Raw genomic sequence first — 106,073 nt, 5'->3', positions numbered from 1 at the left:
GACGCTCTGCGTCGCAAGAGGACGCAGAGCGTCCGGAACGGCATACGACGCAGAGCGTCGTACGATAATTGAGATGATCGTTCCTCACGCTTCAGAGTGTAGATGCAGTTCTTGACGCTCTGCGTCGCAAGAGGACGCAGAGCGTCCGGAACGGCATACGACGCAGAGCGTCGCACGATAGTTGAGATGATCGTTCCTCACGCTCCAGCGTGGGAATGCAGTTCTAGACGCTCTGCGTCGCAAGAGGACGCAGAGCGTCCGGAGCGGCATACGACGCAGAGCGTCGCACGATAGTTGAGATGATCGTTCCTCACGCTCCACGTGGGAATGCAGTTCTAGACGCTCTGCGTCGCCAAGAGGACGCAGAGCGTCTCACGATGGCGCTGACATGGAGGATCAGCCTTCAGACGGGCGGGTCGAGTCCTGATCCGCTTCGGCCGCCAGCTTCAAGCGGTCGGCCTTGCTGATGTATTTGTCTTTGCTTTGCGGGGCCAGTTTGGCGCTGGCCTTTTTGGCATGGGCCTTGAGCAACTGCTGGATTTTCTTGCGACGATTCATGTTCTTCAACCCGTTTGCACAGACGCGAATCATAGCAGTTTGCCTGTCGCGCCATGCCTATGCCTACCCGCCGTTCTGAACCATCTGCCACAACGACGCACCGACGCCGGTAATGCTCTCGCCGGCAATCAGGCCAGCCGCTGCGGTGATGGCAAAGCGTTCGGTCAGTGACGGCCAGCGACAGTTCACCAGCCAGGTGAGCACTGCACCGAGCGCCATCATCAACGACACCGAGGCGGGAAGCACGAAGGCCAGGCCCAGTGCTGCGGCGCTGGGCAGGTACCGGGCGCGATGCGCGGGCAGTGTGCTGTCGAGGATACCCAGCAGCAAGCCGGCCAGACCGCCGATGAAAATCGCCCAGCGGATGCTCGCCGACAGCGAATCCAGACCGTGCGTCAGGGTCTGCGCCACGGCTTTCCAGGTCGCCACCGCCGGGGCTGGCCATTCCTCGGTGAGCAGCATCGATTGCGGGTCCGGGATCAGCGCCATATAAGCCAGAACCCCGACGATACTGCCGACGAAAATCCCCAGTGTCTGGGCAATCAATTGCTTGCGCGGCGTGGCGCCGATCGCCCGGCCTACCTTGAAATCGTTCATCAAATCGGTGCATTGCCCGGCTGAACCGCCGGCTGTGTTGGCGCTCATCAGGTTGATCGGCACCTGACCGGGCGCGACGATGCCGAAGCTCAATTGCGATAACTGCCCGATTGCGCCGATGGGCGGAATACCCGTGGCACCGACCACTCGCGCCGCAACGGCCGCCAGGCAGATCGCCAGAGGAATGGTCAGCAAGGCCATCCACAGATTGATACCGAACAACAGTGCCTGCAGGCTGACCACCAACAGGATCGCCAGCGCAAACCCGGCGGCCGGCCCGGGCTTGGGCATTGACCAGGGCGTCCCGCCGCTGGCCTTGGTGGAGGCGTGCAGTGTCCACAGACGGATGGCCAATGAGGCCAGCGTCGAGCAGACCATCAGGCTCACGCCCGGCCACAGCAACCATTCCACCAGCGCGGCGAACTGCGGGCCGCTGCTGTCGGCCGGTAACGTCACCAGCCCCTGTTCCAGCAGCCACGGCGCCAGGCCACCCCAGGCCAGCAAGGCACCGATCAGCAGAGTCAGGCCGACGCGAATACCGATAATCGCCCCAAACCCCACCAGCAGCAGCGAAGGGTCAGCGGTAAAAGTCAGGCGCTCCAACTGAGCGCTCGGCGACCAGCGCGGGAACGCCCATATGAACGTGTCGACCCACTTGGCCAGTGCTGACAGCAACGCGGTACTGAGCAGCACCTTCAGGCGCGTCGCAGCTTCACGGCCGTGATTGTAGATGTGCAGGAGGGTTTCCAGAGTGGCCATGCCTTCGGGGAATTTCAGCGATGCGTCATTGAGCAGTGACGGGCGCAAATACCAGGCAATCCAGATCCCCAGAAAGCTTACCGAAAAGACCCAGGCGATCATTGGGATGGCATCCAGTTGCTGACCCGTCAGCAGGGTATAAGCCGGAATCGGTGCGACCAGCCCGCCGGAAATGATCGACGCAGCGGCGGAGGCGACAGTCTGGTTGATGTTGCTCTCATGCAGCGTCCACGGCAGCTGCCCGGAAGAGCGCTTCGACAGCCCTTGCCAGATCGCATAACCGATCAACAGCGCAATGATCGACATGTTGAACGACCAGCCGATCTTCAACCCGGCGTACACATTGGAAGGCGTCAACAGGATACCGAGCACAACCCCGGTAATCACCGCGCGTAGACTGAGCTCACGCTCGACAGGGCTGGCAAGAGGGTTCGATGGTGAGGTCGAAAGCATGCGAATTCCTTTCGGCAATGAGACAAGGCAACCTATAAAGTGAGCGCCATATCGGCCGAAGGTTCATATGGCAGGCTTCGTTGTGTAGTGGCGTGAAGGCATCCGTTCGTTCCGGGTTTTGCCGACCGGTTACGCAGGGTGCCTGTTGCAGGAACATCAGATATCAGACTGTTGGAAGAACATCACCACGCGCCTTCTGATGAATTACAGGCGGTGAACCAGAATATCCAGCCCTTCGTCAGTGTGTGGAATCTGGAAGTAGCGTGTGATCAGCCTGAACTCCGCATCTGTGGCCGCAAAGTCATGCTCGGCTCTTTGGTTGCGAGCATGCAGTCTGGCAAGGCAAATATCATCTTCCACGTCGAGATAGTGCAGTCGATGCTTAACCTGCGCGTCTTCAGCCAGGCTGCGAAGCCACTGGCGGTCGGCGAGCGTATTGGCAGGGAAATCCAGAACCACGCACATGCCGGACTTCAGCATGTCGATGACCAGAGGGCCGATGATGTCGCGAATCCGATGGGCCAGGCGCACGTAGTCCGCCACTGATTTGATCTCGTCAGGGTAGAGCCGGGAGAGCCATTGATCTTCACTCAACAGGATCGCTGAATGCTCGGTCGCGATTGATTTTGCCAGTGTCGATTTACCGGATGCGATCTTGCCGCACAGGAGGTGAAGTTTGGGGGCGAGCATCAAGTCGTGTCCTTTTCCAGTCGTAAGCAGAGGTGAGCCCATACCCAGCGGGAGCCTGTCAACCAAGCACATTAAGCCCATCATTGAAATGGCACTCGCGATCATCACCGCCAAGGTTTTCCGGCAGGAAAGCGGTGAGGTCGTAGGGCAGAAACAGCGTGTCCAGCGCCAGAGAGAACGGCACGTCTATCAACCAGGGCCAGGTCGATGTCACATCTTTAGTACCCCATGCCCAGCCGTGCCGTGTACCGGGATAGACGCAACGCTCACCATCGAGGTGATACATCAGGCTCCAGCAGCCGCTCAGTGAGATGGCCGTAGCGAGTAACAGGCATTGCTTGAACATACATTCCCTTGTTTTGGCGTCGACGCAAAGTGTGCTTCATTCTACCCAACTGCCCTGACAGGGAACCAGGCGACGTCGAGTCTGGATCAAAAAAGGCGACTCTAGAGCATCCGAACAAGCGAGCAGTGAGCGACAGCAGATGCATGGGGTACTCCGATCATCCTGCCCACAGCTCAGGCAATGCGTTGCGCGATCTGCCTGAACAACGCTGTCTTAGTGGGAGCGAGCTTGCTCGCGATCTGTCGGGCCGACAGCAAAACCTCTGAGTCCGGTACGTTCAGGCATAACTGCGATGGCTGGTTGCAACGTCGCCTTGCCACTGTCTTAAACGTCAGCGGCTACAGCACGCAAGTTATATTCAGCGTTTATAAATAGCGACGAGCGTGCCTGGCATCAAACGACCAGTCGATGCGGTTGCCAGGCGCTGCCCTGCTGGTCTTGCGAGTCGGTCACCAGACTTTGCCTTGCCGGCGCATCAAACATCGAGCGCAGATTCTTTTCGATGGTGTTGCACAGGTCTTCCATGCGAATCCGGTGCTGGCTGGCGCCGAACGGGGCTTGCAGGTCAGTGCCGATGCGGTCCATTGCCAGCAGCATGCAGCCGACGACCGTGGATATCGCCGGGGTGAACCAGCCCAGGGTGGTCACCATGCTCAGCGGCATGATGATGCAGAACAGGGTACTGAACAGTCTGGGAAAATAGACGTACGGGTAGGGCAGCGGCGTATTGGCGATGCGCTCCATGCCGCCCTGGCAGTTGGACAGTTCGACCATGGTCGACTCCAGTCGCGCCAGGCGGATGCTGTCGATTCGCCCTCCGGCAAACTCTTCGGAGATCATGGCTGCCGAGCCGTTGAGGATGTCATTGGGAAAGTTATTACTCTCACGCGCGCGCTGAATCTCGGAATGCGATAACAGCCCTTCGAGTTTTGCTGTGCTGACATCGCCTTTCAGATGAGCGCGCAGTGCCCGCAGGTAAGCCACGTGACGATTGAACAATACTTCTTTCACCGGGTTGCCACGTTCATTGGCGCTGCCTTCAATCAAGGTCAGTACCTGGCGGCCATAGCTGCGCGAGCTGTTGACCATCGCGCCCCATAGCGTGCGCGCTTCCCACCAGCGGTTGTAGGCGCTGGAATTGCGAAAGCTGATCAGCACGATAAGCGCCGAGCACAACAGCGTAAGCGGCATCAGCGGGAGATCTATCCCCGCACCCTGGATCAACATGAAGTCCATGGTCACGGCCACGTCCCAGAGCAGAAGCCAGAACAATGACCAGCCAACGTAGGTGACCGTTCTGCTGATGCACCGCCATTTTTTTTCAAAAGGACCAGACATTGCGGCACTCCTTTGCTGGGTTGGAAGGGGTTTGGCGCGGTCAATCAATAAGCCACGCTGCAAACTTACTGACCGAGGCTTAAAGCTCGCTTAATTCTCCATGGTGGCGAAACAGTCACGCCTGTCTTGACCATGGCGACCCCTACCAACAGCTGGAACCCCCGGCACTGTTGCGACCACACAGCCTTGTCGGTCCTCTTCGCTGACGGGCCCCCGGACGTTTGCAATTGCTATCACTCTCGGACCGACGCCTCATTGCCTTGCCTGTTCGCAAGCAAGTCGTCCGGCCAGACCCGTCTCGGCGCGTTGCTACGCAACTTAAGCAATAGAGAGGGAGTTTCAATGCACATCAACCGACCCGGCAGCCCGCAGCCCAGCATCGAGCTGGAGCGCTTTTATTCTGCATCGGAATCGTTTGCCTCCAGTTCCGTTCGCGAGCTCAGCCCTGCCGAACACGCTAATCTGCAAGCCATTACCGATTACCTGAAAGATCATGTATTCGCTGCGCACAAACTGCCGTTGAGTGAATCGGCCGTCGACCAGGATGCCGTTCATGCGCACAACGAGCAGCTCGACAACATCATTGATGCTCGCGCCAGATGCTTGCGGGACGAGGGCGAAACGCCTGCCACCATTGCCGACACCTTCGCCAAGGCGGAGAAGTTCGACAGGATGGCAACCACCGCTTCGACCGCGCTGCGCGCCACGCCGTTTGCCGCTGCGTCAGTGCTGCAATACATGCAGCCTGCCATCAACAAGGGCGACTGGCTGCCGACGCCGCTCAAACCCCTGACGCCATTTGTGTCCGGAGCGCTGTCCGGGATCATGGATCAGGTCGGCACCACGGTCATGAATCGCGCCACGGGAAACCTGCACTACCTGAATACCCCGCCTGAGAAACTGCATGATGCGATGGCGGCTTCCGTGAAGCGTCATTCGCCGGGTGTCATGCGTCAGGCGGTGGATCTGGGCATTGCCGTCCAGACTTACAGCGCGCGTAATGCGGTGCGTACCGTACTGGCGCCAGCATTGGCATCCAGACCCGCCGTGCAGGGTGCGGTCGACATTGGCGTGTCGGCGGCAGGTGGCCTGGCGGCCAACGCGGGGTTCGGCAATCGTATGCTCAGTGTGCAGGCGCGTGATCACTTGCGCGGCGGTGCATTCGTGCTCGGCATCAAGGACCAGGAACCCAAGGCAGACTTGAGTGAAGAAACCGACTGGCTCGTGGCTTACAAAGCGATCAAGTCAGCCAGCTACTCCGGCGCGGCACTGAACGCCGGCAAGCGGGTGGCTGGCCTGCCGCTGGACGTCGCCACCGACGGCCTGAAAGCGGTGAGAAGCCTGGTGTCGGCCACCGGTCTGGCGCAAAACGGGCTGGCCCTGGCAGGCGGCTTTGCCGGCGTGGGCAAATTGCAGGAGATGGCGACCAAAAATATCACTGATCCGGCCACCAAGGCGGCGGTCAGCCAACTGACCAATATGGCCGCCTCGGCAGGCGTTTTTGCGGCCTGGACCACCGCAGCGGTCGCAACCGATCCCGCGGTGAAAAAAGCTGAGTCGTTCTTGCAGGATACGGTCAAATCGGCGGCGTCGAGTTCGACCAGCTATGTAGCTGACCAGACTGTCAAGCTGGCCAAGGCGGGCATTGACGCGAGTGGTGAGGCGATTGCTGCGACGGGGGCATCCTTGCTTGACACATTACGTCGTCGCAATGCTCGTGAGCCGGACATCGAAGAGGGTGGCATTGCAGCGGGTTCACCGAGCGCGGTGCCGTTCCAGCCAGGGCGCTCATAAGCGTTTCGACCCATAGCCGGTAAAGCAAAGGGGCGCCTTCCACGGAGTGCGCCCCTTTGCTTGTTTCTCATGTATGCGTCGTATCACAGCTCGGTGTGCTGGGTAGACGCCTTGGTCTTGTCATAGGCGTGCTTGACGTCGGTCATGGCGATGTCGCCAGTGGCCAGTTTCAGATCGTCACTGTCGCTTTTGACGAGTGCGAACTTGCCATGGGTCGCGTCCACGCCATTGAGCTCGACACTCATGTCATCAAACTGCTTGCCACCATTGGTGCGGACCAGCGTACCGAAATCGGTGGCCTTGAAACCGTCGACTTTCAGGTGGGTATCGGCATTGAGCTGAATGACCTTGTCATCGGCACCGTTGGCGCTGCTGTTAGTGATGTTCAGATTGGTGACCTTTGCGCCGCCTTCACCCTTGACGGTGATCATGTCTTCACCGACGTTCTGGGCATGCACGTTATCAATGGTGACTTGCTCCGAGTTTTTGGCATTCACGTGGATGCCGTCGGCTTCGTTCTCGCCCAGGTTCACGTTTTTCAGCACAGCGCCTTCGGCCAGTTCGAACAGGGGCTTCTGATGTTCGTCCTGGTCGCCGGTGCCCATCGACTTGTCGGCGGTAAAGGTTGCACCGTGGCCGTCAAACACCTGGCCAGCACCGACTTTGATGGTGTCTTTCACGACATTGACTTCGCCGGATTGCTCAAGAGAGCCCGTTGTATCCGAAACCGTGCCGTTGCCCGAGTTGCGGCCGGGATTGGCCAGTTGCGGGGTGACTTGAGGCGTCACGCCATCACTGCCACCGCCTCCGCCGGTTCCGTCCTCGGTCGAAGGCGCGCCGCTGCCGTCTGCGCCAGTCGACACATAACTACCGCCGCCGTCACCTTCAGCGGTTGGAGATGTACCGCCGCCGTCACCTTCAGTGGTCGGGGATGTACCGCCACCACCGTCACCACCCGTCGCCGCCGTTGTACCGCCGCCCTCGTCACCGCCTGAAGCCTCCTGAGTACCACCGTCACTGCCTTCGGCCGATGGCGTACCGAGTCCTCCCTCGTTTTGAAACGGGTCTTGCCACTCGTTGGAGTCCTGACCCGTGTCCTGTTTTTTATTGAGGTTCATGAGCATTTGCAGCAGCGATGTGACGAGTGCACTGAGCAGCTTGACGACGTTGGATTGAGGGTCAGTTGCAGCGCTGCTGTCGGTGGGGTTTTGAACCGTATTGTCGGGCTGTCCGAAGCTGACGTCTTTCTGTCTGGCAGTGTCGAACAGCAGGGCACTCGGGTCGACGCCCTGTGCAGTGCTCTCATCGCTGAACGTATTGGTCTGCGGACTCTTGCCGCTCAGCGCCGAGAAGTCCAGCTGGGTTGAAGCGGGTTGGTAGGAGGTGGATGAGTTGATACCGATGCTCATGGTGCTTTACCTCGATGGGATGGACATATGAACCAGCGTCGTCTTCCGGATTTACCGGCGTTGATCGCCGCGTCCTTGTCGGGTTCTATAGGTCGATGAGGACTCTGCCTTGGCGTTGCCCGAAGTGAGTGGCAGCACGGGGGGATGGGTTCCCGTTTGTGTGCGTTGACGGACGATGATCCCGATGCACCGCTCTGGAGAGGTCACCTCGCCCCAAGGAACCAAAACCCCTTGCCCTCCGACTCAGTGCGCACACGCCAGCAAAAAAATGGTGTGGACTCACATCGCACTCAGAGGCCGTGAAATGAACAAAAATGATGAATATCAAACGCTTATCAATGAGATTTGCGCGCTCAGTCTGATCTCCGAACCTGAACGTTTTTACGAGTCAGCCAATTTCAAAATCAGCGACGTCGACTTCACCCTTCACTATCAGGACCGCGACGAGGGGCGTGCGATTCTCATCTACGGGGATATGGGCGCGCTGCCCGCGCGCAATCGTGACAGCGCCTTGCTGGCGCTGATGGACATCAACTTTCATATGTTTTCGGGGGCCCACAGCCCGGCTTTCTCCTGGAATGCCCAGACCGGCCGAGTGCTGCTGATGGGATCGATAGGCCTTGAACGAGCGACAGCCGAGGGCGTGCTGTTGCTGATGAAGTCCTTTGCCGACCTGGCCAGAGAGTGGCGCGAGCACGGTTTCATGGGGCCGGTGGGTGCTGCGGGCGCCCCGGTCAATATGCCTGCTTCTCAGGCAACCACGCGTGACAATCCTGCGAGTTCCGGGAGGTTCCAATGATTGGCACACGAGTCGGCGGATCAGGCAGTACCGAAATCGTTCAGGCGAACCAGCCGCAGCCGTCTGCCGCTGTCGCCCAGGCTCATCCACATGCGGTAAGCCCGAGCAGCAACCCGCCGCTGACCGCCAGCCAGTCGGCCGCGCAAGCGCCGGAAAGCTCGGCGGCCGGTGCCGCTCGCCTGCCAGTCGCGCCGCGACATCTGCCGACATTGGAGAAGTTTCGTGCCGAACAGCCCACCGTACAAGGCACTTCCACGCCGACTATCAGCGCTAACGCGGCCCTGCTGATCGGCAGTCTGTTGCAGTCTGAAAAACTGCCCTTCGAGGTCATGGCCGCCCGTTTGTCGCCTGAGCGTTATGCGTTGCAACAGTTTCACGGCTCCGATTTACAGCAAATGCTCGGACGATTCGCTGAGCCAGGGCATCTGCCAGGCAAGGCCGAGACCGAACAATTGATCAAGGGCTTTGCCCGGTCGCTCGCAGACCAGCTGGAGCACTTCCAGCTCATGCATGACGCGACGGCTGAGGCATTCGGCCCCGGAGGGCTGCGCGACCGTAACACGCTGGCGGTCAGTCAGGCGGCGCTTGGCGAATACGCCGGTCGGGCGAGTAAATCCATCGAAGCGGGGCTGAACCACAGTCTCGCGGTGCTGGACGAGCGCATCGCCGCGCTGGACAGCCAGTTGGAGGGCGCCACTGAGGACAGCAGACCGGTTTTGCTGATGGACAGGCAGGCACTGGAAACGGCCAGGGCGATGCTGGGCGACCTGCACGCCGACTTCTGCAAATCGCCTGAAGCCAAGCGGTTGAATGCCGTTGCCGCTCACACGCAAATGGATGCTCTGATCGACAAGCTGAACGTTGATCGCAGCTCGGTCGGCGGCTGGAAGGGGATCGGTCCGATCGTCGCGGCAGCGGTGCCGCAGTTTATGGTGTCCATGCTCCACCTGGGGTATATCCGCACGGCCACCGGTGACGCGATGAAAGATGCCGTTCCCGAAAAAAGCGCCGACGCCAGCATGAAGAGGGCCCTGGCCGTAGGACTGACTGCCGGGGTGGCTCACGAGGGCGTTACCAACCTGTTGAAGCCGATGGTGCAGGCCGGGTTTCAGAAAGCCGGCCTCAACGAGCGGCTGAATATGGTGCCGCTCAAGGGGATTGATACCGACTCGGTGATTCCCGACCCTTTCGAGTTGAAGAACGACAACGGCGCACTGGTCAGAAAAACGCCTGAGGAAGCCGCTGAGGACAAGGCGTTCGTCGAAAGCGAGCGAGCGGTTTTGAATCAGAAAAAGGTTCAGGTTTCGTCTACCCATCCACTGGGCGAGATGATCCCCTATGGCGCCTTTGGTGGCGGGCAGGCGGTACGCCAGATGCTCAATGATTTCAATCTGCTCAATGGCCAGACCCTGTCGGCCAGAGCGGTGACCTCCGGGATCGCCGGGGCCATATCAGCCACCACCCAGACCATTGCACAGCTGAACTCGACCTATGTCGATCCGCGCGGGCGCAAGATCCCGGTCTTCACCCCGGACCGCGCTAATGCCGACCTGGGCAAGGACCTGGCCAAAGGCCTGGACCTTCGCGAACCGGCGGTACGCACTGCGTTCTACAGCAAGGCTGTTTCAGGTGTGCAGAGCGCAGCGCTGAACGGCGCGCTACCACCGGTTGCCGTCCAGCCCCAAGGTGCATCCGGCACGCTCAGCGCGAGGAATATCCTGCGCAACATGGCGCTGGCGGCAACCGGTTCGGTGTCTTACCTGTCGACCCTGTATGCCAACCAGTCGGTCACGGCCGAGGCCAAGGCCCTGAAAGAGGCGGGCATGGGCGGCGCAATGCCGATGCTGCCGCGTACTGAAAGCGCCTGGAACACTATTCGCCATCCAGACAGAGCTTCACTGCCACACACGTTCCAGCCGGGGACTGCGCTTGGTATCCCCAGAGCCGTTGAAAGCGCCTATCACATGGGCAGAGGGGCGTTGCAATTACCGACCCAATTGGTGGTGGATACACTCCGCGGGGTGGAAGAGGGCGTATCGAAAGGTGTTTCGGCCTTGCGCAATTCACGCAACGCGCCAGAGACACCCTTGCCTGCGGACAACGCTGACCCCGTCGATGTCGAACTGAGTTCGATGGAGGAGGGCCGTCGAGGCTCATAAACACACGGGGGCTGTGTCCCTGGCGGCCCCTTTTTGTGGAACCTGCAGCGCCAGGCAGCCACTCACTGCCTGGTCAGCTCAGGCTTTTCCTAAAGGACTATGACGATGAATACCTCGCAACACGAGTTCTCCCGTTTCATCACTGCGCTGGGTGCCCAGCTTGGCACTTCGCTTACCTGGCAGAACGGGGTATGCGCGCTGTATGACGGCCAGGACAACGAAGCCGCCATCATCGAGTTGCCCGAGCACAGTGAGATGGTCATCTTTCATTGCCGTGTCGGGCGCTGTCCGGAACGCTCTGCCGATTTGCAGCAGTTGTTGAGCCTGAACTTCGACGTCGCCCGCTTGCACGGTTGCTGGTTTGCCGTCGATCAGGGCGATGTGCGCCTGTGTGCGCAACGTGAGCTGGTGTCGCTCGATGAGCCAGCCTTTTGCGACGTGACGCGTGGCTTTATTGCTCAGGCACGCGAAGCCCGCGCATTTCTGCACGCCTGAGCAGACGGGGTTGCACGCAAAAGCGCCGCTTCCATGCGGCGCTTTTTTACGGTGTCTCAACTATCAGCTTTTGACTTCGAAGCCCGACAGTTTCAACTCGCCTGCCGCCTCTTTCAGCGACGCCGAGGGCCGCGACAGTTCCCCGTCGAACGTGTAGCCGATGGGTTTGTCCTGGTCTTCGCCATAGATGAAATTGATCCGCCCGAGGGTCTTGTTCACGCTCAACGAGGCGCCGCTGTTGTAGCTGATCAGTGGCGTGGGTGACGTGAAGTTCTCGGTCTGCGGTGGGGCATGGAACACCACCAGCCTTTTGATCCTCATGTTGTTGCGATTTTCCAGAAGGCCGGAGAGTTCGGTCTGCGTCAGCGTCCCCCTGCGGCTGCCTTCGTCGATCTCGTCGATCAGCGAGTCTTTCGGTTCAAGGCGTACCCGGGCGAGGGTGCCCTGGCTGTTTTCAAGCTGCTTGACCATGGCGCTGAGCGTCGGGTCCTGACGCATGTACTCGGCGACCCTGGCCGCGTTGCCGGGCGCACTGGCTTCGCGTATCGAACCCATGATTCTGGTGAGGATACTTTCCTTGCTCAGGCCGGACAGGCTGGTCTTGCTGGTTTCGAAGCGGGCATTGTCCAGCACACTGTGATTGTTGATCGACGCTTCGTGTTGCACGCCTGCCCTTTTCAGGTCCCGAAGCGCCTTGTATTGCGTGTCGTTCTGCGACGGTCTCTCGGCAAACAGCGCTTTGAGCCCGTCAAGTCGTGCCTGAATGGCCTGCTCAGGGTTCATGTCGACGTAAAGAGCGTTCAGCGGATTCTGCAGCGCTGCAAGGCGGGCTGTCGTGGCTTTGTCCTTGAAGGCTGCACCGAGACTTTTAGACAGTTTGTCCAGGCTCTCGGTGGTCATCGGGGTCGCTACGTTAAAGCGGAACTTGACCCGTTTGACGGTTTTGTCATCAATGGTCACGTTCGCTGCGACCCCCAGGTTATTGGCCGCCGATTGAGTCGCCGGTGTCGGCCCGGCAGCGGAGGCCGGGGTCGCGGTGGAGTTGCTATGCGTGCCACTGATCTGCCCGCGTGCCTGCCCGCCGAAGATCAGACTGTTGAAAAAGCGCGGCCGGTTCTTGCCGCCTTCGCGCAGCTCTGTCTTGTCGTTCTTCTGGGTCAGGGAGTAATCGGTGTAGCTCAGCAGGTTGACCGTGACATTCGCCGCCACGCCCAGACGCGCAACCGCGGAAAGCGGCGCGCTGTCGGCCTCCGACAGGCCGAAGCCGACGCGCATATCAGCGCTGAAGCCTGTGGTGATATCGAAATTGAAGCGGCGCGCTTCATAGGTTTCGTGGTCCTTGACCTTGTTCAACAGCTGCAAGGGGTTGAGCTTGCCTTCGAACAGGTCGTCGACGAACCCGTCGATTTCGTCGTCCGCCACATTGAAGATCACTCCGGCACGCTGGCTGGCGGCAGCGGTTGCGGTCACGTCTCCGCCAAGACGGAAGTTCGGCGTCATCTTGCGGTTGTTACCGATATCGACGCTGCGGGCAGGGTGGTTTTCGTCGAAAAAGCCAGGCCAGTAGTCCTTGCCGCCGCCCACGCCGCCGCTGATATTGCCGGCCGCTTCTCTCATCAGGTACAGGGTCACGCCGCCTTCGCAACGTTCGGCACTGAAGAGGTAGTTGCGATTGCCGGTAGCGCCGGCGGTCGGCCACGGGCCTGTCGACTTGTCGGCAAGGACGGCGAACGGGCTGGTCAGGTTCAGGCCGTAACTGCGTTGCACGCCGATTTCATCGTCGCCATGCTCCAGGTTTTTGAGCATGGCCTTGAGCGTGTCGGCCAGTTCGGACTGATCCTGGCTGCCGGTTGCCGCGCGCATATTGACGCTGACCGCGTGGTCGGATTTCTTGAGTGCGTTCGAGAACGCCTTGACCGCGTCATACGCGCCTTCCAGTGCTGCGTTATCGGTAAAGCCCATGTCAGTGACCTGCTTGACCGGATTCTCGCCATAGGTCACATCGCGTAACGAGGTCAATTCCGCTTGCAGCCTGGGCAGGTCGCTGCTGCGTGCCAGCAGCTCAACCTTGCCGATCAGCGCACCGAGGTCGTTCAGGGTGACCAGATCGAGCGCCAGGCGGGCCTTGCTCAGCCCGTGATCTTCATTGGCGTCGCGGCGTTGGCCCATACCGATATCGGTTTTGGTGTGAGAAAGCTTTACACCGTTGTCTTTCAGCAGCCTGAGCGTTGTGGCCGTCGGGTTTTCTGCGGACGGGGCGACACGGGTCAGGGCGTTATCCAGCTCATTGACGAAATCATGGCCGGAGCTTTTGAAGTTGAGCATCGACCCCAGTTCAGCCAGCTTCTTGCCGAGCTGAGTGCGTTTCGATGACTTTGCCAATGCGCTGTGCTGGTTGAGCACACCGTCGTTCTGCCTGAGGTTTTTGAGCTTGCCGTAATCCTTGCCAATGTTCTCCAACGCCGTCCTGGCGTGCTTTTCCAGTTCGTCGCGGAATACTTCGAGTTCTTTCGCCAGCTCAGCGCCTTCAGGGCCAAGCTGCAGGCGCGCAATTCGCGCTTTCAGATCGTTGCCCGGGGTCGGCGGTGTGCCGCCGGCTTCATGAATCAGTTCAAGTTGTTTGAACGCGATCAGCTCTTTCTTGTAGAGCTCCTTCAGGCCCTCGCGACCATGATAGCGATGCTGGATATTGTTGCCGACGTTCTTCATCCAGCGAGGCGGTTCCAGCGTGTTCTTGTAAACGTTGGCCCGCATGGCCTCGCTGGCGGAGGGGCGATTGCTTTTCTCCATGCCGCTGCGCCCGAATGCATTGATGTCCAGCTTTGCTGTCAACCCGGTGCCTGGAATCCGCCAGGTCTTGTGCGCGCGCGTGATGCGGTTGTAAACGTCGTTCAAGCCGTTTTTTTCCACGGGACGCTGCTCGAACGCTTGCCACTGACCCTCTTTGAGTTGCATCAGGCCTTGACCGGCGGCGTCCTCGACCTGGACGCTCAAGCGATTGTCATCATTGCTGTACAGCGCTTTGACCGGTTGCCCGTCGGGCGCTGCCAGCGGCGTCCATTTGGCGGCCAACTGGCCTCCGAATCGGGTTGCCTGCCATGCCTCTCTGGGCATGCAATACAGCTTACCGGTGCTGCTCAACGCGTAAAGATTATGCTTTTCGTCCAGGGCCAGATCCTTGATGTCTCCGTCAATTGCGGAGGTATCCAGATCAATGGGTTTGTGGTCCTTGCTATGGGCCGTCAGTCTGTTCTGATCATCGAGCGCGACAAAGCGCTTGTCGCTGACCATGGCAAAGGCGGTCACGACCCGATTCTCCAGCCCTGCGATTTCCTTGCCCATCGCCACCTTGGTCGAGCGCGCTATCTGGGCCAGTGCCGTATTGTGGTCGAAGGCGACATTGGGGTGTTTAGGGGCCACGTCGAGCCTGAGCAGCTTGCCACCTTTCAACACGTAGGCGTTGCTGTCGGCTCCGCGCTGCAAGCGATCGACATCCTTGATGCCTGCGTCTTTCCAGCACTGCGGCGTCGCGTCCCAACGCTGGATGCGACCGGCGCTCAAACCGACCAGACCGGCACGGTCGAGGTGCAGGCGGTCGGCACCGACGGGCGCTGGCATAACCGTCAGGCCGCGTGTGTTGTCCAGAACCAGCGCATTGGTCAGATTCCAGCCACTTTCCAGCTTCGCACCCTGCTCGTCGAGCGCATGGGAGTGCACCTCGCCCTGACGATTCCTGATCAGTGCGTGCACGCGACCGTCATCGCCGCTGATGAATCCGCTGACGCTGTTGTGGCCGCCCATTGGTTGATCGTCCAGCCTGTAGCCGGCCCGTTCTGGCATCAGGCGCAACGTTGGCTCGTTGCTTTCGAAGGCGCTGCGATCAGTGCTGTAAAGCCTGCCCTGCGTGTCGGCAATAAATAGCCTGTCGTTGCTCAGGGCGACTTCGGCGGCCTGTGCCTGACCACCGTCGAGTTCCAGGGTTTTGGTTTTTTTCGGGGTCAGCCCACCAATCACCGGGCTCATGTCGGTGAGCAGGACGGTCTGCACATCCGAGCCGCTGAGCAGTGCCGCGGTATCGTCAGGTGCGACCGAAAATGACTTCAGGTCGTTGAAATCGGCATGCGGCATGAACGGGCTGGAGAGATCGACGACAACATCGTCACTTTTGGCGTAGACCGAGCCGTTGCCTCCGGTTATCAGGCGGTTGAAGGCGATGTCCTCGATTTCATCCACCGGCTTCCAGCGTGCGGCGAGCGGTTCGAACTGGTACAGCCGGTCTTCGTGCACGCGCAGGCGGTCGCCGTTGGTGGTCTGATGGACGTCGGTGAGGTGGGCGATATGGGCCTTGCCTGGCAACTCCTGGCTGCGCCGCCCGTCAAGGGTGTCGAGATGAATGTGATTTTCTTCACGCTGCATGTTCACCGGCGGAGGTTTCCCGCCTGCCACCGGCAGTGTTGGCTCGCTGCTGCGGATGACCGCCAGCGAGCTGTCACCTTGCGCCAGATGCAGCAGATGCCCGTTGGCTTGCAACAGTTGATGGTCCTGCACGCCTTGCTCACTCTGCTGCGCCAGATAGGTTTGTCCGGGCTTGGCGAGTATGTCGTTCAGCAAAGCGGCCATGCCGGGCGTCTTGAATGAAGAGAAATCCGGCTTGCCATCGGCACTCAGCCTGATAGTGGCCTGTGGTCGCGTATCGCGTATCAGTTGCTCGCTCCTGAGCTCGGAGCTCCCGCCGGTGCTACTTTCCAGCCCGGTATTGCGGCGTGCGAGCGGCCCATCAGGATCGTCGGCTTGGGTACCGGAACTGCTAGCCGTGTTCGGGTCTACAGGCTGCATTGACTGGCGTGTGCCATCGGGGCCTTGCAGACGGCCGCCGGGGTTACGGTGTTCACGCATCGCGCTGGCGACCGCCTCTTCGTCAGTCATGGGCTCTGCGGCTAGCTGCTCTGAGGGGCTGCGTGTGAGCTGATCCTGCGGAAGATTGAACGTGACACGGCGATTGTTGCGGGTGGCAGTGTCTGCCCGCGTCGATCCTTGTTCTATTTCATGCTTCGTCGTTCCCGAGGTGTTCGCACGGGTGCGCAGAATTGACTTGGGGGGAGGATCGTTGCGCGGCGGCGGGTTATCTGGCAGACGAGTGTCACGACTGGTGTTTCTGCCCGCCTCGCGACTGGAGCGCGGTGGTGAGCTTGAGGGGGGTTGCGTACTGGGCGGTCTGGCTGCCGACTGCCGGGGTGCCCTGGATTTCTGGAACACCTTACCGACGCTTTTCAGCAGCCGTTTGCCCATACTGCCCAGCGAATGTGAGGAGCGCTGGGTCGGCTGTTCGGTTTGCTGCCGGATATTTGAAGGGTTGTCGGCTCTTGCTGTCGCTTCTGGCGCAATGACGTTTCCGGTATTGCGGTTGACCGTTGGTGCCTGCACGGTGCATCTCCCTTTCCATTTGCCGCCCGACGACGGCGATTGTGTAACCCTTTTGAAAAGTCCTTCAGCTCCTGTGTGGCATGGGGAAGGCACCGGTTCCACAGAAAAACAGCTGGCTGAAACGTTTCAGGCTTGTGCGTACGCAAGCGAAATACGCCTTGCAGGGAACTGGAAAGGCGGGCGTGCCACGTAGGGGGACACGTTCAGGACATTCCGCACATGGCCGCCGTTGCCCTCCACGTTTCGTCTCCTCGTTTGCTGGCTCGTTCGGTACAGATCGCCGTTCTGGCCCTGGGGGCGCTGTGTGTGGGCTGTCAGTCAGTCGATGACTCACCGTCGCGCCTGGACCGCTTGCCGCGACTGGTCGCCGGGCTGGGGTATCGCTCGGCCGACGCGCAGGCCGACCCCCTGGCTGCAACGACTGTTGCCGATTTGCCCGTCTACAACGGCGAGGACGTTTGGCAACGGGTGGCGCAGCGATGCCGGCTGGTGGACGGGCAGGGCGTCAATGAACGTATCGCTCGCCAGCGTGACTGGTTGCTGAACAATCGCGGTTTTCTGACCGGGGCCAGCAAGCGCGCCACGCCTTACCTGCATTTCATTGTCGAACGTCTCGATGAACGCAACATGCCACTGGAACTGGCGCTGCTGCCCATGATCGAGAGCTCCTACAATCCCTTGGCCAACTCCCCGGCGGCGGCAGCGGGCCTCTGGCAGTTCATCCCGTCTACCGGTCGCCAGTTCAACTTGAACCAGAGCGCTACCTACGACGCCCGCCGCGATGTTGTCGCGTCAAGCAAGGCGGCGATGGACTATCTGACTCGCCTGCATGATCAGTTCAATAACGACTGGCTGTTGGCACTGGCGGCCTATAACGCAGGCGAGGGCACGGTTGCACGAGCGATCGACGCCAACCGTCGACGTGGCATGCCTGTCGACTACTGGCATTTGAATTTACCCCGGGAAACCCAGGACTACGTTCCGCGCCTGCTGGCACTTTCGCTGGTGGTGCGCAATCCAGGCGCCTACGGCGTGCAACTGACGCCGGTCGCCAACATGCCGTATTTCGATGTGGTTGAGCTCAACCACACGGTAGACCTGACTCAGCTCGCCGCCACCACCGGGGTAGACGAGGCACAGTTGTTGCGCCTCAACCCGGCATTCCTGCGAAAAAAGACCCCGGATGGCCCGGGACGTTTGCTGATTCCCAAGACCCACACGCAGGTGTTGACGGCAGGTATCGAGCGGATCACCGGAGAGTCGCCGACAACCGCTGTCATCCCGGCAAGTCCCGGAAAGCGTGTGATCGAGCGCGAGCCATCGTCGCAAGTGGCCGAGCGCGCTCCGACGCCTGAGCCGTTGCAGGCAGCAGGGCGCGAGCAGACGGCAGGCCTGATGCAGGTGCTTGAGCGCGAGCCAGCACCGGAATCGGTGCAGCCGGTCAGGCGTGAACCGCAACCGAAAGTCGTCCAGGTTGCCAGGCAGGAGCCCTTGCCCGGCCCCGCGCAACCCGTTCAGGCTGCCGAACAGGTAACTGTGTCCGACCCCATCCAGCCTGCGCGTCAGGCGTCGTCGCAGGCGACAAACGAGCGTTCGCTACTGGACCGCCGGATACAAAAGAGGCTGTACATTGATGACCGTTCGTCGCCACGCAAGCGCGACGAGATCGCGTATCGCGATGAGCCGCGTGAGCTGCCGAACGGTCCTCGTGTCGTGGTGTACGCCAGCGATCCACGCCAATAACCTCTCGATTTTTTTCTCCTGAGCGCTTAAAGCACCTGAAAATTGCCCTTTTTTAGTGCTTTTTCGCGTTCTCAGCGCGTGCCCGAAACCTTCGAATAAAAAATTTTGCTCCTTTTTTTGCCTTTATAGGGACGTAAAAAGGGTGGCGGACCAAGCTTTACCAAATATGTTTCTCAATGGCTCATGCAAACTTTGTAAAGAATTGTAAGGAAATACTTACACATATCTAGAAACAATCTCAGTGATGATGAGGTATCAGCGCTGCTTATGGTGAGAGGCGTTCATAACGCTATAAGCCTGGATTGCCAGATTGTCCTACAGTGAATCCTTTCAGCGAATTAGCCATTTTCAAAACCTGCAAATACGCATTCTGAAAAGGCCACGCGTTCGGATTACCGAATGCATGGGTGGCAAAAAGCTATCGCGAGATGAGCCCAAAAAATGGGAGGGTTATGGATCCAACCAGATCAGAGATGCGCCATCGTTCGGAAATCCGACTGTGGTCTTGTTTGTATCAGCCCAGTTGCCGGGTTCTGTCTTGCAACCGGTTCTCCCTATTTGGACGTATGGAGTAAGTTGAACGTTAACCGGTTTTTTCTTGAGTGTGTTAGTTGTGGGTGTATGGGAAGTTAATACAATACGTTCGTACAAATGGCTGTTTTGGTTTGCTCATTTTTTATTGCTGTAAAGAACTAACGTGCTGCGGCGCCTATTAAGTGTGCTACCAGATTCATGGGGTGGCTATCTGTTTTTTCTGCGGTTGGCAAGTTACAAATTTTTCGATTTCATTATGACCCATGATCGGGCATACGTCTGGATTCCCCGCAGCCACAGGGGCTGCAGCGACGCTTGGCCAGCGTAAGTCCATGATAATTTTGGAATAAGGATATATTAACAGAATCATTTCAAAGCGCTTGCGCTATACCGAGTGGGTCTTAGGGGGGTGGCGCTACTTGATAGTGATTCTCGAGTTTGTGAAATTTTTCACCGTCTGTGGGGAACTAAATTACTATATGTGTGCCTTGTAAGACGTGGTATTAATATCCCGCCTTCCTCCCGCCATGAGAGTGATCGATGAGCACAGACATTGATAACGACGTTCGAACGTGTTGGAACGTAACTGCATTATCGGCTGGTCATCAAATTGTAATGAACAGCGCGCTACTGGATATGGACTTGCTTCTTTGCGGAGAAACCGGCACCGGCAAAGATACCCTGGCCAGCCGGATTCATGAGCTGTCGAGCAGGACCGGGCCCTTTGTCGGCATGAACTGTGCGGCCATCCCCGAATCGTTGGCAGAGAGCCAGTTGTTCGGCGTGGTCAATGGTGCGTTCACCGGCGTGTGTCGGGCTCGCGAGGGCTACATCGAAGCCTCCAACGGCGGCACCCTCTATCTGGATGAAATCGACAGCATGCCGTTGAGCCTTCAGGCCAAGCTCTTGCGGGTGCTGGAAAGCAGGGGCGTCGAGCGGCTAGGCTCGACCGATTTCATACCACTGGATCTGCGAGTGATTGCTTCGGCCCAGCGTCCGCTGGATGAACTGGTGGAACAAGGACTTTTTCGTCGTGACCTGTTTTTCAGGCTCAATGTGCTGACACTGCAGTTGCCAGCCTTGCGCAAGCGTCGCGAGCAGATTTTGCCATTGTTCGACCAGTTCACCCAGGACGTCGCCGCAGAATCCGGCCGCTCCGTTCCAACGCTCGACAATCGACGTGTACAGATCCTGTTGAGCCATGACTGGCCCGGCAACGTGCGCGAACTGAAGTCGGCTGCCAAGCGATTTGTCCTGGGCTTGCCGTTGCTGGGCGCCGAGCCGGTCGAAGCGCGTGACCCGGTAACAGGGCTGCGCATGCAGATGCGCGTCATCGAGAAAATGCTCATTCAGGATGCCTTGAAGCGACATCGGCACAATTTCGACGCTGTGCTCGAGGAGCTCGAACTGCCCCGGCGCACCCTCTACCACCGCATGAAAGAGCTGGGTGTTGCTTCGCATATCGACCTGGTAGCCGAGTCCTGAATCGCTGCTGCGCTCGCGCAACGCTGATGCCATTGGAGTCATGAAATGAATCTCGACGATGAGTTTGACGATCACCTGGATGCGGAGCGCGTACCCAATCTGGGGATCGTCGCCGAAAGTATTTCGCAGCTCGGCATTGATGTCCTGCTGTCGGGCGAGACCGGTACCGGTAAAGACACCATTGCCCGGCGCATTCACAACATGTCCGGGCGCCAGGGTCGTTTCGTCCCGATGAACTGCGCAGCCATTCCGGAATCGCTCGCCGAGAGCGAGCTGTTCGGAGTGGTGAGTGGGGCCTATACCGGCGCCGACCGTTCCCGAATGGGCTACATCGAGGCGGCGCAGGGCGGAACCTTGTACCTGGATGAGATCGATAGCATGCCGCTCGCCCTCCAGGCCAAGCTGCTGAGGGTGCTTGAAACCCGTGCACTGGAGCGTCTGGGTTCGACCTCCACGATCAACCTGGATATCTGTGTGATTGCCTCGGCCCAGGCCTGTCTGGACGACGCCGTCGAAGAGGGGAAGTTTCGGCGCGACCTGTACTTTCGCCTGAACGTGCTGACCCTCAAACTGCCGCCGCTGCGCGATCAGCCCGAGCGTATCCTGCCGCTGTTCACCCGGTTTGTGGCGGCGTCGGCCAAAGAACTGAGCGTCCCGATTCCCGATGTATGTCCGTTGCTTCAGCAGGTACTGACGGGGCATCACTGGCCCGGCAATATCCGCGAGCTCAAGGCCGCTGCAAAGCGCCATGTATTGGGCTTTCCTCTGCTTGGGGCTGACTCGCAGACCGAAGAGCACCTGGCGTGCGGGCTCAAGTTCCAGCTGCGGGCGATCGAAAAGGCCTTGATTCAGCAAGCGCTTAAGCGCCACCGCAATTGCATCGACGCGGCCAGCCTGGAGCTCGATATCCCACGTCGTACGCTCTACCGCCGCATCAAGGAATTGAGCATCTGATTTTTTGCAGAAGTTCTGGAACCGATTCGCGGACGCATGCCACCTAGCTGTACCAAGCAATTACGCTGGTACAGACGAAGGGGTATGACGTTATGACTATCATGAGTTCTCTGGCGGGTGCAGGTCGCGGTGTCGTCAACACGATCGGTGGTGCCGCTCAGGGCATCAACAGCGTAAAGAGCAGCGCCGACCGTAATGCTGCACTGGTGAGCAACACCGGCAGCACTGACAGTATCGACGCGACTCGCTCCAGCATCAGCAAAGGCGATGCAAAAAGTGCCGAGCTTGACGGCACCGCGAACGAAGAGAACGGCCTGCTGCGCGAATCGAGCATGCTGGCGGGCTTTGAGGACAAGAAAGAGGCGCTTTCCAACCAGATCGTCGCAAGCAAGATCCGGAACTCGGTCGTCCAGTTCTGATTTCTTGAAGCCCCTTCGTGCCTGAGGGGGCTGCTACTTTGAGGAGGTTGTGATGCAGAGTCTCAGTCTTAACAGCAGCTCGCTGCAAACCCCGGCAATGGCCCTTGTCCTGGTGCGTCCTGAAACCGAGACGACTGGCGCCAGTTCGTCGAGCAAGGCGCTTCAGGAAGTTGTCGTGAAGCTGGCCGAGGAACTGATGCGCAACGGTCAACTCGACGACAGCTCGCCATTGGGCAAACTGCTGGCCAAGTCGATGGCCGCGGATGGCAAGGCAGGCGGCGGTATCGAGGATGTCATCGCTGCGCTGGACAAGCTGATCCATGAAAAGCTGGGTGACAACTTCGGCGCGTCTTCGGACAACGCCTCGGGTACCGGACAGCAGGACCTGATGACTCAGGTGCTCAATGGCCTGGCCAAGTCGATGCTCGATGATCTTCTGACCAAGCAGGATGGCGGGACAAGCTTCTCCGAAGACGATATGCCGATGCTGAACAAGATCGCGCAGTTCATGGATGACAATCCCGCACAGTTTCCCAAGCCGGACTCGGGTTCCTGGGTGAACGAACTCAAGGAAGACAACTTCCTTGATGGCGACGAAACGGCTGCATTCCGCTCGGCACTCGACATCATTGGCCAGCAACTGGGTAATCAGCAGAGTGGCGCTGGCGGTCTGGCGGGGACGGGTGGAGGTCTGGGCACTCCGAGCAGTTTTTCCAGCAACTCGTCCGGTGTGAAGGGTGACCCGCTGATCGACGCCAATACCGGTCCCGGTGACAGCGGCACTACCAGTGGTGAAGCGGGGCAACTGATCGGCGAGCTTATCGACCGTGGCCTGCAATCGGTATTGGCCGGTGGTGGACTGGGCACACCCGTAAACACCCCGCAGACCGGCACGGCGGCGAATGGCGGACAGTCCGCGCAGGATCTTGACCAGTTGCTGGGCGGCTTGCTGCTCAAGGGCCTTGAAGCGACGCTCAAGGACGCCGGACAAACCGCTACCGACGTGCAGTCGAGCGCTGCGCAAATCGCCACCTTGCTGGTCAGTACGCTGCTGCAAGGCACCCGCAATCAGGCCGCGGCCTGACCGACACCCGCCTGACGGAGAACTCACGTGACCATTTCCCACCTTGGTAATGTTAAAAGCATCTCGCCGGAACTCGGGCAGGATGTGCCACAGGGGCTCGTTTCAGAACCGGCCCAGGCGGATGTCGACATCTTCACCGCTGCCACGCAGCCGGACGGCGTTTCGAGCGGAGCGCCGCTTTCCGAGCATATCGCCAGTGCAATTTCCGGCGGTCTGGGCGAAACCGAAAAAATGTCTCAGCAAGCAATGCGGTCGATGAAGAAAGCCTCCGGGACTGGAGATGCGCTGGATATCGCGGCGATGACCAGGACCCTGTCGCAATGCTCGTTGCAGACTGCGCTCACGACCAAGGTGGTGAGCAAGACTGCGCAGGCGCTCGACAAGCTGACTAACTTGCAGTAGAGGTTTCCGTGAAATTTCTGAGCGCAGGGCTGCTGCTGATTTGCATGGTATTGCTCGGCGGCTGCAGTGATGAAACCGATCTGTTCACCGGCTTGTCCGAGCAGGACTCCAACGAGGTCGTTGCCCGTCTTGCCGATCAGCATATCGACGCGCGCAAACGTCTGGAGAAAACCGGCGTTGTCGTCACCGTCGCGACCAGCGACATGAACCGCGCTGTCAGGGTGCTCAACGCTGCCGGCCTGCCACGCCAGTCTCGCGCCAGTCTGGGGGATATCTTCAAGAAAGAAGGGGTCATTTCGACCCCGCTCGAAGAGCGCGCCCGCTACATCTATGCCCTGTCTCAGGAACTCGAAGCGACGCTTTCGCAGATAGACGGCGTCATCGTGGCCAGGGTGCACGTGGTACTTCCGGAACGCATCGCACCGGGTGAACCGGTGCAACCTGCCTCTGCTGCGGTGTTCATCAAACACTCCGCAGCGCTTGACCCGGACAGCGTGCGTGGGCGCATTCAACAGATGGTCGCCAGCAGTATCCCCGGCATGTCGACGCAATCGGCAGAGTCGAAAAAGTTTTCCATTGTGTTCGTACCGGCTACCGAGTTTCAGGAAACCACGCAGTGGGTCAGTTTCGGACCGTTCAAGCTGGACAGCGCCAATCTGCCGTTCTGGAACCTGATGCTTTGGCTGGTGCCGGTTGGCCTGGCGGTGTTGCTGCTGATCATGGCGCTGCTGTTGCGCAGTGACTGGCGCGCCTCGGTCCTTGGGCGGATCGGCCTTGCCGGCCGTAGCCGCTCGACCGTACCGGCGCGCGCGTGATGGACCTGACCGCCGAGGACTATTGGACTCAGTGGTGGTGCAATCCCTGGCCATGGGCGCATCCGGGCTGGCAAAGCCGGTTCGCCGAGCGCTGCGGACTGACCGTCAGCGACTGTGAAGCCCTCATGGTCAGCCGTCACGGCGTGTTTCTGCAGAGTGTCGGCATCATGCCAAGTCAACCGCCGATGCCTGCAGAGCCGGTGTTGAACTGGCTGGCGCTGACACCCGCGCAGCGTGATCAGGCGCTGGATCTGGCGCAGCGCATCTGTTTTTCCCGTAACGAAAGCGACGGCCATGACGGGCAGTGGTGCTGGGCGCTGACCAAGGCGTTGCGCCCTGGTGTCTGGCTGGAGCTGGAGCATGAAGATGCGCGCTTGCTGTTGGGTGCCTGGCTCGGGCCTGAGTATTGGCCGCGATTGCGCCTGGCCTGGGCGCCCGATGAGGTCGCCGAGAGGCCTTGCGCGGCCCCCGAAAATAAACTTCAGACGCTGTGGCAGGCTGTTCTATGGCGTGTCACCACGGCCTGAATATCCGCCTCCCTCTGCATCAGGAATTCGCACCATGCTTGCCAAACGCAGTATTACCCTGACTGCCGACGCAGTGCTGCCCGAGCCAGTATTGCGCCGTGAAGACATCGCCAACAGTCTGCTGGCTCGCGATATTCTGACTGGCGCGCAACGTCAGGCGGAGCAACTGCTGGTACGTGAGCAGGCTAATGCCGATCGTCGGCATCAGGAGGCGCTTGCGCAGTTCTGGGAGCGCGCCAATGCCTTTCTGGACGAGCTGCATGTCCAGCGCGAAGCCTTGCAGCAGCAGGCCATGACTGCTGTAGAGGAACTGCTGACTGAGGCATTGAGCCAGTTACTCGACGAAACGACCCTTGCCGAGCGTGCTCGGGCACTGGTCAGGAACCTGGCAGCCAGCCAGCTCAACGAAGCAGTGGCCACACTCAGCGTTCATCCAGAGATGGCCGAGCCGGTCGCCGAATGGTTGGCAGAGAGCCGTTTTGCCGAGCACTGGGCGCTCAAACGGGATGCGACGCTGGCCACTGAAAGCCTGCGCCTGAGCGACGCCAACGGCGCTTTCGAAATCGATTGGGCAACGCTGCGCAATGGGCTGGCAGGCGCGGAGCCGGCTGCCTGAAACAGACTCTTGCGGCGAAAATGGAACCGCTCCACCTGTTTGCTCCACTCAAGGTTTGAACCTTTCTGATGGAGTATCAGGACATGATAAATTTCAAATCTCTGCAAAATAACCTCGATTCCACGCTCACCCGCGCGTTGTCCGACGTGGATGACGTGCTGGACGGGGGCAATGGGCATTTCACCGCCGACGACATCGATGCCTTCAGTGAGGCAAGCCAGCAGGCTGCGGTCAGCTCCAACATCGCTGATCAATGCCAGCAGGCTGGTTATAAAATGACCAAAAATGTCATCGATGGATTTCAGTGAGTTCGAGGAGGTCGTCGGCCTGTGGCGTGATCAGCGTCCGGCGAGCCCGCTCGACTGCTGGGTCGACGACGCCAACGCACGGCTGGAAAGGGTGGGTGGCGGAGTCCGTTGCAGCATCGAGTTACTCGACCCCTATGACGCCAACGACCCTCAGCGTATCGAAGCATTGCTCAGTCACGGCGGTGCCAGCCTGGCGTGTGCCTGTGACGGCGCGTTCGCCATCGATCCGCAAACGCGCTGCATGGTGCTGGTCAGCTGGATGCCTGGCCCCTGCAGCCTTGCCGATCTGCTGAACCGTCTGGAAAGCCTGGCCAATCAGCGCGCGGCCTTGCTCAGCCTGATGCACACCACTCTGGTCAATTCCGTGCCCGCCTTAGCCGGGCGCACGACCCTCAATCACCGGCAACCGGGAGTTTGAAATGCGCAAGGCCTTGATGTGGTTGCCTTTATTGTTGATCGGGCTGTCCCCCGCCACGTGGGCGGTGACTCCCGAAGCCTGGAAACATACGGCTTACGCCTACGATGCCCGGCAGACCGAGCTGGCGACAGCGCTGGCCGACTTCGCCAAGGAATTCGGCATGGCGCTGGATATGCCGCCCATTCCCGGGGTCCTCGATGACCGGATACGCGCTCAGAGCCCGGAAGAGTTTCTCGACCGCCTGGGCCAGGAATATCACTTCCAGTGGTTTGTGTATAACGACACGTTGTACGTCAGCCCCTCCAGCGAGCACACCTCGGCACGCATCGAAGTGTCATCCGACGCGGTAGATGACCTGCAGACTGCCTTGACTGATGTAGGGCTGCTGGACAAGCGCTTCGGGTGGGGGGTACTGCCGAACGAGGGCGTGGTTCTGGTTCGTGGCCCGGCAAAATATGTGGAACTGGTGCGCGATTACAGCAAGAAAGTCGAAGCGCCGGAAAAGGGCGACAAGCAGGACATCATCGTATTCCCGCTCAAGTACGCCAGTGCCGCGGACCGCACCATTCGCTATCGCGATCAACAACTGGTGGTCGCCGGGGTGGCCAGTATTCTCCAGGATTTGCTGGATACCCGTTCTCGTGGCGGGTCGATCAATGGCATGGATCTGCTGGGGCGAGGCGGTCGCGGTAACGGCCTGGCGGGCGGTGGCGGCCCGGACGCTCCGAGTCTGCCGATGAGCTCCAGCGGCCTCGATACCAATGCGTTGGAGCAGGGCCTCGATCAGGTGCTGCACTATGGCGGCGGCGGCGGCAAAAGCGCTGGAAAAAGCCGCTCTGGCGGTCGGGCCAACATCCGTGTAACGGCCGATGTCCGTAACAACGCCGTGCTGATCTACGACTTGCCCTCGCGCAAGGCCATGTACGAAAAGCTCATCAAAGAGCTGGATGTTTCGCGCAACCTGATCGAAATCGACGCCGTGATCCTCGACATTGATCGCAACGAGCTGGCAGAACTGTCCAGCCGCTGGAACTTCAATGCCGGGAGTGTCAACGGGGGCGCCAACATGTTCGACGCTGGCACCAGCTCCACCCTGTTCATTCAGAACGCCGGCAAGTTCGCTGCCGAACTGCATGCGCTGGAAGGTAACGGCTCAGCCTCGGTGATCGGCAACCCGTCCATTCTTACCCTTGAAAACCAGCCGGCCGTGATCGACTTCAGTCGCACCGAATACCTCACCGCGACGTCGGAACGCGTGGCCAATATCGAGCCCATCACCGCTGGCACCAGTCTGCAGGTGACTCCGCGCTCGCTGGATCACGATGGCAAGCCTCAGGTGCAACTGATCGTCGATATCGAGGATGGTCAGATCGACATCTCCGACATCAATGACACGCAGCCAAGTGTGCGCAAAGGCAATGTCAGTACCCAGGCCGTCATAGCCGAACACGGTTCACTGGTCATCGGCGGTTTCCATGGCCTTGAAGCCAACGACAAGGTCCATAAGGTTCCGTTGCTGGGCGACATCCCCTACATCGGCAAACTGCTGTTCCAGTCCCGCAGCCGTGAACTGAGCCAGCGCGAGCGCCTGTTCATTCTGACGCCAAGACTGATTGGCGACCAGGTCAACCCGGCTCGCTATGTGCAGAACGGCAACCCTCATGATGTCGATGATCAGATGAAAAGGATCAAGGAACGGCGTGACGGCGGTGAGCTGCCTACCCGCGGCGACATTCAGAAAGTCTTCACGCAGATGGTCGATGGCGCTGCGCCAGAGGGCATGCATGATGGCGAAACACTGCCCTTTGAAACCGACAGCCTGTGTGACCCGGGTCAGGGCCTGAGCCTCGATGGCCAGCGTTCGCAATGGTATGCACGCAAGGACTGGGGTGTGGCCGTCGTGGTAGCGCGTAACAATACCGACAAACCGGTGCGCATCGACGAGAGTCGTTGCGGTGGTCGCTGGGTCATCGGCGTCGCCGCCTGGCCCCACGCATGGCTGCAACCGGGCGAGGAGAGCGAAGTGTATATCGCGGTACGTCAGCCACAGATATCGAAAATGGCCAAAGAGAGCCGGCCATCACTGCTCCGGGGGGCAAAGCCATGAAGATCAGCAGCGTTGCAGTCGTGTTGGTGGTGTTTGCTACCCTGACCGGGTGCGCCACCCACGGTTGTTCGGGCACTGCCTGCAAACGTCCGGACTCCACCAGCCGCGAACTGGTCATCTGGTGGCCCCCGGACATGCGTGACGGTCTTGACGATCAGGACCACGAGCGCGATTACACCGTCGTGAAGTTAAGGGACTAGACATGATTGAGGTCGAGGAGAAAACAGCGTTCTACTACAACGTTGCGGCACAGAGTCCTGCGGTCTGGCCGGTGGCAAACGGAGTCTCGTTCGTCAGCCGCCGCGAGCACCATGACTGGGGCATTGCGCTGCACATCGAGGGTCGAGCGCTGCGTCCCGAACAACTCAGAGAGGCGCTGCAACTGAGGTTTTCAGAAGCCGAACGATTCAATGACTACTTTCTGTTCCTGGATATGCGGCGTGATTTCGTCGTGTGGCACGCGGTGAGCGACGCCCCCCATGCCGTCACCAATCTGGATGATATCCGGCGAAACGAACTGATACTGGCAGGCCTGGATCATCTGGCTTAGGAGATAACAACCGCATGAAAAAAAGACCGCCCCAGTGCAGATGGGGCGGTCTTTTTTTGGGGCAGCTGAAAGCTGCGAGCGGCAAGCCTCAAGCAGTATTGGGGCATCTTGCAGGACGCAGTCAGTAGCAGGAGATAATACGCAGGGAATGGGAGAGGGCTGGTGCATAAGCAACCACCAGGCTCTATACGTAAAGTGGCTTCGCTCGGTGATGCTGCGTTAAAAACAGGCTCGAGCGCGAGTCCGATCGGAATGCTCATTTACAACACGTAGAGTCGAACGCGACCCCGGCCGTTCCTCGCCTGTTTTTGCCTTGCCTGACCTTCGCTCCTCGACTTTTCGTACAGAGCCTAAAGTCAGTAGGTCAAGATTGCAAAGTGGTATGAACCCCTCGACGTAGTTCGGGACCTGATTTCAGATTCATATCCGCTTTAATGAACAGTATTTGATTGACCTGAAAGATGAGTGATCAACTCCCTACCGTACTAACATCCACAACATACGTGGGCTATCTTTTCGGGCTGACGGTAAGCCCGTCAGCTATTGCATAATCTAATCTATTGCGCAAATGCCATGACGGGCTCCCAGTAGGTGAATGGGGTCTAGATAAGCCGATGCGCTCCATTGGACCTCAGCGGTTTGCTCACAACGTGCCGTTGGAGTTCCCGCACAGCATCCTGGTTTTTAAGAACACCTTGATAGAAGGCCGTCGCCCAATTATTAGGGTATGGATCGCATTCTCGCTCGCTGAGCCTGGACTCAAATATAGATTTTATATCGCAGGGCTTGCTCTGGGCAATCCTAATCCAATGGCGGTATTGTTCATCGCAGTAGTCCACGATTCGCTGCTTGATATGCAGGTTTTTTAAGTGAGAACTTATTCTCTTCTCATCAACATCTGTAATGCTTTCTGGAATACTGAAGGCCGGTGAGAAAACAAGCTTTCCCTTCACGATCGTTACCTCAATCTTAAACCTCAGTGTCGACAACGCAGGGCTATAGATAGGATGAAGAAAGAACGACTGATTTTCATTTTCACAAAAATATTTCACCCCTTTTATTGGGGCGCAGTCACGACATTGAGGCACCAGATTATCAGAAAAAATCGAATATTCCGGCCAACGCTCTTTCGGTAAGAAATGGTCGAGCGTTTCCGGCGCTCGAGGAAATCCACAATAGGGGCACTCATCCAGCGTATGATCATGACGGCGAGCCTCTAACAGTGTTTTTAACGCAGCTGGAGGGCGCTCATAAAAGTCTATCAGTACGTGGCCAGAAAGTGAGATCCCGCTTTTTCGTGGCTCTGTTTGATAGTCCTCAATAAAACCGTCAAACTCTTCATAGCGCTCGCGAACGGCATACTTAATAAATCCAAGTATGGCAGTGTTTTTTTTAGCTGAGCCAATAGCCAATTCAAACCAAGAGCAACCCGGTCCAGTGCGAAGGTATGAGAGGTCCTTCATTTCGGCCTCCGCTCAATATCCGGCTCCACATCATTCTCACCCGCGATAAGTTTACCGCTCAGATACGCCAGTGCCTCGTCTCCTACCTTGGGACCGAGCTTCTCAAGGGCCTCCTCGGGACTCGCGCAATCGGCGACAGCTTCGTCAATTGAGTCTTCGTAGGGCTTGCGCGTCTGATAGTCATCAAACGCCAGTCCCATGATGACTTCCACGGTCTGACCAAATGTTTCAAAATTGGGTCTCGAAACATCTGTCCTATCCTCCACCTTTCGCAGCACCGAAATCGCAGACCGCTCCACCTCTCGCGCTAATATCGTCGAATGCGTAGCAATGATCGCGTTGGATTTTGTCGCGGCAAGCAACTGCTTCAGCATATCCAAAAGCCCGACCTCCATTGACGGGTGGAGATACAGTTCTGGCTCGTCAAGGATGAGCAGGCTCTCCTCGTCCACTTCGGCGACTAAGTTCGGCAGCAGGTAGGAATAGATGGTCTGCCCGGAACTCAGAGGAACCGTTCTACCTCCTTTTAGGAATTCGATACCCGCCGCGTAATTAAAATCCTTGCGCGTAGCGAGACTCAGCCGTACCGCTTCCGTGGTGCGGCTAAGCACTATCGACGAATCATCTGAATTGAAAACTTGAACTGCATCAAAATCAATGGAGTGGGACAACGTATCAAACAGCAGCTCGAAACGGCTACCGCCAGTCCATTCGTTATCTGCATCATATTGAACGATACGATGGAGTGCTCGAGCGCTACTTTCTTTAGGCCACGTCAGGGAAAACTTACCCTCAGGGTCACGGAAACCAATGTAGACATATTCATTGACCAGTCGCCTGCGTCGTTCTTGCTCATCTTTAGCTGTCAGATCACTTTCGTGACTGTCGTCAGTCTGGGCCATGGCTTGGTTTGGCAAGGCATTTGACAGCTCAACCTCGGTTTTGAACGACTCAAAGGGTGAATAGGCTGCCACAATGACTTTATGGAAGAAGGGCCAGCTCTCAGCATGTTTTTCCACTCCCGTAACCAAATCTATCAAGTGGCGGAGGACGTGGCTTTTTCCGACACCGTTCCGGCCAATGAGTAAGTTGATATTGGTACGACCTAACTGCCTGGCGTTGTCAAAATTAAATTCGACAGCGTCAAAGTTATCCGGAAGTCCCTCCAGCTTGAACGAGAACTGTTCCTGCGCTTCATAGCTGCCTAGCGCTATCTGATAGCCTTTTTTTAAGATGGCCTTAGCAAGGCGATCTCTGAACAGGGACAGCTCGAAACCCTCCCAGTTTGAAAAATCTCCGTACGCATGCAGATTATAACTCCCGTCACAAATCTGACGCAGGTAGTCTTCTGCCCTCTGGGGAATGAGAGCGTGGATCCTACGATAATAATCAATGTCGGATGATAGCGAGACCACCTTTTTATGATCCAACAGTTTCGTAATTCGAACGCTTTCTCCGACTTTATCATGGGATGTTAAAAAATAAATTGAAGAGTCATCATAACCATTCACAAGTAACTTGGTGCGCCCCAAGGACTCGCGCCTGCCATGCTCTACATGATAGACCTGAAAGGTGACGATATAACCAAAGTCATCCCAGGCCTTGGAATAATAGGTGCCAATGTGATCTTGCAGTAGATGGATGCCATCAATGTTGTCAATGTTAAGTGCGGTTGAAAAGTAAAACTCTATCCCTGGCATGCATAAGTCCTTTTAAAAATTTTCCCAACTACTTTAAAACAGCCTACGCTTGGCAATGTTCCACTGCAAGCCCTTTGCAATGCATCAAGCGGGTGCCACATCGCCGACTATACTGACCTCTCAGCACAGCGCGCAATGGTATTCAAACAACCCCTTTACTATCCGCCAATCGTCCAGCCCAATTAGAACGACGCTTTATCATCCAGGTTGAGTCTCTGTGCAAGCGTCAACTGACCCACCGCCGACACCTGGTATGGATAGCCACTGTCAATCATTCAAGGCGCTTTCATGGCATACACAGCTCCCGAGGGGCTTAGTCCTAATACAACGATTTACCGATACATGGACCTGGCCACACTTCTCCTTGATTCGTCAGCGACTCCTGTTCTTCGCGGAGGTCATTCATGAAGGCCTCCTCGAGGGGATGCTCATGGATCTGGATAGTTTAATGGACAGTGGCATGGCAGAGATGCTCGAACATGCCGTAAACAAGTACAGCTGCATTTTGGTTCGTCAGTGGACAATAAGCCATCACAGCTCGACTTCAACCTGAATCACCTCATCGGTGACTTCATCCAGCTGCCGAACCACTTTGTAGATGTGACCGACAGCTTGCAGGGTGGGCCGGGGGATATATTTTCCGACCTTGGAGCGGTACAGCGTCCTGGTCAGCCAGATGCTCTGCACCACCGGGATGCCGGCTTTTTTGGCGCGGGCAATCAATGCCAGGGCTTCCTCGTCTTCACCTTTGCAATGAATCAGCGGCAGAGGCGTTTCGCCTGGTCGGTAATACAGGGCCACCGCGTAGTGCGTCGGGTTGACCAGCAGCATGTCGGCGTCTTCCACCGGCTTGGGCGCAGCACTGGGCTCCTGATTGAGGATCTCCTGGGCAAGTTGCCGACGATGGCCTTTGACGTGGGGGTCGCCTTCCGATTGCTTGTACTCTTTCTTGATGTCCTCGTGGCTCATGCGCAGTTTTTTCGCATGGAAGTATTTCTGCATGGCGAAGTCGATCATCGCGATCGCCAGCAGCAGCCCCAATATCACTCGCAAAATATGCCTGAACAGCTCGACCAGGGCATGCCAGTAGGTCGTCAGATCGCTGTTGGCCAGCAACACCAGGGTGCCCAGCACAGGTTTGACTTGCACATACAGCGTCGCGCCGATGGCAATGGCCTTGAGCACACTGAGCAGCAGGTTGAGCAGGTTTTGCCCGGAAAACATCTGTTTGGCGTGGGAGAACGGGTTGATCTTGTTGGGATCGATCTTCAGCGCCTTGGGCGCGAACAGAAAACCGATCTGCATCCAGCTGCTGATCAAACGCATGAGCATCGCTATACCGACGCTGCACAAGGTAAAGCTGAGCAGTACCGAGAGTCCTTCGCTGGCGATCAGCTCGACCGACGCGGCAAAGCTGCGGTCGATGCCTTGAAAGGACAGCGACAACAGCGCCTCCAGTCGGTTGACGCTTTCATCAGCCAGGGCCAGGGTAATTTCACTGACGGCCATCAACACCAGCAGTTTGCCGAGGTCCTGACTCTGCCCGACCTGACCCTTTTCCCGCGCGTCGCGCAGTTGCTTGGGCGTGGCCTTTTCGGTTTTTTCGCTCACGGCACTTGCACCAGAAGCGTCAGTAGCGACTTCAGATCAACCAGCTTCAACAATTGACCGGTGCCCAGTTCCAGCAGCGTCGGCAGATAGATCAGCAGAAAAGCGAGGCCGGCCATACTCTTGGCCGGCATGGCGAGGATCGAAACGTTCAGCTGTTGCGCATACAGACCAATGATCGCGAACGCCGCTTCGATCAACAGCAGCAGCGCAATGAAGGGCGCCGCGTACAGCAGCATGTGCTGCATCGTCTGGTTCAACTGCTCCAGAAAGACATCCAGGCCGCCAGCGTTCATGCCCGGCATCCAGGCCGTTGGAGGCCAGACGCTGTAGCTGTCCCAGATGATCTGAGTCATCAGCGAAAGCCCCCCGGTGAGGATTACCAGCATGATCAGGGTTTCTTGAAACAATTCGCCCAGTGGCGTGGCGTCAGGGCCCAGCGCCGGGTTCAACTGGCCGCCGCTGAGCGCACCGCGCTGGCTGTCGAGCAGCGCGCCCACCGAGGCGAACATCCAGAATGGCGCATACAGCAATAGCCCCAGTAGCGTGCCGAGTACCGCTTCCTTGATCAGCAGGCCGCCGATTGCGAACCAGTTGTCGTCGAGGGACTCCAGAGCCTTGCTGATGGCCGGTGCCGGGATCATCGCCATCACCGCCACGACGGCATAACGCAACGGGCCTTTCAGGTATTTGAAGCAAAAGGCTGGCACCAGCAGCATGCAGGGCATCAGCCGCGCCATTGCCAGTCCCATGCCCAGCATGAATTGAAAGGCGCTGTGCGCGTCGAAGGGCATTTAGTGACTGACCCCGGAGCGGGCAATCAGGTCGAAGGCCATATTGATGAACTCGATCAGCTCGACGCCGATCCAGCGGCCGGTCATGGCCAGGGTCAGTCCGACGGCGCCCAGTTTGATGCCGAAGGGCAATGTCTGATCCTGAATCTGCATGAGTGCCTGCAGCAGCGAGGTGACCACACCCACCAGCACCGCAACGGCCAGCGGCGGGGCGGTCAGGATGACGACCAGAAACATGCCTTGCTTGAACAACGCCAACGCTTCCATGACCGCCTCACATGTAGGAATAGAACAGGCTGTCGAGCAGACGCGACCAGCCCGATACGAGCACGAACAGCAGCAGTTTGAGCGGCAGCGACAGTGTCATCGGCGAGACCATCTGCATGCCCAGTGCCAGCAACAGGTTGGAGACAATCAGGTCAATGACGATGAAGGGGATATAGATCAGAAAACCGATCTCGAAACCGGCCTGCAATTCCGACAGCACAAAGGCCGGGATCGCCAGCAGAAGATCGTCTTTGCTGGCCTGATCGGCCATTTCCTTGGGCCACATGCGCTGGGTATTTTCCAGCAGGTGGGCCACGACGTCCGGATCGGTGTTGCGTGTCATGAAGCGTTGCAGCGGCTCGATGACGACTTTGAGGCTGCTCTGCAGTTTGTCGGCGTTGCTCAGTTCCAGCGGGTGTTCATGGACCCGCTGCTGTATGTCATGCGCCACCGGAGCCATGACGAACATCGTCGCGGCCAGGGCGATGCCATACAACGCCATGTTCGGCGGTACTTGCTGAACGCCGATCGCATTGCGGGTGATCAGCAGCGTCATGGCGATCTTCAGAAAGGCGGTACAGACGATCAACAGGAACGGGATCAGCGACAGCGAGCCGAGAAACAGCGCCAGCATGATCGGGTTGATGCCCTCCATGATCATGAGCGCGCCACCAGCCGGGTAATCTGCAAACCGAGGCGGCCTTCGACGTCGACCAGTTCGCCTTCGGCAACCACCTGCTCGCCATGGCACAGCGTGGCGTGGCCTGGCGCGATGCCGCTGACTTCGAGAATGGTTCCGGCGTCCAGTCGGCGCAGTTCGGCAAGGGTTAATCTGAGCTCGCCGCAGCGCAAGGTCAGGTCCAGCTCCAGTGAGTCGAGCATCGGCGACTCATGGTGGTCTCCTGACTGCTCTTCATGCTCCGGTTCGTCCGCATACCCGAATGCCTGCTCGGCGTGTTCGTCGTCATGCGGTTGCTGATCAGCCTGTTCAGGCACCGGTTCTTCATAGTCGTCGAGCATCTCGACGTCGTCCTGATACAGGTCTTCAGTACTCATGGTGACTGTGCTCCTCATGACTGAGCTGCAGAAAAAGATGCTGTGCCTGTTGGTCGGTGCAGGCCGCCCATTGACGGCCAGCGAGTGTCACGGTCCCTTGTCCGGCGCTGTCGAACCGGCAGCGGGCAGGCAGCACGACGTCACCGGGGCGTAGCGCGGCGATTTGTTCCAGGGTCAGTGACAGTTCGCCGACGATCAGCGGTGTCGCCACCGACCAGGATTGGTCCACGTCACGCTTCAAGACTTGCCAGTCAGCCGAACCCAGAAGCCTGAGCAGGGTGGCGGGTGCGGCGTGCAGGTAGGCATCCAGTCGTTCGCTGCCCAGCCGCACGTGAACCCGGCAGCCGATGGCCGGCTCGGTCGGGGCGTCGGAAAACGGCGCAACAGGCGCCAGCAGGTCGGCAATCACTGGGCTCAGGCGCTGGTTGAATAGCTGCCAGTACCAGGCCTGGTGCTCGCCGCCAAGCGTGAAAGGTATTTCGCCCAGCAGGCTGAGCAACGCTTCGGCATCGCTCAGTAACAACGGGCCGACCGCAGTATTCAACCAGACACCGTCTGCCGGTATCCGCGCGTCTTCGAGCTGCGGCAGCAGGCTCAGTTCGGCGTGCTGACCGCGGGTGCTGAAGCCCAGGCGCCGTCCGGCGCCGAGTGCGCGGGTGGCTTGGGCCAGCAGGGCGTCGACCTTGCGCAGACGCAGGGCGCTCATGCTGTGAAGTCTTCATGCATGTCCAACTCGACATCCTGCCCGAGTGCCTGCGCCAGCGAGTCCCGGCATGCGCCGACCTGGCCCTGCAAGCGCTTGAGAACGTCACGTCGGCCAAAGCCCAGTTGAATGCTCCAGCGGTTTTCGGATTTGCTGGCGTTGACCCGCACGCTGCCCAGATTGGGCATGAGCAGGCTGAAGGCCAGCGGACCGTCCGGCTGATCGGGCAGACGCTGCGCCAGCTCGTCGATCAATTGAGTCGGTACGTTTTCGGACTGTGCAGAGAAGGCCACACCGCTGCCTCCGAAGCCCTGCTGATTCGGCTCTTCGCCTACCTGCGGTATCAGCAGTTGCGAGAAGAACATGCCGTCGGCGCTCATCGGGCTGTCGGTCACTGAACGGTTCAGCGCGAAACGAACCTTCTGCACATCGCCGCGAGGCGCCCCGGTAAAGGCTGGCGGCTGGTCATCGAACCTGGCGGGCTGACGCAGCGAAGGCAGGGGGCGCGAGGTGGCCGGCGGGGCACTCGGCGCGGGTGGCGCTTTGGCAGGGGTTTTGATCGGTGCGGTCATCGTCACTTAACCTTCTTCGTTGAGCGTCTCCTCCATGCAGGCGAGTTTCTCGACCGCGCGCTGAGACGCCTTGGCTTGCAGCCGTTTCTGTTCAAGCAACGCCTGTTGTTCAGCTACTCGCATTTGCTGTTGCTGCACGTCCTGGCGGATGTAAGCCAGGCGGTCGAGCATGGTTCTTTCCTTTTCGTGCCAGCCGTCGACATCAGTCAGGCTGAGCGTCTTTTGCAAATGCGCATGGGACAGACTCTCGCGGCGGCGCTTGTGGTTGTCGCGTTCCTGATTCAGCGACGCCCTTGTCTCTGCTAAGTGGTCGAGCATCGATTTCAGTTCCAACTGCGCCTGGCGATGGGCCCGCTCGGCACTGGCCTGACGATGTTGGCGCAGTGGCGTGAGCAGACCGATCACCTGCTGCAGAGCGACCTGTTGCGGGTCGTCTTCCAGTGGTTCGTCCATGACTACTCCGGCAGTTGAGAGGTGAGTTGCAGCAGCCTGTCGAGGGTTTCCTGCAACGGCACGGGTTCACGCAGGTCCTGGCGCAGGAACGCGTTTATAGCCTCGTTCAGTTGCACGGCACAGTCGGTGACCGGGTCGGCCCCGGCCTGGTATTCGCCCAGGCGCAGGAGCATTTCCACTTGTTTATAGGCGGCCAGTAACTGGCGCAGGCGATTGTTCGCCCGTTGATGTTCGCGACCGGTGACGTTGCTCAGGATCCGGCTGATGCTGGCCGACACATCGATTGCCGGGTAGTGCCCGCGCTCGGCCAGTTTGCGCGACAGTACGATGTGCCCGTCGAGCAACGAGCGCACTTCGTCGGCGACCGGATCGTTCATGGAGTCCTGTTCGATCAGTACTGTGTAAAGCGCGGTGATCGAACCGTTTTCGCTCATCCCGGCGCGTTCCACCAGCCGTGGTAGCAGGGTATACACCGAGGGCGGCAGACCGCCGCGCCCCAGCGGCTCGCCCGAGGCAATGCCGATTTCCCGTTGCGCGCGGGCGAAGCGGGTCAGCGAGTCGAGCAGCAACAACACTTTCTGGCCGCGGGCGCGAAAGGCTTCGGCAATGGCGGTCGCGGTGAACGCAGCGCGGGCGCGCTCCATGCTGGAACGATCGGATGTCGCACAGACCAGCACCGAGCGACGGCGCAGGGTTTCGTCTAGTTCGTGGTCGAGAAACTCGCGCAGCTCGCGGCCCCGTTCGCCGATCAGGCCGAAAACGATGACGTCACAATCCATGTTGCGCGCCAGTTCGGCCATCAGCGTGGTCTTGCCGCAGCCTGCTCCGGCGAACAGCCCGACACGCTGGCCCTCGCCGAGCAGGATCGCACTGTCGATGGCGCGTATCCCGGTGGGTAAGGCCCGGGTAATACGCGGTCGCTGGGTCGGCGGCAGGGCGTCGGCGATCACCGGCAGCGTCGTGCGGCGGTCCTCGGGGCCGGCGAAAGCACCGAGGCAATCGCCCATCAGCGGGCGCCCGAAACCGTCCAGTACACAGCCGAGCAGGCTGTCATCGACGCCGATCCGGTGTGCCACGCCCAGCGGGCGGATCGGCGCGCCGACCTGAATACCGTCGGGTGGGCCCAAGGCACTGAGCAGCGTGCATTCCTGGGTGAAGCCGACGATTTCGGCCAGCAGCAACGAGCCGTCGGCTTTGCTCACTTCACACAGATCGCCGACCTTGGCCGACGGAATCTTGCACTCCAGCAGAATCCCGCGCACGGCGCTGACCCGGCCAATGACGCGCACCGCGCAGTACTCGCTCAAACGCCTGGCGTGGGCGTCTTTCCACAGGTTCAGTGCTGCATTCACCAGTTCACCTCGATATGGCGATTACCGTCGAATTGCAGACGCTGATTGTCGATACGGGTGAGGCGCAGGCCATCCACTTCATCGCCTACGTACACACGTCGACCGTCGGCAGTCACCAGGTGCGCATGCGGCCCGGTCATGATCTGAACCACCACAAAGGGCAGGGTGTTGCGATTGCTGCCCACGTTGTCCAGAACGGTGACCGGCGAGTCGTACAGGGCCTTGAAGCGCTGAAGCATGCGCTGGTAGACCAGCAGCGATTCTTCTTTCAGATCGCCGTTGAGAATCAGCCCGTCGGGCGTCTCTTCCACGCTGACGTCGGTCAGCAGGCGGTCGCTGAGCATGGTGCTCAACTGGTGGCGGACGGCATCTGCGCTGCTCAGGCGTATGCGGTTGTCGGTCACAGGGTTTGCCGCCCTGGCTGGCGCCTTGGGTGTATCGGGCGAGGCCTCTGTCGTGGCGGCCGCCAGGTGTGCCGGGCTCTGATCCATCGCAATAGCGGGCGGGCGAGTCAGGCTCCAGGCGCTGCCGATGACGCCCACCAGCAGCCCGGCGATGATGCCCGTGGTGCGGTTGAGAAACTGCGAGCGGGACTTGACCTTCTCCAGCGGCACGTCGTTGCGTGCCGGCCCGGATTCGGCCTCAGGCTGTTTGGGAATCACGGCGGGCACCGAGGGCCACTCATCGCCTGCAGGCGAAACGCACAGCCACACCGAACCCAGCATGAAGGCGTTATTGAGCGTCAGGTCGATGCTCGGCCGGGCGTTGCCCTGTTCGTCGCAGACCGCGCCTTGTTCAGCGTTCAGTGTCCAGTTGTCGTCGACACGTTGCAGGCGGCAATGCAGGCTTTCCACGCCCGCATCGTCCAGCGCCAGATCGTGTTGCCCGGCAGAGCCAATCGACCATTGCTCACCGATCAGCGGTAATGCCGCGCCTTGGTGCTGGCCGTTCAGTACGCGTAATTCAAACATCTGAAAGTCTCCGTGCATTCAGGCCTTACAGGCTCAGGCAGCGTGCTCGTTGTCCAGCGCCTCGAGATCGTCTTCAAGGTCGAATCGACCCATGACCTTGACCTTGGCCGCGTTGCTGATTTCCGCGAAAGATAGTACGGGTACATGGTAGAACTCCTCCCTCAACAAGGTACGCAGAGGGCTGCGCAGATCCTGTGCCACCAGCAGAACCGCCTGTTCGGGAGCTCGTACCGGGAAGGCAATGTGCAGCTGTTGCACGAGCATCTGGCTGATCTCGTTGCTCAGCGCGAAGAATGTTTCGGTTTGCGTCTGGCGCAGGCCATCACGCAACAACCCCTCGCTTTCCGGCGTCAGCAGCCACACTTGCAGGCCTTCGGCACCGCAGTACTGGTGGTAGATCTGCGACTTGAGCGCAATGCGCACATAGTCGGTCAGCACATTGGTATCGCGTTCATGCTGACAGTGCTCGATCAGGGTTTCGGCAATGACCCGGATCGCCCGCAGCGGCACACACTCCGAGGCCAGGCGTTGCAGGACAGCCGAGAAGCGCGTCAGGGTGAGGACCCGTTGCATTTCCTGAGCGAGTTCCGGTTGCTCGGACTCCAGCCAGCCGAGGATGGCTTTGGTTTCCTGCAAGCCGATGAACTGCGGTGCGCAGGACTGCAATGCGCGCTCCATGCGTTCGATGATCAGGGTTGTGGAGCTGACCGGGTTCAATTCGCCGGACTGCTCGGCAGGCAGCCAGACCCATTGATCTTCCTGGCGGTCGGTATTGCCCGGGATGGCTGCCGGAAGGTTTTCACCTTCCAGCTGGCGCGCTTCCACGGCGACATGGCTCTGCGTAAAGGTGGCCTTGAGCATCGGTACGTCATAGACGGTGAAGCGAAACTCGTCCGGGGCAATGTCATCGACGTGCTCGATGATGAACGAAGGCAGGGTCAGGCCGTACTGCACCACCAGACGGTTGCGGCGCTTGCGTATTTCGCTGACCAGCGCTTCGATCTGCGCGCTGTCCTGACCGGGGTGGAATTGCAGCACAAACTGGCGGCTGGGCGAAAAGGTACGCAGGTCTTCCTTGCCGTTCATTTCTGGCGCCACAGTGGCTGTACGTTGCTCATCGGCCTTGGGTTTTGCCCGCTGCAACTGCAGCAGTCCACCGGCACCGCAGATGATCGCGATGGTGATGAAAACACCGGTCGGCATTCCCGGCAGGGCAGCGAAGCCAAGCATGGCCACCGAGGCGATGATCCAGGCCTTGGGCTGACTGGTGATCTGTTCGGCGATCTCGCGGCCGATGTTGGCTTCCACACCCGCCTCGGTGTTGGGCACGCGGGTGATGATCATGCCGCTGGTCACGGAGATCAGCAGCGCCGGAATCTGCGCGATCAGGCCGTCACCGATGGTCAGCACGGTATACAGCTGCAAGGCGTCGCCCGCCGCCATATTGTGTTGCAGCACGCCGATGGAAATGCCGCCGATCATGTTGATGGCAACAATGATCAGGCTGGCGATCGCATCGCCGTTGACGAACTTCATGGCGCCGTCCATCGCACCGAACAACTGGCTTTCCTTGTTCAGTTCGGCGCGTCGTTTACGGGCCTCGTGGACGGTGATCAGGTTGGCGCGCAGGTCACTGTCGATGGACATCTGCTTGCCGGGCATCGCATCCAGAGTAAAACGCGCACCGACTTCGGCGACCCGTTCCGAACCTTTGGTGATCACCAGAAAGTTGACCACCGTCAGGATCAGGAAGATCACCAGACCCACCGCCAGGTTGCCGCCCACCACGAACTGCCCGAATGCCTCGACGATGTGCCCGGCGTCCTGGTTGAGCAGAATCAGCCGCGTGGTGGAAACCGACAGGGCCAGGCGAAACATCGTGGTCAGCAGCAGCACGGCAGGGAAGGTCGAGAACGCCAGTGGCCTGGGCAGGTGCATCGCCAGCATGATCAGCAGGCAGGAGATGCAGATATTCACGGCGATCAGCACGTCGATCAACCCGGTGGGCAGCGGCGTGATCATCATGAACACGATGGCGATCACAAAAAACGCACCGACCAGTTCCGAGCGGCGCATGGCCGACAGCGCGACCATGTTCAGAAAGTTGATGACCCGGTTCATCAGGCAAGCCCCTCGTATAGTTGCTTCTGTTCCTTCTGCGTAAGCTCGGCCATCAGCGTGAGTAGATTATTCAGCGCGGCATGGCGGCTTTTCAGGTCCCGCCAGAGCAGGATCGGCAACTGCATCAGCATCGGCCGCAGGCCATTGAGAAAGGCCAGCTGGTGTTCGAGCCTGTTGCCCCCGATGTGCTGGGTCAGTTGCAAGGTCTGATTCACATTCATGCCATTGGCCGTCAGGGTCAGCATGTGTTTGAGGAAGGCCGGCGGGTCCACCGTCAGTTTGGGATTCTTTTTGCGCATGCGCCCCAGCAGATGTTCGCAGCCGCGCAGCAACGTAGTGACATGGCGCGCGGTGGTCAGGCCATGCATCAGCGTGCGCAGTTGTTCATGGGAAGCCGACGGGGTAATCGCCGAAAGATCGTCGGCGATGGCGATGCGCATGTCGCGCAGGTTCAGGTCGAACTCGCCGGGTTCCTGTTGCTCGCCAATCAAGGCTTCGATCAAGCCCGTGACATTGGGTTGTCCGGAAACCGCTACGCCATACAGATTGCGTAAGGCAGTGCGGCGCTTGTTATCGATGTTCTGGCGCCCGAAGGCTCTTGCGGTATTGATTCCGGCGCGGGTACGCGGGCCGAATTGGCGGCGCAGATGTTTAAGCGTCTGGGTCAGCGCTACATATTCTGCTTCCGCCCCATCGTCTTCTGCCTGTTTACGCGCTGCCTGCAACACCACGTGAGCCTTGGCAGCGTCACCGTCAGCGAACTCCAGAACCTGTTCCAGATCGGCGTCGTTGTCCTGCAGCAGTTTTTTTCGCAGCAGTCTGGCGGCGTTATCCAGCCCGGTGTCGCTGGCGCTCATCAGCAGCTGATAAAGCTCGCCCAGCTTGACGGCCCGCGACTGCAGCGCGTTCCTGCTCGCGATCAGTTCCCGCTCGCGCAGTATCCGGCTGTGCTGCACCAGGGCTGCGGCGAAGCGCGAAACCTGCAGTGACGAGGTGCCTTTTTCATCAGGCAACCCGCCGCCGGGAATCGCTCGCACAGCCGGTGTGATGGCGCGGATTGGCGCTACCGAACGAATGGGCAATGTAGGCGGGGCGACAATTTTCATAGGACGATTCTGGGCCTGGTGTGACCGCTGAGTGGGTCGTTGGCCCGGTTCGGTTCCCTGGTGGCGAAGGCTCATGCGTTTGTGCCAAAAGCTGCAGAGCTAAAAATCGTGTTGCGCAAAAAAATGTATTACAAAGAATTTCATATTTTAAAATATTTATACAAATCATGTGGTTATGATTATTTTTGGGCTGGCATGGTTATCGCTATAGGACTTGCACTCCATCAATTGAGGCAAGCCCATGCTCCCGAATCTTGTGATCCTTGATGCAACCGAACCACGCCAACCATCGTCGTCCACCGGTATCCGGCAATTGACGGCCGATCAGGTCCAGATGCTCAGGGCGTTCATCCAGAAGCGGGTGAAGAACGCCGATGATGTGGATGACATCCTGCAATGCGTGTTTCTCGAGGCGTTACGCAATGAGCACAAGTTTCAGCACGCCAGCAAACCGCAAACCTGGTTATGTGGCATTGCGCTGAATCTGATCCGCAATCACTTCCGCAAAATGTATCGCCAGCCCTATCAGGAAAGCTGGGAAGACGAAGTCCATACCGATCTGGAGTGGAACGGCGATATCACCCATCAGGTAGACGGTCACCGACAGCTGGCACGCGTCATAGAGGCCATCGATTGCCTGCCGACGAACATGCAGAAGGTTCTGGAAGTTTCGCTGGAAATGGACGGCAATTATCAGGAAACCGCCAACACGCTCGGTGTTCCGATCGGCACTGTCCGCTCCCGACTGTCCCGGGCGCGGGTGCAGCTCAAGCAACACATAGACCCGTTCGCCTGAGTGCTCATCTGTCTGGAACCAACTTGCACGCAAAACCACACAGTTGCCATCCCACACCACCACTTGGATGGCAACCATGCGTATATCCAGTTCTCCCAGTCCTGCCCTTGGCAGCATCGTGAATCAACCCACCTCTGGCGAACTGGCTGCTGAGACGCCATTGGCCAAAGCCTCGCTCACGCAGAGCAGCGCAGGTGGTGGTCAGGCTTTTGTGCAGTTCGGCCAGGCCAACGACAGCCCCTCTTCCTTTTCGGGAACCGAGCAAAGCGGCTCATCACTGATGAGTCTGCTGACTCGTAGCAGCAGTAGTGACAGCACCTCCAGCGTCGATCAGGACAGTGATCAGGTGTCTCCGATGACATCGGTTTCGGCCACCGCGAGTGCTTCACCCACGACGGCCTCCAATCCGGCGAATGCCCCGAGCGCTACCGATGCAGCGTTTCTCGATAACTCCGAATACTCTTCGCCCGAGGCGCTCAAGCGCTGGGAACCGATGGTTGCCAACCTGCCGCCCGAAGAGCGCGAGCAGGCCGCCAAAGAACTCAACCGGCCCATCGCCGCAGCCTGGATGGCCAGAGAGCATGGTCCCAACGCCGAAAAGGCGATGGCGTTCATCAATGCCAATCCCGCGTTGAAGACGGCGGTCGACGTCGGCAAGGACGGCGGTAATGCGGATGGCAAAATCACCAACAAAGACCTCAAGGCGTTCGCCAAAAACATGGAGAAGGCTGCCGACAATGCCGACAAGGACGTGGCCAAGTACATGGAAGATAACCCCGGCGCCGATCCTCAGTCCCTTGAAATGGTGCGCAGCGCAGCGGTGATGCGCGCCAATATGCCGTTGGCGACGGCTGCCGACCCTCATCATGCAGTCGGGGCGGCGGACAAGACCGATGTCGATGGCAATGTCAGCGCCGAGGGTCTGAAAGCGCTGATTAAAAGTAACCCCGGGTTGTCAGGCACGCTCAAACAGTCCTGCAACATGTGGTCGCAGGCGGGCTTCCTCAGCCAGGTGGACGAAGCCGGTCTGACCGGGCGCAAGAAGGCTGCGCATAGCCCCGACCAGGTGTTCGATGCGTCCAATATGAGCGAGTGGATCAGAAAGAGCGCCCCCAAAAATGGTGGCCAGTTCGCCAGCATGCTCAGCGACGCCGCGACGTTGAATTCGGTAGCCGGTATCGATATCAGCAAACTCAACGCCCAGGTTTTCGAGAAACCCAAGGCTTACACCGGCGCGCAGAAAGCCGCTGTGATGATCAAGTTGCAGCAGACTCAGCAGAGCGTGATAGCCGGGCGGGATTTGCGCAATACCGAGAAGACCGAGGCGGGCCTTAACGAGCGAATCGCCCAGTTGCAAGCCGATCCCGACGTTCAGGAGTACCTCAACAAAAGCATTCCCGAACAGGAGCGTAGTCTGGTGCGCAGCGATTCAGCGCTGCAAAAGGCCGTGACTGAGCAGGCTCAAAACGTCAACAGCGGAAAGGCCTTGCAAACCGACATGGCAACCGCGGACAAGGCCGTCGACAAACACAACCCCAACCCCGATTACAGCGGCGCCATCACCGGCCTGTCGGTTCAACTGCAACTGCAAAAAGACCTGTTTCCCGATGCTCAGGTGCCCACTGCCCAGCAAGTCTTCAACAATCAGCCTGATGAACTGCAAACGAAGATCGCCGACTCCTACGTTCGCAATTTCAGCGAGGGGGGCGCTCTGAAACAACTGCTTGGCCAGAAAAAGTCTGACGCCGGTGAGTCTCTGCAAACCGCAGATAACCAGAAAGCGGCGTATGAAAGCGTGCTGCCCGCTGACTTCGTTAATGGTGAGCGTGAGAGCTACACGGCCAGCACCTTGTCCGAACTGCAGAACTCCAAAAAAGGCCGCAAGTTGCTGGAGGGCAAGACCGATGAAGAGGGCGGCCCTTCGCTGGCCGAGCAGCTCGCCGAGCAAGGTATCGGAGGCAAGGCATTCAACTCGGTCATGGGCTTTGCGTCAGTGTCTGACAGGCTCGCCAGCGGTGACAAGCTGGGCGCTGCTCAGGGCATCATCGACAGCTCCAGGTTGGGCGCGGAGGCAATCAAGGGCGGCATAGACACCGGCGCGAAAATGATGGGCCGTGAGGCGTCCGCGGGTCTTGGTCGTCTGGGCGGACAGATGATCGGCCGCGCTGTCGGTCTGGTTGCCGGTGAAGCCACAGGGCTTGCCGCAGGCGCAGCGCTGGGTGCTGCAATCCCGGTCATCGGTTGGGCCATCGACGGCGCCATGGCGTTGGGTTTTGGTATTTCGGCGATTATCGACGCAGTCAAAAAGCACAAGGCGCAGAAGGCGTTTGATCATAACGTTGACCCGGTGCTGGATCAGTTCGGGATTGACAGGGCGCATTGATTGACCCGCCGCGGGTCTGGACACTATCTCTTGGCCAAACAATGTAGGGACGACTTTGGCTAAGTATTCTTAGCATGATGCACTTACACCTGGACCGCTCTGTCGGTCTTGTTCACTCGGAGATTTAGTCATGAGACCTGTCGGTGGGCCTGCCCCAATCTATTATCCTCCAGCACCTGAAATTGAAAGGTCTGTTGCGCGATCCGCGCCGAAAGAGCTCTCTCAATCGTCACAAGCCAGCTCTTCGGGGACCAGCAGCGAGTCAGCAGATACGCCGAAGCTGGGTAAAATTCGGCACTATGCAGCTGGACGATATGCTCATCTCGCAGAAGCGATCGTCAATATGAAAGTCTCTGACCATGAGCAGGCAGACGATAAGGATGCGGGCAGGGAGCGCAAAAGCGAACGGAAGTCTCGTGCGGGTAACAGCACTGCTGTGAGGGGCAAGCAAAACGCTGGCTCATCTTCACGCTCATCAGACAGCAAATTTAGAGCCTCCAGCCTCGCTGAACTGGCAAGTTGGAGCGAAAACACTCATTCCTATAGCATGGCTCCCGCAAGCATGTTCAAGGGAATGCCCGTGTCGGCAATAGACAGATTTGTAAACGACGCAAAAAAAACGCTGGGAGAAGGTCTGAGTGAAGTCGGGGTAAAGCTGGACGACGTTATTGTGTCTCAAAGCCGGCAAACTATTAATGTGAACCTCAACTATATAGAAATGAACGAGTACCTGGGGCGCGATCAGAACATGTGGATCCAGCCGGACAGGAATAATGCAGGTAAAAAATTACATGCCAAGGCGACGCTTTATTTTTCTGACTTCAGCGCCCAGGACAAACCGCCGCTTGGCCCGTTGTCAAAGTTAAAAAGCAAGGAAAGCCTGGGTGTTATGCGTGAACTACTAAGCGACTCACCTGGACTGGTTATCGGCGAAGCTCACAGCTCAGTCGCCAGCAAGCGCGAGCTGATCAAAAACATGAAAAGCCTGAAGGCCGATGGCGTGACCACGCTGTATATGGAGCACCTGTGCGCTGATTCCCATGGTAAAGCACTGGATGATTACCTGAAAGCGCCTGAAGGCAGCCCAATGCCCGCCAGGCTCAAGGCCTATCTTGATATGCAGACTCGAGGCAATTTGGGTATAGGTAAAGTGGCATCAGAGTACAACTTTACAACGCTGATACGCGCTGCCAAAGATGCTGGGCTTCATGTGGTTCCCTTGGACACCGCCAAAACATATGAAACATCCCTTGAGGGAGGTGAAACACGCTTTAAAGTGATGAACTATTATGCAGCAGAGAAAATACGTCTCGATCAGCCTGCTGGCAAGTGGGTTGCCTTCGTGGGGTCAGGCCACGCTGCAACCTGCGACGGTGTGCCCGGGTTGGCGCAACTTCATGGGGTCAGGAGTCTGATAATCGACGATTTCGGGGCAAAGTCTCGTCCCGACATCAATATTAACGCAAAGAAATACGCGGATAAGATTAACCCAGATGTCGTCCTGTCTTATAAGGTCTGATGCAACAGCGCCGCTTCCTACTAATAGAAGCGGCGTTTCAGTGATCAACGCGTATCCTGATCGCTCGCCTCATGATGTGAACCGACGCACAAGTCGAAAAAATCTATCTCTATCCCAAGCTCGTGGACTTCGGAAAATCTATCGATGACCTTTCCGCATTGGTCGAACTGGACATAAAAGTAGCGGTGTTCGACCCCGTGCGCTTCGTCTTCCTCACCTACGCGCCTGCTCGAAGGTTATCGCGGCTACTTGATGATGAGTGATTACGCTGGCTTCAACGCATCGGGCGCATAGCCGGGTGTCGAGCGTTTAGGCCGCTGGGCGCATGCGCGTCGCAAGATTGTTGAGGCGCAGAAAGTGCAACCAAGCGCAAAACCGGTCGGGCTGATACTGCTCTGAATTTGATCGACAAGCTCTACAGTATCGAGCGTGATTTGAAAGAAGGCAGCGATGAGCAGCGTTATGAAATTCGTCAGCAAAACGGCTTGCCGGTGCTAGCCCAACGGCATGCCTGGATGGAGAAAACACGCCCTCAAGTCACTGCGCAAAATGCGCGCTGCAGGACGCGACAGCATTTGTCACGACATCATGATTATTTGATCGGCTGACCCGGCGACAGTCTGAGCTTCGGACGGACGATGATAATGTATCGATTCGCACGTTAAGCAATAAAAAACTCATCGCTCTGGGTATGACTCATTTTCAAGAACGCAGGTCATAGAGCCAGGTACTTTAAAGCTGCACTGCGCAAGCGTTCGGGATTGGACGGGCTCGGAGCGTCTGGTAAATGAAGTAGAGCCAGACGGTCTGACTGACGAACCACGGTATTCAATCACCCTCGTACTTTTCCTCGACCTTTAGGAATAAACATTGATGCGTGCGTATAAAACGCTGACTGCAAAGATCGGCGGCCTTCTTCTGGCGTTGACCATCGTGGGTACCTCGTTACCTACGTATGCTGTAAACGATTGTGACATGGACAACGACAACAGCACTGATGCTACGTGTGGTGGTAACGACAAGGACCTGGATAACGACAACGTCACTGACGCTGCATTTGGTGGAAATGACAAGGATATGGACAACGACAACCATACCGATGCGGCATTTGGTGGTACTGACAAGGATCTCGATAATGATAACCACACGGATGCATCATTTGGCGGTACTGACAAGGACATGGACAATGACCACCACACTGATGCGGCGTTTGGCGGAAATGACCGCGATCTTGATAACGACAACAACACCGACAAATACGACGGTGGCGCGTCCTCTGCCGCTAAAAACTAGCAACGCGATCTATCGTGTTATTTCGTGGAAGCGAGCGTCTTGCGCTTGCTGATACGGGCAGGTCTTTTGCACGTGAGCACGCTTGCCTCTTGTTGAGGCAAGCGTTTTCGTATCAGAGGGCAGAGCGGCGTCCGTGAAACGGGTTCGCTATTATTCATTCAGCTTGCAGATGACTGAAATTTTTTCGCCACCAGAGTCACGCCTTCGGTAAAGCTGTAGCCATAGCCGAAGACATATGACAGGTCTCTTGAGTCCAGGTCAGTTCTATCGTGACGCATTTCGTAACGATATTTGAGCGCATAATCATAAGCCCCGGACAATATAGGCAATACCGTTTGAATCTCATAACCGTCAGCGTTGAGTTGCGCCACTGCGTCTTCGACGTCTTTCGATAGTCGTTCACCGTCTATCTGACAATCAGACCACCCGGTTTGCTGCCATCGGGTCTCTTTTCTCATTACTTCTTTCTCGCCGAAAAAGCCTTGTTTGATTTCGCCGGTAGGCACTTTAACTGTGACCTCTTCTCCAACGGGTTTGAAGTAAGCTTTTACGTAGACGATCTTGTTCATGGCGTTATCCCTGGTTGTGTGACTCCGTTCCCACATTCTGCGCCGGAAAGGGGGGGCTGGGTGTTCTGCGGCCGATTCCGGGCAGGTGGGCAGATCGCGGATTCAGTCAGCCCACTTTCAACCAGACGAAAAAAAAGACCTTGAAATTCAAGGTCTTTTTTAAAGGTGGTGCCCCGAGGGAGAATCGAACTCCCACTTCTTTCGAAAACGGATTTTGAATCCGCCGCGTCTACCAATTCCGCCATCAGGGCTCAATGGCGGCGAAGTATAAGGATGAGTTTTCTGTTGGTCAACAGGGATTTACGCAGGTTTTTTACTAATGCCGTCAAACCGGATAAACTTCCCGGCCCTGCTAAACGAACCCGATCATGCGCGTCGCTGACTTTACCTTCGAACTCCCCGATTCCCTGATTGCTCGCCATCCACTGGCCGAGCGTCGCAGCAGTCGTCTGTTGACCCTCGATGGGCCGACGGGTGCGCTGGCACATCGTCAATTCACCGATTTGCTCGAGCATCTGCGCCCGGGCGACTTGATGGTGTTCAACAATACCCGGGTCATTCCCGCACGCCTGTTCGGGCAGAAAGCCTCCGGCGGCAAGCTGGAGATTCTGGTCGAGCGCGTGCTGGACAGCCATCGTGTGCTGGCGCATGTGCGCTCGAGCAAGTCGCCCAAGCCTGGCTCGTCGATTCTGATCGATGGCAGTGGCGAGGCCGAGATGGTGGCGCGCCACGATGCGCTGTTCGAGTTGCGCTTCGCCGAAGAAGTGCTGCCGTTGCTGGAGCGTGTCGGCCATATGCCGTTGCCTCCTTATATAGACCGTCCGGATGAAGGCGCGGATCGCGAGCGCTATCAGACCGTTTACGCGCAGCGTGCGGGTGCTGTGGCTGCGCCGACTGCCGGCCTGCATTTCGATCAGCCGCTGCTCGAGGCAATTGCCGCCAAGGGTGTAGAAACCGCGTTCGTCACCCTGCATGTCGGCGCAGGGACGTTCCAGCCGGTGCGCGTCGAGCAGATCGAAGATCATCACATGCACAGCGAATGGCTGGAAGTTGGCCAGGATGTGGTCGACGCCGTCGCCGCGTGCCGTGCACGGGGCGGGCGGGTGATTGCCGTCGGGACCACCAGCGTGCGCTCGCTGGAAAGTGCCGCGCGTGATGGCGAACTGAAGCCGTTCAGTGGCGATACCGACATTTTCATCTATCCAGGCCGGCCGTTTCATGTGGTCGATGCCCTGGTGACCAATTTCCATTTGCCTGAATCCACGCTGTTGATGCTGGTTTCGGCGTTCGCCGGTTATCCCGAGACGATGGCGGCCTACGCGGCGGCCATCGAGCACGGCTACCGCTTCTTCAGTTACGGTGATGCGATGTTCATCACCCGCAATCCCGCGCCGACGGCCCCACAGGAATCGGCACCAGAGGATCACGCATGAGTCGCACCTGTCGTATGTCTTTCGAGTTGTTGGCCACCGATGGCAAGGCCCGTCGCGGTCGGCTGACCTTCCCGCGTGGTGTGGTGGAAACCCCGGCGTTCATGCCGGTGGGCACCTATGGCACGGTCAAGGGCATGCTGCCCCGTGATATCGAGGCGACCGGCGCGCAGATGATTCTGGGCAATACGTTTCACCTGTGGCTGCGTCCGGGGACCGAAGTCATCAAGGGCCACGGCGACCTGCACGATTTCATGCAGTGGAAGGGGCCGATTCTGACCGACTCCGGCGGTTTTCAGGTGTTCAGCCTGGGCGCCATGCGCAAGATCAAGGAAGAGGGCGTGACGTTTGCCTCGCCGGTCGATGGTGCCAAGGTGTTCATGGGGCCGGAAGAGTCGATGCAGGTCCAGCGTGATCTGGGTTCGGACGTGGTGATGATCTTCGACGAATGCACACCATACCCGGCCGACGAAGATGTCGCGCGTGTCTCCATGGAGCTGTCGCTGCGCTGGGCCAAGCGTTCCAAAATCGCCCACGGCGAAAACACTGCCGCGCTGTTCGGCATCGTTCAGGGCGGCATGCACGAGAACCTGCGCAAGCGCTCGCTGGAAGGCCTGGACGAAATCGGTTTCGACGGTCTGGCGATTGGCGGTCTGTCGGTAGGCGAACCCAAGCACGAGATGATCAAGGTGCTCGATTACCTGCCGGGCCTCATGCCGGCAGACAAACCTCGTTACCTGATGGGTGTAGGCAAGCCGGAAGATCTGGTCGAAGGTGTGCGCCGTGGCGTCGACATGTTCGACTGCGTGATGCCCACCCGTAACGCTCGCAACGGCCATCTGTTCACCGATACCGGTGTATTGAAAATCCGTAACGCGTTCCATCGTCACGACAATTCGCCGCTGGATCCGACCTGCGATTGCTACACCTGCCAGAACTTCTCGCGCGCTTATCTGCATCACCTGGACAAGTGCGGGGAAATGCTGGGGAGCATGCTCAATACAATCCACAATTTGCGGCACTACCAGCTGCTTATGGCTGGTTTGCGCGAGGCTATTCAACAGGGTACATTGGCCGCCTTCGTCGATGCCTTCTATGCCAAACGCGGCCTCCCAACGCCGCCTCTGGGTTGAAACAGAACGAGTTTTTCCTGCTTTTTATACTAATTATGTAACTGGAGCGACAAATGAGCTTTTTCATCTCTCCCGCTTTTGCGGATGCTGCTGCACCGGCTGCCGGTCCTGCGGGCAGTGGTTTCGAGTGGATCTTCCTGGTCGGCTTCCTGGTCATCTTCTACCTGATGATCTGGCGTCCACAGGCCAAGCGTGCCAAAGAGCAGAAAAACCTGCTGGGTAACCTGCAGAAAGGCGACGAAGTTGTCACCAGTGGCGGTATCGCGGGCAAGATCAACAAAGTGACTGATGACTTCGTGGTTATCGAAGTGTCTGACACCGTTGAGCTGAAAATCCAGAAGGGCGCCATCGCGGCCACTCTGCCTAAAGGCACCCTGAAAGCGATCTGAGCAACAACTTTTTACCCATCGACGGGGCGCGCAAGGCGCCCCGCGTTTTAAGCGGGCGGCGTGATGCTGAACAAATACCCTCTGTGGAAATACGTACTGATCCTGGCGGTGCTGGTGGTCGGTTTTATTTATTCCGCACCCAATCTCTACCCTGATGATTCTGCCATCCAGATCAGCGGCGCAAGCACTGCGCTGCAAGTCAATCAGGCGGACGTGGATCGTGCAGCCAAGGCGCTTGCCGATGCCGGCATCTCGGTCAAGGCTTCTTCTCTGGCCGAGAATGGCAAGGGCGGTTTGTTGCGTCTGAGCAAGCAGGAAGACCAGTTGCCAGCCAAGGATGTCGTGCGCAAGGCGTTGGGTGACGACTATGTCGTTGCACTGAACCTGGCGCGTACCACGCCGACCTGGTTGCGTAACCTGGGTGCAAGCCCGATGAAGCTCGGTCTCGACCTGTCCGGCGGTGTGCACTTCCTGCTGGAAGTCGACATGGACAAGGCGATCGATGCACGTCTGAAAGTCTACGAAGGCGAAGTCAAATCCCTGTTGCGCAAGGAAAAGGTGCGTTATCGCAGCCTGCCGCAGCTGGGCAATGTGATTCAGCTGGGCTTCACCGACGATGCAGAGCGCGAGCAGGCTCGTGCACTGGTGCGCAAGACCTTTACCGATTTCGAAATCACGCCTGCCGAGCTGAACGGTATCCCTGTACTGCGCATGGCGCTGACGCCGGCCAAGCTGGCCGAGATTCGTGAATACTCGATCAAGCAGAACCTGACCACCGTCCGTAACCGGGTCAACGAGCTGGGTGTTGCCGAGCCGCTGGTTCAGCGTCAGGGCGCCAACCGCATCGTGGTCGAGTTGCCGGGTGTGCAGGACACGGCCGAAGCCAAGCGTATTCTGGGCAAGACCGCCAACCTCGAATTCCGTCTGGGTGCAGGCCCGGATGATTCGAAAGGCACCACCGAGATGTTCGAATTCCGCGAAGGCGGTCGTCCGGCAGCGGCGGTGGAGCGTGGTCTGATCATTACCGGTGATCAGGTGACTGACGCCAAGGCCAGCTTCGACGAGCATGGTCGTCCACAGGTGAACATCAACCTCGATGGTCATGGTGGCGAACTGATGAGCCGTGCAACCCGCAGCAATGTGGGACGCAGCATGGCGGTGATCTTCATCGAACAGCGTCCGACCACCACCTACACCAAGCAGATGGTCGACGGTGTCGAGAAAGACGTGCCGGTGCAGACCTTCAAGGAAGACAAGAAAATCATCAGCCTGGCGACCATCCAGTCGCCACTGGGCAGTCAGTTCCGGATTACCGGTCTGAACGGTCAGGGTGAATCTTCCGAGCTGGCGCTGCTGTTGCGTGCCGGTGGTCTGGCGGCACCGATGTACTTCGCCGAAGAGCGCACCATTGGTCCTAGCCTGGGTGCCGACAACATCACCAAGGGTATCGACGCTTCCCTGTGGGGCATGCTGTTCGTCTCGATCTTCATCATGGCGATCTACCGTTTCTTCGGTCTGATCGCGACTGTCGCACTGGCCCTGAACATGGTCATGCTGCTGGCCTTGATGTCCTTGCTGGGGGCAACGCTGACCCTGCCGGGTATCGCCGGTATCGTGTTGACCATGGGTATGGCGGTGGACGCCAACGTGCTGATCTTCTCGCGGATTCGTGAGGAGATCGCCAACGGCATGACGGTCCAGCGTGCTATCAACGAAGGTTTCGATCGTGCCTACACGGCGATCCTCGACGCCAACCTGACGACGCTGCTGGTCGGCGGCATCCTCTTTGCAATGGGCACCGGCCCGGTCAAAGGGTTTGCGGTGACCATGTCGCTCGGGATCTTTACCTCGATGTTCACGGCCATCATGGTGACCCGCGCTATGGTCAACCTGATCTACGGCGGTCGTGACTTCAAGAAGTTGTGGATTTAAGGGGCTGCCATGTTACGTACCATCAACTTCATGGGCGTTCGCAATGTTGCGTTCGCCATCACGATGCTCCTTACCGCACTGGCGTTGTTCAGCTGGTTCCATAAAGGGCTCAACTTTGGTCTGGACTTCACCGGCGGTACGCTCATCGAGCTGACCTACGAACGTCCCGCCGACCTGGGCAAGGTCCGTCAGGAGCTGGTTTCGGCGGGCTATCACGAAGCCGTTGTACAGAGCTTCGGCGCCACCACTGACTTGCTGGTGCGCATGCCGGGTGAAGACCCGCAACTGGGCACTCAGGTTGCCGATGCGCTGCGCAAGGCCGGTGCCGATAACCCGGCAGTGGTCAAGCGTGTCGAATTCGTCGGCCCGCAGGTGGGTGAAGAGCTGCGCGATCAGGGCGGCCTCGGCATGCTGATGGCGCTGGGCGGTGTTCTGATCTACCTGGCATTCCGCTTCCAGTGGAAATTCGCCGTCGGGGCGATCATCTCGCTGATCCACGACGTGGTGGTGACGATGGGTATCCTGTCGTTCTTCCAGATCACCTTCGACCTGACGGTGCTGGCGGCGGTGCTGGCGATCATCGGTTACTCGCTGAACGACACCATCGTGGTCTTCGACCGGGTACGCGAAAACTTCCGCCTGCTGCGCAAGGCTTCGCTGATCGAGAACATCAACATCTCCACCACCCAGACACTGCTGCGCACCATTGCCACCTCGGTTTCGACCCTGCTGGCGATCGTGGCATTGTGGGCATTTGGCGGCGACAGCCTGGAAGGCTTCTCCATCGCGTTGTTCATCGGTGTGCTGGCGGGTACCTACTCGTCCATCTACATCGCCAACGTGGTGCTGATCTGGCTGAACCTGACCACCGAGGACCTGATTCCTCCAGTGGTCGTCGAGAAGGCTGACGACCTGCCGTAGATCCGGCCATCATAAAAAAGGCGCGAGTGCTGAACTCGCGCCTTTTTTTATGCTCCAAGGCTAGGCATTGCGCAGCCATGCTGCGTTTCGATTGGTCAGGAGGTTCAAGTGAACAAGTCTATGCTTGTTGGTGCTGTGTTAGGTGCTGCTGTCGTGACTGCTGGCGGCGCCGTTGCCACCTATAGCTTGGTCAAGGGTGGTCCTGAGTATGCGGATGTATTGGCGGTAGAGCCGATCAACCAGCAGATCAAAACCCCCCGTGAAGTTTGCAAGGACGTAACCGTTACCCGTCAGGCGCCGGTCAAGGACCAGCATCAGATCGTCGGTAGCGTGATTGGCGCGGTTGCCGGTGGTTTGCTCGGCAATCAGGTCGGCGGTGGTAATGGCAAGAAAATCGCCACGGTCGCAGGCGCGCTCGGCGGTGGGTATGCCGGTAACAAGGTTCAGGAAGGCATGCAGGAGCGTGACACCTACACCACTACGCAGAACCGCTGCACGACGGTCAACGATGTGAGCGACAAGGTTGTGGGCTACAACGTCAAATACAAGTTGAATGAGAAGGTGGGTCAGGTTCGTATGGAGCGTGATCCGGGTAGCCAGATTCCGGTCGACAAGAACGGTCAGCTGATATTGGGTCAGGCGCAATAACGCCAGCCGCTGAGTTTCACAAGACATAAAAAAACCGGCTTGCGCCGGTTTTTTTATGCCTGCCGCTTAACGCTTGAGCGAAGCTGGCAGGTGCGGTGCGATCGCGGTCAGAACCGCCTTGAAGCACTTGGTATTGCCGGCAACGATGTGGCCTTTCTCGAGGAAGTCGTGACCGCCGGTGAAGTCGCTGACCAGGCCGCCTGCTTCCTGAATCAGCAGGGCGCCCGCAGCCATGTCCCACTCGGACAGGCCTGACTCCCAGAACGCATCGAAGCGACCGGCAGCGACATAAGCCAGGTCGAGGCTGGCAGCGCCTGCGCGGCGGATGCCGGCGGTCTGGCCTACCAGGCTGCGGAACATGCCCAGGTAGTTCTCGATGTTGTCCATCTGGTTGTCACGAAACGGGAAGCCGGTGCCGAGCAGGGCGCCTTCCAGGCTCTTGCGCTGGCTGACGCGCAGACGGCGACCGTTCAGGGCTGCGCCACGACCACGGCTGGCGGTGAATTCTTCCTGGCGGACCGGGTCGAGAACCACGGCGTGCTCAAGGCGGCCGCGGTATTTGCAGGCGATGCTGACGGCAAAGTGCGGGATGCCGCGAACGAAGTTGGTGGTGCCGTCCAGTGGGTCGATGATCCACAGGTAGTCGGTGCCTTCGCCGCTGCCTTCGTGCAGGCCGCTTTCTTCACCGAGAATGCCGTGAGTCGGGTAGGCCTTGCGCAGAGCGGTGATGATGCTTTGCTCGGCAGCGCGGTCGATCTCTGTGACGTAGTCTTTGGCTTCTTTTTCGTCAACCTTGATGGTATCCAGGCGCTCGATGGAGCGGAAAATCAATTCGCTGGCGCTGCGGGCGGCGCGCAGCGCGATATTCAGCATGGGCTGCATGGATAATTCACCTAAGGTTGTTAAAGAGAGCCGGGCATTCTATGGGCTGATTCGAATTATTTCCAGCCTTGCGTTGTTACGGTTGTCGGGTTCGTGTGTGTTTTTTTGCGTCCGGCGCGGTCGCTTCTGCGGTTGCGGTCCGCACAGCTTCATAGCGTTAGCCGAGCCGTTTCTGTAAGATTTGCCCCCCTAATTCGTGTCAGTGAGCGTTCGCTTTGTTGCAGAACATTCGTGTTGTCCTGGTCGGCACTACCCATCCCGGAAATATCGGCGGGGCGGCTCGCGCCATGAAAAACATGGGGCTTTCGCGTCTGGTGCTGGTCGATCCGCGGATCTTCCCTTCGCCCGATGCCGATGCGCGTGCGTCCGGCGCTACCGACATCCTCGAGGGCGCGCAGGTGGTGGCGACCCTTGAAGAAGCGCTGGTCGGCTGCCGTCTGGTGCTGGGCACCAGCGCGCGGGATCGAAGCCTGCCGTGGCCCATGCTGGATCCGCGCGCCTCGGGTGAAAAAGTCATCGAGCAGGCCGGTGAGGGCGCCGAGGTGGCACTGGTGTTCGGTCGTGAGCACGCGGGCTTGACCAACGAAGAGCTGCAGCGCTGCCACTTCCATGTGCACATCCCGTCTGACCCTGCGTTCAGTTCGCTCAATCTGGCGGCTGCCGTACAGGTGCTCAGTTATGAGGTGCGCGTAGCTTGGCTGGCTGCGGCGGAGCAAGGCGAGGCTTCAAGACCCGCCTCGGCGCACAATGCCGAGCTGGCGACGATGGACGAAATGGAGGGTTTCTACACCCATCTTGAGGCCACGCTTGTGGCCATCGGCTTTCTTGATCCGGAAAAGCCGCGGCATCTGATGGCCCGGCTGCGCAGACTGTACGGGCGTAGCGAAGTCGAACGTTCCGAGCTGAGTATCCTGCGCGGTGTGCTCACCGAAACCCAGAAAGCCGCACGCGGTGAACCCTACAAGCGAAAGGATCAGTGATGTTCGAGCGTCTGCGAGAAGACATTCAAAGCGTGTTCCACCGCGATCCCGCAGCGCGCAACGCCTTTGAAGTCCTGACCTGCTATCCGGGGATGCACGCGATCTGGCTGCACCGCTTCGCCCATATTCTGTGGCGCAACGGCTGGAAATGGCCAGCGCGGGTAGTCTCGAACTTCAGCCGCTGGATGACCGGTATCGAGATCCATCCGGGTGCGCGCATCGGTCGCCGCTTTTTTATCGACCACGGCATGGGCATCGTGATTGGCGAGACCGCCGAGATCGGTAATGACGTCACCCTCTATCAGGGCGTGACTCTGGGCGGCACCAGCTGGAATGCCGGCAAGCGCCATCCGACGCTGGAAGACGGTGTGGTGGTCGGGGCGGGCGCCAAGGTGCTCGGGCCGTTCACCGTGGGGGCGGGTGCCAAGATCGGCTCCAACGCAGTGGTCACCAAGGCCGTGCCTGCGGGCGCAACCGTGGTGGGTATTCCGGGGCGGATCATCGTCAAGTCGGACGACGAGGTTGAGGCCAGGCGCAAAGCCATGGCCGAGAAGCTCGGTTTCGACGCGTACGGTGTCAGTGCAGATATGCCTGATCCGGTCGCGCGCGCCATTGGCCAGTTGCTTGACCATTTGCAGGCTGTCGACGGCCGTCTCGAAGGCATGTGCGATGCGCTCGGCAGGCTTGGCAGCGATTACCGCGCCAAGGAGCTGCCGGAGCTGCGCGACGAGGTATTCGACTGCGTGAAAGACCGTCAGGACGACAAGGTCGGCTAGGTATTGCAGCGGGCGACGCGTGCCATTACGCCGCACCTTTGCTATGATGCAGCCCGCACTTTTCGCTAATCCCGACTGTTTTACTTGGTCTAATAGTTGACTCTTTTACTCGGGAATAGCATACTCGCTCTCATTCCGAACCTCTGCGGTATACGCCATGCGACTGACTACTAAAGGCCGATACGCTGTAACAGCCATGCTTGACTTGGCGTTGCATGCGCAGAACGGGCCAGTGTCTCTGGCCGACATCTCCGAGCGGCAGGGGATTTCCCTGTCCTACCTCGAGCAGCTGTTCGCCAAGCTGCGTCGCGGCAATCTGGTTTCCAGTGTTCGTGGTCCGGGTGGTGGTTACCAGCTGTCGCGCGACATGAAAGGCATCCAGGTTGCTCAGGTTGTCGATGCAGTCAATGAATCGGTCGATGCCACGCGGTGTCAGGGTCTGGGCGATTGCCATGCTGGCGATACCTGCCTGACCCACCACCTGTGGTGCGACCTGAGCCAGCAGATTCACGAATTTCTAAGCGGTATCAGCTTGGCGGATCTTGTCACTCGCCGTGAGGTACAAGAAGTCGCTCAGCGCCAGGATATGCGCCGTGGTCATAACCACATGTCGCAACTGGGTAAGATCGAAACGTCCGCCGTCGAATGAACGCAGATGAATGAGCGGTGCGCCTGCCTGATAGGAGAGCTTCAATGAAATTGCCAATTTACCTCGACTACTCCGCGACGACCCCGGTCGATCCGCGTGTCGCGCAGAAAATGATCGATTGCCTGACCGTCGAAGGAAACTTCGGCAACCCTGCCTCGCGCTCCCACGTCTTTGGCTGGAAAGCCGAAGAAGCGGTCGAGAACGCCCGTCGTCAGGTCGCTGATCTGGTCAACGCCGATCCGCGCGAAATCGTCTGGACCTCGGGTGCTACCGAATCCAACAACCTGGCTATCAAGGGTGTTGCGCATTTCTATGCCAGCAAAGGCAAGCACCTGATCACCTCCAAGGTTGAACACAAGGCTGTCCTCGACACCACTCGCCAGCTGGAACGCGAAGGTTTCGAAGTGACCTACATCGAGCCGGGTGAAGACGGTCTTATCACCCCTTCGATGATTGAAGCGGCACTGCGCGACGACACCATCCTGGTTTCGATCATGCATGTGAACAACGAGATCGGCACCATCAACGATATCGCCGCGATCGGTGAACTGACCCGTTCGCGTGGTGTGCTGTTCCACGTCGATGGCGCGCAGTCGACCGGCAAGGTTGAAATCGATCTGGCCAGCCTCAAGGTTGACCTGATGTCGTTCTCTGCGCACAAGACCTACGGCCCCAAAGGCATCGGCGCACTCTACGTCAGCCGCAAGCCACGTGTTCGCCTGGAAGCGACCATGCACGGCGGCGGTCATGAGCGTGGCATGCGTTCCGGCACCCTGGCGACCCATCAGATCGTCGGCATGGGCGAAGCATTCCGTATCGCCAAGGAAGAAATGGCTGCTGAAAACGTGCGCATCAAGGCACTCAGCGATCGTTTCTTCAAGCAGGTCGAAAATCTGGAAGAGCTGTACGTCAACGGCAGCCTGACTGCCCGCGTACCGCACAACCTGAACCTGAGCTTCAACTATGTCGAAGGCGAGTCGCTGATCATGGCACTCAAGGATCTGGCGGTATCGTCCGGTTCGGCCTGTACTTCGGCCTCGCTTGAGCCTTCGTACGTGCTGCGTGCCCTGGGTCGCAACGACGAACTGGCGCACAGTTCGATTCGTTTCACCTTCGGCCGGTTCAGCACCGAAGAAGAGATCGATTACGCCGCGCAGAAGGTTTGCGAGGCTGTCACCCGGCTGCGCACACTTTCGCCGCTGTGGGACATGTTCAAAGACGGCGTCGACATCTCCAAGATCGAGTGGGCGGCGCACTAATTTAAAGTCGCCTCCAATACAGGTCATGGGCAATTGCGCGTGACCTGCAGAGCGGCTCCCTGATGTGAGAGGAATAGAATCATGGCTTACAGCGAAAAGGTCATCGACCACTACGAAAATCCACGTAACGTCGGCAAGATGAACGCGGAAGATCCTGACGTCGGCACCGGCATGGTCGGCGCTCCTGCGTGCGGCGACGTGATGCGTCTGCAGATCAAGGTCAACGAGCAGGGCGTTATCGAAGACGCCAAGTTCAAGACCTACGGCTGCGGTTCGGCCATCGCGTCCAGCTCCCTGGCGACCGAGTGGATGAAAGGCAAGACTCTGGATGAAGCAGAGACCATCAAGAACACTCAGCTGGCTGAAGAGCTGGCACTGCCGCCAGTGAAGATTCACTGCTCGGTACTCGCTGAAGACGCCATCAAGGCCGCCGTTCGCGACTACAAGCAGAAGAAAGGTCTGCTGTAAGCAGGCTTTTCAAGAGAAGCTTGCAACAGAGTCAACTGCAACAGGCTAATGCAACAGGCTAAGGAGTTCCGATGGCTATCAGCATGACAGAAGCTGCCGCTAACCACGTACTACGTTCCCTCGAGGGGCGCGGCAAGGGTGACGGCGTTCGTCTGGGTGTTCGCACCACAGGCTGTTCAGGTCTTGCCTATGTGCTCGAGTTCGTCGATGAGGCGGCCAGCGAAGACACCGTGTTCGAAATGCACGGCGTCAAGGTGATCATTGACCCGAAAAGTCTGGTCTATCTGGATGGCACCGAGCTCGACTTCGTGCGCGAAGGGTTGAACGAAGGCTTCAAGTTCAACAATCCCAACTCGCGCGGTGAGTGCGGCTGTGGCGAAAGCTTCAACGTCTGAGGCTTTTATTGTGGGTACTCCCTGTCACTTCGCCCTGTTTGACCTCAAGCCCGAGTTTCAGCTTGATCTTGACCAACTGGCCACGCGCTACCGTGAGCTTGCGCGCAACGTGCATCCGGATCGTTTTGCGGATGCCCCCGAGCGTGAGCAGCGTGTGGCGCTGGAGCGCTCGGCCAGTCTCAACGAGGCCTATCAGACCCTGAAAAGCCCGCCGAAAAGGGCGCGTTATCTGCTGGCAATGAACGGCAACGAAGTGCCGCTCGAAGTCACGGTGCATGATCCCGAGTTTCTTCTGCAGCAGATGCAATTGCGCGAAGACCTCGAGGACTTGCAGGACGAGGCTGATCTGGCCGGCGTCGCGACCTTCAAGCGTCAGCTCAAGATCGCTCAGGACGAACTGAACCAGAGCTTCGCAGCCTGTTGGAATGATGCTGCACAACGCGAGCACGCTGAAAAGCTGATGCGGCGTATGCAGTTTCTCGACAAGCTCTCTCACGAAGTGCGCCAGTTAGAAGAGCGCCTCGACGATTAACCCCGCGCGGCTTCGGTCGCGCGCCAGTGATTATTCTGAACAGCATGGCTTTACTGCAGATCGCCGAACCCGGCCTGAGTCCTCAACCGCACCAGCGTCGTCTGGCTGTGGGTATCGACCTGGGCACTACCAATTCTCTGGTTGCTGCAGTACGCAGCGGCCTGTCCGAACCGCTGGCCGATGCAGAGGGGCAGGTCATTCTGCCGTCTGCCGTGCGCTATCACGCTGATCGTGTCGAAGTAGGGCAGTCAGCGAAGATCGCCGCCTCCCAGGACCCGTTCAATACCGTTCTGTCGGTCAAGCGTCTCATGGGCCGTGGTCTGACCGACGTCAAGCAACTGGGCGAGCAACTGCCGTACCGGTTCGTCGGCGGTGAGTCGCACATGCCGTTCATCGACACCGTGCAGGGGCCGAAAAGCCCGGTCGAAGTGTCTTCCGACATCCTCAAGGTCCTGCGCCAGCGCGCAGAAGCCTCACTGGGTGGCGAGCTGGTAGGCGCGGTGATCACCGTTCCTGCCTACTTCGATGACGCTCAGCGTCAGGCGACCAAGGACGCTGCCAGACTGGCGGGCCTCAACGTACTGCGCCTGCTCAATGAGCCTACGGCTGCGGCGGTGGCCTACGGCCTGGATCAAAAGGCCGAAGGCGTGGTTGCCATCTATGACCTGGGCGGCGGAACCTTCGATATTTCGATCCTGCGCCTGACCGGTGGTGTGTTTGAGGTACTGGCCACTGGCGGCGATACCGCTCTGGGTGGCGATGACTTCGATCATGCGATAGCCAGCTGGATTGTCACGGATGCCGGTCTGTCAGCCGATATTGATCCTTCCGCGCAGCGCAGCCTGCTGCAGGCTGCCTGCTCGGCCAAGGAAGCGCTGACTGACGCCGAGTCTGTCGAGGTCGTCTACGGCGAGTGGCGTGGCACGCTGACGCGCGAGGCGCTCAATGCGCTGATCGAACCTATGGTTGCGCGCAGCCTCAAGGCCTGCCGCCGAGCAGTGCGTGACACCGGTATCGAGCTTGAAGAAGTCGAGGCGGTGGTCATGGTCGGCGGTTCGACCCGTGTTCCGCGAGTGCGCGAAGCGGTGGCCGAGCTGTTCGGTCGTCAGCCGCTGACCGAGATCGACCCGGATCAGGTGGTGGCCATCGGGGCTGCGATCCAGGCCGATACCCTGGCCGGCAACAAGCGTGACGGTGGCGAACTGCTGCTCCTCGATGTGATTCCGCTCTCGCTGGGGCTGGAAACCATGGGCGGGCTGATGGAGAAAGTCATTCCGCGCAACACCACCATTCCTGTGGCGCGTGGTCAGGAATTCACCACGTACAAGGATGGCCAGACGGCCATGAAGATTCATGTCCTGCAGGGCGAGCGTGAATTGATCAGCGACTGTCGTTCGCTGGCGCGCTTCGAACTGCGTGGCATCCCGCCGATGGTCGCTGGCGCGGCAAAGATTCGTGTCACTTTCCAGGTCGATGCTGATGGTCTGCTCAGCGTCTCGGCGCGTGAAATGGGCTCGGGCATCGAGTCGAGCATTCAGGTCAAGCCGTCCTACGGGCTGACCGATGACGAGGTCACCCGCATGCTCAAGGATTCCTTCGAGTATGCCGGCGACGACAAGGTCGCTCGCGTGCTGCGTGAGCATCAGGTTGATGCCGAGCGTCTGCTCGAAGCTGTTCAGGGTGCTCTGGACGCCGATGGCGAGCGTCTTCTCGACGAGGAAGAGCGCCTGGTCATCAACCTGCAGATGGACGAACTCCGTGAACTGATGCAAGGCACCGATGGTTATGCCATCGAGCAGCAGACCAAGCGTCTGTCGCAGGTGACCGATGCGTTTGCTGCCCGACGCCTCGATTCGACGGTAAAAGCCGCACTGGCCGGGCGCAACTTGAATGAGATTGAGGAATAACTGATGCCGCAGGTGATTTTTCTGCCCCACGCCGAGCATTGCCCGGACGGGCTGGTTGTAGAAGTGGAGCCCGGCACGTCTATTCTCGACATTGCCCACGAGCACCACATCGAGATTGAAAGCGCCTGTGGTGGCGTGTGTGCGTGCACGACCTGCCATTGCGTCATTCGCGAAGGGTTCGATTCGCTGAATGAGGCCGATGAGCTGGAAGAAGACATGCTCGACAAGGCGTGGGGGCTGGAACGGCAGTCACGTCTGTCCTGTCAGGCCATTGTCGGCAACGAAGACCTGACGGTCGAAATACCCAAGTATTCGCTCAACCACGCCGCTGAAGCGCCGCACTGATTCAAGGATTGCTCATGAGTCTCAAATGGGTTGATGTTCAGGAAATCGCCATCCAGCTGGCTGAAAGCCACCTGGAGGTAAATCCGCTCACCGTGAGCTTCCCCAGGCTGCGTGGTCTGGTCATGGCCTTGCCTGAATTCGATGACCATCCGGACCGCAGCGGGGAAAAGGTCCTGGAAGCGATCCAGACATTGTGGATCGAAGAGCTGGATTGACGTTCAGTAACGCGCGCAGTTAGGCAATACACCAGAACCCGCGTATAATTCGCGGGTTTAATTTTTCGCTTCAATCACTGCTTCTGGAGTTTCACCATGGCTGTTCAACGTACTTTCTCCATCATCAAGCCTGACGCCGTTGCCAAGAACGTAATCGGCGAGATCACCACTCGTTTCGAAAAAGCCGGTCTGCGCGTTGTCGCTTCCAAGCTGAAGCAACTGTCCAAGGCCGAAGCTGAAGGTTTCTACGCTGAGCACAGCGCTCGCGGTTTCTTCGGCGACCTGGTTGCTTTCATGATCTCCGGTCCGGTTGTCGTTCAGGTTCTGGAAGGCGAAAACGCTATCGCTCTGAACCGTGAGCTGATGGGCGCTACCAACCCTAAAGAAGCTGCTGCCGGCACCATCCGTGCTGACTTCGCTGATTCCATCGACGCCAACGCTGTTCACGGCTCCGATTCCGAAGCAGCCGCCGCTCGCGAAATCTCGTACTTCTTCGCAGCTACCGAAGTAACCGCTCGCTAAGTCATTTTTGACTGACGAGTGAAGGGTGAATTCATGATTGCATCGACTGGTAAAACCAACCTGCTGGGGCTGACTCAACAGGAAATGGAGAAATTCTTCGACTCTATCGGGGAGAAGCGCTTCCGTGCCGGTCAGGTCATGAAGTGGATTCACCACTTCGGCGTCGACGATTTCGACGCGATGACGAACGTCAGCAAGGCCCTGCGCGAAAAGCTCAAGGCCTGTGCTGAGGTTCGCGGTCCTGAAGTGGTCAGCGAGGACATCTCCAGCGACGGCACCCGTAAATGGGTGGTGCGCGTAGAGTCCGGCAGCTGTGTCGAGACCGTCTATATTCCGCAGGGCAAGCGCGGCACCTTGTGTGTTTCGTCCCAGGCGGGCTGTGCCCTGGATTGCAGTTTCTGCTCCACGGGCAAGCAAGGCTTCAACAGCAACCTCACCGCCGCCGAAGTCATCGGTCAGGTGTGGATTGCCAACAAATCCTTTGGCAGCGTCCCGGCGACCGTCGACCGTGCCATCACCAACGTGGTGATGATGGGCATGGGTGAGCCGCTGCTGAACTTCGACAATGTCATTGCCGCCATGCATCTGATGATGGATGACCTGGGGTATGGCATTTCCAAACGCCGGGTGACCTTGTCCACTTCCGGTGTGGTACCGATGATCGATGAGCTTTCCAAGCACATCGACGTGTCGCTGGCCTTGTCGCTGCACGCACCGAACGATGCGCTGCGCAACCAGCTGGTGCCGATCAACAAGAAATACCCGTTGAAAATGCTTCTCGAGTCCTGCCGTCGCTACATGTCCAGTCTGGGCGAAAAGCGTGTGCTCACCATCGAGTACACCATGCTCAAGGACATCAACGACAAGGTAGAGCACGCGGTCGAGATGATCGAACTGCTCAAGGACACGCCTTGCAAGATCAACCTGATCCCGTTCAACCCGTTTCCGCACTCCGGTTACGAGCGTCCCAGCAATAACGCGATACGTCGTTTTCAGGACCTGTTGCATCAGGCCGGTTATAACGTCACTGTGCGCACCACGCGTGGTGAAGACATCGATGCTGCATGCGGCCAGTTGGTCGGGCAGGTGATGGACCGCACACGCCGTAGCGAACGCTATATAGCCGTGCGTGAGTTGAGCGCCGAGGCCGATGCGGCCCCTGTCGCGGTGACTCGAACCTGACTGCGAACCTGACCGAGAGAGACCCCATGCCTGTGCGTGCCTCGCTGCTGCTCTGTGTTGTCGTCTTGCTGACAGCGTGCGTGTCCACCGGCAACGTCAACCCGCTGACGACAGCCCAGGGGCGCGAGGAAGCGCGCAAGGCTTACGTGCAGCTCGGGCTGGGTTACTTTCAGCAGGGGCAGACCGAGCGAGCCAAGGTTCCGCTGAAAAAGGCGCTCGAGCTCGACAGTTCCGATGCGCAGGCCAACGCCGCGCTGGCCCTGGTGTTCCAGACAGAGATGGAGCCGGAGCTGGCAGAGCAGTACTTTCGCAAGGCGTTGGCCGCCAGCAATAACGAAACACGCATCGTCAACAATTACGGCAGTTTTCTGTTCGAACAAAAGCGTTACAAGGAAGCCTACGAGCGTTTTGAGCAGGCGGCTGCCGACAACCTGTATCCTGAGCGGTCACGGGTTTTTGAAAGCCTGGGCATGACCTCGCTGAAACTGGGCAACCGCGAGCAGGCTCGCGAGCATTTTACCAAGGCATTGCGCCTGGACCGTCAGTTGCCGTTATCCTTGCTGGAAATGGCTCAGCTGTCCTACGAAGACAAGCAATATGTGCCGGCGCGTGACTATTACGACCGTTTTAGCCAACTCAGCGAGCAAAATGCACGTAGTCTATTGCTCGGTACGCGGCTGGCGAAGATATATGATGATCGTAACAAGGCGGCCAGCTTTGGCCTGCTGTTGAAAAGACTCTATCCCGGTACGCCGGAATATCAGCAATACCTGTCGGAGCAATGATGAAAGCGGCGCATCCCGAAGTTGTAGCAACCAATCGCGTGAATCCTGGAGAGACCCTGCGCCAGGCCCGCGAGAGCAGGAGCTGGTCGCTGCCAGATGTGGCCTTGAGACTGAATCTCACCGTGACCTCCCTGACCAATCTGGAGAACGGCCAGTTTGAAAAGCTGCCTGGGCATACGTTTGCCCGAGGTTATGTGCGTGCCTACGCCAAACTGCTTGATCTTGATCAGGCGGCGCTGGTCGAGCAGTTCGACCAGTTCACCGGCACCGACGGTAAAGGCAGTTCGGTTCACGCGCTGGGCCGTATCGAAGAGCCGGTCAGGCTGTCGCACAATATTCTGCGTATCGTCAGCCTGCTGTTGCTGGTGATTCTGGTCGGCGGCGGTTTCTTCTGGTGGCAGGATCAGGCGACCTTGCGCGGCAAGGATCAGTCCGGGTTGAACATGGAGCACGTCGAAGTCGAAAGCGCGGACGGCACCACGCAGATTCACCCGCTTGATGAGCCGGAAGAGCCTGCTGTGGCCGAAACGCCTGCCTCTGGACAAACTTCCTTGCCGTTGAATACCGGTGCGCCTGCCAGTGAGGCGCCCGCTGCTGCGCCTGCGGCCCCGGCTTCCAGCGTCACAGGTCACGCAACCGCACAACCACAGACACCTGCTGCTGCCACGCCACCGGCGAGCGCGCCTCAAGCCCCTGTTGCCGCGCCGACCGTGCCGTCGATGCCGACTGCACCTGCCGAGCAGCCAGCGCCTGTCGCGGCGGGTGCCGGTCAGGTGACCGTACAGTTCGTTGCCGACTGCTGGACCCAGGTCACTGACGGGAACGGCAAGGTGCTGGTCAGCGGTCTCAAGCGCAAGGGCGAGAGTCTGGATGTCAACGGCAAGCCGCCGTTGACCCTGCGTCTGGGCTACGCGCGCGGTGCGCAGGTCAGCTACAACGGTCAGCCTGTGGATGTAGCACCTTTTACCAGCGGCGAAACTGCTCGCCTGAAGCTAGGGCAATAAGTCATGCACGGCGAATCTCCAATCAAGCGTCGCGAATCCCGGAAAATATGGGTCGGTTCCGTACCGGTCGGCGGTGATGCGCCGATCGCGGTGCAGAGCATGACCAACAGCGATACCAACGATGTCGCCGCTACCGTGGCACAGATCAATCGTCTGGAAGCGGCGGGTGTCGACATCGTGCGTGTTTCGGTGCCGGACATGGACGCTGCCGAAGCATTCGGCCGCATCAAGCAACTGGTCAAGGTGCCGCTGGTCGCCGACATTCACTTCGATCACCGCATCGCCTTGCGTGTGGCGGAGCTGGGCGTCGACTGTCTGCGTATCAACCCGGGCAACATCGGTCGCGAAGACCGTGTGCGGGCGGTGGTCGATGCTGCGCGTGATCGCGGCATCCCGATCCGTATCGGCGTCAATGCCGGTTCGCTGGAAAAAGACCTGCAGAAGAAGTACGGCGAGCCCACGCCAGAGGCCCTGGTAGAGTCTGCGCTGCGCCATGTTGAGCATCTGCAACGCCTGAACTTTCAGGACTTCAAGGTCAGCGTCAAGGCTTCCGATGTGTTCATGGCGGTCGCGGCCTATCGGCTGCTGGCCAAGGAGATTGTTCAGCCGCTGCACCTGGGCATCACCGAAGCCGGTGGCTTGCGTTCGGGTACGGTGAAATCGGCTGTCGGTCTCGGTATGCTGCTTGCCGAAGGAATTGGCGATACTATCCGCATCTCGCTGGCGGCTGACCCGGTCGAGGAAGTGAAGGTCGGGTACGACATTCTCAAATCGTTGCGCCTTCGTTCGCGTGGAATCAACTTCATCGCCTGTCCGAGCTGCTCGCGGCAGAACTTCGATGTGGTCAAGACCATGAACGAGCTGGAAGGTCGACTCGAGGATTTGCTGGTGCCGCTCGACGTCGCGGTGATCGGTTGTGTGGTCAATGGTCCGGGCGAAGCCAAAGAGGCGCACATCGGCCTGACCGGTGGCACGCCGAACCTGATCTACATCGACGGCAAACCCGCGCAGAAACTGACCAATGATAATCTCGTGAATGAGCTGGAACGCTTGATTCGCGAGAAAGCGGCTGAAAAAGCCGAAGCCGACGCCTCGGTCATCGTGCGCGGCTAACCCGGATTGCTAAGGATTTTCTGTGAGTAAGTCTCTACAAGCCATTCGTGGCATGAACGACATTCTGCCCGAGCAGACGCCGCTGTGGCGTCACTTCGAAGGCACTGTTGCCCGTCTGCTGGATAACTACGGTTACCGGCAGATTCGTATGCCTATCGTCGAATTCACCGAGCTGTTCAAGCGCTCCATCGGTGAAGTGACCGACATCGTCGAGAAAGAGATGTATACCTTCGCCGACCGCAACGGCGACTCTCTGACCCTGCGCCCTGAAGGCACTGCCGCGTGCGTGCGTGCGGTCCTCGAGCACGGCATCACTGGCGGCGGCCAGGTTCAGAAACTGTGGTACATCGGTCCGATGTTCCGTCACGAGCGTCCGCAGAAAGGCCGCTATCGTCAGTTTCACCAGATCGGTGTCGAGGTCTTCAACCTGGACGGTCCGGATATCGATGCCGAACTGATTGTCATGACCTGGCGCCTGTGGGGCCTGCTGGGCATTCGCAACGCCGTCAAGCTCGAGCTGAACAGCCTGGGCACCAGCGAGGCGCGTGCGCGTTATCGCGAGGCGCTGGTCGAATACCTCTCGGCACGTCTCGACCAACTGGACGAAGACAGCCAGCGCCGCCTGAAAACCAACCCGCTGCGCGTGCTGGACACCAAGCATCCTGAAACCCAGGCTGTGCTGGTCGATGCGCCGAAACTGGCGGACTACCTGGATGACGAATCCCGCGTTCACTTCGAAGGCCTGAAGGCCCGTCTGGACGCCGCCGGTATTCCTTATGTGATCAATCCCAAGCTGGTGCGTGGCCTGGATTACTACAGCAAGACCGTTTTCGAGTGGGTCACCGACCAGCTCGGTGCCCAGGGTACGGTCTGTGCGGGCGGTCGTTACGACGGTCTGGTCGAGCAGATGGGCGGCAAGCCTACTGCAGGCGTCGGTTTCGCGATGGGCATCGAACGACTGGTGCTGCTGCTCGAAACCCTCGAGCAGGTGCCGGAAGAGACTGCCCGTCAGGTCGATGTCTACCTGTGCGCATTTGGCGAAGCCGCCGAGCTGGCTGCGCTGGCACTGACCGAAAAGGTGCGTGATCAGCTGCCGACTCTGCGGTTGCAGGTCAACGCCGGTGCCGGCAGCTTCAAAAGCCAGTTCAAGAAAGCCGACAAGAGCGGTGCGCTGTACGCGCTGATCCTCGGCGAAGAAGAACTGGCGGCGAAGGTCATTGGCGTCAAACCCCTGCGCGGTCAGGGTGAACAACAAAATATTGCCTGGGATGCTCTGTCGGAGCACCTGGCCTCCTGCGTCGTGCAGGGTTGAAGCTGATTTAACAGCCGTTTAGCGAATAGGAGTATTGGGGTGTCGGGTACCGAAGATGAAGAGCTGGCGGTAATGAAGGACTGGTGGCAGCGCAACGGCAAACCTCTGTTGACCGGCGGTCTGCTTGCGCTGGTCGTGGTTCTGGGTTGGCAGTTCTGGCACAGGTATCAGGCCAGCCAGTCGCAAGGCGCCTCGATGCTTTATCAGCAATTGCTGGAAACCGCACTGACGCCCAGTGGCCAGGCAGACACCGCACGTGTCGCCGAGATCTCCGGCAAACTGAAAAGCGAATTCGGTGGCACTACCTACGCACAGTTCGGTAGCCTGTTCGTCGCCAAGGTGGCGGTCGATGCCGGCAAGCTGGATGATGCTGCAGCCGAGCTGAAAACCGTGGCCGACAAGCCTGCCAATGACACGCTGGGCGAGATTGCCCGTCAGCGTCTGGCACGCGTGCTGGCTGCGCAGAACAAGACCGATGACGCGCTGAAGCTGCTCGACGGCGATGCCGACAAGGCTTTCCTCGCCAGTCGTGAAGAACTCAAGGGTGACCTGCTGGTACAGCTGGGTCGTACCGACGAGGCGTATGCTGCATACCAAAAGGCCAAATCTGCTCTGTCCGAAGACGCAGCAGTGGGTGGCCTGCAAATGAAGCTCGACGATCTGGCGAAAGGGGATGCGTGACGTGATTCGTTGGAAACATGCAGCATTGCTGGCTCTGGCCATTCTGGCCGCGGGTTGCAGCAGCAACAGCAAAAAGGAATTGCCTCCGGCCGAGCTGACCGACTTCAAAGAAGAAGTGGTTTTGCACAAGCAGTGGAGCCGTTCCGTTGGCGACGGCCAGGGCAAGACTTACAACATGCTCGTGCCAGCCATTGATGGCGACCGCATCTATGCGGCTGACGTCACGGGCGAAGTCGTGTCGCTGGACCGTCTGACCGGCGACGTGATCTGGAAGAAGGATCTCGATCTGCCCGTTTCCGGTGCAGTCGGCGTGGGCTATGGCCTGGTAATGATCGGCACCCTCAAGGGTGAAGTGATTGCCATGGACGCCACGTCCGGTGAGGAAAAGTGGCGCGCCCACGTGACCAGTGAAGTGCTGGCTCCGCCGGCCACCAACGGTTCTGTGGTCGTTGTCCAGACTCAGGATGACCGCATCGTCGGTTTCGACGCTTCTACCGGTTCGCAGCTCTGGATCTACGAAAGTACGCCGGCGGTGCTGACCCTGCGCGGCACGGGTGCTCCGCTGGCAACCAACCGTCTTGCCGTAGCGGGTCTGTCGACCGGCAAGGTCGTCGCTCTGGATATCACCAACGGCGTGCCGATCTGGGAACAGCGTGTTGCCATCCCGCAAGGCCGCTCGGAACTGGATCGTGTCGTCGATATCGACGGCGGCCTGTTGCTGTCCGGCGGTACGCTGTACGTCGCTACCTATCAGGGGCGCGTCGCCGGTCTCGATCTGGAAAGCGGTCGTGTGCTCTGGCAGCGTGATGCTTCGAGCTACTCGGGTGTCGCCCAGGGCTTTGGCAGCGTCTATGCCACTCTGGCCTCCGGTACTGTCGAAGGTATCGACGAGCGTTCGTCCTCTGCACTGTGGAGCAACGAATCACTGGCTCGCCGCCAGCTCGGCGCGCCGGAAGTGTATTCCAGCTACGTAGCGGTCGGTGACATGGAAGGCTACCTGCACCTGTTGAGCCAGGTGGACGGTCGTTTTGTCGGTCGCGAACGTATCGACAGCGACGGCCTGCGTGCGCGTCCGCTGGTGGTTGGGGACATGATTTATGTGTATGGCAACAGCGGCAAACTGGAAGCCCTGACCATCAAGCAATAAGTGTCCATGCCCGGGGCCAATGGCCCCGGGTGCCCTTGCTTCGGCAAGGCTGCGGTGCCTTTGTGGCATCGCCCCGAACTCCGGCCGCTGCCCTGCAGCGGCTTTTGTATTTTCTGAAATAACGAAGTGGAGAGCCGCATGGTTCCCGTAATCGCCCTGGTGGGTCGACCGAACGTCGGCAAGTCCACCATGTTCAACCGCCTGACCAGGACTCGCGACGCCATTGTCGGCGATCTGTCCGGTCTTACCCGTGATCGCCAATACGGAGAGGCGAAGTGGCAAGGGCGCTCCTATATTCTGATCGACACCGGCGGTATCTCCGGTGACGAGCATGGCATGGACGAAAAGATGGCCGAGCAGTCGCTGCTGGCCATTGAAGAAGCCGATGTGGTGCTGTTTCTGGTGGACGCCCGTGCGGGCTACACCGCTGCTGATCAGATGATTGGTGAGCACCTGCGCAAGCGCAACAAGCGTTCCTACGTGGTTGCCAACAAGATCGACAACATCGACGAGAACCTGGCGCGTGCCGAGTTCAGCCCGATGGGTCTGGGCGACGCCATTCCGGTGGCCGGTGCCCACGGCCGTGGCATCTCGCAGATGCTCGAAATCGCCCTGCGGGAATTCCCCAGGGACGAGGATGAGCCTGAAGAGGGCGTTGAGGTCGAAGAAGTCGCCGAAGGTCAGGAAGCCAAGCGCATCCCCGGCCCGAGCGAGAAGGACGGCATCAAGATCGCCATCATCGGTCGTCCCAACGTCGGCAAGTCGACGCTGGTCAACCGCATGCTGGGTGAAGACCGGGTTATCGTCTATGACGAGCCAGGCACCACGCGCGACAGTATCTACATTCCCTTCGAGCGTAACGAAGAGAAGTACACGCTGATCGACACCGCCGGTGTGCGCAAGCGCGGCAAGATCCACGAGGAAGTCGAAAAGTTCTCGGTGGTCAAGACGCTGCAGGCCATCAAGGACGCCAACGTGGTGATCTTTGTGATGGACGCCCGCGAAGGTGTGGTCGACCACGACCTGAACCTGCTGGGCTTCGCCCTTGAAGCGGGTCGTGCGCTGGTCATCGCGCTGAACAAGTGGGACGGCATGACGCCGGGCGAACGCGATTTCGTGAAGATCGAGCTGGAGCGCCGGCTGTTCTTCGTCGACTTCGCCGACATCCACTTTATCTCGGCCATGCATGGCACGGGCGTGGGCAACCTGTATCAGTCGGTACAGAACTCGTTCAAGTCCGCGGTAACGCGCTGGCCAACCAGCCGCCTGACCCAGATTCTCGAAGATGCAGTCAGCGAGCATGCGCCACCGATGGTCGGCAGCCGCCGCATCAAGCTGCGCTACGCTCACCTGGGGGGTGCCAACCCGCCGCTGATCGTAATCCACGGTAACCAGGTCGAGAAGGTACCCAAGTCCTACGTCCGTTATCTGGAAAACACGTATCGGCGTGTGCTCAAGCTGGTCGGTACGCCAATCCGTATCGAGTTCAAGGGTGGCGAGAACCCGTATGAAGGCAACAAGAACACGCTCACTGACCGTCAGGTCAACAAGAAGCGTCGGATGATGTCGCACCACAAGAAGGCCGACAAGAAGCGCCGCGACAAGCGCTGAGTCAGCATCGGGAAAAAGGCGCTTCGGCGCCTTTTTTTGTGGCTGTTTAATGGGCTATCCTGCCTGACCCGTGCCGCCCGGTGCCGGGAGATTGCAGGGAAAGGGTTCCATGATCGACAGCAAGTTGCCCAACGTGGGCACCACTATCTTCACCGTCATGTCACAGCTGGCCGCCGAAACCGGGGCTATCAACCTGTCCCAGGGGTTTCCCGATTTTGACGGGCCGCAGGCGCTGCGTGATGCAGTCTGCCGACACGTCACTCAAGGCCATAACCAATACTCACCGATGACCGGCCTGCCTGCGCTTCGTCAGCAAGTCGCGGCAAAGATCGCCCGCAGCTATGGGCGTACGGTCAATCCGGACAGCGAAATCACCATCACACCGGGTGCCACGCAGGCGATTTTCTGCGCGATCCACAGCGTTATTCGCGCTGGCGACGAAGTGATCATTTTCGACCCTTGCTATGACAGCTACGAGCCTGCCGTCGAACTGGCCGGTGGGCGCTGCGTGCATGTGCAACTGGGGCTGGATGACTTCTCCATCGACTGGCAAAAGCTCAGCGATGCGCTGAGCCCGCGCACCCGCATGATCGTCATCAACAGCCCGCACAACCCCAGCGGCGCGTTGATCAGCCGTGCAGAGCTCGATCGGCTGGCCGCACTGATTGCCGATCGCGACATCTACCTGCTCAGCGACGAAGTCTATGAGCACCTGGTGTTCGACGGCGCACGCCATGTCAGTGTGCTTGATCACGAAGCGTTGTATCAGCGCGCCTTCGTCGTCAGCTCGTTCGGCAAGACGTATCACGTCACTGGCTGGAAAACCGGCTATGTGGTCGCGCCGCCAGCATTGAGCGCCGAGTTGCGCAAGGTGCATCAGTATGTGAGCTTCTGCTGTGTCACGCCTTTGCAGTACGCGTTGGCCGACTTCATGGCCGAACACCCGGAGCATGTCGATGAACTGCCAGGCTTTTATCAGGCCAAGCGCGACTTTTTCTGTGGTCATCTGGCCGAGTCGCGTTTCAGCTTCCGGCCGGTGGGCGGGACTTATTTCCAGTTGGTCGATTACTCGCAGATCAGGCCCGACCTCAACGATGTCGACATGGCCTTGTGGATGACCCGTGAACACGGTGTGGCGAGCATTCCGATTTCTGTGTTCTACCAGAGCCCGCCAGCAGGGCAGCGCCTGATCCGCCTGTGCTTTGCCAAACAGGAAGAGACGTTGCGTCAGGCGGCGGAGAAACTATGCGCGATCTAAGCGGGCTGCCGAACCTCAACCTCGCGCTGATCCAGACCACGCTGGCGTGGCATGATCGCGAGGCCAATCTCGAGCATTTCGAGCCATTGCTGGATCAGGCGCGCGGCGCGGACCTGGTGATCCTGCCGGAAATGTTCACCACCGGGTTCTCGATGGAGTCCGAGGCCCTGTCAGAACCGGAAGCCGGGCCTACATCGGTATGGCTATTGGCTCAGGCCAAGCGTATCAACGCCGTGGTGACCGGCAGCGTCATGATCCGCGCTGCCGATGGCAGTCATCGCAACCGCTTGCTGTGGGCGCGACCGGATGGTGCGCTGCTGCATTACGACAAGCGCCACCTGTTTCGCATGGCCGGGGAGCACGAGCATTACACGCCGGGCGATCGCCAGGTCATGTTTGAACTCAACGGCTGGCGTGTACGGCCGCTGATCTGCTATGACCTGCGCTTTCCGGTCTGGAGCCGTGACGCTCAGGACACCGACCTGTTGCTGTACACCGCCAACTGGCCGGGTGCGCGGCGTCTGCACTGGAATCGCTTGCTGCCTGCCAGGGCCATTGAAAACCTGTGCTATGTGGCGGCAGTCAACCGGGTCGGATCGGACGGCAAGGGCTTCGCTTACACTGGTGACAGTCAGGTTCTGGATTTCCAGGGCGAGAGCCTGTTGAGCGTGGGCGAAGCGGACGGAGTGTTCAAGGCGACGCTCAGCGCGGCAGACTTGCATGCCTATCGCACACGGTTTCCAGCCGGGCTGGATGCTGATTCATTTAATATTGAATAAAGGTACTTCAGAATGTTTCTGGTCGGCCGATAGCTTCTCCAGAATTCCTGGAGACCGCCATGACTACCATCAATACATCCACGCTGAACAGTTACTCGAGCTCGTTGACGTTAGCGATTAAACCTACCGAGGCTGAAACAGCCAAGGCCACTGCTGCTGCCGCCACCACGACTACCGAAACAGAGAAAAGCTCTGATCAGGCATCCACCGAAGGTGGCAAGGCCGGTGCGGCGGGTGGCGGCGGCAGCGTGGGTGGCTCCAGCGAGTCGTCTCTCAATCAGACCATCGAGCAAATAAAGCAGCAGATCAAGGACGCTCAGAAACAACTCGCCGAGCAGAAAGCGCAGTTGGCTGCCGCACAAAGCAGCAAAGGCACGGCGGAAGAAAAGGCCCAGAAATCCATGGCGATTCAGGGTCAGATAGCGAGCACCAGTGCCAACCTGCAGACCTTGCAGGCCTCGTTGTTGCAATTGGAGACTGAAGGTGGCGTGAACACCACTGCGTGATCCCTCCTGATGAGCGTCCGAAGTGACGCTCATCATGCCCACTCACAGTGTTGCGTGGGCATTCAGCTGCGTCTGCCTCCGATCAGGCGGCGCAGCGTCCGGCGTTGCCTGTCACTCGTTCACGTTCATGAACTTGCGGGCCCACTCTACGTAGTCTTCAGGCTGCGTATAGGTGTGGGTCAGTTCGGTTGCGCTCATGTTCGATTCGTTGCCCAGGATCTGGCGCTGTTCGCGCAGGCAATCGTAGGTGGCCTTGATCGCGGCGAAGTACGCTGCGTGGCCATGTACGCAGACCCTCACACCCATCTCGGCAAGGCGCGCGTTATCGTGCAGTTCCGGGTTGCCGTACGTCACCAGCATCAGCGGCACGGTCACACCTTCGGATATCTGCGCCAAGTGATCGAAGTCACGAATGCCGACGATGGTAATGCCGTCAGCTCCGGCAGCCTGGTATTGCTGGACCCGGCTGATGGCTTCCTGAACCGGAATGATCGCCGCGTTGGTGCGAGCGAAAATCGACATCTCCGGATCGACACGTGCTTCCAGCGCTGCGCGGATCTTGCCAACACCTTCTGCAGTGGAAATCAGGTCCGTGGATTTGCGTCCGAACTGCGCCGGCAGCAGGGTATCTTCAATCGTCAGTGCAGAAATACCGGCACGTTCCAGTTCGACAACGGTGCGCATGACGTTAAGGGCATTGCCATAACCATGGTCTGCGTCCGCGATGACCGGGAGCTGTGCGACACGGCCGATGCGCGTGGCCTGTTCAACGAATTCACTCAGGGTGATGAGGGCGAAGTCAGGGGCTGCCAGGACTTGCAGCGACGCCACGGAGCCGCCGAGGATGCCTACTTCAAAGCCCAGATCCGCTGCGATTCGCGCTGACATGGGGTCGAACACCGAGGCTGTGTGAAAGCAAGCGTTCGACGAGGTGAGCGCACGGAAGCTGCGGCGCAAATCTTGATGGGAAGCCTTGGGCATAATCGCTCCAAATGTGATTGGATCAGCTCAGCGTACCGAGGCCGATGGTAATTTCAATGCACGGTGGGTCTGCCCGAGCATTCTTTTCGTCCGGAAATCAATGCAATAGTCGTCTTGGTTTTATAGGAAAGGTGCAGCTGGCAGGTAAGTCCGAGCAGGCATCGTCAGCATATGAATTGCTGTTGGATTGGGCGAACTCTGGAGTAAGGGCAGCATGCTACCACAGCATAAATGAAAAAGATTATGCCGAAACAGGCAGGGTCATGCGCGGAATGCAAGAGGCAGGTGCAGCGTGAGGCGGGGGAGGGAAGCGGGCGCTGCGGATGGCGGACCTGCGTCCGCCATCCGGCTGTCAAATCAGGCAGCTTTGGCCTGAGTCTGGCTGAGTGAGCGATTAAGCGCGCTGAACAGGGCGCGGAAGCTCGCCGTGGTGATGTTTTCATCGATGCCCACACCATGCACGGCGCGTTCGCCATTCACGCGCAGCTCAATGTAGGCGGCCGCCTTGGCGGTCGTACCCGAACCGATCGCATGCTCGTTGTAGTCCATGATTTCCACGGCCACTGGCAGACCGGCGACCAGTGCTTCCAGGGCGCCCTTGCCCTTGCCACGCCAGTGCTGGGTTTCGCCGTCGACGTGCACCTCGGCATCTACCGAGCTGTTGCCGTTCTCTTCCTGCAACTTATGGCTGATCAGCGCATAAGGAACGTTGGCTTGCAGGTATTCACGACGCAACAGCGAGTGAATCTGCTCGGCCGTCATCTCCAGGCCCAGGCGATCGGTCTCACCCTGAACCACTTGGCTGAACTCGATCTGCATGCGGCGTGGCAGGGAAATGCCATATTCCTGTTCCAGCAGGTAAGCGATGCCACCTTTGCCTGACTGGCTGTTGACGCGAATCACCGCCTCGTAGCTGCGACCGATGTCGGCCGGGTCGATCGGCAGGTAAGGCACTTCCCACAACTCGCCTTCCTTCTGCTGGGTGAAACCCTTGCGGATCGCATCCTGGTGCGAGCCGGAGAACGCGGTGTGAACCAGGTCGCCAACGTACGGATGACGTGGGTGCACCGGGATCTGGTTGCACTCTTCGACGACCTTGCGCACGCCGTCGATGTCCGAGAAGTCCAGCCCGGGATTGATGCCCTGGGTATAGAGGTTCAGCGCCACGGTGACCAGATCGACGTTACCGGTCCGCTCGCCGTTACCGAACAGGCAGCCCTCGACGCGATCCGCGCCGGCCATCAGGCCCAGCTCGGTAGCCGCAACGCCCGTGCCGCGGTCGTTGTGGGTATGCAGGCTGATCAGCACGCTGTCGCGGCGGGTAATGTTGCGGCCAAACCATTCGATCTGGTCGGCGTAAATGTTGGGTGTCGCCACTTCCACGGTGGCCGGGAGGTTGAGGATCACCTTGTTCTCGGGCGTCGGGTTCCACACCTCGATCACTGCATCACAGACTTCCTTGGCGAATTCCAGCTCGGTCGCACTGAAGGTCTCCGGCGAGTACTGGAAGGTCCACTGGGTTTCCGGCTGCTGTGCTGCGTATTTGACGAACAGCTTGGCGGCGTTGACCGCGATCTCCTTCACCCCGGCCTTGTCCTGATTGAAGACAATGCGGCGGAACGATGGGCAGGTCGCGTTATACAGATGAACGATGGCTTTCTTGGCGCCGCGCAGTGATTCGAAGGTGCGGGCGATCAGGTCTTCGCGAGCCTGGGTCAGTACCTGAATGGTGGTGTCATCCGGGATGTGGCCGTCTTCGATCAGGGTACGCACGAAGTCGAAGTCAGTCTGCGAAGCCGATGGAAAGGATGCCTCGATTTCCTTGACGCCGACGCTGACCAGGGTTTTCCAGAAGCGCAGCTTCTTGGCCGCGTCCATCGGTTCGATCAGCGACTGGTTGCCGTCGCGCAGATCGGAGCTGCACCAGATCGGCACTGCGTCGATGGTCTTCGAAGGCCAGGTACGGTCAGGCAGATCAATGGTCGGGAACGCGCGGTACTTCTTCGACGGGTCTTTGAGCATGGTCATCAGGAAATCCTTTTGTATTCACGGGGCCGGGGTTAGGCGGCCTGCCGTTCTGGATAGATAGCACAGGGAATTGCGAACACAGGGACGGGGCACGGCATGCTAGCCAGGCAGTCGGGCGCTGACCAGGCTGAGGCACCGGTGTTGGCGCAACAGAATAAGGGTTTGAGAGGTTTTCATGAGGCCAACCGTAACCATTGGCATGGATGATGGCAAGCACTTGAAAAAGATTGGAATAAATTCTCGAAAATACGTCGTTGGCGAGTTTTTATAGCGGTATCTGAAGCGTTATGTGCGGGTTATTGTTGTTCGAAAGCGATGTGCGCAAGTGAGGGGGCGTGTGAGCGAGCGCCGTAGCGCTCGCTCACCAACAGGCTTACGGCTGAAACGCGCCGATGAAGATCGCCGGGTCCACGCGTGCATCGTTGAGGCTGACGTTCCAGTGCATGTGCGGCCCGGTTGCGCGACCTGTGGCGCCGACTTTGCCGACCACTCCGCCACGCGGGACGAGGTCGCCGACCTTCACGTCGATCTTCGACATATGGCAAAACATGCTGATGAAGCCTTGCCCGTGATCGACGAATACCGTGTTGCCATTGAAGAAGTAATTGCCGGTCAGGATGACCTTGCCCGCTGCCGGGGATTTGATCGGCGTGCCGGCCGGCACCGCGAAGTCGAGGCCCGAATGCGGGTTGCGCTCTTCGCCATTGAAGAAGCGACGCACGCCGAACTTGCTCGACAACGGGCCATTGACCGGCTTGTCCAGAATCAGGTTGCTTGGCGTGCCTGGGCTGAAACTGCGGTAGGCGCGCAGTTGCTCGGCCAGTTCGCCCTCAATGCGTTTGTTGTCTTCAGGGTTGGGATTGACCTGACGTTTGTTCTTGAGCGTGATGTGCTGTTCCGGGTATTTCTTGATGCCAACGGTGAAGTTGAGCGTGCGCCCGCCGGAGGTGACCTGCTGGGTGCCGGGTTTGACGGTCAAAGGAATGCCGACGATGGCCAGCCAGCGCGTGCCCTGTTCCTTGACCACCAGCACCGGTTTGCCTTGATAGGTGGCGGTCGGTGCCTGGGCGCCTGTGCCCAGATCGACAACCGCCACGCCGCCTGGCACCGGTTTGTCGAGTGCGCGGGTAATAAAGCTGTCGGCGTGGGCGGGCAGACAGAGCAGCAGGGCGAACAGCGGGGCGATAAAACGTAGCATCAGGCAGTCAGTCCAGAAGGGAGAGGGTCACGGGTGTGAGGTGATTGTCTTCGACACGCACGTGCAGTTCGCCTTCGCCGAGCCTGGCGGTAAGCCGTTGGCCGGTCTGCGTCTGTGCAGCGTTACGAATCGCGTGGCCGCGCTCGTCGAGCAGAATGCTGTAACCGCGTCCCAGTGTGGCGAGCGGGCTGACCACGTTGAGGGTCTGCACCTGACTTTGTAATTGAAGCTTGCGCGCCTTGATCTGTTCGCGAATGGCTCTCGGCAGACGCTCGGCCAAGGCATCCAGACGCTGGCGCAAAAAGGCCAGGGTCCGGCCTGGATGCTGGGCAGCAAGGCGGCTTTGCATGTGCGCCAGACGCAGCTGACGTTGATGCATGGTCTGTTCAAGGGCGCGGCGCAGGCGCATGTCCAGGTCATCCAGGCGTTGCGACTGCTGACGCAAGCGCTCGCCAGGGTGGCGCAGACGCCGGGAAATACCCTCGAGACGCAGCCGCTCGCGCATCAGTCGGTCCTGCATGCGGCTGACCAGTCGCCGGTGCAGGTTGTCGACGCGTCGATGCAGGTCGCTGGAATCCGGGGCGAGCAGTTCGGCGGCAGCGGAGGGCGTCGGTGCGCGCACGTCGGCGACAAAGTCGCTGATGGACACATCGGTTTCATGCCCGACAGCGCTGACAATCGGCGTCACGCACGCGTCGATGGCGCGGGCGACGGCTTCTTCGTTGAAGCACCACAGGTCCTCCAGCGAGCCGCCGCCACGGGCCAGGATCAGCGCATCGAAGCCTCTGCTGTCGGCCAGCTTCAGTGCGCGGACAATCTGGTTGATCGCCTCGCGGCCCTGAACGGCGGTGGGAATCAAGGTCAGCTCGACCCGCGGCGCGCGACGACGGAACACGCTGATGATGTCGCGGATCACCGCACCGGTCGGTGAGCTGATGATCCCGATACGTTGCGGGTGCAGCGGCAGAGCGACCTTGCGCTCGGCGCTGAACAGGCCTTCGTCGCTGAGCTTGGCTTTCAGCGCATCGAACGCCAGGCGCAATGCACCGTCACCGGCAGGTTCCACCGTATCGAGAATCAACTGATAGTCGCCGCGGCCTTCAAACAGCGATACCTTACCGCGCACCTTGACCTGCAAGCCGTCCTTGAGCGCCTGACGCACCCGCGCCGCGCTCTGCCGGAACAAGGCGCAGCGGACCTGCGCGCCGGAGTCCTTCAACGTGAAGTACACATGGCCCGAGGCCGGGCGCGAGAGGTTGGAGATCTCGCCTTCGACCCAGATGCTGCTGAATACGTCTTCCAGCAGCACGCGGGCGCGGCCGTTGAGCTGGCTGACAGTAAGGACTTCCCGGTCGAGGCCGAGTCTTGCGAAAGGGTCTTTGATCATGTCGGGCATCATAATGGCAATGCCGGTCTGGCGCACAGGTCTGTCTCGTCGGTAAAGGCAGGATTGCTTCTTGACCTGAATGGCCAGCCCATTAAGCTGCGGCCTCGAACAGCTTTAAGCGACGCTCCGTTATGAACACCCAAAGCATCATCGTCCCGCAAATCTCCACCTTTCCCGGGCACGAGGCCAGAGCGCGGCTCATTCTGCGCTGGCTGGTCAAGCTCGATGTGGTCGAGCCGGAGCTGACCACGTGCGGACGCACCTATAACAAGATGGCCTACGCAGTAGCACCGGGGGCGAAGCGGGTGGTGAAGAAGCCCGATGCGCTGCCGTTCGGGCAGGTCGTCAACGGCCTTGAGGTCGTCACCAAGCGCTGCATCTATACCCCGCTGAACGACTTTGCCGAAGAGGCCGGTTGCCCGGAGTGTCGCCGTGAAGTGGGGGAGGCGCTGTTCGACAGCCTGGAAGACTGGATGCCCGGTCACACCGATAATTTCACCTGCCCCGAATGCCGCCACGAAGATGACATCAACGGCTTTCTTTTTCTCGACGCCTGCGGGTTTTCCAACCTCGGTTTCATCTTCAACAACTGGCTGGATGCGTCGTTCACGCAGACCTTTCTGGACGACTTCGCCGAACGTCTGGATCGCCCGGTCTCCTGCGTTAATGTGCGTCTATAAACAGCTTTGATAATAGGCTGAGGTTTACATTGAGCCGGGCGGGGTCTGTGGGTATAATGGCGCGCTTCCAATTTCCCGCCCGGGAGCCCCCGCGATGCTGCGTATCAGTCAAGAAGCCCTTACATTCGACGACATTCTCCTTGTGCCCGGTTATTCCGAGGTACTCCCTAACGAAGTCAGTCTGAAAACCCGTTTGACCCGTGGCATCGAGCTGAATATACCTTTGGTCTCTGCTGCAATGGATACAGTCACCGAGGCCCGTCTGGCAATTGCCATGGCCCAGGAAGGCGGTATCGGTATCATCCACAAGAACATGACCGTCGAGCAGCAGGCTGCCGAAGTGCGCAAGGTCAAGAAGTTCGAGGCCGGTGTCGTCAAGGACCCGATCACGATCGAAGCCGACGCCACTGTCCGCGATCTGTTCGAACTCACCCGCATGCACAACATTTCCGGCGTACCGGTCCTGCACAATGGCGACCTGGTCGGCATCGTGACGTCCCGTGACGTACGCTTCGAAAATCGTCTTGATGTCCCTGTCCGCGAAGTGATGACGCCCAAAGAGCGTCTGGTCACCGTGCGTGAAGGCGCCGACAAGAACGAAGTGCGTGAACTGCTGCACAAGCACCGTCTTGAAAAAGTCCTGATCGTGGATGCCAATTTCGCGCTCAAGGGCATGATGACCGTCAAGGACATCGAAAAAGCCAAGGCTTACCCGCTGGCCAGCAAGGACGATCAGGCTCGCCTGCGTGTCGGCGCTGCAGTCGGTACTGGCAAGGACACCGCCGAACGTGTCACCGCACTGGTCGCGGCTGGCGTTGACGTTGTTGTCGTCGATACCGCTCACGGCCATTCCAAAGGCGTGATCGACCGCGTCCGCTGGGTCAAGGAAAACTTCCCTCAGGTACAGGTCATCGGCGGCAACATCGCCACCGGCGAAGCGGCCAGGGCACTGGTTGCCGCAGGCGCCGATGCAGTCAAGGTCGGTATCGGCCCGGGCTCCATCTGCACCACGCGTATCGTTGCCGGTGTCGGCGTGCCGCAGATCAGCGCCATCGCCAACGTCTCCGCTGCCCTTGAAGGCACTGGCGTGCCGATGATCGCCGACGGCGGTATCCGCTTCTCCGGTGACCTGTCCAAGGCCATCGTGGCTGGCGCCTCCTGTGTGATGATGGGCTCGATGTTCGCCGGTACTGAAGAAGCGCCAGGCGAGATCGAACTGTTCCAGGGCCGTTCCTACAAGGCCTATCGCGGCATGGGCTCGCTGGGTGCGATGTCCCAGGCGCAAGGCTCTTCCGATCGCTACTTCCAGGATTCGTCCGCCGGTGCCGAGAAGCTGGTGCCGGAAGGTATCGAAGGCCGTGTGGCCTATAAAGGTCCGCTGTCGGCCATCATCCATCAGTTGATGGGCGGCCTGCGTTCCTCCATGGGTTACACGGGCAGTGCCGACATCGAACAGATGCGCACCAAGCCCGAGTTCGTTCGCATCACCGGCGCCGGTATGGCTGAGTCCCACGTCCATGACGTGCAGATCACCAAGGAAGCGCCGAACTATCGCGTCGGCTAAAGCCTCCAGCTTCAAGCCCCAAGCAATCAGCTACAAGCGGTAGTTACGCACATGTAACTACCGCATTGATTCCGACAACTTGCCGCTTGCAGCGTATAGCTTGCAGCTGCTCAGAGAGTTTCCATGGCCCTCGACATTCACGCCCACCGTATCCTGATCCTCGACTTCGGTTCCCAGTACACCCAGCTGATCGCCCGCCGCGTGCGCGAAATCGGCGTGTATTGCGAGCTGCATCCGTTTGACATGGACGACGAAGCGATTCGCGAATTCGCTCCAAAAGGCGTGATCCTCGCCGGCGGCCCCGAGTCCGTACACGAAGCCGACAGCCCGCGCTGCCCGCAAGCGGTATTTGACCTGGGTGTGCCGGTTTTCGGTATCTGCTACGGCATGCAGACCATGGCCGAGCAGTTGGGCGGCAAGGTTGCCGGTTCCGAGCTGCGCGAGTTCGGCTACGCTCGCGTTGACGTAGTCGGCAAAAGCCGTCTGCTTGATGGTATCGAAGACCATATCGACGCCGACGGCCTGTTTGGCCTCGACGTATGGATGAGTCACGGTGACAAGGTCACCAAACTGCCGGAAAACTTCCACATTCTGGCCAGCACCCCGAGCTGCCCGATTGCCGGTATGGCTGACGACGCTCGCGGTTACTACGGCGTGCAGTTCCACCCGGAAGTGACCCACACCAAGCAGGGCGGTCGCATCCTGTCGCGCTTCATCCTCGACATCTGCGGCTGTGAAGCACTGTGGACCCCTTCGAAGATTGCTGAAGACGCTATCGCTCAGGTTCGCGCTCAGGTCGGTACTGACAACGTGTTGCTGGGCCTGTCCGGCGGCGTTGACTCTTCTGTCGTTGCCGCGTTGCTGCACAAGGCCATCGGCGATCAACTGACCTGCGTATTCGTCGACAACGGCCTGCTGCGCCTGCATGAAGGCGAGCAAGTGATGGCCATGTTCGCCGAGAACATGGGCGTCAAGGTGATCCGCGCCAACGCCGAAGAGCAGTTCCTGAACAACCTGGCAGGCGAGAGCGATCCAGAGAAGAAGCGCAAGATCATCGGCCGCACCTTCATCGACGTGTTCGATGCCGAGTCCTGCAAGCTGGACAACATCAAGTACCTGGCGCAAGGCACCATCTACCCGGACGTCATCGAGTCGGCTGGCGCGAAAAGCGGCAAGGCCCACGTCATCAAGTCGCACCACAACGTGGGCGGCCTGCCGGAAGAAATGAACCTCAAGCTGGTCGAGCCACTGCGCGAGCTGTTCAAGGACGAAGTCCGCCGCCTGGGCCTCGAACTCGGCCTGCCCTACGACATGGTCTACCGCCACCCATTCCCAGGCCCAGGCCTGGGCGTGCGCATCCTCGGCGAAGTGAAGAAGGAATACGCCGACCTCCTGCGTCGTGCCGACCACATCTTCATCGAAGAACTGCGCAAGGCCGACTGGTACCACAAGGTTAGCCAGGCATTCGTAGTGTTCCAGCCGGTCAAATCAGTCGGCGTGGTCGGCGACGGCCGCCGCTACGCCTGGGTCGTTGCGCTACGCGCTGTCGAAACCATCGACTTCATGACCGCTCGCTGGGCACACCTGCCTTATGAGTTGCTGGAGACGGTGAGCGGCCGGATCATCAACGAGATCGAAGGGATCTCGCGGGTGACTTACGACGTGTCGAGCAAGCCGCCGGCTACTATTGAGTGGGAGTGAGCCTACGCCTGCGATGGGCCCTGCGCTGACTAACAGAAACGCCCGCTGAGTTGCGGGCGTTTTGCATTCGTCACCGCCCGAAATTGGCACATGTGTGTAAAGGCTGCTCAACACGGTCGCAGCCTCGAGGCTGAGATGCGAGGCATTTTTGGATATATCGGTGAAACCACCAGGCCGGGTCAGGCTGGGCAAACGGCGTACGCGCAATAGGCAGCTCGGTGTATCTTGCCTCCCAGTGTGCTACCGTAGGGACAGAAGATTATCGAACCGTTTGGGGTACTAAAGTCATGAGCCACAAGCTGGACACCTATGGCGTATCCATAGTAGAGAGGCCTAAAGTTAAAGCCATCAAGAAGCTGGACTTGGGTGGCGACTCGGGTAAGCAGATCGTTTATTCAGAAACCAAGCTCGTTCTCAGGACTCACAAGAAGACCTTTCAGAAGTTGGCTGACATGTAATGGAATTGATCTTTTTTCCATTTGAACGTGTTATTGAAATAAATACTCAAATCTTGACTACCGAGCCCGGCATGAAGGGGATAGTGAATATCCCGACCTTGCAAGGAGCTCTGGCACGAATCGATAATGCGATCGCTTATAATGGCCTTGACGATGTATTTGAAATTGCCGCTAAGTACACTGCCAGCATCGCGCAAGGCCACGCACTGCCTGATGCGAACAAGCGTACCGGGCTTGCAGTCGGCTTGGAGTACCTTTCGCTTAATGATTATGAAATTACTTTAGATAATGATTTGATAGCGGATGCCGTTAGGGATTTGGTTATCGGCGATATCAATGAGCATGACTTTGCTGATATTCTCTACTCTTGCTTCATCGCTTCTCAACACCAGGTTTAGCACCTGGAAGGCCTGTCAAATCCGCCAGCTCGATTAGGCGTATTCATGATTAGGCGACAGCGAAGTGTTCCAGGCTGATACATCATATTTAGTTGAGCTATTGGCTAAAGTTGCGCGTGGTAGTCATTAAAACTAATGCCCGCCGGTCCCGGAGCGTCAGTTACCGACTGCCATTGCTGTGAAGGATGTTGGCTTGGCCCCATGGGTAGTACTTTTGGTCCTCATGGTACTGTTCATGAGGCCGTCAAATAGGTCGGTTTTATCCTATTGATTCATATGGGTTTTCGTCGTCTGTTGATAACTGAGTGGGAATGATTGGACGTCCGGCATTGTCCGGCACCAACTAGCAAGAAATGCCCTGGAGCCCGCGTAATTGCGGGCTTTTGGCTTTTTGAGCCTGGCAAATTCTGGCAGCTTTGTGCATCGCCAAGCACCGTGTTTATGTGGCGTGATCTCTCAAACAGCCCCTCGCCACACTTCGCGCTGGCATCAATCTGTTTAGCAATGCCAGAATGGCACCGACCACCCGAATCAATGAATTCGGATTTTTACGGCACGGATGCGTACAGGCGGTGATCAAGCCTGTTTAAGGGATTTATGGTTTCCATCTATGTACGTGGCGAGGACAAGACCCGGCAGATCAGCGGCTGGGATATAAAACCAGATGGCAAGGGCGAGTTCACCCTGACGTGCCACTACCCCTCTCAAAAAACTTATTCCCGCCCGCTGAGTGAGTGCAGGGTCGTGCCTACCCTGGAATTGAAGGACATGCTTCTTCTGAGAAAAGGAAGCTCGGAATTCAACCCCGTCGATACGGTGGAGATATACGGTGAGAAACACGCCCTCGTTCAATATCCGGGAAAACCGAAAAAATACCTGTTCAACATGGACAACATCGATTTCGTTTCCCCGACCTCGATCACTGATGAGCCCGTATTCACTTATTTTCGATCAGTGGCCGCAGCCAGGGTCAGCACTGCCGCTGCCGGTGATAAAAAGGGCATAGCCGAAAATATTGACCGCCAAATGGGCACACTTTCATTGTCCCCGACCACGGCGCTGCATGCCTACTGCAAAGGGCAGCATGGAACGCTGGAGTCGTCAGGCAATTTTATCTTTCCTTTCGGCCTCAACGAAAGTCAGCTCCAGGCGGTGGAGCAAGCGTTCCTTTCACAGATAAGCGTGATTGAAGGTCCTCCCGGCACGGGCAAGACGCAGACTATCCTGAACATCATTGCCAACATCCTTTTGCAGGGAAAAACAGTGGCGGTGGTGTCCAACAACAACTCTGCAGTCGAGAATGTTTATGAAAAGCTAGGGAAGTGTGGCCTGGATTATCTGGTCGCGAGACTGGGTAAAAACGACAATCAGAAGGAGTTTTTTGCTAACCGTCCTTCTCGTCCTTCCACAGATCCTTCACCAGCGCCTGCCATTGAGCATATCCAGACTGTGCTGCAACAGCTGAAAAGCTACCTGGGCGCTCGTAACGCAGTGGCGCAGTTGCAGATCGATATTAACGAGCTAGAGATAGAACGGCGCTACCTTAAAGAGTGGCAGCGGGATAACGGTGTGGTCGGTCCTTCTCTGGACAGATATAAACTGTCGTCCCAAAAGACGACGGACTTGATGGCTTACCTTGAGCAGCTTTCGAGCGAGCGCATAAGAATCAAGGACCGTATCGAGCTCTTGTTCAATTTCAGAATTCTGCGCACCCGCCCCTTCGATAACTGGGACAAGCGCATGTCTGCCTTCTACAGCCTGCAGCTCCATTATTACGACAAGGTCTTGCAAGGTAAGAAGGCAGAGTTGGCAGCCTATGAAGAGGCGTTGCGCGTCGGTAACTTCAAGGCGCTGCTGGAGGAGTTGACCACTTCTTCCATGCTTCACCTGAAACACCACCTGCATCGTCATATCTCTGATGACGATACCTTCGACACCACTTACAGAAAGCGGCTTGATGCGTTTCTGAAGCGCTACCCGGTCATTGGCAGCGGTACGCATTCAATCGTCAACTCCCTTGGCGGCAAGGCTGTTCTCGATTACGTGATTATCGACGAGGCTTCGCAACAGGACATTGTCCCAGGTGTACTGGCGCTCAGTTGTGCGAAAAACCTGATCATCGTGGGGGACAGGAAGCAACTTGCACACATCCCGGAAAAACTCGGGCTGGAAGCGCCCGCGCCCTGGTATGACTGTGAGAAGTACAGCCTTTTGGACTCATGCGTCAGTGTGTTCGGCAACTCGACCCCGATGACGTTGCTCAAAGAGCACTATCGGTGTCATCCCCGGATTATTCAGTTCTGCAATCAGCAGTTTTACGATAATCAGCTCGTGCCGATGACAATAGACAATGGCGAAAAGCCGTTGACGCTGCTGGTGACTGCCAAGGGAAATCACACGCGCAACAATTCCAATCTCAGAGAGCTCGACTCTCTATTGGCAGTGCTTGAGGGTGACGGGGAAAGCCTCTGGGAGGGCGAAGATGGCAGAGGGTTCATTGCCCCCTTCAAGAATCAGGCGATGCTTTCAGGTTCCTGTCTGCCAGCTGATTTCGTCAGAGCCACCGTGCATAAATTTCAGGGCAGGGAGTGCGACGAAATCGTTTTTTCTACTGTGCTGGACAAGTACAAAAGCCCGGAGCGCCTGAGTTTTGTAGATGATGCGCGTATGGTTAATGTGGCGGTATCCAGAGCCAAGAACAGGTTTACGCTGGTTACAGGCGACAATGTTTTCAAAACCAGCAACGGGCATATCGCTGCGCTGATCCGCTATATGGAATATTACGCAGAAGACGGGCAGGTCCATCGAGCGCCTGTTATCTCGGCATTCGATCTGCTCTATAAAGAGTACGACCGATCACTTGAGCGCCTCAATAAAAGGCTCAATCCCAATGACTCGTTATTCAAGTCCGAACAGATCGCGGCGCAGATACTTCGCGAGGCATTGGCTCAGGAACCCCGCCGAGGGATTATGTTCCACCGTGAGATCCGGCTGATGCAACTGGCATCGGTGGCCCGCGCAACCTTTACGGAGAGAGAGCTGGAGTTTATGAGAAACGCTGCGCGATGCGATTTCGTGCTCTATTTCAAGGTGGGTAGGACCCCATTGGGCGTGATTGAAGTCGATGGTGGTCACCATGACGATCCGTTACAGATTGAACGAGACGCTGTAAAAAGCAGCATTCTGGAAAAGTGCGGCATTCCTTTGCTCCGTCTACGCACTATCGAGAGCCATATTGAAGAAAAGGTCGCGGCGTTTGTGGATCAATGGACGCCGCCTGCTCCAGATAAAAGTCTTAGAGTTTCGCCGGGTTGAAGCGAAGTCGACCTTGTATCGAGACTGCTAATTACTCTTCTGAAGATGTTATGGTTGGCGGCAGAGCGGCAACAGCGGTGCCGGCTCATCGCCCGCATTCTGCTAACTATCTACGCCCTGAAAAGGGGAGCTACTTGGTGCAAACATCGTTCTGCATCGCCATTGTCGAATAAGCCGTGGCACGTAATACTTGCCTGTCGACTATCGCCGAGCAAAGGGACGTATCAGCGTGTTTGATGTACTGATTGAAGCGATTTTTCGCGCCATTTGCTTTCCTGTTGGCTGGCCCATCGTGAAGCTTCTCACGCGAGGTAAATATCCATCGAAGGGTTCCTGGTTTGCCTATACACCGGAGTCCGAGTGGACTTCTGCGGTGGGGTTCACCGTTCTGATGATCGCGACGATGGCAGCCATGAAACAATTCATTTTTCCATAGCGCGCCGACAGCACCGTTCGCAGGCGTGATCACCGGACGCTTACGGCCAGGTGGCCTGAGCGACCCGCATAAAGTTGCCGCCAAAAATGCCGTCGATCTGCGCGGCATCATAGCCACGCTGTAGCAATGCCTCTGCCACCAGCCCCAGCGCTTCCGGTTGCAGTTGACGATGTCCAGTGATGGCGCCATAGAATTCTTCGGGCCACCAATCCTCTTCGTTCACGTCCTCGGACAAATCCTTAACATCAGGATGCAGCTCGGTGTCGAGGCCCAGGCCGATATGCGCCGTCCCCGCTCGCTCGGCCAGATAATCGATTTGGCGCACGAAGGCTTCGACCGACGCCTGCGGATCGCCCAGGAAAATACCCAGACCGGTTAGCCCGATCACACCACCCGATTCAACACAGGCCATGATCTGCTCGTCATCCACCGTGCGTGGATGGTCATACACAGCCTTGATATTAGTGTGTGAAAAAATAACCGGCCGCTGTGACAGCTCGATTATTTCCATACTTGCGCGCTTGCTGGTATGAGAGCAATCCATCACGATACCCGCAGCATTGATCGCCGCCACGACCTCGCGTCCCAGAGGGGTCAATCCCATGCCGCTGCCGTGGCAACCGCCCGCACAGCTGTTGTCGCGGTTGTACGCCAAGAGCATCTGGCGTACGCCGAGGTCGGCATACAAACGGACCATTGCCGGGTCTTGCAGCAGCATGTCAGAGCCTTCCAGATCGAAAGACACCGCCAGCTTTCCCTGCTCTCGGGCGCTGTGCAGGTCGGCAAGGGTACCGGCCTGCATCATCTTTTCTGGATGTTCGACCAGCCATTGGCGAAAGCCTGCGATGACCTGCATCACATTGCCGACCGGGGTCATGTCCATGCCCACATTGATCGAGACGTGGTGAAAGCCGTTGTCGCGGTAGCGCAGCAGCGCAGACATGTCCTGGTTGGGCAGCAACGGCAGGCAGGCATGGGCCTCCCAACGAATGGCACCGGGGGTAGGCGTAGGCACGGTATTTGAGTTCATCGCACAACTCCGGGATTCGTGGGGCGGGTATCAGCAGGCTCTCTAAAACTACCTAAGGTGAGCAAGTCGGTACATTGGGCAATCCGCAAAATACCTCATTTGAAACTGGCTTGAAGTTCGAGGAAAATCCGCTCAAAGGTAACCCAAGCCCCAACGTCGACGCAGGGCGCGCCCAGCAAAAAGATTCGATATTCACATCCCCAAAAACCAAGGACCCCATTCATGAAATCCCGATTTTCTTTCAGTTCATCCTTCCTGATCATGTTGTCGCTGACAGGATGCGCAGCGACTATGGATGCTGCAAAGCACGATCAGCCTGGGGAAAGCGCGCTTTACGGTAGCTGGCATGTTGCAGGTGTAGCGGTATCCGACTCGGGCGTGCAGGCACTGGGGGATGATGATCCGAGTTTTATGGGGCGACGTCTCAGTTTCAGTCACGACCAGCTTGCATGGAAAGCGTCCACAGACTCCACGGAAGATGTGTGCAAGGGGCCTGTTTTTCATAAGCTTCCGGCGATGAGTGGAGCTGAACTGGAGCCGCAACTCCATAAGCTTGGCATCGAAAAAGCTGTGCGCTATAGCGTTGAATGCAAATCTGGGAGCTGGGGTCCTTTTGACAAAGAAACTCCGGCATTTTTCCTGGCACAGGACGGGTCGTTAGCTCTTTCCTGGTATGACGGCGGACTGCTGAAGCTCGTGCGAGACTGATCACGCACGGACCCTTCGCATAGCGCTGTGAAGGGTCTCCTAAAAACGAAACCCGCGTTGTAATCAGATGCAGCCGTAAATCCACCAGCCACCTGAAAAGCTCACTGGACCCATGACGCCAAAGGTCCCGGTGAGCAAGAATATCGCTGTCGATACTTGCCTGACCGTTCGTGCGTCCGGATCGTAAATAGTGCTCATCTCGGCCAGTAATCCTTTGGTGTGTCATCCAGCAGCTTGTCCTGGCCGACTCTGGGCGTGCAGCATTGCGCATTGCGCATCGCGCGAGCAGGTCGACCGCTGTAACTGTACTAGGCTATGACGGCTACTCCATGGGCACCAGCTAGATCAGGTCCAAAAACCACAACATCCCCGGTGGCGAATATAAACGCTGGCCCTCCGCACACATTATGACCTGAAGCCACTTGCCCACTAACCCCAAACCGCGGCGACTCCATTTATGTTCAAACGCATTCTGTCCGCCCTCAGCGGCAAGAAATCTCAAGCTTCAACAGATAACTCGCCTGCTGATACAACGCCGCCAGAAGCTCACGACGGCGAGTTAATCACTGCCTACGACAGTTACGGACGCGAGATAAAGATCACTCGGAGCGAGTGGCGCGAGAAGGTGTTCCTGCCCAATCTGAAACAGCAGTGGGGTGATGCTGACGAGCTCTACAACCTAATCGTTTCGGGGCTGAACGATGGATTTGCGACTGACCTGATGTCTGCCGCCGAACGACTGGTCGAGATCGACGCTAATCCCGAGCGCAGCCATGTGGTGAATGGCATCGTGCTGATGCATAACGCGCGGCTCGATGCAGCAGAGGCCTCGCTACGCGAAGGGCTGGCTAAAGTCGGCGTGTCGGGAATCATCCTGACCAATCTGGCCAAGGTGTTTGCCGAGCGTGGTGAGCAATCAGGTGCAGAGGCGACGCTTTGGCAGGCGGTTGAAGCCGATCCGAATCAGGAAAACGGCCTGTTGTGGTGGCTGAGCATTCAGCAGGAGCGGGGTGGTGAGGCCGCCTATCTCGATGCTCTACGCACTGTAGCGGCGTTGCCGGGCAGTTGGCGTGCGCAGTTGTGGATGGCGCGGCATTACCTGCAGCAGCAGAACGTCGCGCAGGCGCGTGTGTTGTATGAGGAGGTACTGGCAGGAGGTCATTTCGACCGCAGTGCCTTGCAGATGATATCGGGCGACTTGGGCAACAATGGCCACATCCCGCTGATCATTGAGCTTGTCGGGCCTGCTTATGATGAGCACAAACATGATTCGACGGCAGGTCTCAACTTGCTGCGTGCCTATCAGGAGCTTGGCAGGGTGGATGAAGGCGAAGCGTTGCTTACTCGCTTGTATGCACTCGGCTTTGCGCCAATCAAAAGTCACCTTGACCAGTTTGCGCATGCTTTCGAGGACGTGCGCAGGCAGGAAGACAAAGGCATTCCGATTGACCCTGCCAGCGTGACGATCAATACCTTGGCGCTGAACAAGCCGGTCTGGCACTACGGTTTGCGCAATGCTGACTGGCTCTTCGCGCAAAAACCGGAAGGTGCGCCAGAAATCGGTTTCTTCGCCTTGTCCAAAATCATGGAGAAAGCAGAGCCTGCCGAATCGCAGCGCGAGGATGATGTGGGGCGCTATACGCGTGCCATTCCTCTTTACCTGGCGGAGTCGCTTCACTATTGGCATGACTATGTAGCCAATTGCTATGTTCAGGTCGCGGAGGGTGCGGGGCCGGTTGTATCGGGGGTTGAGGTCGACGGCAACACACTGTTCGATATCGTCCCGCCAACGACGAAGTATTTCGTGACGGGCGAAGTGGGTTGTTCGGGTGAGGGCGATCAGGCCCAGTGGCGGATTTCACTGAGCCTATGGAATTGTGCGACTCGCACCCGGCAAACCGTTGAAAGCGGTAGTGCAGGCAAGGCAGAACTTGGTGCGCTGGTACTTGATCTTCAACAGCGCTTGCTGGTCGGTATCGGACTCAAGCGCGAGCAGCCACTGGATGTTTTTTACCAGCAGCCCACCGCCGAAGTACTGCCGGTGTATCTGACCCAGTTGGGCCAATCATTCATGCTGACGTTGCTTGCGAACGACCATTTGCCCAAGTCATCAATGTGGGGTGAGCGGGCCATGCTCGAGTGGCCTCTGAATATGGCGCTCCAGTGGCCTGAGATGGAGACCGCAAAACTGATGTACATCTCCGGGCTGGGAAAGGCGTTCGGTTACAAGTCGGAGACAGTGGTCGAGCACAAGCAACGAAGCCTGCAAGTGCTGAGCGAACTGGAGCGGGCAAACAGCCCGGCATGGCGCCTTGCACCGTTGGTATGGAAAGTGTTCGGCATGCAGGCAGAGCTGGAGGATTACCGCGCCAATCTACCGCCTGATGTAGAGCCGGCCTATATCGAATGGCTGGAGCGGGTGAGCCAGGCATAGCGGTTGATCGATGCAAAAAGCCGGAGCGGGCGTCACTGCCTTGCCCGGCTTTTTTACGCCTCGGCTTCAGTTCGTGGTATCCACCCTTATCTTTACGCAAATGCAGGTGTATCGTATTCGCCCCTCGCATTTGCTCGCAGATGCGCTCAGTCGTTGTTTTCGAGGTTGCGCCGTTCATGTCCTTTACCCGTCGTCAAATCCTTACAGGCATCGCCGGTCTGGCCGTAGTCGGCCTTGGCGCGGGTGGGGCTTCGCGTTACTGGATGGGGCGTCGCGAGTCTGAAGCGGGATCGGACTTCGTGCTGATCGCCGCTCCGCTGGATGTGGAACTGGTGGCGGGCCACAAAACGCCAGCCTGGGCCTTTGGCGGTTCTGCTCCGGGTACGGAGTTGCGCGTGCGCCAAGGTGAGTGGCTGCGGCTGCGCTTCATCAATCAGTTGCCGGTCGAGACGACCATTCATTGGCATGGCATCAGGTTGCCGCTGGAGATGGATGGCGTGCCTTATGTGTCGCAGTTGCCGGTCAAACCGGGTGAATACTTCGATTACAAATTCCGTGTGCCGGACGCGGGTAGCTACTGGTATCACCCGCATGTCAGCAGCAGTGAAGAGCTGGGCCGCGGGCTGGTCGGGCCGCTGATTGTCGAAGAACGCGAGCCGACCGGTTTTGCCTATGAGCGCACGGTCAGCCTGAAAAGCTGGCACGTGGACGAGCAGGGCGCCTTTACCGAGTTCAGTGTGTTGCGTGAAGCGGCACGGGAGGGCACGGCGGGGCGGCTTTCAACGCTGAACGGTATTCCGCAGGCGGTGATTGAGTTGCCTGCCGGGCAGATCACTCGCGTGCGCTTGCTCAATCTCGACAACACCGTGACCTATCGACTCAACCTGCCGGACGCCGAAGCGCAGATCTATGCGCTGGATGGCAACCCGGTGAAGCCGCGTCCCTTTGGCGACGAATACTGGCTGGGGCCGGGCATGCGCATTTGTCTGGCAATCAAGGCTCCGCCGGTGGGCGAGGAAATCTCGCTGCGTAACGGTCCGGTGCGCCTGGGGACGTTCCGCTCGGTCGCCAATAACGACGCGCCTGGCCAGTGGCCGCCCGAGCTGCCGGCCAATCCGGTGGCTGAGCCTGATATGGCTAACGCCGAAAAGATCAATTTCAACTTCGAGTGGGTGGGCTCGATGTCGGTCAACACCGACAATGGCAAACCGCCCAGCCTGTGGCAGATCAACGGCGAAGCGTGGGACATTACCGACAAGACCTGCGCCGATCGGCCTATCGCCAGGTTGAAGCTGGGCAAGAGCTATATCTTCGAGTTGAAGAACATGACTCAGTATCAGCACCCGATTCACTTGCACGGCATGAGTTTCAAGGTAATCGCCTCCAATCGGCGCAAGATCATCCCGTACTTTACCGACACCTTCTTGCTGGGTCGCAACGAGCGGGCGCGGGTTGCATTGGTTGCCGATAACCCTGGCGTATGGATGTTCCATTGCCACGTGATCGATCACATGGAAACCGGCCTGATGGCCGCCATCGAGGTGGCATGATGCGGCAACCGCAGATCATCGACCGCAGCAAGGATCAGTACTTCATGCACGAGGCGCTGGCGCTCGCCGCGCAAGGCGCGCTGTTGGGTGAGGTGCCTGTCGGGGCAGTGGTGGTGCAGAACGGCGAGATCGTCGGTCGCGGTTACAACTGCCCGATCAGCGGCAGCGACCCGAGCGCGCATGCCGAGATGGTCGCGATTCGTGACGCCGCCAAGGCGCTGGACAATTATCGCCTGCCGGGCAGCACGCTCTACGTGACGCTGGAGCCGTGCAGCATGTGCGCGGGGCTGATCGTGCACTCACGGGTGGCGCGTGTGGTCTACGGGGCGCTCGAACCCAAGGCGGGCATCGTGCAGAGCCAGGGGCAGTTTTTCAGTCAGGCATTTCTCAATCACCGCGTACTGTTCGAAGGCGGGGTGCTGGGCGAGGAGTGCGGGACGATGCTGAGCGAGTTTTTCAGAATGCGCCGGGCAGCCAAGGACGCTGACAAAGGCCAGGGCAACGTTTAGAGCGGAGATTCGTCCGTGCTGCTGGACGAGGGGACGGGAGAGGCTGGCGGGACGGGCGGTTGGGTCTTGTCGACGCCAGGAACATGCAGGTTGCCATCGGCGACCTGACTGCCTTCAAGCTGGGGCTGCGTCACCCAGGTCAGAATGTCGTAATAACGGCGAATGTTGGCCACGAAATGCACCGGCTCACCGCCTCGGGCGTAGCCGTAACGCGTTTTGCTGTACCACTTCTTCTGTGCCAGACGCGGCAGCATTTTTTTAACGTCGAGCCATTTATCAGGATTCAGCCCCTCGTTCTGGGCCAATTTGCGCGCATCTTCGAGGTGACCGCTGCCAATGTTGTAGGAAGCGAGAGCTAGCCACGTGCGATCCGGCTCTTTAATCGAATCGTCCAGCTGATCCTTTATGTAGGCAAAGTACTTTGCCCCGCCCTGAATGCTCTGGCGCGCATCCAGCCTGTTGGACACGCCCATGGCTTGCGCGGTGTTCTGGGTGAGCATCATCAGGCCGCGCACGCCGGTTTTCGAGGTCACGGTCGGCTGCCACATCGATTCCTGATAGCCGATGGCGGCCAGCAGTCTCCAGTCGACCTGTTCTTTCTTGGCCGATGTCTGGAAGTGCTTCTCGTATTTGGGCAGGCGTTCCTGAAGGTGCTGGGCAAAGGTGTAGGCACCGACATAGCCGAGCACGTCGACGTGGCCGTAGTAACGGTCCTTCAGGCGTTGCAGGGTGCCGTTCTTTTCGACCTTGTCGAGGTAGGCGTTGATTTCGTTGAGCAGGCTGTTGTCTTCACCCGGCGCGACGGCCCAGCGCTGTGCACGGGCTTCGCCCAGGTCAAAGGCTACGCGTACATTGGGGAAGTAGACCTGGTTCATTGCCAGCTCATTGGAGTCGACCAGGGTCAGGTCGATCTGGCCTTCGTCGACCATGCGCAGGAGATCAACGACCTCGACCGCGTCCGATTCTTCATATTGAATGCCGGGATTCTGCGCCTTGAGCGCCGCCAGTTGCTCGGCATGCGCGCTGCCTTTGAGCACCACGATGCGTTTGCCCACCAGATCGCCGGGATCAGTCGGTCGCGACTGGCCGTTGCGATAGACCACCTGAGGGGTGACTTCCAGATAAGAGTGCGAGAAACGCGCCTGTTGCTTGCGCAGTGGCGTTTCAATCAGGCCGGCTGCACCGAGTACCGGACCGCCCGGTTTGTTCATCTGGTCGAAAAGATCGTCCAGATTGTCAGCTGTTTCTATCTTCAGTTCGACGCCCAGATCATCGGCAAAGCGCTTGACCAGCTCGTATTCGAAGCCGGTTTCACCGTTGCGATCCTGGAAATAAGTCGCCGGACTGTTGCGGGTGATCACCCGCAGTACGCCGTCCTCCTTGACTCGCTCCAGTGTGGTGGGTTTTTCCACACAGGCGCCGAGCATCAGGAAGAGTCCGGTTGCGATGAGCCATTTGGCGCAACGTGGGCGGAAATCTGGTTTGAAGAACATCGGTGCAGTATACGCAAAGCGCACCGGGCGCCATATCTCGACAGTGAAGCTTGCGTCTGATAGGCGAGTGGCTTTTAAGGGCATTTCCGGAGTTTTTTTGCCTGGGGCGACATTCGGGCGCAGCGGATGCCGCCGTTTTGGGTGATCAAATGCCCGGTTTAGGCTAGAATACGCGGCCTCAAAGCACACCCCCTTCTCGAGGCTGTCCCGAAGATGTTGATCCTGCGCGGTGCTCCTGCCCTTTCTGCTTTCCGCCACAGCAAATTACTAGAACAACTGAAACAAAAAGTTTCAGCTGTCAGTGGCTTGTACGCCGAATTCGCCCACTTCGCTGACGTCAACGACGTTCTGACCAGCGAAGAACAGCAGGTTCTCGATCGCCTCCTGAAATACGGCCCCAGCGTGCCGGTTCAAGAGCCGAGCGGCCGTCTGTTTCTGGTGTTACCGCGTTTTGGCACCATTTCACCCTGGTCGAGCAAGGCCAGCGACATCGCTCGCAATTGCGGCCTGAGCAAAATCCAGCGCCTCGAGCGCGGGATTGCCTTCTATGTAGAAGGCCAGTTCAGCGAGACCGAGGCCCAGGCAATCGCCGACAGCCTGCACGACCGCATGACGCAACTGGTCCTGGGCGACCTCGAGCAGGCTGCCAACCTGTTCAGCCACGCTCAGCCCAAGCCGCTGACCGCCGTGGACATTCTGGGTGGCGGCCGCGCAGCGCTGGAAAAAGCCAACGTCGAGCTGGGCCTGGCCCTCGCCGAAGATGAAATCGATTACCTGATCACCAGCTTCAACGGTCTGGGGCGCAACCCGCACGACATCGAGCTGATGATGTTTGCCCAGGCGAACTCCGAGCACTGTCGCCACAAGATTTTCAACGCCAGTTGGGATATCGACGGCCAGAGCCAGGAAAAAAGCCTGTTCGGCATGATCAAGAACACCTACCAGATGCACAGCGAAGGCGTGCTGTCCGCTTACAAGGACAACGCTTCGGTGATCGTCGGCAACGTCGCCGGTCGCTTCTTCCCGGACCCTGAAACCCGTCAGTACGGCGCGGTTCAGGAGCCGGTGCACATTCTGATGAAGGTCGAGACGCACAACCACCCGACCGCCATTGCACCGTTTCCTGGCGCAGCGACCGGCTCCGGCGGCGAGATTCGCGACGAAGGTGCAACCGGTCGCGGTGCCAAGCCCAAGGCCGGGCTGACCGGTTTCACCGTCTCCAACCTGCAGATTCCCGGTTTCGTGCAGCCTTGGGAAGTGCCGTACGGCAAGCCCGAGCGCATCGTGACTGCGCTGGACATCATGATTGAAGGCCCGCTGGGTGGCGCGGCGTTCAACAACGAGTTCGGTCGCCCGGCGCTGACCGGCTATTTCCGTACCTTCGAGCAGTCCATCACCACGCCGCACGGTGACGAGGTTCGTGGTTATCACAAACCGATCATGCTCGCGGGCGGTATGGGCAACATCCGCGAAGATCACGTCCAGAAGGGCGAGATCACCGTGGGTTCCAAGCTGATCGTGCTGGGTGGCCCGGCGATGCTGATCGGCCTGGGTGGCGGCGCGGCTTCCTCGATGGCGACCGGCACCAGCTCCGCAGACCTGGATTTCGCGTCGGTTCAGCGTGAAAACCCCGAGATGGAGCGTCGTTGCCAGGAAGTCATCGACCGCTGCTGGCAGCTGGGCGACCGTAACCCGATCAGCTTCATCCATGATGTCGGTGCCGGGGGGCTGTCCAACGCCTTCCCCGAACTGGTCAACGATGGCGATCGCGGTGGCCGTTTCGAACTGCGTAACGTACCCAATGACGAGCCGGGCATGGCCCCGCTGGAAATCTGGAGCAACGAATCCCAGGAACGTTACGTGCTGGCCGTGGGCGTTGAAGACTTCGAGCGTTTCAAGGCTATCTGCGAGCGTGAGCGCTGCCCGTTTGCGGTTGTCGGCGAAGCCACTGCAGAGCCGCAACTGACCGTCACCGACAGCCATTTCGGTAACAGTCCGGTAGACATGCCGCTGGAAGTCCTGCTGGGCAAGGCGCCGCGCATGCACCGTTCGGTCGCACGCGAAGAAGAGATCGGCGATGATTTCGACCCGAGCACACTGGACATCGAAGAAAGCGTGCAGCGCGTATTGCGTCACCCGGCCGTCGCCAGCAAAAGCTTCCTGATCACCATCGGTGACCGCAGCATTACCGGTCTGGTCGCTCGCGATCAGATGGTCGGTCCATGGCAGGTGCCTGTGGCTGACTGCGCCGTCACCGCCACCAGCTTCGACGTCAACACCGGCGAAGCCATGGCGATGGGCGAGCGTACTCCGCTGGCGTTGCTGGATGCTCCGGCGTCGGGCCGTATGGCAATCGGCGAAACGCTGACCAACATCGCGGCCTCGCGTATTGAAAAGCTTTCTGACATCAAGCTGTCGGCCAACTGGATGTCGGCGGCTGGCCACCCTGGAGAAGACGCGCGTCTTTATGACACCGTGAAAGCGGTCGGCATGGAGCTGTGTCCGGAACTGGGGATCACCATTCCAGTGGGCAAGGACTCGATGTCCATGAAGACCCGCTGGAGCGACGAGGGCACCGAAAAGAGCGTGACTTCGCCGCTGTCATTGATCGTGACGGGCTTTGCGCCAGTGGTCGACATCCGTCAGACCCTGACGCCCGAGCTGCGCATGGACAAGGGCATCACCGACCTGATCCTGATCGATCTGGGGCGTGGCCAGAACCGCATGGGCGCCTCGATTCTTGCGCAGACTCACGGCAAGCTCGGCCGCGTCGCTCCGGACGTCGACGACGCGGAAGACCTCAAGGCCTTCTTCGCCGTGATTCAGGGCCTCAATTCCGACGGTCATATCCTCTCCTATCACGACCGTTCCGACGGTGGTCTGCTGGTCAGCACGCTGGAAATGGCTTTCGCCGGTCACTGCGGTCTGAACCTGCACCTCGACGGTGTGGCGGACAACGTCTCCGAACTGAGCGCGATCCTCTTCAACGAAGAGCTGGGCGCGGTCATCCAGGTCCGTCAGGACGCTACTCCACTGGTGCTGGCGCAATTCAGCGCGGCCGGTCTGGAAGACTGCGTGGCAGTGATCGGTCAGCCGATCAACAACGATGAAGTGTCGATCAGCTTCCATGGCGAGCCGGTATTCAGTGGCCAGCGCCGTCTGCTGCAACGCCAGTGGGCCGAGACCAGCTATCAGATCCAGCGCCTGCGTGACAACGCCGAATGCGCGGATCAGGAATTCGATGCGCTGCTGGAAGAAGACAACCCGGGCCTGACCGTCAAGCTGGGCTTCGACGTCAACGACGATATCGCCGCGCCGTACATCAAGACGGGCGTGCGTCCTCAGGTTGCCGTTCTGCGCGAGCAGGGTGTCAACGGTCAGGTCGAGATGGCGGCAGCCTTTGATCGTGCCGGTTTCAACGCAATCGATGTGCACATGAGCGATATCCTGGCCGGTCGTGTCGACCTGAACGACTTCAAGGGTATGGTCGCCTGCGGTGGCTTCTCCTACGGTGACGTATTGGGTGCCGGTGAAGGCTGGGCCAAGTCGGCATTGTTCAACAGTCGCGCGCGTGATGCGTTCCAGGGCTTCTTCGAGCGTTCCGACAGCTTCACGCTCGGCGTCTGCAACGGTTGCCAGATGCTGTCCAACCTGCACGAGCTGATTCCGGGCAGCGAGTTCTGGCCGCATTTCGTGCGTAACCGCTCCGAGCAGTTCGAAGCGCGCGTGGCCATGGTTCAGGTTCAGGAGTCGGCTTCGATCTTCCTGCAGGGTATGGCCGGTTCGCGCATGCCAATCGCCATTGCGCATGGCGAAGGGCACGCGGAGTTCCGCAATGACGATGCACTGCTTGAAGCGGACGTTTCCGGCACCGTTGCACTGCGCTTTGTCGACAACCACGGCAAGGTCACTGAAGCCTACCCGGCCAACCCGAACGGCTCGCCACGCGGTATTGGCGGCATGACCACCCTCGACGGTCGTGTGACCATCATGATGCCGCACCCGGAGCGTGTATTCCGTGCGGTGCAGAACTCATGGCGTCCCGAGGACTGGAACGAGGACGGTGCGTGGATGCGCATGTTCCGCAACGCGCGGGCCTGGGTTAACTAAGGCGCGTGTACAAGCTCGCCCTCTTTGTTCCACCGAGCCATGTGGACGAGGTCAAGAACGCCGTATTCGCTGCTGGTGCAGGGCGAATCGGCGCTTACGATCACTGCTCGTGGCAAGTACTCGGCCAGGGTCAGTTCCGCCCGCTGGATGGCAGTCAGCCATTTATCGGGCAGAGCGGTGTGGTCGAGTCGGTGCAAGAGTGGAAGGTCGAGCTGGTCGTCGCGGACGAGCTGATTCAGCAAGTGGTGATGGCGCTCAAGCAGAGCCATCCCTACGAAACGCCTGCTTACGAAGTATGGCGGCTGGCAGAGTTCTGAATCGCCTGCAAAGCTGGACGCAGAGCGTCCGCAAATGCGTCACCACGCTGGAGCGTTGGGACGATAATCATCTTGAGTCTCGTGGGAGCGAGCTTGCTCGCGAATGCGCAACGCCGCACATTAAGGTCGAATTTCGATCATCGTCCCGTCTTTCACCAGATCCCATATCTCGCGCATGTCGTTGTTCTTCAGCGCAATGCAGCCGTTGGTCCAGTCCAGCGTGTGGAAATACCATTCCGGATACTCTTCATCCACCGGTGTGCCATGCAGCATGATCATGCTGCCCGGTTTCACGCCCTCGGAACGTGCGCGTGCCGAGTCCGAAACATTCGGGTAGGAAATGTGCATCGACAGGTTGTAGTTATTGCTGGGTTTACGCCAGTCGATCCAGTAGAAACCCTCCGGCGTGCGTTGGTCGCCTTCCTGCAGCTTGGTGCCCTTGGGGTTCTTGCCCAGCGAGATTCGGTAGGTCTTCAAAGCCTCGCCACCGCTGATCAGCTGCAATTGGCGCGCTGACTTGAGCACCAGCACCTTATCGATCGGCTTGCTGGCGATACTCTCGGTATTGATGACCTTGTTATTGATGATTTTCTGTTCGCTGCCCTTGGGCACGATGGTTTGAGTAAACGCGGCCTGCGAAAGCGGCATGAACGACATGCAAAAGAGTGCGAGCAACCAGCGCATTACGATTTCCCTGAAGATACTTCTTTAACAAAAGCGCCGATGTTGTGTGCGACCCTGGCGTTCAGGTGTCCAGCAACGGACGTGACGGGGGAAGGGCGCTGGTATGAACCGGGTAGGCCTGCCGACGCCGATCCGCAAAGAAGTATTCTAGGGTACGCCCGACTGTCATGAAAGCCAGGTCCGACCACGGAATGTCTGCTTCGTCGAATAACTGCACTTCCAGGCTCTCGATGCCTGCGGCGAATGCCTCATTCGCCATCTCCCCACGATAGAACACATGCACCTGATTGATATGCGGTACGTCGATCAAGGTGTACAGATGCAGTTCGCTCAGAGTGGCGCACGCTTCCTCCATGGTTTCGCGCCGTGCAGCCTGTTCGATGGTTTCGCCGTTCTCCATGAAGCCGGCCGGCAACGTCCAGAAACCCAGGCGCGGCTCTATCGCCCTGCGGCACAGCAGCACTTTGCCGTCCAGCGTCACCAGACAGCCCGCCACGATGTTCGGGTTCTGGTAATGAACGGTGTGGCAATGCTCGCAGACATAGCGCAAACGGCTGTCGCCTTCGGGAATGCGCTGGATAACAGGGTTGCCGCACTGGCTGCAAAATTTCATGGGATCAGTCGATAGTGAACGCAGTCGCTATCTTGGCCTGTCGTGCGGCGGCTCGGCAACCCTCTGTGTGACAGGAGTTGTCCTGCAAGGGCTTGGGCGCAGCGTTGCTTTGGTGCATGATGCCAGACAGGCAACAGATCGAGATTTCCCATGCTGGATGAGCTACTTCGCCGTGTAGTCAGTCACACGCCAGAAACCCTCGACTCGGATCGAAAGTTCCCCGAGGCGGCTGTTCTGGTGCCGATTACCCGCAGCGAGCAACCCGAGCTGATTCTGACCCTGCGCGCCAGTGGCCTGTCGACGCATGGCGGTGAAGTGGCGTTTCCGGGTGGCCGTCGCGACCCGGGCGACCCCGATCTGATTTTCACTGCGCTGCGCGAAGCCGAGGAGGAGATCGGCCTGCCTCCCGGGCTGGTCGAGGTGATCGGGCCGTTAAGTCCGCTGATCTCCAAGCACGGCATCAAGGTCACACCTTATGTAGGGGTGATACCTGACTTCGTCGAATACCAGCCCAATGACGCCGAGATCGCTGCAGTCTTCAGCGTGCCGCTGGAGTTCTTTCGTCAGGACACGCGCGAGCACACTCACCGTATCGATTACGAAGGCCGCAGCTGGTACGTGCCCAGTTACCGTTATGGCGAGTACAAGATCTGGGGGCTTACCGCGATCATGATCGTCGAGCTGGTCAATGTGCTGTACGACACCAGGATCAGCCTGCATCATCCGCCCGAACGGTCGACAATCTGAGCCACCGATATCTGAAGCGTCACTGTTTATAGTTCGTCCCCATGAGTACGACCCGCCCGAGGAGGCTGCATGAAATTTCGCCTGGGAGAATCCCGTGTCCAGACCGATCCTCAGAGCTGGGTGGCTCCCAATGCAACGCTGATCGGCAATGTCAGGCTCGAGGCGGGTGCGAGTGTGTGGTTCAACGCGGTATTGCGTGGCGACAACGAGCTGATTCACATCGGTGAAAACAGCAATGTGCAGGACGGTACGGTGATGCACACCGACATGGGGTCGCCGCTGAGTATCGGCAAGGGCGTGACCATCGGCCACAACGCCATGCTGCATGGCTGCAGCGTTGACGATTACAGCCTGATCGGCATCAATGCGGTCATCCTCAACGGGGCGAAGATCGGGAAGTACTGCATCATCGGCGCCAATTCGCTGATCGGAGAAAACAAGGTCATTCCTGATGGCTCGCTGGTCATGGGATCGCCGGGTAAAGTGGTGCGCGAGCTCACCGATGTGCAGAAGAAGATGCTGGAAGCCAGCGCAGCCCATTACGTACACAATGCCCAGCGTTACGCCCGTGACCTGGCGGTGCAGGAAGATTGATGAGCACTGATACCCCGATCGAAAAACCGGTCCGCTCCCCGTGTGTGAGTATTTGTGCACTGGATGAGCAGGATATCTGCACCGGTTGCCAGCGAACTGTCACCGAAATCACCCGCTGGAGCCGCATGAGCAACGACGAGCGCCGCGTGGTGCTCGGCCTGTGCGACGAGCGCGCCAGAGCCAGCGGCCTGATGTGGACAGTGGGCGAGGCACGCTGATGTTCCGATGGCCTTGTAGCCGCGAACAAGTTCGCGAAGGGGGCGGTGCAGTCGATGCATTTCCTGCGTCAGGAATAGCGCTTTCGCGAACAAGTTCGCTCCTACAGGTTATCCGCGAGCTTTTGTAGGAGCGAACTTGTTCGCGAAGGGGGCGGTGCAGTCGATGCATTTCCTGCGTCAGGAATAGCGCTTTCGCGAACAAGTTCGCTCCTACAGGTTATCCGCGAGCTTTTGTAGGAGCGAACTTGTTCGCGAAGGGGGCGGTGCAGTCTATGCATTTCCTGCGTCAGGAATAGCGCTTTCGCGAACAAGTTCGCTCCTACAGGTTATCCGCGAGCTTTTGTAGGAGCGAACTTGTTCGCGAAGAGGGCGGTGCAGTCGATGCATTTCCTGCGTCAGGAATAGCGCTTTCGCGAACAAGTTCGCTCCTACAGGTTATCCGCGAGCTTTTGTAGGAGCGAACTTGTTCGCGAAGAGGGTGGTGCAGTCGATGCATTTCCTGCGTCAGGAATAGCGCTTTCGCGAACAAGTTCGCTCCTACAGGTTATCCGCGAGCTTTTGTAGGAGCGAACTTGTTCGCGAAGAGGGCGGTGCAGTCGATGCATTTCCTGCGTCAGGAATAGCGCTTTCGCGAACAAGTTCGCTCCTAC

The 106,073-nt window shown here is 58.7% G+C and carries 96 protein-coding genes, 1 tRNA gene and 2 pseudogenes; 67 read left to right on the top strand and 32 right to left on the bottom strand.

Annotated elements, in window-relative coordinates; genetic code table 11:
- Window positions 1–396 precede the first annotated feature (396 nt).
- From QRN50_RS14025 to QRN50_RS14005, 5 genes are all read right to left on the bottom strand, one after another.
- The gene (locus QRN50_RS14025) at window positions 397–558 is read right to left on the bottom strand and encodes a DUF2986 domain-containing protein (protein WP_011266868.1); all 162 of its coding nucleotides are present in this window, start codon (window positions 556–558) and stop codon (window positions 397–399) included.
- Between the two features lie 63 nt (window positions 559–621).
- Complete coding sequence (locus QRN50_RS14020; protein WP_032656343.1) at window positions 622–2,367, bottom strand: OPT family oligopeptide transporter; 1,746 nt, start codon at window positions 2,365–2,367, stop codon at window positions 622–624.
- Window positions 2,368–2,571: 204 nt separating this feature from the next.
- A complete protein-coding gene (locus QRN50_RS14015; RefSeq protein WP_032656345.1) occupies window positions 2,572–3,057 on the bottom strand; it encodes a P-loop nucleotide/nucleoside kinase family protein in 486 nt (161 codons plus the stop codon).
- Window positions 3,058–3,115: 58 nt separating this feature from the next.
- Entirely contained in the window at window positions 3,116–3,403 is a 288-nt protein-coding gene (locus tag QRN50_RS14010; protein WP_003314115.1) for a YceK/YidQ family lipoprotein, read from the bottom strand.
- Between the two features lie 393 nt (window positions 3,404–3,796).
- Window positions 3,797–4,741 (bottom strand): bestrophin family protein, encoded by a 945-nt coding sequence (locus tag QRN50_RS14005; protein WP_024642744.1) that lies wholly within the window; start codon window positions 4,739–4,741, stop codon window positions 3,797–3,799.
- A 342-nt stretch (window positions 4,742–5,083) separates the two neighbouring features.
- Between QRN50_RS14005 and QRN50_RS14000 the strand changes: the two genes are divergently transcribed.
- Complete coding sequence (locus QRN50_RS14000; protein WP_096126764.1) at window positions 5,084–6,535, top strand: type III effector; 1,452 nt, start codon at window positions 5,084–5,086, stop codon at window positions 6,533–6,535.
- Window positions 6,536–6,618: 83 nt separating this feature from the next.
- On the opposite strand, the gene QRN50_RS13995 is transcribed toward QRN50_RS14000, so the two are convergent.
- A complete protein-coding gene (locus QRN50_RS13995) occupies window positions 6,619–7,944 on the bottom strand; it encodes a pectate lyase (protein ID WP_011266872.1) in 1,326 nt (441 codons plus the stop codon).
- Window positions 7,945–8,248: 304 nt separating this feature from the next.
- Between QRN50_RS13995 and QRN50_RS13990 the strand changes: the two genes are divergently transcribed.
- The 3 genes from QRN50_RS13990 to QRN50_RS13980 all read left to right on the top strand — a co-directional run bounded on the left by QRN50_RS13990 (window position 8,249) and on the right by QRN50_RS13980 (window position 11,397).
- Window positions 8,249–8,743, top strand: coding sequence for a CesT family type III secretion system chaperone (locus QRN50_RS13990; protein WP_024638530.1), 495 nt, complete (start codon window positions 8,249–8,251; stop codon window positions 8,741–8,743).
- Window positions 8,740–10,902, top strand: coding sequence for a hypothetical protein (locus tag QRN50_RS13985; RefSeq protein ID WP_024642740.1), 2,163 nt, complete (start codon window positions 8,740–8,742; stop codon window positions 10,900–10,902). Before QRN50_RS13990 ends, QRN50_RS13985 begins: the two co-directional genes overlap by 4 nt.
- Window positions 10,903–11,007: 105 nt before the next feature.
- The gene (locus QRN50_RS13980; protein WP_004406567.1) at window positions 11,008–11,397 is read left to right on the top strand and encodes a type III secretion system chaperone; all 390 of its coding nucleotides are present in this window, start codon (window positions 11,008–11,010) and stop codon (window positions 11,395–11,397) included.
- Between the two features lie 63 nt (window positions 11,398–11,460).
- On the opposite strand, the gene QRN50_RS13975 is transcribed toward QRN50_RS13980, so the two are convergent.
- Window positions 11,461–16,821, bottom strand: a complete 5,361-nt coding sequence (locus QRN50_RS13975; RefSeq protein ID WP_096126763.1) for an AvrE-family type 3 secretion system effector — start codon at window positions 16,819–16,821, stop codon at window positions 11,461–11,463.
- A 219-nt stretch (window positions 16,822–17,040) separates the two neighbouring features.
- On the opposite strand from QRN50_RS13975, the gene QRN50_RS13970 reads away from it, so the two are divergent.
- The 14 genes from QRN50_RS13970 to QRN50_RS13905 all read left to right on the top strand — a co-directional run bounded on the left by QRN50_RS13970 (window position 17,041) and on the right by QRN50_RS13905 (window position 28,783).
- Window positions 17,041–18,564: a lytic transglycosylase domain-containing protein gene (locus tag QRN50_RS13970; protein ID WP_004406565.1), complete on the top strand. Its 1,524-nt coding sequence runs from the start codon at window positions 17,041–17,043 to the stop codon at window positions 18,562–18,564.
- Window positions 18,565–19,638: 1,074 nt separating this feature from the next.
- Window positions 19,639–20,583, top strand: a complete 945-nt coding sequence (hrpR, locus tag QRN50_RS13965; protein ID WP_096126762.1) for a transcriptional regulator HrpR — start codon at window positions 19,639–19,641, stop codon at window positions 20,581–20,583.
- A 45-nt stretch (window positions 20,584–20,628) separates the two neighbouring features.
- The gene (gene hrpS / locus QRN50_RS13960) at window positions 20,629–21,537 is read left to right on the top strand and encodes a transcriptional regulator HrpS (RefSeq protein WP_011266878.1); all 909 of its coding nucleotides are present in this window, start codon (window positions 20,629–20,631) and stop codon (window positions 21,535–21,537) included.
- Window positions 21,538–21,629: 92 nt separating this feature from the next.
- A complete protein-coding gene (locus tag QRN50_RS13955) occupies window positions 21,630–21,956 on the top strand; it encodes a type III secretion system major pilin HrpA (protein WP_003314134.1) in 327 nt (108 codons plus the stop codon).
- A gap of 52 nt (window positions 21,957–22,008) precedes the next feature.
- Window positions 22,009–23,040, top strand: coding sequence for a type III secretion system effector HrpZ (hrpZ, locus tag QRN50_RS13950; protein WP_058398991.1), 1,032 nt, complete (start codon window positions 22,009–22,011; stop codon window positions 23,038–23,040).
- A 27-nt stretch (window positions 23,041–23,067) separates the two neighbouring features.
- The gene (gene sctI / locus QRN50_RS13945) at window positions 23,068–23,442 is read left to right on the top strand and encodes a type III secretion system inner rod subunit SctI (protein WP_003314135.1); all 375 of its coding nucleotides are present in this window, start codon (window positions 23,068–23,070) and stop codon (window positions 23,440–23,442) included.
- Between the two features lie 8 nt (window positions 23,443–23,450).
- Window positions 23,451–24,257 (top strand): type III secretion system inner membrane ring lipoprotein SctJ, encoded by an 807-nt coding sequence (gene sctJ / locus QRN50_RS13940; protein ID WP_096126761.1) that lies wholly within the window; start codon window positions 23,451–23,453, stop codon window positions 24,255–24,257.
- The gene (locus tag QRN50_RS13935) at window positions 24,257–24,784 is read left to right on the top strand and encodes a type III secretion protein (protein ID WP_096126760.1); all 528 of its coding nucleotides are present in this window, start codon (window positions 24,257–24,259) and stop codon (window positions 24,782–24,784) included. Before sctJ ends, QRN50_RS13935 begins: the two co-directional genes overlap by 1 nt.
- A gap of 34 nt (window positions 24,785–24,818) precedes the next feature.
- Window positions 24,819–25,400, top strand: coding sequence for a type III secretion system stator protein SctL (gene sctL / locus QRN50_RS13930; RefSeq protein WP_004406552.1), 582 nt, complete (start codon window positions 24,819–24,821; stop codon window positions 25,398–25,400).
- 83 nt (window positions 25,401–25,483) lie between these two features.
- Window positions 25,484–25,708, top strand: coding sequence for a type III secretion protein (locus QRN50_RS13925; RefSeq protein WP_003314139.1), 225 nt, complete (start codon window positions 25,484–25,486; stop codon window positions 25,706–25,708).
- Window positions 25,686–26,126, top strand: coding sequence for a type III secretion system protein HrpG (locus tag QRN50_RS13920; RefSeq protein ID WP_004418828.1), 441 nt, complete (start codon window positions 25,686–25,688; stop codon window positions 26,124–26,126). The genes QRN50_RS13925 and QRN50_RS13920 overlap by 23 nt, the downstream gene beginning before the upstream one ends.
- A 1-nt stretch (window position 26,127) precedes the next feature.
- Complete coding sequence (gene sctC / locus QRN50_RS13915) at window positions 26,128–28,233, top strand: type III secretion system outer membrane ring subunit SctC (protein ID WP_024642736.1); 2,106 nt, start codon at window positions 26,128–26,130, stop codon at window positions 28,231–28,233.
- Entirely contained in the window at window positions 28,230–28,433 is a 204-nt protein-coding gene (gene hrpT, locus QRN50_RS13910; RefSeq protein WP_003314144.1) for an HrpT family type III secretion system protein, read from the top strand. The genes sctC and hrpT overlap by 4 nt, the downstream gene beginning before the upstream one ends.
- 2 nt (window positions 28,434–28,435) lie before the next feature.
- On the top strand, window positions 28,436–28,783 hold the full coding sequence (locus tag QRN50_RS13905) for a negative regulator of hrp expression HrpV (RefSeq protein ID WP_003339817.1): 348 nt from the start codon (window positions 28,436–28,438) through the stop codon (window positions 28,781–28,783).
- Window positions 28,784–29,385: 602 nt separating this feature from the next.
- Here the strand turns inward: QRN50_RS13905 and QRN50_RS13900 are convergent.
- The 14 genes from QRN50_RS13900 to sctW form a co-directional block, all read right to left on the bottom strand.
- Window positions 29,386–30,246, bottom strand: a complete 861-nt coding sequence (locus QRN50_RS13900) for an HNH endonuclease (protein ID WP_004406544.1) — start codon at window positions 30,244–30,246, stop codon at window positions 29,386–29,388.
- Window positions 30,243–31,946, bottom strand: a complete 1,704-nt coding sequence (locus QRN50_RS13895; protein ID WP_024659973.1) for an AAA family ATPase — start codon at window positions 31,944–31,946, stop codon at window positions 30,243–30,245. The genes QRN50_RS13900 and QRN50_RS13895 overlap by 4 nt, the downstream gene beginning before the upstream one ends.
- Before the next feature lie 531 nt (window positions 31,947–32,477).
- Entirely contained in the window at window positions 32,478–33,557 is a 1,080-nt protein-coding gene (gene sctU, locus QRN50_RS13890) for a type III secretion system export apparatus subunit SctU (protein WP_004406538.1), read from the bottom strand.
- A complete protein-coding gene (gene sctT / locus QRN50_RS13885) occupies window positions 33,554–34,348 on the bottom strand; it encodes a type III secretion system export apparatus subunit SctT (RefSeq protein ID WP_003339813.1) in 795 nt (264 codons plus the stop codon). Before sctT ends, sctU begins: the two co-directional genes overlap by 4 nt.
- Window positions 34,349–34,615, bottom strand: coding sequence for a type III secretion system export apparatus subunit SctS (gene sctS, locus QRN50_RS13880; RefSeq protein WP_004406535.1), 267 nt, complete (start codon window positions 34,613–34,615; stop codon window positions 34,349–34,351).
- A 7-nt stretch (window positions 34,616–34,622) separates the two neighbouring features.
- Entirely contained in the window at window positions 34,623–35,276 is a 654-nt protein-coding gene (sctR, locus tag QRN50_RS13875) for a type III secretion system export apparatus subunit SctR (protein WP_004406534.1), read from the bottom strand.
- Window positions 35,273–35,671: a FliM/FliN family flagellar motor switch protein gene (locus QRN50_RS13870; protein ID WP_024638522.1), complete on the bottom strand. Its 399-nt coding sequence runs from the start codon at window positions 35,669–35,671 to the stop codon at window positions 35,273–35,275. Before QRN50_RS13870 ends, sctR begins: the two co-directional genes overlap by 4 nt.
- Window positions 35,661–36,377, bottom strand: coding sequence for a type III secretion system protein (locus tag QRN50_RS13865; RefSeq protein ID WP_096126759.1), 717 nt, complete (start codon window positions 36,375–36,377; stop codon window positions 35,661–35,663). Before QRN50_RS13865 ends, QRN50_RS13870 begins: the two co-directional genes overlap by 11 nt.
- On the bottom strand, window positions 36,374–36,946 hold the full coding sequence (gene hrpP, locus QRN50_RS13860; RefSeq protein ID WP_096126758.1) for a type III secretion system protein HrpP: 573 nt from the start codon (window positions 36,944–36,946) through the stop codon (window positions 36,374–36,376). Before hrpP ends, QRN50_RS13865 begins: the two co-directional genes overlap by 4 nt.
- Window positions 36,947–36,952: 6 nt before the next feature.
- The gene (locus QRN50_RS13855) at window positions 36,953–37,399 is read right to left on the bottom strand and encodes a hypothetical protein (protein WP_003339800.1); all 447 of its coding nucleotides are present in this window, start codon (window positions 37,397–37,399) and stop codon (window positions 36,953–36,955) included.
- A 2-nt stretch (window positions 37,400–37,401) separates the two neighbouring features.
- Window positions 37,402–38,751: a type III secretion system ATPase HrcN gene (hrcN, locus tag QRN50_RS13850; protein WP_011266891.1), complete on the bottom strand. Its 1,350-nt coding sequence runs from the start codon at window positions 38,749–38,751 to the stop codon at window positions 37,402–37,404.
- Window positions 38,748–39,722, bottom strand: coding sequence for a type III secretion system inner membrane ring subunit SctD (gene sctD, locus QRN50_RS13845; RefSeq protein ID WP_054092896.1), 975 nt, complete (start codon window positions 39,720–39,722; stop codon window positions 38,748–38,750). The genes hrcN and sctD overlap by 4 nt, the downstream gene beginning before the upstream one ends.
- Before the next feature lie 33 nt (window positions 39,723–39,755).
- Window positions 39,756–41,843 (bottom strand): type III secretion system export apparatus subunit SctV, encoded by a 2,088-nt coding sequence (sctV, locus tag QRN50_RS13840; protein WP_011266893.1) that lies wholly within the window; start codon window positions 41,841–41,843, stop codon window positions 39,756–39,758.
- A complete protein-coding gene (sctW, locus tag QRN50_RS13835; RefSeq protein ID WP_192873870.1) occupies window positions 41,843–42,949 on the bottom strand; it encodes a type III secretion system gatekeeper subunit SctW in 1,107 nt (368 codons plus the stop codon). The genes sctV and sctW overlap by 1 nt, the downstream gene beginning before the upstream one ends.
- A 39-nt stretch (window positions 42,950–42,988) precedes the next feature.
- Between sctW and QRN50_RS13830 the strand changes: the two genes are divergently transcribed.
- From QRN50_RS13830 to QRN50_RS13805, 6 genes and pseudogenes are all read left to right on the top strand, one after another.
- On the top strand, window positions 42,989–43,216 hold the full coding sequence (locus QRN50_RS13830) for a hypothetical protein (RefSeq protein ID WP_161938940.1): 228 nt from the start codon (window positions 42,989–42,991) through the stop codon (window positions 43,214–43,216).
- The gene (gene hrpL, locus QRN50_RS13825; RefSeq protein ID WP_058398998.1) at window positions 43,191–43,745 is read left to right on the top strand and encodes an RNA polymerase sigma factor HrpL; all 555 of its coding nucleotides are present in this window, start codon (window positions 43,191–43,193) and stop codon (window positions 43,743–43,745) included. The genes QRN50_RS13830 and hrpL overlap by 26 nt, the downstream gene beginning before the upstream one ends.
- 76 nt (window positions 43,746–43,821) lie before the next feature.
- Complete coding sequence (locus QRN50_RS13820) at window positions 43,822–46,128, top strand: type III effector HrpK domain-containing protein (RefSeq protein WP_192873869.1); 2,307 nt, start codon at window positions 43,822–43,824, stop codon at window positions 46,126–46,128.
- Window positions 46,129–46,258: 130 nt separating this feature from the next.
- Window positions 46,259–47,647 carry a membrane-targeted effector domain-containing toxin gene (locus tag QRN50_RS13815; RefSeq protein WP_069704346.1) on the top strand — a complete coding sequence of 463 codons (1,389 nt, stop codon included), beginning with the start codon at window positions 46,259–46,261 and terminating at the stop codon, window positions 47,645–47,647.
- 216 nt (window positions 47,648–47,863) lie between these two features.
- A pseudogene (locus tag QRN50_RS13810) lies at window positions 47,864–48,201 on the top strand (IS66 family transposase); the annotation flags it as partial.
- A gap of 319 nt (window positions 48,202–48,520) precedes the next feature.
- A complete protein-coding gene (locus QRN50_RS13805; RefSeq protein WP_004406513.1) occupies window positions 48,521–48,940 on the top strand; it encodes a hypothetical protein in 420 nt (139 codons plus the stop codon).
- Window positions 48,941–49,098: 158 nt separating this feature from the next.
- Here QRN50_RS13805 and QRN50_RS13800 read toward each other — a convergent pair whose 3' ends face one another.
- Together QRN50_RS13800 and QRN50_RS13795 are read right to left on the bottom strand one after the other, a co-directional pair.
- Window positions 49,099–49,509, bottom strand: coding sequence for a hypothetical protein (locus tag QRN50_RS13800; protein WP_003339776.1), 411 nt, complete (start codon window positions 49,507–49,509; stop codon window positions 49,099–49,101).
- A gap of 166 nt (window positions 49,510–49,675) precedes the next feature.
- A tRNA-Leu gene (locus QRN50_RS13795) sits at window positions 49,676–49,760 on the bottom strand.
- Window positions 49,761–49,877: 117 nt separating this feature from the next.
- On the opposite strand from QRN50_RS13795, the gene queA reads away from it, so the two are divergent.
- The 6 genes from queA to QRN50_RS13765 all read left to right on the top strand — a co-directional run bounded on the left by queA (window position 49,878) and on the right by QRN50_RS13765 (window position 55,962).
- Complete coding sequence (queA, locus tag QRN50_RS13790; protein WP_004406511.1) at window positions 49,878–50,942, top strand: tRNA preQ1(34) S-adenosylmethionine ribosyltransferase-isomerase QueA; 1,065 nt, start codon at window positions 49,878–49,880, stop codon at window positions 50,940–50,942.
- A gap of 14 nt (window positions 50,943–50,956) precedes the next feature.
- The gene (gene tgt / locus QRN50_RS13785) at window positions 50,957–52,072 is read left to right on the top strand and encodes a tRNA guanosine(34) transglycosylase Tgt (RefSeq protein WP_004406509.1); all 1,116 of its coding nucleotides are present in this window, start codon (window positions 50,957–50,959) and stop codon (window positions 52,070–52,072) included.
- A gap of 53 nt (window positions 52,073–52,125) precedes the next feature.
- Entirely contained in the window at window positions 52,126–52,461 is a 336-nt protein-coding gene (gene yajC / locus QRN50_RS13780) for a preprotein translocase subunit YajC (protein ID WP_002552468.1), read from the top strand.
- Between the two features lie 63 nt (window positions 52,462–52,524).
- Complete coding sequence (secD, locus tag QRN50_RS13775; RefSeq protein WP_004406506.1) at window positions 52,525–54,393, top strand: protein translocase subunit SecD; 1,869 nt, start codon at window positions 52,525–52,527, stop codon at window positions 54,391–54,393.
- A gap of 9 nt (window positions 54,394–54,402) precedes the next feature.
- Entirely contained in the window at window positions 54,403–55,314 is a 912-nt protein-coding gene (gene secF / locus QRN50_RS13770; protein ID WP_004406504.1) for a protein translocase subunit SecF, read from the top strand.
- 108 nt (window positions 55,315–55,422) lie between these two features.
- Window positions 55,423–55,962, top strand: coding sequence for a glycine zipper 2TM domain-containing protein (locus QRN50_RS13765; protein WP_003421912.1), 540 nt, complete (start codon window positions 55,423–55,425; stop codon window positions 55,960–55,962).
- 66 nt (window positions 55,963–56,028) lie between these two features.
- Here QRN50_RS13765 and suhB read toward each other — a convergent pair whose 3' ends face one another.
- A complete protein-coding gene (suhB, locus tag QRN50_RS13760) occupies window positions 56,029–56,844 on the bottom strand; it encodes a type III secretion system regulator SuhB (RefSeq protein WP_003314166.1) in 816 nt (271 codons plus the stop codon).
- 215 nt (window positions 56,845–57,059) lie between these two features.
- On the opposite strand from suhB, the gene trmJ reads away from it, so the two are divergent.
- From trmJ to QRN50_RS13650, 22 genes are all read left to right on the top strand, one after another.
- Window positions 57,060–57,824 (top strand): tRNA (cytosine(32)/uridine(32)-2'-O)-methyltransferase TrmJ, encoded by a 765-nt coding sequence (trmJ, locus tag QRN50_RS13755; protein WP_004406500.1) that lies wholly within the window; start codon window positions 57,060–57,062, stop codon window positions 57,822–57,824.
- Window positions 57,824–58,600, top strand: a complete 777-nt coding sequence (gene cysE, locus QRN50_RS13750) for a serine O-acetyltransferase (protein WP_096126755.1) — start codon at window positions 57,824–57,826, stop codon at window positions 58,598–58,600. The genes trmJ and cysE overlap by 1 nt, the downstream gene beginning before the upstream one ends.
- Before the next feature lie 157 nt (window positions 58,601–58,757).
- On the top strand, window positions 58,758–59,249 hold the full coding sequence (iscR, locus tag QRN50_RS13745) for a Fe-S cluster assembly transcriptional regulator IscR (RefSeq protein WP_002552474.1): 492 nt from the start codon (window positions 58,758–58,760) through the stop codon (window positions 59,247–59,249).
- Between the two features lie 44 nt (window positions 59,250–59,293).
- Complete coding sequence (locus QRN50_RS13740) at window positions 59,294–60,508, top strand: IscS subfamily cysteine desulfurase (RefSeq protein WP_096126754.1); 1,215 nt, start codon at window positions 59,294–59,296, stop codon at window positions 60,506–60,508.
- Between the two features lie 81 nt (window positions 60,509–60,589).
- On the top strand, window positions 60,590–60,976 hold the full coding sequence (iscU, locus tag QRN50_RS13735; protein WP_002552476.1) for a Fe-S cluster assembly scaffold IscU: 387 nt from the start codon (window positions 60,590–60,592) through the stop codon (window positions 60,974–60,976).
- A gap of 71 nt (window positions 60,977–61,047) precedes the next feature.
- A complete protein-coding gene (iscA, locus tag QRN50_RS13730) occupies window positions 61,048–61,371 on the top strand; it encodes an iron-sulfur cluster assembly protein IscA (RefSeq protein WP_096126753.1) in 324 nt (107 codons plus the stop codon).
- Between the two features lie 10 nt (window positions 61,372–61,381).
- Window positions 61,382–61,903: a co-chaperone HscB gene (hscB, locus tag QRN50_RS13725; RefSeq protein WP_003339753.1), complete on the top strand. Its 522-nt coding sequence runs from the start codon at window positions 61,382–61,384 to the stop codon at window positions 61,901–61,903.
- Window positions 61,904–61,947: 44 nt separating this feature from the next.
- Entirely contained in the window at window positions 61,948–63,810 is a 1,863-nt protein-coding gene (gene hscA / locus QRN50_RS13720; RefSeq protein WP_058822520.1) for a Fe-S protein assembly chaperone HscA, read from the top strand.
- A 3-nt stretch (window positions 63,811–63,813) separates the two neighbouring features.
- Window positions 63,814–64,155 (top strand): ISC system 2Fe-2S type ferredoxin, encoded by a 342-nt coding sequence (fdx, locus tag QRN50_RS13715; protein WP_004406488.1) that lies wholly within the window; start codon window positions 63,814–63,816, stop codon window positions 64,153–64,155.
- Between the two features lie 14 nt (window positions 64,156–64,169).
- Entirely contained in the window at window positions 64,170–64,370 is a 201-nt protein-coding gene (gene iscX, locus QRN50_RS13710; protein WP_096126752.1) for a Fe-S cluster assembly protein IscX, read from the top strand.
- A gap of 96 nt (window positions 64,371–64,466) precedes the next feature.
- Complete coding sequence (gene ndk / locus QRN50_RS13705) at window positions 64,467–64,892, top strand: nucleoside-diphosphate kinase (RefSeq protein ID WP_002552482.1); 426 nt, start codon at window positions 64,467–64,469, stop codon at window positions 64,890–64,892.
- 33 nt (window positions 64,893–64,925) lie between these two features.
- Window positions 64,926–66,074, top strand: coding sequence for a dual-specificity RNA methyltransferase RlmN (gene rlmN, locus QRN50_RS13700; RefSeq protein ID WP_011266908.1), 1,149 nt, complete (start codon window positions 64,926–64,928; stop codon window positions 66,072–66,074).
- 26 nt (window positions 66,075–66,100) lie between these two features.
- Window positions 66,101–66,859 (top strand): type IV pilus biogenesis/stability protein PilW, encoded by a 759-nt coding sequence (gene pilW / locus QRN50_RS13695; protein WP_003409116.1) that lies wholly within the window; start codon window positions 66,101–66,103, stop codon window positions 66,857–66,859.
- Window positions 66,859–67,863: a RodZ domain-containing protein gene (locus tag QRN50_RS13690; RefSeq protein WP_060406037.1), complete on the top strand. Its 1,005-nt coding sequence runs from the start codon at window positions 66,859–66,861 to the stop codon at window positions 67,861–67,863. Before pilW ends, QRN50_RS13690 begins: the two co-directional genes overlap by 1 nt.
- A 3-nt stretch (window positions 67,864–67,866) precedes the next feature.
- Window positions 67,867–68,976, top strand: a complete 1,110-nt coding sequence (gene ispG, locus QRN50_RS13685) for a flavodoxin-dependent (E)-4-hydroxy-3-methylbut-2-enyl-diphosphate synthase (RefSeq protein ID WP_004406481.1) — start codon at window positions 67,867–67,869, stop codon at window positions 68,974–68,976.
- 22 nt (window positions 68,977–68,998) lie between these two features.
- Window positions 68,999–70,288 carry a histidine--tRNA ligase gene (gene hisS, locus QRN50_RS13680; protein WP_060409032.1) on the top strand — a complete coding sequence of 430 codons (1,290 nt, stop codon included), beginning with the start codon at window positions 68,999–69,001 and terminating at the stop codon, window positions 70,286–70,288.
- A gap of 39 nt (window positions 70,289–70,327) precedes the next feature.
- Entirely contained in the window at window positions 70,328–70,969 is a 642-nt protein-coding gene (locus QRN50_RS13675) for a YfgM family protein (RefSeq protein WP_002552488.1), read from the top strand.
- Complete coding sequence (gene bamB / locus QRN50_RS13670; protein WP_024642815.1) at window positions 70,962–72,116, top strand: outer membrane protein assembly factor BamB; 1,155 nt, start codon at window positions 70,962–70,964, stop codon at window positions 72,114–72,116. The genes QRN50_RS13675 and bamB overlap by 8 nt, the downstream gene beginning before the upstream one ends.
- A gap of 138 nt (window positions 72,117–72,254) precedes the next feature.
- The gene (gene der / locus QRN50_RS13665) at window positions 72,255–73,727 is read left to right on the top strand and encodes a ribosome biogenesis GTPase Der (protein ID WP_011266911.1); all 1,473 of its coding nucleotides are present in this window, start codon (window positions 72,255–72,257) and stop codon (window positions 73,725–73,727) included.
- Between the two features lie 109 nt (window positions 73,728–73,836).
- A complete protein-coding gene (locus QRN50_RS13660) occupies window positions 73,837–74,985 on the top strand; it encodes a pyridoxal phosphate-dependent aminotransferase (protein ID WP_060409030.1) in 1,149 nt (382 codons plus the stop codon).
- Window positions 74,973–75,764, top strand: a complete 792-nt coding sequence (locus QRN50_RS13655) for an amidohydrolase (RefSeq protein ID WP_024642813.1) — start codon at window positions 74,973–74,975, stop codon at window positions 75,762–75,764. Before QRN50_RS13660 ends, QRN50_RS13655 begins: the two co-directional genes overlap by 13 nt.
- Window positions 75,765–75,823: 59 nt before the next feature.
- Window positions 75,824–76,270, top strand: a complete 447-nt coding sequence (locus QRN50_RS13650) for a FlxA-like family protein (RefSeq protein ID WP_004406464.1) — start codon at window positions 75,824–75,826, stop codon at window positions 76,268–76,270.
- 111 nt (window positions 76,271–76,381) lie between these two features.
- On the opposite strand, the gene QRN50_RS13645 is transcribed toward QRN50_RS13650, so the two are convergent.
- From QRN50_RS13645 to xseA, 4 genes are all read right to left on the bottom strand, one after another.
- Window positions 76,382–77,251, bottom strand: a complete 870-nt coding sequence (locus QRN50_RS13645) for an oxaloacetate decarboxylase (protein WP_004406462.1) — start codon at window positions 77,249–77,251, stop codon at window positions 76,382–76,384.
- 357 nt (window positions 77,252–77,608) lie between these two features.
- The gene (gene leuA / locus QRN50_RS13640; protein WP_004406457.1) at window positions 77,609–79,279 is read right to left on the bottom strand and encodes a 2-isopropylmalate synthase; all 1,671 of its coding nucleotides are present in this window, start codon (window positions 79,277–79,279) and stop codon (window positions 77,609–77,611) included.
- 373 nt (window positions 79,280–79,652) lie between these two features.
- The gene (locus QRN50_RS13635; protein WP_057458251.1) at window positions 79,653–80,477 is read right to left on the bottom strand and encodes a peptidoglycan DD-metalloendopeptidase family protein; all 825 of its coding nucleotides are present in this window, start codon (window positions 80,475–80,477) and stop codon (window positions 79,653–79,655) included.
- A gap of 7 nt (window positions 80,478–80,484) precedes the next feature.
- A complete protein-coding gene (gene xseA / locus QRN50_RS13630; protein WP_162496694.1) occupies window positions 80,485–81,864 on the bottom strand; it encodes an exodeoxyribonuclease VII large subunit in 1,380 nt (459 codons plus the stop codon).
- 131 nt (window positions 81,865–81,995) lie between these two features.
- Between xseA and QRN50_RS13625 the strand changes: the two genes are divergently transcribed.
- From QRN50_RS13625 to QRN50_RS13595, 6 genes are all read left to right on the top strand, one after another.
- Window positions 81,996–82,544 (top strand): hypothetical protein, encoded by a 549-nt coding sequence (locus QRN50_RS13625; protein WP_058823121.1) that lies wholly within the window; start codon window positions 81,996–81,998, stop codon window positions 82,542–82,544.
- 94 nt (window positions 82,545–82,638) lie between these two features.
- Window positions 82,639–84,108: an IMP dehydrogenase gene (gene guaB / locus QRN50_RS13620; RefSeq protein WP_058823120.1), complete on the top strand. Its 1,470-nt coding sequence runs from the start codon at window positions 82,639–82,641 to the stop codon at window positions 84,106–84,108.
- Window positions 84,109–84,231: 123 nt separating this feature from the next.
- The gene (gene guaA, locus QRN50_RS13615; protein WP_004406449.1) at window positions 84,232–85,809 is read left to right on the top strand and encodes a glutamine-hydrolyzing GMP synthase; all 1,578 of its coding nucleotides are present in this window, start codon (window positions 84,232–84,234) and stop codon (window positions 85,807–85,809) included.
- A gap of 457 nt (window positions 85,810–86,266) precedes the next feature.
- Complete coding sequence (locus tag QRN50_RS13605; RefSeq protein ID WP_024642807.1) at window positions 86,267–86,665, top strand: type II toxin-antitoxin system death-on-curing family toxin; 399 nt, start codon at window positions 86,267–86,269, stop codon at window positions 86,663–86,665.
- A 597-nt stretch (window positions 86,666–87,262) separates the two neighbouring features.
- A complete protein-coding gene (locus QRN50_RS13600) occupies window positions 87,263–89,980 on the top strand; it encodes a DEAD/DEAH box helicase (RefSeq protein WP_058823119.1) in 2,718 nt (905 codons plus the stop codon).
- Window positions 89,981–90,209: 229 nt separating this feature from the next.
- On the top strand, window positions 90,210–90,416 hold the full coding sequence (locus tag QRN50_RS13595) for a hypothetical protein (RefSeq protein WP_024642805.1): 207 nt from the start codon (window positions 90,210–90,212) through the stop codon (window positions 90,414–90,416).
- Between the two features lie 40 nt (window positions 90,417–90,456).
- On the opposite strand, the gene QRN50_RS13590 is transcribed toward QRN50_RS13595, so the two are convergent.
- Entirely contained in the window at window positions 90,457–91,446 is a 990-nt protein-coding gene (locus QRN50_RS13590) for a dipeptidase (protein WP_024642804.1), read from the bottom strand.
- A 222-nt stretch (window positions 91,447–91,668) separates the two neighbouring features.
- Between QRN50_RS13590 and QRN50_RS13585 the strand changes: the two genes are divergently transcribed.
- The 4 genes from QRN50_RS13585 (at window position 91,669) to tadA (ending at window position 96,647) form a co-directional block, all read left to right on the top strand.
- The gene (locus tag QRN50_RS13585) at window positions 91,669–92,154 is read left to right on the top strand and encodes a hypothetical protein (RefSeq protein ID WP_060400770.1); all 486 of its coding nucleotides are present in this window, start codon (window positions 91,669–91,671) and stop codon (window positions 92,152–92,154) included.
- 457 nt (window positions 92,155–92,611) lie between these two features.
- Window positions 92,612–94,588, top strand: a complete 1,977-nt coding sequence (locus QRN50_RS13580) for a tetratricopeptide repeat protein (protein ID WP_024659501.1) — start codon at window positions 92,612–92,614, stop codon at window positions 94,586–94,588.
- A 176-nt stretch (window positions 94,589–94,764) separates the two neighbouring features.
- Entirely contained in the window at window positions 94,765–96,138 is a 1,374-nt protein-coding gene (locus QRN50_RS13575) for a multicopper oxidase family protein (RefSeq protein ID WP_096126766.1), read from the top strand.
- A complete protein-coding gene (tadA, locus tag QRN50_RS13570) occupies window positions 96,138–96,647 on the top strand; it encodes a tRNA adenosine(34) deaminase TadA (RefSeq protein ID WP_096126765.1) in 510 nt (169 codons plus the stop codon). Before QRN50_RS13575 ends, tadA begins: the two co-directional genes overlap by 1 nt.
- Here tadA and mltF read toward each other — a convergent pair.
- Window positions 96,644–98,140, bottom strand: a complete 1,497-nt coding sequence (mltF, locus tag QRN50_RS13565; protein ID WP_011266923.1) for a membrane-bound lytic murein transglycosylase MltF — start codon at window positions 98,138–98,140, stop codon at window positions 96,644–96,646. The two genes, tadA and mltF, sit on opposite strands and share 4 nt — an antisense overlap.
- A 213-nt stretch (window positions 98,141–98,353) precedes the next feature.
- Here mltF and purL point away from each other — a divergent pair, with 213 nt between their 5' ends.
- Both purL and QRN50_RS13555 read left to right on the top strand, forming a co-directional pair.
- Complete coding sequence (gene purL / locus QRN50_RS13560) at window positions 98,354–102,250, top strand: phosphoribosylformylglycinamidine synthase (protein ID WP_004406423.1); 3,897 nt, start codon at window positions 98,354–98,356, stop codon at window positions 102,248–102,250.
- Between the two features lie 5 nt (window positions 102,251–102,255).
- Complete coding sequence (locus QRN50_RS13555) at window positions 102,256–102,567, top strand: YqfO family protein (protein ID WP_096126751.1); 312 nt, start codon at window positions 102,256–102,258, stop codon at window positions 102,565–102,567.
- Window positions 102,568–102,687: 120 nt separating this feature from the next.
- Here the strand turns inward: QRN50_RS13555 and QRN50_RS13550 are convergent.
- Window positions 102,688–103,110: pseudogene (locus QRN50_RS13550) on the bottom strand (L,D-transpeptidase family protein); the annotation flags it as partial.
- 202 nt (window positions 103,111–103,312) lie between these two features.
- On the bottom strand, window positions 103,313–103,864 hold the full coding sequence (locus QRN50_RS13545) for an NUDIX hydrolase (protein WP_024642801.1): 552 nt from the start codon (window positions 103,862–103,864) through the stop codon (window positions 103,313–103,315).
- Between the two features lie 150 nt (window positions 103,865–104,014).
- Between QRN50_RS13545 and QRN50_RS13540 the strand changes: the two genes are divergently transcribed.
- The 3 genes from QRN50_RS13540 to QRN50_RS13530 all read left to right on the top strand — a co-directional run bounded on the left by QRN50_RS13540 (window position 104,015) and on the right by QRN50_RS13530 (window position 105,423).
- Entirely contained in the window at window positions 104,015–104,611 is a 597-nt protein-coding gene (locus QRN50_RS13540) for a CoA pyrophosphatase (protein WP_004406418.1), read from the top strand.
- Between the two features lie 69 nt (window positions 104,612–104,680).
- The gene (locus QRN50_RS13535) at window positions 104,681–105,205 is read left to right on the top strand and encodes a gamma carbonic anhydrase family protein (protein WP_003339683.1); all 525 of its coding nucleotides are present in this window, start codon (window positions 104,681–104,683) and stop codon (window positions 105,203–105,205) included.
- Window positions 105,205–105,423, top strand: coding sequence for a DUF1289 domain-containing protein (locus QRN50_RS13530; protein WP_003415455.1), 219 nt, complete (start codon window positions 105,205–105,207; stop codon window positions 105,421–105,423). Before QRN50_RS13535 ends, QRN50_RS13530 begins: the two co-directional genes overlap by 1 nt.
- Window positions 105,424–106,073: the final 650 nt, after the last annotated feature.

This window comes from Pseudomonas sp. MEJ108, assembly GCF_030208985.1.
In the GTDB taxonomy this organism is placed as follows: Bacteria; Pseudomonadota; Gammaproteobacteria; order Pseudomonadales; family Pseudomonadaceae; genus Aquipseudomonas; species Aquipseudomonas fragariae.
Note: the sequence above shows the minus strand (reverse complement) of the source record. Positions and strands in the feature narration are given on the sequence as shown.

What these genes read in the sequence shown, in the direction of transcription:
- QRN50_RS14025 (WP_011266868.1), bottom strand. Translation starts at nt 558, where the DNA reads ATGAATCGTCGCAAGAAAATCCAGCAGTTGCTCAAGGCCCATGCCAAA.
- QRN50_RS14020 (WP_032656343.1), bottom strand. Translation starts at nt 2,367, where the DNA reads ATGCTTTCGACCTCACCATCGAACCCTCTTGCCAGCCCTGTCGAGCGT.
- QRN50_RS14015 (WP_032656345.1), bottom strand. Translation starts at nt 3,057, where the DNA reads ATGCTCGCCCCCAAACTTCACCTCCTGTGCGGCAAGATCGCATCCGGT.
- QRN50_RS14010 (WP_003314115.1), bottom strand. Translation starts at nt 3,403, where the DNA reads ATGTTCAAGCAATGCCTGTTACTCGCTACGGCCATCTCACTGAGCGGC.
- QRN50_RS14005 (WP_024642744.1), bottom strand. Translation starts at nt 4,741, where the DNA reads ATGTCTGGTCCTTTTGAAAAAAAATGGCGGTGCATCAGCAGAACGGTC.
- QRN50_RS14000 (WP_096126764.1), top strand. Translation starts at nt 5,084, where the DNA reads ATGCACATCAACCGACCCGGCAGCCCGCAGCCCAGCATCGAGCTGGAG.
- QRN50_RS13995 (WP_011266872.1), bottom strand. Translation starts at nt 7,944, where the DNA reads ATGAGCATCGGTATCAACTCATCCACCTCCTACCAACCCGCTTCAACC.
- QRN50_RS13990 (WP_024638530.1), top strand. Translation starts at nt 8,249, where the DNA reads ATGAACAAAAATGATGAATATCAAACGCTTATCAATGAGATTTGCGCG.
- QRN50_RS13985 (WP_024642740.1), top strand. Translation starts at nt 8,740, where the DNA reads ATGATTGGCACACGAGTCGGCGGATCAGGCAGTACCGAAATCGTTCAG.
- QRN50_RS13980 (WP_004406567.1), top strand. Translation starts at nt 11,008, where the DNA reads ATGAATACCTCGCAACACGAGTTCTCCCGTTTCATCACTGCGCTGGGT.
- QRN50_RS13970 (WP_004406565.1), top strand. Translation starts at nt 17,041, where the DNA reads ATGGCCGCCGTTGCCCTCCACGTTTCGTCTCCTCGTTTGCTGGCTCGT.
- hrpR (WP_096126762.1), top strand. Translation starts at nt 19,639, where the DNA reads ATGAGCACAGACATTGATAACGACGTTCGAACGTGTTGGAACGTAACT.
- hrpS (WP_011266878.1), top strand. Translation starts at nt 20,629, where the DNA reads ATGAATCTCGACGATGAGTTTGACGATCACCTGGATGCGGAGCGCGTA.
- QRN50_RS13955 (WP_003314134.1), top strand. Translation starts at nt 21,630, where the DNA reads ATGACTATCATGAGTTCTCTGGCGGGTGCAGGTCGCGGTGTCGTCAAC.
- hrpZ (WP_058398991.1), top strand. Translation starts at nt 22,009, where the DNA reads ATGCAGAGTCTCAGTCTTAACAGCAGCTCGCTGCAAACCCCGGCAATG.
- QRN50_RS13935 (WP_096126760.1), top strand. Translation starts at nt 24,257, where the DNA reads ATGGACCTGACCGCCGAGGACTATTGGACTCAGTGGTGGTGCAATCCC.
- sctL (WP_004406552.1), top strand. Translation starts at nt 24,819, where the DNA reads ATGCTTGCCAAACGCAGTATTACCCTGACTGCCGACGCAGTGCTGCCC.
- QRN50_RS13925 (WP_003314139.1), top strand. Translation starts at nt 25,484, where the DNA reads ATGATAAATTTCAAATCTCTGCAAAATAACCTCGATTCCACGCTCACC.
- QRN50_RS13920 (WP_004418828.1), top strand. Translation starts at nt 25,686, where the DNA reads ATGTCATCGATGGATTTCAGTGAGTTCGAGGAGGTCGTCGGCCTGTGG.
- sctC (WP_024642736.1), top strand. Translation starts at nt 26,128, where the DNA reads ATGCGCAAGGCCTTGATGTGGTTGCCTTTATTGTTGATCGGGCTGTCC.
- hrpT (WP_003314144.1), top strand. Translation starts at nt 28,230, where the DNA reads ATGAAGATCAGCAGCGTTGCAGTCGTGTTGGTGGTGTTTGCTACCCTG.
- QRN50_RS13905 (WP_003339817.1), top strand. Translation starts at nt 28,436, where the DNA reads ATGATTGAGGTCGAGGAGAAAACAGCGTTCTACTACAACGTTGCGGCA.
- QRN50_RS13900 (WP_004406544.1), bottom strand. Translation starts at nt 30,246, where the DNA reads ATGAAGGACCTCTCATACCTTCGCACTGGACCGGGTTGCTCTTGGTTT.
- QRN50_RS13895 (WP_024659973.1), bottom strand. Translation starts at nt 31,946, where the DNA reads ATGCCAGGGATAGAGTTTTACTTTTCAACCGCACTTAACATTGACAAC.
- sctT (WP_003339813.1), bottom strand. Translation starts at nt 34,348, where the DNA reads ATGCCCTTCGACGCGCACAGCGCCTTTCAATTCATGCTGGGCATGGGA.
- sctS (WP_004406535.1), bottom strand. Translation starts at nt 34,615, where the DNA reads ATGGAAGCGTTGGCGTTGTTCAAGCAAGGCATGTTTCTGGTCGTCATC.
- sctR (WP_004406534.1), bottom strand. Translation starts at nt 35,276, where the DNA reads ATGATCATGGAGGGCATCAACCCGATCATGCTGGCGCTGTTTCTCGGC.
- QRN50_RS13870 (WP_024638522.1), bottom strand. Translation starts at nt 35,671, where the DNA reads ATGAGTACTGAAGACCTGTATCAGGACGACGTCGAGATGCTCGACGAC.
- QRN50_RS13865 (WP_096126759.1), bottom strand. Translation starts at nt 36,377, where the DNA reads ATGAGCGCCCTGCGTCTGCGCAAGGTCGACGCCCTGCTGGCCCAAGCC.
- hrpP (WP_096126758.1), bottom strand. Translation starts at nt 36,946, where the DNA reads ATGACCGCACCGATCAAAACCCCTGCCAAAGCGCCACCCGCGCCGAGT.
- QRN50_RS13855 (WP_003339800.1), bottom strand. Translation starts at nt 37,399, where the DNA reads ATGGACGAACCACTGGAAGACGACCCGCAACAGGTCGCTCTGCAGCAG.
- sctD (WP_054092896.1), bottom strand. Translation starts at nt 39,722, where the DNA reads ATGTTTGAATTACGCGTACTGAACGGCCAGCACCAAGGCGCGGCATTA.
- sctV (WP_011266893.1), bottom strand. Translation starts at nt 41,843, where the DNA reads ATGAACCGGGTCATCAACTTTCTGAACATGGTCGCGCTGTCGGCCATG.
- sctW (WP_192873870.1), bottom strand. Translation starts at nt 42,949, where the DNA reads ATGAAAATTGTCGCCCCGCCTACATTGCCCATTCGTTCGGTAGCGCCA.
- hrpL (WP_058398998.1), top strand. Translation starts at nt 43,191, where the DNA reads ATGCTCCCGAATCTTGTGATCCTTGATGCAACCGAACCACGCCAACCA.
- QRN50_RS13820 (WP_192873869.1), top strand. Translation starts at nt 43,822, where the DNA reads ATGCGTATATCCAGTTCTCCCAGTCCTGCCCTTGGCAGCATCGTGAAT.
- QRN50_RS13815 (WP_069704346.1), top strand. Translation starts at nt 46,259, where the DNA reads ATGAGACCTGTCGGTGGGCCTGCCCCAATCTATTATCCTCCAGCACCT.
- QRN50_RS13805 (WP_004406513.1), top strand. Translation starts at nt 48,521, where the DNA reads ATGCGTGCGTATAAAACGCTGACTGCAAAGATCGGCGGCCTTCTTCTG.
- QRN50_RS13800 (WP_003339776.1), bottom strand. Translation starts at nt 49,509, where the DNA reads ATGAACAAGATCGTCTACGTAAAAGCTTACTTCAAACCCGTTGGAGAA.
- queA (WP_004406511.1), top strand. Translation starts at nt 49,878, where the DNA reads ATGCGCGTCGCTGACTTTACCTTCGAACTCCCCGATTCCCTGATTGCT.
- tgt (WP_004406509.1), top strand. Translation starts at nt 50,957, where the DNA reads ATGTCTTTCGAGTTGTTGGCCACCGATGGCAAGGCCCGTCGCGGTCGG.
- yajC (WP_002552468.1), top strand. Translation starts at nt 52,126, where the DNA reads ATGAGCTTTTTCATCTCTCCCGCTTTTGCGGATGCTGCTGCACCGGCT.
- secD (WP_004406506.1), top strand. Translation starts at nt 52,525, where the DNA reads ATGCTGAACAAATACCCTCTGTGGAAATACGTACTGATCCTGGCGGTG.
- secF (WP_004406504.1), top strand. Translation starts at nt 54,403, where the DNA reads ATGTTACGTACCATCAACTTCATGGGCGTTCGCAATGTTGCGTTCGCC.
- suhB (WP_003314166.1), bottom strand. Translation starts at nt 56,844, where the DNA reads ATGCAGCCCATGCTGAATATCGCGCTGCGCGCCGCCCGCAGCGCCAGC.
- cysE (WP_096126755.1), top strand. Translation starts at nt 57,824, where the DNA reads ATGTTCGAGCGTCTGCGAGAAGACATTCAAAGCGTGTTCCACCGCGAT.
- iscR (WP_002552474.1), top strand. Translation starts at nt 58,758, where the DNA reads ATGCGACTGACTACTAAAGGCCGATACGCTGTAACAGCCATGCTTGAC.
- QRN50_RS13740 (WP_096126754.1), top strand. Translation starts at nt 59,294, where the DNA reads ATGAAATTGCCAATTTACCTCGACTACTCCGCGACGACCCCGGTCGAT.
- iscU (WP_002552476.1), top strand. Translation starts at nt 60,590, where the DNA reads ATGGCTTACAGCGAAAAGGTCATCGACCACTACGAAAATCCACGTAAC.
- iscA (WP_096126753.1), top strand. Translation starts at nt 61,048, where the DNA reads ATGGCTATCAGCATGACAGAAGCTGCCGCTAACCACGTACTACGTTCC.
- hscA (WP_058822520.1), top strand. Translation starts at nt 61,948, where the DNA reads ATGGCTTTACTGCAGATCGCCGAACCCGGCCTGAGTCCTCAACCGCAC.
- fdx (WP_004406488.1), top strand. Translation starts at nt 63,814, where the DNA reads ATGCCGCAGGTGATTTTTCTGCCCCACGCCGAGCATTGCCCGGACGGG.
- iscX (WP_096126752.1), top strand. Translation starts at nt 64,170, where the DNA reads ATGAGTCTCAAATGGGTTGATGTTCAGGAAATCGCCATCCAGCTGGCT.
- ndk (WP_002552482.1), top strand. Translation starts at nt 64,467, where the DNA reads ATGGCTGTTCAACGTACTTTCTCCATCATCAAGCCTGACGCCGTTGCC.
- rlmN (WP_011266908.1), top strand. Translation starts at nt 64,926, where the DNA reads ATGATTGCATCGACTGGTAAAACCAACCTGCTGGGGCTGACTCAACAG.
- pilW (WP_003409116.1), top strand. Translation starts at nt 66,101, where the DNA reads ATGCCTGTGCGTGCCTCGCTGCTGCTCTGTGTTGTCGTCTTGCTGACA.
- QRN50_RS13690 (WP_060406037.1), top strand. Translation starts at nt 66,859, where the DNA reads ATGAAAGCGGCGCATCCCGAAGTTGTAGCAACCAATCGCGTGAATCCT.
- ispG (WP_004406481.1), top strand. Translation starts at nt 67,867, where the DNA reads ATGCACGGCGAATCTCCAATCAAGCGTCGCGAATCCCGGAAAATATGG.
- bamB (WP_024642815.1), top strand. Translation starts at nt 70,962, where the DNA reads ATGCGTGACGTGATTCGTTGGAAACATGCAGCATTGCTGGCTCTGGCC.
- der (WP_011266911.1), top strand. Translation starts at nt 72,255, where the DNA reads ATGGTTCCCGTAATCGCCCTGGTGGGTCGACCGAACGTCGGCAAGTCC.
- QRN50_RS13660 (WP_060409030.1), top strand. Translation starts at nt 73,837, where the DNA reads ATGATCGACAGCAAGTTGCCCAACGTGGGCACCACTATCTTCACCGTC.
- QRN50_RS13655 (WP_024642813.1), top strand. Translation starts at nt 74,973, where the DNA reads ATGCGCGATCTAAGCGGGCTGCCGAACCTCAACCTCGCGCTGATCCAG.
- QRN50_RS13650 (WP_004406464.1), top strand. Translation starts at nt 75,824, where the DNA reads ATGACTACCATCAATACATCCACGCTGAACAGTTACTCGAGCTCGTTG.
- QRN50_RS13645 (WP_004406462.1), bottom strand. Translation starts at nt 77,251, where the DNA reads ATGCCCAAGGCTTCCCATCAAGATTTGCGCCGCAGCTTCCGTGCGCTC.
- leuA (WP_004406457.1), bottom strand. Translation starts at nt 79,279, where the DNA reads ATGACCATGCTCAAAGACCCGTCGAAGAAGTACCGCGCGTTCCCGACC.
- QRN50_RS13635 (WP_057458251.1), bottom strand. Translation starts at nt 80,477, where the DNA reads ATGCTACGTTTTATCGCCCCGCTGTTCGCCCTGCTGCTCTGTCTGCCC.
- xseA (WP_162496694.1), bottom strand. Translation starts at nt 81,864, where the DNA reads ATGATCAAAGACCCTTTCGCAAGACTCGGCCTCGACCGGGAAGTCCTT.
- QRN50_RS13625 (WP_058823121.1), top strand. Translation starts at nt 81,996, where the DNA reads ATGAACACCCAAAGCATCATCGTCCCGCAAATCTCCACCTTTCCCGGG.
- guaB (WP_058823120.1), top strand. Translation starts at nt 82,639, where the DNA reads ATGCTGCGTATCAGTCAAGAAGCCCTTACATTCGACGACATTCTCCTT.
- guaA (WP_004406449.1), top strand. Translation starts at nt 84,232, where the DNA reads ATGGCCCTCGACATTCACGCCCACCGTATCCTGATCCTCGACTTCGGT.
- QRN50_RS13605 (WP_024642807.1), top strand. Translation starts at nt 86,267, where the DNA reads ATGGAATTGATCTTTTTTCCATTTGAACGTGTTATTGAAATAAATACT.
- QRN50_RS13600 (WP_058823119.1), top strand. Translation starts at nt 87,263, where the DNA reads ATGGTTTCCATCTATGTACGTGGCGAGGACAAGACCCGGCAGATCAGC.
- QRN50_RS13590 (WP_024642804.1), bottom strand. Translation starts at nt 91,446, where the DNA reads ATGAACTCAAATACCGTGCCTACGCCTACCCCCGGTGCCATTCGTTGG.
- QRN50_RS13585 (WP_060400770.1), top strand. Translation starts at nt 91,669, where the DNA reads ATGAAATCCCGATTTTCTTTCAGTTCATCCTTCCTGATCATGTTGTCG.
- QRN50_RS13580 (WP_024659501.1), top strand. Translation starts at nt 92,612, where the DNA reads ATGTTCAAACGCATTCTGTCCGCCCTCAGCGGCAAGAAATCTCAAGCT.
- QRN50_RS13575 (WP_096126766.1), top strand. Translation starts at nt 94,765, where the DNA reads ATGTCCTTTACCCGTCGTCAAATCCTTACAGGCATCGCCGGTCTGGCC.
- tadA (WP_096126765.1), top strand. Translation starts at nt 96,138, where the DNA reads ATGCGGCAACCGCAGATCATCGACCGCAGCAAGGATCAGTACTTCATG.
- mltF (WP_011266923.1), bottom strand. Translation starts at nt 98,140, where the DNA reads ATGTTCTTCAAACCAGATTTCCGCCCACGTTGCGCCAAATGGCTCATC.
- purL (WP_004406423.1), top strand. Translation starts at nt 98,354, where the DNA reads ATGTTGATCCTGCGCGGTGCTCCTGCCCTTTCTGCTTTCCGCCACAGC.
- QRN50_RS13545 (WP_024642801.1), bottom strand. Translation starts at nt 103,864, where the DNA reads ATGAAATTTTGCAGCCAGTGCGGCAACCCTGTTATCCAGCGCATTCCC.
- QRN50_RS13540 (WP_004406418.1), top strand. Translation starts at nt 104,015, where the DNA reads ATGCTGGATGAGCTACTTCGCCGTGTAGTCAGTCACACGCCAGAAACC.
- QRN50_RS13535 (WP_003339683.1), top strand. Translation starts at nt 104,681, where the DNA reads ATGAAATTTCGCCTGGGAGAATCCCGTGTCCAGACCGATCCTCAGAGC.
- QRN50_RS13530 (WP_003415455.1), top strand. Translation starts at nt 105,205, where the DNA reads ATGAGCACTGATACCCCGATCGAAAAACCGGTCCGCTCCCCGTGTGTG.